Source organism: Micromonospora tulbaghiae, from assembly GCF_900091605.1.
GTDB classification, from domain to species: domain Bacteria; phylum Actinomycetota; class Actinomycetes; order Mycobacteriales; family Micromonosporaceae; genus Micromonospora; species Micromonospora tulbaghiae.
Genome location: NZ_FMCQ01000012.1, coordinates 56,335 through 171,677, shown reverse-complemented (window position 1 = coordinate 171,677; position 115,343 = coordinate 56,335). Strand labels below are relative to the sequence as shown.

The following is a 115,343-nucleotide window of genomic DNA, read 5'->3' as shown; positions in this document are numbered from 1 at the left end:
CTACGAGATGGCCCGCCGGCTGACCCGGGACGGCGAGCGGGTGGAGCTGCTGCTGCTGATGGACACCTCGTCCCCGGCCGGGGACGGCCCGCTGCCGGACGACACCGACCTGTTGATCGACTTCGCCGAGGACGTCGCGGCGCTCCAGGACGCCGACGTGCCGGCGCTGGACCGCGACCGGCTCGCCGAGCTGCCGCCCGAGGAGCGGACCGCGGCCGTCCTGGCCGCGCTCCGCGAGCGAGGGCTCGTGCCGGCCGAGGCGGTCGACGAGATGGCCCGGCGCAGCGCGGTGTTCCGGGCCAACGCGCTGGCGTTCCGCCGCTACCGCCCGGCGCCGTACGACGGGGTGGTGTCGCTGCTGACCGCGGAGGGGTCGGGCGACCACCACGCGCGTCGGTGGATCGAGGCGAACCTCGCCCGGGTCGAGCACCGGCGGGTGCCGGGTACGCACTACAGCATGCTGCGGGAACCGCACCTGACCGGCGTCGCATCGACAATTGCCGATCTGAATCACGGGTGCTGAGAAGAGACCCCGTCCGTCCCCGCCCGGTGCCGGCGATGCCGGCACCGGGCTGTCGACCAAGGAGCGTCACGGTGCGCACTACCGATGCACGGCCCACCCCGGCCGCCCCCGTCCGCGCGGCAGGCCCGGCCACCGGGAACTTCGCCCGGCCACTGCCGCCGGCCACGGTCCGGGCGCTGCGCGACGCGGCCACGGCCGCCGCCGCCGGCGAGGACGAGGTACTCGCCGCCGCGACCGCGATCGTCCAGTTCGCCCTGCGGCACCCGGGCGAACTGGTCCTGAGCGGGCCGGCCGGCCGGCGAACCGTCCCGGTCGACCTCGCGGAGCCGCCGACCGTGCCGGACCTGCTCGACCGGATCCGCGCCGCGGCCGTCGACACCCCGGACGGCGCCCCGGCGCCGGACCCCCTGGTGTGCTGGTCCCCCGCACCGGCCGGGGACGGCCCCGTCCGCGCCGGCACGGCCGCCGCGCTGCGGATCGCCGGGCGTCCCGCCACCGCCGTGCACGTCCACGCCGAGGACCTGGACCGCCGGGCCGCGGAGCTGTTCGCGCAGCGACTGCACACCGTGCTGACGCGCATCCCCGATGCCGTCGCCGCCGGGCGACCGGTCACGCACGTCGTCGGCGACGAGGAGCTGGCGTGGATCCGCCGCCGGCTCACCGGCGACCGGCTGGACGACCCGCCGGCCGAGCCCTGCCACCTGGCGGTCCTGCGGCACGGCGCGGAGAACCCGGACGCCCGCGCGATCGTCGACGGCCCGGCCGTCCGCACCTACGGCGCGCTCCGCGCCGACATGCTCCGGTACGCGGCGGCGCTGCGCGGCCACCTCCCGGCCGCGGCGACGCAGCCGATCGTGGGCGTGCTCGCGGACGACCTGACGTCGTTCCTGACCGGTGCGCTGGCCGCGATGACCGCCGGCGCGGCCTTCCTGCCCCTCGACCCGGCCCTGCCGCCGGAGCGGATCCGCACGCTCGTGCACCGGGCCGGCGCGAGCGTCGTGCTGACCGGGCCGGGAACGGACCGGTCGGCGCTGACCGACGTGCCTGTCCTGCCGCTCGACGCCCCGGCGCCGCCCGGTCCGTCGCCGGTTCCCGCCGGGGGCCCCGGCGACCTGGCGTACGTGCTGTTCACCTCCGGCTCCACCGGGACGCCGAAGGCCGTGGCGGTGGAGCACGGGCAACTGTCGGCGTACGCCCGTTCCGTCGCCGCGCTGCTCTCCCTCGGCCCCGGCGTCACCACCGCCAGCCCGGCCGGCATCGGCGCCGACCTCGGCTACACCGCCACGTTCCCCACCCTGGCCCACGGCGGCACTGTCGCGGCCGTCCCGGCGGACGCCCGTCTCGACGCGGGCCGGTTCGCCGCCCACCTGCGCGCGGCCGGAGTCGACCTGGTCAAGATGGCCCCGTCCCACCTGGCGGCGCTGCTCGCCGACCCGCAGGGGCCCGGCTGCCTCCCGGCCCGCACGCTGGTGCTCGGCGGGGAACGGCTCGACCCCGCGCTGCTGGAGCGGCTCCGCGCCCTCCGTCCCGAGCTGCGGGTCTACAACCACTACGGGCCGACGGAGACGACGGTCGGCGCGTTCGCCGGTGCCGCACCCGCCCGGCCGGGACGGGACGTCTCCCTCGGTGCGCCGCTGTCACACGTGTGGGCCGAGCTGCGCGACCCGGACGGCGGCCCCACTCCGGTCGGCGTTCCCGGCCGGTTGTTCATCGGGGGCGCCGGGGTGGCCCGCGGCTATCTCGGCGACGACGAGCAGACCGGGCAGCGCTTCCAGTCGGTGGCCCATCCGCCCGGCCGGCCGGATCTCACCGGAGGGCGGGTCTACGACACCGGCGACGTCTGTGTCCTGACCCCCGCCGGTGACCTGGTCTTCGTCGGCCGCGCCGACGACCAGGTCAAGATCCGCAGCTTCCGGGTGGAGCCGCGCGAGGTGGAGCGGACCCTGCTCGATCAGCCCGGCGTACGCCAGGCGTGCGTGCTCGCCGAGGAGCGTCACGGCGAGTCGGTGCTCGTCGGGTACGTGGTGCACGACGGGCAGCCGGACCCGGCGGCGCTGGTCGACCGGCTGCGTACGCAGCTCCCCGAGGCGTGGGTGCCGGCCCGGCTGGTGCCCGTCGCGGAGCTGCCGCTGCTGCCCAACGGCAAGGTCGACCGGGCCCGGTTGCGCGCGACGGGGACGGACACACCGGCCGATGCCGGTACGGCCGCACCGGCGCCGGCCGACGACGTGACGGCCGTGCTCGCCATGGTCTGGGCCGACCTGCTCGGCGTCGCCCGGGTCGACGCCGACGCCAACGTCTTCGACCTGGGCGCGCACTCGCTCACCGTGACCCGGGCGATGGGTGTGCTCCGGGACCTGCTCCGGATCGACGTGGACACGGCGCTGTTCTTCAGCCGGCCGACCGTGCGGCTGTTCGCCGAGGCGTTGCTGGCCGGCCCGGCCGCGGACCGGCTGCGCCGTCGTGCCACGGTCGTCCGTGAGGTTCTGGAGCTGGCCGACGCCGCCTGAGCACCACCCCACCGGCCCCCGCACGGAGCACCGTGCGGGGGCCGGCGTCGCACCGGGAACACCGGCACGGCGGCGCACGCACGACGACGGCCGGTGTCCGGGGACACCGGCCGTCGTCGGGCCGGGCGGATCAGCCGGAGGCGCGGACCATGCCCGCGCCCACCGTCCGCTTGGAGACCGGGTCGATGAGGATGAACGAGCCGGTGGAGCGGTTGAGCCGGTAGTCGTCGCACATCAGCGGCTGGGTGGTCCGCAGGCCGATCCGGCCGATGCCGTTGAACCCCAGCTCGTCGGTGTCGTGCCGGTGCAGCGTGTTCACGTCGATGCCGTACCGCAGCGAGGTGACGATCGACGGAACCACCCGGGTGGTGTGCTTGACCAGCAGCCGGGAACCGGCGGTGAGCCGCGCGGTGTCCATCCAGCACACCACGGCGCCCAGGTCCTGGGTGGCGCGCGGCTGGTTGTTGGGGCGGGCGAGCAGGTCGCCTCGGGACACGTCGATGTCGTCGGCCAGTCGTACGGTCACCGACATCGGCGCGAACGCCTCCTCCACCGGCCCGAGCGGACCGTCGATCGCGGTGACCCGGCTGGTCATCCCGCTGGGCAGCGCGACCACCTCGTCACCGACCCGGACCACACCCGCGGCCACCTGCCCCGCGTAGCCGCGGTAGTCGTGGTGCTCGTCGGTGCGCGGGCGGATCACGTACTGCACCGGGAGCCGCAGGTCGACCAGGTTCTGGTCGGACGCGACGTGCACCTCCTCCAGGTGGTGCAGCAGCGGCGGGCCCTCGTACCACGGCATCCGCGCGGACCGGTGCACGACGTTGTCACCGCGCAGCGCGGACATCGGGATGGCTGTCACGTCCGGGATGCGCAGCCGGGTGGCGAACTCGGTGAACTCGTCCCGGATCCGCCGGTACACGGCCTCGTCGTAGTCCACCAGGTCCATCTTGTTGACCGCCAGCACCAGGTGCGGCACGCCGAGCAGCGAGCACAGGAACGCGTGCCGGCGGCTCTGCTCGGTCAGCCCGACCCGCGCGTCGACGAGCACCACGGCCAGGTTGGCGGTGGAGGCGCCGGTGACCATGTTCCGGGTGTACTGCACGTGCCCCGGCGTGTCGGCGATGATGAACTTGCGGCGGGCGGTGGCGAAGTAGCGGTAGGCGACGTCGATGGTGATGCCCTGCTCGCGTTCGGCGCGCAGGCCGTCGGTGAGCAGCGCGAGGTTCACCTCGTCCGCGCCCATCCGCTCGCTGGTCTGCTCGACGGCGTCGAGCTGGTCCTCGGGCACGGCGCTGGTGTCGTAGAGCAACCGTCCGATCAGTGTGCTCTTGCCGTCGTCGACCGAGCCGGCGGTGGCGATCCGGAGCAGGTCCATCAGAAATACCCTTCCCTCTTGCGGTCCTCCATGGCGCTCTCGTTGACCCGGTCGTCGGCCCGGGTGGCCCCGCGTTCGGTGAGCCGGCTCGCGGCCACCTCACGCAGCACCTCCTCGACGGTGGTGGCCGTCGAACTCACCGCGCCGGTGCAGCTCATGTCGCCCACCGTGCGGAACCGGACCTGCTCCTCCGCGCTGCTCTCCCCGTCCCGCATCGGCAGGTACGGGCCGACCGAGAAGATCATCCCGTCCCGGCGGAACACCTCCCGCTTGTGCGCGAAGTAGATCGAGGGGACCTCGATGCGGCGCTCGGCGATGTACTGCCACACGTCCAGTTCGGTCCAGTTGGACAGCGGGAACACCCGCAGGTGCTCCCCCGGCCGCAGCAGTCCGTTGTAGAGGTTCCACAGTTCCGGCCGCTGGTTCTTCGGATCCCACTGGCCGAACTCGTCCCGGAAGGACAGCACCCGCTCCTTGGCCCGGGCCTTCTCCTCGTCGCGACGGGCACCGCCGAACAGCGCGTCGAAACGGTGCCGGGTGACGGCCTCCAGCAGCGCCGGGGTCTGCAGGCGGTTGCGGGACGGCTCCCCGGGCGGCTCGACGATCCGCCCGTCGGCGATCATCTCCGGCACCGAGGACACGACCAGACGCAGCCGCCACTCCTCGACCAGGCGGTCGCGGAAGGCCAGCACCTCCGGGAAGTTGTGCCCGGTGTCCACGTGCAGCACCGGGAACGGCACCGGCGCGGGCCAGAACGCGAGCCGGGCCAGATGCAGCATGACGATGGAGTCCTTGCCGCCGGAGAACATCAGCGCGGGCCGGTCGGCCTCCGCCGCCACCTCACGCAGCACGTGCAGCGCCTCGGCCTCCAGCGCCTCCAGATGGGAAAGTCGGTACACGGACATCGGTTCACCTCGTCAATCCGCGCCCGCGCCGGGCGCTGCGTCGGCGGCGGCGCCGCCACTGTCATCTCGCCGGGAACGCGCCACCGCCCGGGCGCCGAGCTCGTGCCAGAGCGCCGCCGGACGGCCCAGGCGTACCGCCTCGGACCGGCCCAGCAGGTAGTAGGGCGCGACCCGGAGCTGCGGCGTGAGACCACGGGCGCCGCACACGTGCATGGCCAGCCGGGTCACCTCCAACGTCGTCTCCGCGGCCAGGGCCAGCGCCCGGGTGCCGGCCACGCCGAACGGACGGTCCGCGTCGGCCAGCTCCGCCGCCCGTTCCACGAGCAGCCGCAGCGCGGCCACCTCCGCGTACGCGGTGGCCAGCGCGAACTCCACGCTCTGGAAGTCGCGCAGCCGCCGCCCGAACTGTTCCCGGGCGCCGGTGTGCCGCACCGCCTCGCCCAACGCTCCCTGCGCCAGCCCGAGCAGCAGGGCGGCCTGGCGGATGCGGGCCCGCCCGACGACGCCCTCCGGACAGTCGTCGAGGGCCACGTCCCGGCAGAGCACCCGCTCACCCGGGATGCGCGCCCCGGCCGCGTCCGTGACGCCCGGGATCTCGGCCGACGGCACGGTGCTGCCGGCCGGCAGCAGCGCCAGCGCCGTGCCGCCCTCGACGGCGACCGGCAGCAGCACTGCCACGTCCGTGCCGTCGACGGGCATCGCACCCGACGCCTTCCACGCCCCGTCGCCGTCCGGGACCGCCGTCACCGACACCCGGTCGAAACCCCCCATGTCCGCCGGCACCGCGCCGGCGACCAGCTCCGCGAGCAGGTTCTCGGACGCACCGCCGACCAGCGCCGCGTCGATCGCCGCCGCCACCGCCGGGTACGGCGTGACGGCTGCCGCCCGTCCGAGTTCCTCGGCGACCACCACCGCCGCGCCGAGTCCCAGCTCCATACCGCCGGCCGCAACCGGCACGTCCAGCGTGCACGCCCCGCCCCGCCGTACGGCGTCCCACGCGGCCTGCGGGTCCGCGCCCGCCGCGTCCACCGGCACCCGGGCGAGCCGGCCGCGCATCACCTGCCGCAGCCGGTCCCGCATCGGGTCGGAGGAGCCACCGGCGGCCGGGTCCGGGTCGTCCAGCGCGAGGTTCGCGATGATCTGGAGCATCACCTCCGAGGCGCCGGCGGAGAAGGTCAGGCCCGGCGCCTCCCGGTACGCCGCCTCCAGCACGTCCGCCCGCCGCCGCCCCAGCACCGCCGGGTGGTAGCCGAGCCCGTGCACGCCGACCGCCCAGCCGGCCACCTCCTGGGCCAGCTCGCTGCTGTACAGCTTCGCCACAGCGGTGGCGGCCTCGTCGGCCGTGTCGGTGGCCTCCAGCCTCGCCAGCACGGACCAGGCCAGCGTCCGGCTGGCCGCGAGCCGGGCGTCGAACCGGCCGGCGTCGACGAGCAGCGCCGCCTCGGCGGGGTCGTCGTCGCGGCCGAGTCCCGTCACCGCGGCCTCGTACCATCGCTCTGCCTTGAGCGTGTAGTCCAGGCCGGTCCGCTCGATCGCCAGCGCCTGCGACAGCAGCGGCCAGCCCTGCCCGACCTCGCCGAGCACCGCCTCCGGCCCGACCCGCACCCCGGTCAGCTCGACCCGGTGGAACTGCTCGTCGGCGATGCTCGGGATCCGGCTGCGCGCCACCCCGTCGGCGTGCAGGTCCACCAGGAACAGGGTGATGCCGTCGTACCGGCCCGCGCCCGATCCGGTACGCGCCGCGCACAGGCCGAGATCGGTGATGTCGCTCTTGAGGCTGAACACCTTGACCCCGTCGAGGCGCCAGCCGTCACCGTCGGGGGTGGCGGTGGTCCGCAGCGCACCCAGGTCGGAGCCCGCCTCCGGCTCGGTGTAGAGGACGCTGGCGAAGCGTTCCCCCCGGGCCATCGCGGGCAGGTGCGCGGCCTTCTGTTCCGGGGTGCCGGCGAGCAGCAGGAACAGCGCGACGATCTGGATGGTGTTGACGTGCAACGTGTCCGGCACGTCGGCGCGTACCAACTCCTCGTAGACGATCGCCGCGGCGCTGTGCCCCAGGCCGTCCCCGCCGTACTCCTCGGGCCAGTTCGGCGCGAGCAGCCGCAGCCGGCCGAGGTGGCGGTAGACCTCCCGGGCGTCCGGCTCCGACTGCCCGCCGGCCCGCAGCGCGGCCAGCTCACGGCGCAGCTCGGGGTCGGCCAGCCGGTCCCGCACGGACCGGCGGAACCGCTCGTGGCCCTCGTCGACGTCGATACTGGTCTCCATCGGTCACTCTCCTCGATCCGCGCGGCGCAACGCTTCCCGCACCACCGCCGCGACCGCGCCGACCGGGCCGGCGCCCAACAGGGTGTAGTGGTCCTCGCCCGGCACCGAGCGGGTCCGCAGATCCGGCGCCACCTGCCGCCAGGCCGGCCCGTGGTCCGGCGACCGGCCGGCCCGGACGTACCAGACCGGACCCTCGTACCGGCCGGGCCGGTGCGCGGCCAACGCCAGCGCGTTGCTGCGGCAGACCCGGTAGCGGGCCTCGATCTCCGCGGCGGTCAGGTCGGCGGTGAGGCCGGCCCGCGCCGCCAGTTCGGCCACGCCCGGTTCGGTCCCGCCGGCCCCGGCCGCCGGCTCGGGTGGCGGCAGGCCGGCGGTGCGGCACAGGTCGTGCAGGAAGAAGCGGCGGATCGCCGCCTCGTCCTCCGGTGGATCCGACCCGGGGTACGCCGTGTCCAGCAGCACCGCCGTCCCGCCGGCCCGGCGGGCCATCTCGTAGGCGACGACGCCGCCGAACGACCAGCCCGCGAAGACCCACCGGCGCTCGGCCAGGTCCAGCGTGGCCAGGTAGCGCTCGGCGAGACCGGCGAGGCGGCCGGCGTCGGGCAGGTCGTCGGCCGGCCGGTCCGCAGCGAAGCCCCACACCGGCTCGTCTCCGCCGAGAGCGGACACGAGCGCCGCGTAACAGAGGACCGCGCCGCCGACCGGATGCACGAGCACCAGGCCGGGGCGGCCGGCGCCGGGCCGCAGCACCGCCGGACCATCCGGCTGCGGCACCGACCGGTGCCGCAGCCGGGCCAGCAGGGCCCGCTTGGCCGGTGAGAGCGTGACGTCCGCCCCCGCCTCGCGCACCGCTCCGGCCGACGGTACGGAGGTCACGACGCCTGCCCCTGCTCGGCGGCGAGCATGGCAGCCGCTTCCTCGTCGCTCATCGACTCGAGCATCCGCAGCAGGTCGTCGTCGTTGAGCTGACCGGCCTGGGCGGTGCGGACCAGCGCGGCGAGTCCCCGTACGGTCGGGGCGCGGAAGAAGTCGGTCAGCCCGACCTCCACCCCGAACTGCCGGCGGATACGCGACACCACCTGCGCGGCGCCGAGGCTGTGCCCGCCCAGGGTGAAGAAGTTCTCCTCCGGGCCCACCTGCTCCAGGCGCAGCACCGGCCCGACCACCTCGCGGGCCAGCGTCTCCTCGGTCTCGTCGGCGTAGCGCACCTCGCCGGTGGCCGCCTGGGTGTTCTCCGGCGCCGGCAGCGCACGCCGGTCGACCTTGCCGCTGGTGGTCAACGGGATGTCGGCGACCCGGACGAAGTAGGCCGGAACCATGTAGGGCGGCAACTGCTCGCCCAGCGCCGCGCGCAGTCGCTCGTCGGCCGGCGGCTCACCGGTCAGGTAGCCGACCAGATGCCGTTCGCCACGGTCGTCCGCCCACGGCTGCACGACTGCCTGCCGCACGCCGGGCACCTGGCTCAGCACGGCCTCGATCTCACCCAGCTCGATCCGCAGCCCGCGGATCTTCACCTGCTGGTCGATCCGGCCGCAGAACACCAGCGCGCCGTCGTGCTGACGGCGGACCAGGTCGCCGGTGCGGTACAGCCGGCCGCCGGGCGCGGTCCCGAACGGGTCGTCGAGGAACTTCTCCGCGCTGAGCTCGGGCCGGTTGAGGTAGCCGCGGGCCAGACCGAGCCCGCCGATCACCAGCTCACCGGGGACGCCGACGGGTACCGGCTCGCCGTGCGGGTCCAGCACGTGCGCCACGTGGTTGGCCATCGGCAGCCCGATCGGGGGCGAGGTGTCCCAGGTGCCGGCGCACTCCTGCACCACCATGGTGACCGTGCACTCGGTCGGGCCGTAGCCGTTGAAGAAGCGCCGGCCCTGGTTCCACCGGTTGACCAGCTCGCCCGGGAACGCCTCGCCGCCGACGAAGGCGATGCGCAGCTTCGGCAGCCGCTCCGGTTCGAGCAGCGCCATCAGCGACGGCGGCAGGTCGATCACGGTGATCTCGGCGCGTTCCAGCAGCGCCTGCAACCTGTCGATCTCCAGCCGGTCCTCGTCCGGCACCACGTAGAGGCGGGCGCCGGTGAGCAGGGCCGCGAACATCTCGAACACCGACACGTCGAAGGTGACAGCGGCGAAGCCGAGCACCCGGTCCTGCGGGGTGAGGTCGAACAGCTCCTGCACCGAGGCGATGAAGTTGGTGACGGCGCGGTGCTCGATGAGCACCCCCTTCGGTGTGCCGGTGCTGCCGGAGGTGTAGAGCGCGTAGGCGAGGTCGTGCGGGGCGGGGGCAACCGCCGCCACCTCCGCCCGGCCGTCCCCGGCCGGGCGGTCGAGGTGCACGACGGCCGGGCCGTCGGCGGGCAGCGCACCGCCCGCTCCGGTGGTGCTGACCACCGCGACGGCCTCGCTGTCGGTCAGGATCGCCGCGATCCGGGCCGCCGGATGTCCGGGGTCCAGCGGCACGTAGCCGGCTCCGCAGCGGAGCACCGCGAGCACCGTGGCGACGAGGTCGGCGCCCCGGGGCAGGCAGATCCCGACCAGGGTGTTCGGCGCGGCGCCGGCAGCGCGCAGCCGGCCCGCGATCTCCTCGGCCCGCCGGTCCAGTTCCGCGTAGCTCAGTTCGGTGTCGCCGACCACCACGGCGACGGCGTCGGGACGCTCGGCCACCTGCCGGGCGAACAGCTCCACCACCGTGGTGTCCGGCCGCTCGCGGCGCGGACCGTCGAACTCGTGCAGGAGCCGTTCCCGCTCCCGCTCGTCCAGCAGCGGAATCTCGGTGACCTTGCGGTCCGGGTCGGCGACCACCGCGGACAGCAGCCGCCCGTAGTGCGCCATCACCTGCTCGATGGACTCCGGATCGAACAGGTCGGTGTTGAACTCGACGTTGAGGTCCAGCCCGCCGTCGCGCTCGAACAGGTTCCAGCTCATGTCGAAGCGGGAGGTGCCGGGGCTGAGCAGGACCCGTTCGGTCTCCAGGCCGGGCAGGGTGACCTCACCCTCGGCGTTCTGGAAGGTGAACGCGATCTGGAAGATCGGCGAGCGGGACGGATCCCGGTCCGGGCGCACCGCCTCGACCAGCTTCTCGAACGGCAGCTCGCCGTGGGCGAACGCCTCCTGCACGGTGGGGGTGACCCGGCCGGCCAGTTCCCGGAAGGTCGGGTCGCCCGCCACGTCGGCGCGCAGCACCAGCATGTTGACGAAGAACCCGACGACCGCCTCCACCTCCGAGTGCTGCCGGTTCGCCGTCGGCGAGCCGATGACCAGGTCGTCCTGGCCGGTGTAGCGGTGCAGCAGGGCGAAGAACGCCGCCACGTAGACGCTGTACGGGGTGGTGCCCAGCGAACGGGCCAGCTGCTGCACCGCGCCGGGGCCGCCCACCGGCAGGAACCGGCGGATGAACGTGCCGCGGTAGGTGGCCTCCGCCGGCCGTGGGCGGTCGGTCGGGAACTCCAGCACCGGCGCCCCGTCGAGGCGCTCCCGCCAGAACCCGGTGAGCCGCTCCAGGTTCTCCTCGCGCAGCCACTCCCGCTGCCACAACGCGTAGTCCGCGTACTGCAACGGCACCGCCTCGAGGTCGGCCCGGTCCCCGTCGACCGCCGCCCGGTAGCACTCGCCCAGTTCGCGGACGAACACACCCAGCGACCACCCGTCGAAGACCACGTGGTGCACGACGAAGACGAACAGGTGGTCGTCGTCGGCGACCCGGATCAGCCGAGCCCGCCACAGCGGCGCGCGTCCCAGGTCGAACGCCTCCCGGGCCAGCGCCCGGGCTGCCTCGACGGCGGCCTCCGCACCGCCGGTGACGTCCTGCACCGGCAGCTCCACCGGCACCTCGGCCGCCACCACCTGCACCGGCCCGTCGTCCCCGTCGGCCATCCGGGCCCGCAGCGACTCGTGCCGGGCCACCACGGTGGCCAGGCCGGTGCGCAGGGCGTCCGCGTCCAGGCGGCCCCGCAGCCGGAAGCAGACCGGCACGTTGTACGTCGGCTGCCCGGGGGCCAGCCGGTCCAGGAACCAGAGCGTCTCCTGGGCGTACGACAGCGGCGAGCTGTCACCGCGCTGGCGTGGCGTGGGACCGGCGGCCGTGTCCGGCTCGTCGTCGCGCAGCAGGGCGAGCAGTTCCGCGCGGCGGTCCGCGGGCAGTCGGGCCAGCCGCTTCATCAAATCGCTCACGATCGGCCTCCAGGGCTGATGGCGGAAGGGAAACCCACAGCTGCCGGCTGGCGGCGGCCGAGGTCGGTCACGGCGCGGCGGAGCACCTCGATGCCGCACCGGTAGTCGTCGATCAGGATGTGCTCGTCGGCGGCGTGGTCGAGGCTGCTGTCGCCGGGCCCGTAGGTGGCCATCGGCACCGGCCAGACCTCGGCCAGGGTGTTCATGTCCGACGTCGCCGTCTTCAGCTTCGGCCGCGGCGTGCCGCCGACCTCGCGGATCGCGGCGGTCAGCGCCCGCACGACCGGGTCACGCCGGTCGCTGCGTACCGCCGAGACGGAGTTGAGCAGTTCGAGGCCGCCGCCGCGGGAGACGCTACGCAGCCGCTCCAGCAGCGCGGCGTCGTCGAACCCCACCGGGGTCCGGTAGCTGAGCTCCAGTGTCGCGTCGGTGGTGTCGCCCGACATCGCCACCAGGGTGACGCCGGGCAGGTCGAACGCGGCGTGGCTGACCTCGGGCCCGGCCGCGGCGACCGCGTCGCGCCAGAACGCGGCGGCGGCCTCGGTGGCCTTCTCCACCGGGTTGCTCGGGTGGGTCGCCGCCCGGTGCACCCGGTACCGCAGGTCCAGCTTGCCCTTGTAGCCGATCACCACGTTCTGCCAGCCGCTCGGCTCGCCCACCACCACCGCGTCCGGGCAGGGCCAGGTGGCGCGCACGTGCATCGCCCCACGCGAGCCGGGGGTCTCCTCCTCCACCACGCCGGCCACCACCAGCCGGCCGGGGAAGTCAGTGGACGCCGCGGCGGTCATCACCATGGCCGCCAGTGGACCCTTGGCGTCCACCGCGCCCCGCCCGATGATCCGGTCGCTCTCCCGGCGGGGCGTCATCGGGTCCGGCACGGTGTCGAGGTGGCTCAGCAGGACCACGGTGGGCCCGTCGCCGGTCCCGGTCACGCCGACCACGTTGCCGACCTCGTCGACGTGCGCGTCCAGGCCCAGCCCGGTCATCGCCTCGGCCAGGAACGCCGACAGCCGGTGCTCGGCGCCGGAGGGGGACGGGATGCGGACCATCTCCTCCAGCAGGTCCACATCGGACGGGGCGCTCATCAGGACACCCTCGCCAGGGACTCCTGCCGGGCCGGCTGGTCCAGGACCGGCTGCTCCAGGGCCACCTGCGTGCCGGTGCCGGACAGCGCCCGACGCACCGGGCCGCGGCAGCGGCCGTCCGCCACCAGCACCCGACGCACGCCCCCGAGCAGGGCCTCGCGGGCGGCGACCAGCTTCAGGGCCATCCCGCCCCGTGCCCACCTGGGCGGCCGGCCGGCCGGCGGCACGTGACAGATCGGCAGCACCGAGTGCTCGTCGCCGGGATCCTGCTGAACACCCGGGGCGCCGGTCAGCAGCACCAGGGACTCGGCATCGAGCGCCGCGGCGACGGCCGCCGCAGCCCGGTCGGCGTCGATGTTCACGATCTCGCCGTCCGGCGTGATCGCCGGCGGGGAGATCACCGGTACCGCACCGGTGTCGAGGAGGGTGCCCAGGAACTCACCGTCCACGGTGTCCACCACGCCGGAGTGGTTGTCGCGGACCAGGACGACCCGGCCGTCGACGACCGCCCGCTGGGCCTTCTTCCGGCGCGCGACCAGCAGGCCCGCGTCGATCCCGGTGAGGCCGACCGCGCGGACCCCCTGCTCGACCAGGCTGCGCACCAGGCGGGGCTTCACCCGGCCGGCCAGGGCGAGCGTGACCACGTCCAGAGTACGCTCGTCGGTGTGCCGGGCGCTCACCCCGTCCGGGGCGACCTGCTTGCGCTGCGGCACGCCGAGCTGCTGCGCCAGGTCCTCGATGTCGGCCGACCCGCCGTGGACCACCACCACCCGCCGGCCCTGCCGGACCAGTTCGGCGACGTCCTCGCACACCGCGGTGGCGTCCACGTCGCCGTTACCGCCGCACTTCACCACCGTGACCGGTGGGCGTCCACTGTTCTGCTTCATCAGATCGTGCCTTCCTCCAGAGACGCTGACGGGGCCGCGTGGGTGAGGTCCGTCAGACCGGGTGCAGACCGGGGAACTCCAGGCCGAGCCGCTCGGGCCAGCCCATCCGTACGTTCAATGACTGCACGGCGTTGCCGGCGCCGCCCTTGACCAGGTTGTCCAGGGCGGACACCGCCAGCAGCCGGCGCGAGTCGGGTTGGAGCGCGAAACCGACGTCGCAGAAGTTCGAGCCGAGCAGGATCTTCGGTTCCGGCAGCCGGTACAGGCCCCGCCGCTGGGCGACCACCCGCACGAACGGCTCCTCGGCGTAGCGGCGCCGGTAGGCGGCCCGCACCTCCTGCTCGGTGATGCCCTCGCGCAGCCGCGTACGGCACACCACCTGTACGCCGCGTACCGCCTCCACGCCGGTCGCGGTCATGGTCGGCCGGACCCCGCACGCCTGGGCGATCTCCGCCTCGTGCCGGTGGCCGGAGGTGGCGAACAGCCGCAACGCGCCGCTGCGCTCGGCGTGCAGGTTGGCCTCGCCGGCGGTGGCGCCCGACCCGCTGGATCCGGTACGGGCGTCCACGTCCACGTCGGGCTCGATGAGCCCTTCGTCCGTCAACGGGGTCAGCGCCAGGATCGCCGCGGCGGCCATGCAACCCGGCACGGCGATCCGGTCCGCGCCGGTGAGCTGCTCGCGGGCCAGCTCCGGGAAACCCGGCACGAACTCGTCGAGCAGTTCCGGGGCCTCGTGGGGCTCACCGTAGTAGCGCCGGAAAACCTCCGCGTCACGCAGCCGGAAGTCGCCGGACAGGTCGATCACCGTCTTGGCCAGCGCGGCCAGCCGCGGCAGCGTCCGCATCGTGGTCCGGTGCGGGGTGGCCAGGAACAGCACGTCGTACTCGGTGAGCTGCTCCTCGGTGCAGAAGGTCAGGTCGGTGACGCCGCGCAGGTTGGGGTGCGGGCCGTCCACCCGCTTACCCGGGAACCGCGAGGAGACCGCGGCGGCCACCTCCACCCGGGGGTGGCCCAGCAGCAGCCGCAGCACCTCCCCGCCGATGTAGCCGGCCGCGCCGACCACCGCTGCCCGGATCATCCGGCACCACCCTTCGTCAGGTCGCGGAACCGTCGCGCCACCAGGTCCGCGATCACTCCCGCCACGTCGACCCGCCCCTGGTGGGCGGCCTGCAACCCGGCGAACTCGACGCCGGCGTTGACCTCCAGCGCGTACATGGCGCCGTCGCGGTCCTCGACCACGTCGACTCCGGCGATGTCCGCGCCGACCGCCTCCGCGGTGGCCACCGCGAGCTTGGCCAGGCGGTCGTCGAGCGGGCACGGCTGTGTGCCCGCGCCCTGGGCCACGTTGGTGCGCCAGTGGGCCGACCGGCGGTACGCCGCCGCGACCGGCTCGCCGCCCACCACCACGACCCGGATGTCGCGGTCCGGCTTGTCGATGAACTCCTGGAGGTAGATCAGATGCGCCTGCGGGGCGGGCAGCGCCGCGCAGTGCTCCAGCACCGCCTGGGCGGCGTCCGGATCCCGCACCAGCGAGACCCGGCGCCCCCAGGAGGAACTCAGCGGCTTGACGACCACCGGATAGCCGAGCCGCTCGATCGCCTCGGCGGCCGCCTCCGGGGTCAGGGCGAGCACCGTGCGCGGCGTCGCCACGCCGGCGCGCTGCAGCGCCAGCGAGGTCAGCCACTTGTCGCCACAGGTGCCGATGGCCGCCGCCGAGTTGATCACCGGTGTGCCGGCAGCCTCCAGGCTCACCGCCGCGTACCGGGCCCGGGTCGCGGAGATCTCCCGGTTGAGGACGAGTGACCACGGCCCGACCGGGGCGCCGACCCCGGCGGACAGGCGACGCGGGTCGACCTGCTCCACCGGGATCCTGCGCTGCTCCAGGGCATCGAGGATGCCCTTCTCCTCGGCCCGTACCCGGGAGGCCAGCACGGCCAGCCGGGCCGGGGCGTCAGTAACGGCGCTCACTCGCCCCAGTCCTCCTCCGGCTCCGGCGCCAGCGCGAAGGTGACCGGGCTGATGCTCAGCACCTCCAGTTCACTGCGGCAGGCGGGGCACTCGACCAGCTCGGACGGACGCAGACCGGCGCCGGTGGGGACGGTGGTGGCGCACTCGGGACACGCGCTCATTGCTCGACCTCTCTTCTGACACGACCCGAACCGTTCGGGTCGACGACTGGGTGCCCTCCCCGGCGGGGGTTCGCCGGCGGGCTGAATCGGGGCAGGTGCTCGCGCACAGCGGCGGCCACCGCCGGGGCGGAGATGCCGTAGTGGTCCAGCAGCGGCTCGTGTCCGCCCACGTACGACGCGAAGGTGTCCGGCATGCCGACCCGCACCACGGGCACGGGGCCGTGCTCGGCGAGCGTCTCGGTGACGGCGCTGCCCAGGCCGCCGCCGCGCCAGTGCTCCTCCACGGTGACCACCAGCCGCGCGTCGGCGGTGGCGGCGCAGAGGCCGGCGACGTCCAAGGGCTTGACCGTGTGCATGTTCAGCACGACCGGCTCGATCCCCTCGGCGGCCAGTTCCTCGGCGGCGGCCAGCGCCGCGCGCACCGGATGCGGTCCGCACGCAACCAGGACCACCTCGTGGCCGGGCCGCAGCATCTGCACCTGCCCGATGACCAGCGGCTCCGCCGTGGGGACGGCGGGCGTGGCCTTGCGGCCGAGCCGCAGGTACAGCGGGCCGGGCAGCCGCGTGGCCTGCTCCATCACGGCCTCGACGGCGGCGGCGTCCGCCGGCACCACCACTGTCATGTTGGGCAGCGCCCGCATGACCGCGAGGTCCTCCAGCGCCTGGTGGGTCGGGCCGAGATGACCCGCGGCGAGCCCGCTGTGGGTGGCCGCGATGCGTACCGGCAGGGCGTTGTAGGCAATATCGATCTTGACGGCCTCGATCGCGCGGGCCGCCGCGAACGCCGCGAACGTGTTCACGTACGGCGTCCAGCCGGCGGCGGCCATACCGGCCGCGACACCCATCAGGTTCTGCTCGGCGATGCCGAGGTTGACGTACCGGTCCGCGGCCGGGCCGAAGTCCACCCCGCCGAACAATCCGGTGTCGGTGTCCAGGCAGATCAGCTTCGCCTGCTCGGCGAGCTGCGCCACCAGCCGGTCCCGGTACGCCTCACGTGTCGCCCGGGCCGGTACCACGGTCGCCTCAGTCATCGCCGTCACCTCGTGCCTGCCGGCGCAGCGCGGCGCTGGCCCGTGCGTGCTGCCGCTCGGTGAACCGGACGTAGTGGCTGGCCACCCGGTCGGCCACGAACGGCACACCGGCGCCCTTCACGGTCCGCGCGATCAGCACGCTCGGCCGCCCCGGCGTCCACGGCGCGGCGCGCAGCGCCGACTGCACCTGGGCCATGTCGTTGCCGTCGACCTCGCGCACCGCCCAGCCGAACGACCGCCACCGATCGGCCAGCGGCTCCAGCGGGCAGATCTGCTCGGTCACGCCGGTGAGCTGGAATCCGTTGCGGTCCACCACGGCGGTGAGCTGGTCCAGGCCCAGACCCGCCGCCCCGGCGGCCGCCTCCCACACCGAGCCCTCCTGCAACTCGCCGTCGCCCAGGGCGACGTACGTCCGCCGAGGACTGCGGTCGAGGCGGGCGGCCAGCGCGAATCCGACGCCCAGGGCCAGCCCGTGTCCGAGCGATCCGGTGGGCATCTCCACGCCCGGCACCGCACACACCGGGTGCGCCATGAGCCGGCTGCCCGGCCGGCCGAAACCGGCCAGCTCGGCGGGGTCGAAGAAGCCCCGCTCGGCCAGCGTCGCATACAGGCCGACGGCGCCGTGGCCCTTGCTGAGGAGGAAGATGTCCCGTTCCGGCGCCTGCGGACGCTCCGGGTCGACGGTCAGCACGTCGAAGTAGAGCGCGGTCAGCACCTCGACCAGCGACAGCGAGCCGCCGAGGTGACCGCCCTCGCCGCCGGTGCAGACGTCCACTATGTGCTGCCGGATGCGCCGGGCGCGTCCGGTCAGCTCCGCCAGGCTCTGCGGCGCACGCGTGGCGGCGGGCTCCAGCACGGCCGTCATGACGCCCTCCCGGCGACCGCGGCCAGCACGTCCCGGTGCTGCCACACCTTCTCGAAGGCGTCGGCGTAGCGCTGGAGCAGGGGTCCGGAGTCCGGGTGCAGGTGGCGCTTCTGCAGGGTGAGCGAGTCGTCGATGATCGCCCGGGCCACCGGGAACCGCTCGTCCGGCCCGGCCGTGCCCTCCGCGGCGGCCCAGGGGTACCCCGAGCCGAAGCCGATCCGGTCGGTGAAGACCTTCTGCTCGGGCAGCGGCACCAACTGGTACTGCGACATCGGTACGCCTTCGGCACGCAGCACGCGACGCAGCGCGTCCCGCAGCGCGGTCGGCGCCACCTCGGGCAGTCCCAGCGCGGCCGGGTCGAACCGGAACCGCAGGATGTGCCAGGCGTGAGTGGCATGCTCCGGCGCGCCCGGCACGGCGATCCCGGGAAGCTCGCGCAACCGGTCCAGGAACCGGGTGACGTTGTCCTGGCGGTGGCGGGCGTAGTCGTCGAAGCGGTCCAACTGGCTGGCGGCGAAGGCCGCCTGGATCGGGTTCAGCTTGGAGTTCCACCCCAGGAAGTAGGAGATGTAGTCGCGCGGCCGGCCGGACTCGATGACCTCGCCGAACTGGCGGCCCATCCGGACCTTCTCGGCCAGGGCCGGGTCGTCGGTGGTCAGCAGGCCGCCCTCGCCGCAGGTCGGCAGGTTCTTGGTGACCTGGAGGCTGAAGGCGGCCACGTCGCCCAGCGAGCCGACCGGCTTGCCCCGGTACAGCGCGCCGTGGGCCTGAGCCGCGTCCTCCAGAATCGCCAGGTCGTGCCGCCGGGCCAGGTCGCCGAGCGCGTCCATGTCCGCCGGCAGCCCGTGCAGGTGGACCACGAGGATCGCCCGGGTACGGCCGGTGATCCGCCGCTCCACGTCCGCCGGGTCGAGGTTGAACGTGACCGGGTCGACGTCGGCGAAGACCGGCACCGCCATCTGGTGCAGGGGTGCCAGCGCCGAGGCGATGAAGCTCAGTGAGGGCACGATCACCTCGTCGCCGGGGCCGATCCCCAGCGCGGCGAGGGCCAGCGACAGTGCCGTGGTGCCGTTCGACACCCCGACGCAGTGGGCGACCCCGGTCCGCTCGGCGAATCGCCGCTCGAGGTCCCGTACCGCCGTCTCGTTCTCGGCGTTGGAGACGAGCTGGCCGCCGTCGAGCACGGTCACGACCGCCTTGCGGTCCTCCTCGGTGATGATGGGCCAGGGCACCTGCCGGATGTCCCGTGGCACAGCCGGAGTACCGCCCAGCATGGCCAGCTTGGTCACGACGATCACTCTCCCGTCTCGGTGGTGGGGGTGGGTCAGAGGCGCCCGACGGCTCGGTCGACCGCCTCCACAGCGCACTGGTACCGCTGCTGGAGCCGCGCTCCGTGGTGTTCGAGGGACTCGGCCGCCGCCTGTGGCGCCGGCCAGCCGTGGGCCGCGGTGACGCGCAGGCCACTCCAGGTGTGTCCGACCGCCTCCACCGCCCGGCCCGCCTCGCGCAGGCAGGGCAGGTCCCGGTCGACGCCGACCGTGCGCAGCAGCTCGCCGTGCAGGCACGCCTGCGCCTGCATCGACCAGCCGAACGGGTACACGTCACGCACCGTCGCGGAGTCGCCGGCGGCAGCCGCGGCGACGACCTCGTCGAGGTAACGGCGGAGCCCGGCCAGACCGGTCCACGCTCCGCCGTCCGACGCCGGCGCGGCGGTGAACCCGTCGACGTTCGCGCGGAGCGCCGCCCGCAGGCCGTCACGGTCCAAGGGCCGCGAGTCGCCGATCTCGACCCGCAGGTAGCGCCGGTCGATGCGGGTGGCGCTGAAGAAGGCGTCCTGGTCGTCCGCCGGATTCACCGAGCCCCAGGCGGCGAGGAAGTCCTCGGCGCGGATGGGGCCGGTGAACGCCGGGGGTTGCGCGTCGGAGACCAGCACCAGGTCGCGGGCCAGGTCCACGCCGTACACCACGACCAGATGCGCCGCGTGTACGTCGTGGTACGCCGGCCGGAACGGCAGGTGGAAGTTGTCCACCGCGGCGATCGGTAGCCGTCCGGCGGCGATCTCGTCCGCCAGTTCGGACAGCGGGTCCCGGTCGGCGGCCGGCGTCGTCCACCGCGACCGCACGTGGTGGTGCGGGGCGATGCTGCGGCCGAGGTCTTCGGGATGGCGGCTGGGGTGGTAGAACTCCTCGGTCCGCACGTCACCGGGGAGGTGCCGGAACTCCCAGCCGGCGCCCAGCACCTCCAGCGGGTCGCCGCCGGCCGCGTCGACCACCGCGGCGAACGTCGTCTGCAGACAGCTCAGCGGGTCGCGGTACCACAGCAGCGGGCGCCGCAGCGCCTGCACCGGCCGCCGCCCGGCCCGGTCGGCCGACTCGGTCGCGCCGGGGCGCACGGCCGGCTCCGCGCCCTCGGTGGTGATCGCGGTGGCCGTCATCGGTTCGCCTCCTCGACCGGGCCGACCAGGGTGGCCGCGAAGACGTGCACCGCGATGTTGTGCGGCAGCCGGACCGCCGTGAGGTCGGCGCGACGCACCACCGGCACCCGCTGGCACCACATCGCGGCGGGCACGCCGAACTGCACGTGGTGCGGGTAGTGCATGAGCGGCGACTCGAAGGCGCGGGTCTCACCGAACGTCGCGGGCGCCGCCCAGAAGTCCGAGACCCGCAGCGGCTCGAAGTCCACCGCGCCGTGCGCGAAGTGCAGCGCCATCTCGTCCTCGACCCGGCGCTCCGCCGAGGCGAGCAGGTACAGCCAGTCGTAGCGGCCCGGGGCCACGCGTACGAACTGCCCGTCGCACCGCACGTTGTCCGGCGTGCCGGTGCCCAGCGGGGGCAGCTGGAACGGAACTCCGTCCACGACCACCTGGCTGCCCGCCGACGGCAGATGCTCGGCGGCGAAGGAGTTCCCCCAGACGTTGAACCGGCCGGCGCTCGTGTCCTCCGCACGGGAGGCGCCGACATTGTTGAAGTGTGACGCCAGATCCAATACGTGGGCGGCGATGGTCGCTGATGTCGGCACCCGCTGCTCCTTCCGCGAGAGGGCTTGTCGAGCCGGAACCCACATCCGAAGCTACGGCCGCCGCGACGTGTGAACAGCCGCGACAGAACGACATACAAGTCGCTGTCAGAGGGAGTTTGGAGCGCCTGGCTACGTCTCGCGCACACGCCGGTAAGCGAAACTGGTAAATGGACCCGGAATATGGATTCCGAGCGCGCGTGCGCCTCGTGAGGGAAGTAGGTTCGACCCTGATCCGACCGGGGACGACGGCGGCGCCCGCCAGCCGGGGACCGGTCACCACGAGCCGGGGAGGACCGCGCCGATGGGCTCTACCAGCAGATACGCGTCCGAGCGGATGATGCTCACCATGTGGAGCGCGCCTCGCAGCCGTTCCACCGCGTTCGAACGGATGATGATGGAGAGGGGCGACTTCACCGTCCTGCACGAGCCGTTCTCACACGTCATGGACTTCGGTTCGGCAACCGTGCTGGACCGTCAGGTGACGAGCGAGAAGGAATTGCTGTCCACCTTGAAGGAATTGCCGGGGCGGGTTTTCTTCAAGGACACAACCGATTTCCACTACCCCGAACTACTGAACGACAAACCTTTCCTCCGCGACGGAGTCCACACGTTCATCATCCGGGACCCGCGGGAGGTGATCGAGTCCCACGCCCACCTGAACCCGGCGGTGTCCCGGGACGACATCGGCTTCGCGCGGCTGCACGAGATCTACGACGCGGTCGCCGAGGCGACCGGCGAGGCGCCCGTCGTCATCGACTCCGACGACCTGATCGACCGGCCGGCCGACACCGTGGCCGCGTACTGCGCGCGGGTCGGCATTCCCTTCGACGCCGACGCGCTGCGCTGGCAGCCGGGGACGCCACGGCAGTGGCAGCGCACCGAGCGCTGGCACGAGGCCGCCGCCGCCAGCAGCGGGTTCTCCCGCCCGCCACGGCAGTACGCGCGCACCGTCGACAACGACGCGCAGTTGGCCGAATACCACCGCTACCACCAGCCGTACCACCAGAAGCTCTGGGAGCAGCGGCTGCGCCTGGCGTGACGGGGCGTCAGCCCACCTCGCGGCGGTAGACGGCGCGGCGTTCGTCCACCCGGCGCACCTGCGTGAAGCCGCACCTCTCGAACAGCGAGGCGGTGCCCATGTAGTGCGAGCCGTCGTCGCCGCACACCGGGTAGCCCTCCACCACCGTGGCGCCCTGCTGCCCGGCGTACGTCACCGCACCGTCCAGCAGGGCCGCCGCGAGTCCTTCGCCCCGGTGCTCCCGGGCCAGGAAGAAGCAGACCACCGACCACACCGGGGTCTCGTCGGTCCGGCGGTACTTCGGCGAGCGCTCCAGCGAGCCGTACTCCTCGCGCGGCGCCACCGAGCACCACCCCACCGGCTCGTCGTCCCGGTAGCCGAGTACGCCCGGCACCACGCCGGACCGCACCAGCTCGCGCAGCGCACGCCGGTTACCGGGACTGCGGTTCGCCTCGAACTCGCTGCGACGCAGCCGCCAGAACATGCACCAGCAGCCGTTGGCGGCGCCCCGGTCGCCGAACAGGCGCAGCAGGTCCGGCCAGCGCTCCTCGGTCAGAGGGTGGCACGCCAGCTCTTCCCTGCGCGCGCCCTTCGCCCGGCTCACGACGTCACCGGCTCCACCTTGCCGTCCAGCAGGCAGAACTCGTTACCCTCCGGGTCGGCGAGCACGTGCCAGGTCTCCTCGCCGGTCTGCCCCACGTCGACCGGACGGGCACCCAGTTCGCGGAGCCGTTCGAGCTCGGCCGCCTGGTCCTGGTCGGTGGCGCTCACGTCGATGTGCAGCCGCAGCTTCTCCCGCTTGGGGTTGTCGGTGCGGTTGAACACGATCGTGGGCTGCGCCCCGCCGAACCCCTCACCGGGGCCGATCTCCACGCTGTCCTCTTCGTGCGTCAACACGGTGAAGCCCAGCACGCCGCACCAGAAGGTGGCGAGTCGGTGCGGGTCATGCGCGTCGAGCACGAGTTCGCTGATTCTGCACGCCATGCCCGGCCCGTACCCCGCCGGGGCGGACAACACACCTGCGGTTCCCCCGGTAGCTCGGAGAGACCTCGGCCCCCACCCCGACCCCGCCAGGGCCGCCGACGGCAAACAGCACCCGCAGCCTCCTCTACTGCGCCGCGCTGTCACCCCCGGCGCAGGGCCCGGCCGACGGCGGGGTGGCGCGTGCCGCGCCACCCCGCCGCGGATGCTGTTACCGGGCGGTGCAGGTGAGGGTGGGTGTGGAGTTGGTGCCGTTCCAGGAGGCGTTGAAGCCGAAGCTGGTGGTGGCGTTGGCGCTCAGGGATCCGTTGTAGGCGACGTTCGACGCGGTGACCGACGAACCGCTCGAGGTGACCGTCGCGTTCCAGGAGTTGGTGATGCTCTGGCCGTTGGGCCAGGTCCATGCCACCGTCCATCCGGAGATGGCGGCGTTGCCGGCCCGGACGGTGACCTCGGCGCCGAATCCCCCGGACCACTCGTTCGTCTTGCGGAAGGTGGCGGTGCAGGCACCGTTTCCGGCCGGCGGCGGCGTGGTGGGCGGCGGAGTCGTCGGCGGCGGGGTGGTGGGCGGCGGCGTGGTGGGCGGCGGGGTCGTCGGCGGCGGGGTGCCGCCACCGCCGAAGATCACGTCACTGCAGAGGTAGTACGGCTGGTCGAGGTGGGACGCCTGCCAGATGGTGTAGACGACGTGCCGCCCGGTGCGGTTGCCCGCGTTCACCTGCGCCTCGTAGAGCCCGGTGGTCGGGTAGCTGCCGGTGCGGAGCACCAGCTCGAGGCTGTTCCAGGTGAGGGGCTGGGTGGTCGGGTCGAACCCCTGCTTGGTGATGTAGATCAACATGTAGTCGGCGCCGTGCCGAGCGCCGTCGGTCAGCGTCAGGGTGAAGTTGTTCGGCATCGGCTTCGCGGTCCACGCGCCGACCGCGTCGAGCGAGGCGTACAGGCCGTTCTGGGTGCGACCGCCGCTGCACAGCTGTCCGTCCGGCACGGCGGCCTGGTGGTTGCCGCCGACGTTCTCGCGGTACAGGCCGTTCCAGTTCCACATGGTGTTCGGGTTGGCCTGCCACGCCTGCCAGCACATCGGGTCGGTCTGGGCCATCGTGGGGTTGAGGTGGTCGGCACCCCAGCGCTCGTAACATCCGTAGTTGCGTGACGGCGGGTTGGTGACCGATCCGTGCGCCGAGGCCGGACCGGCCTGGTTGACGGCGACCATCGTGAACGAGGCGACGAGAACTGCGACCGCGCCCAGTCCCAGACGGCGTGCTGTCCGTGAGATTTTCATGATGCTCCAGTGGATGCGCCGGCGCCCAGTGGCCCTCGCTGGGTGCCCACCCCGGAGAAGGTGACGCCGATCGATTCAAGCCGTCCCAGGGGTGGACGGCACTGCTGCCCAGCAGCGCTTGGCGACTCCCAGCCACGATATTAGTAAAGACGGCCGTCAATGTAAATCGCCCACGAGCCGGGCGGCGCCGCCGAGCCACGCTCGGCCCGAAGGGCGCGACCCGGCCCGGGTCAGACCGCGAGGGCGGCGCGCACCTCCCGCTCCGCCGTCACTCCCCCGTCGCCGTGCGAGGTGACCCGGCCGGATTCGAGGACGTGGTAGCGGTTCGCCACCCGCAGCGCGAACCCGAGGTGCTGCTCGACGAGCAGCACGCTGAAGCCGGACTGCCGGGTCAGCTCGACGATCCGCTCCTGGATCTCGGCGACCACCGACGGCTGGATGCCCTCGGTCGGCTCGTCGAGCATGAGCAGCCGCGGCCGGGTGATCAACGCGCGGGCGATGGCGAGTTGCTGACGCTGACCACCGGAGAGCAGCCCGGCCCGCCTCCGCAGCAGCGGACGCAGCGCCGGGAACAGGTCCAGCACCTCCGCCGTCGCCACCGCGCCGTCGCGCCGGCCGTCGGCGACGAGGCGCAGGTTCTCCGCCGCCGTCAGGTGCGGGAAGCACTGCTGGCCCTGCGGGACGTACGCCATGCCGCGCGCCACCCGCTCGTGCGGCGCGAGACGGGTGACGTCCTCGCCGTCCAGCTCGACGGTGCCGGCGGTCGGGCGCAGCAGGCCCGCCGCGACCCGCAGCAGGGTGCTCTTACCGGCGCCGTTGTGCCCGAGCACCGCGGCCACCCCGTCGGGCGGGACGGCGAGGTCCACGCCGTGCAGCACCCGGGAACGCCCGTATCCGGCGTGCACCCCACGCAGGGTCAGCATCATGCCTCCAGACCGCTGGGGACCGGCCCGGCGTCGACCGGGTGGCCGAGGTAGACCTCCTGCACGCGCGGGTCCGCCTGGACCTGCGCCACAGTTCCCTCGCTGAGCACCTTCCCGGCGTGCAGCACGGTGACGCTGCGTGCGAAGCGACGCAGGAAGTCCATGTCGTGCTCGATCACCACAACCGTGCGGTCCCGGCTCACCGTCTCCAGCAGCGCGCCCGTGGCGTCGCGCTCCTCGTGGCTCATTCCCGCGACCGGCTCGTCGAGCAGCAGCAGCCGCGCGTCCTGCACCAGCAGCATGCCGATTTCCAGCCACTGCTTCTGGCCGTGCGCGAGCGTGCCGGCGAGCTGGTCGGCCCGGCCGGTCAGCCCGACGGTCTCCAGCGCGGCGGCCACCTCGTCGGGGATCCCGCGCCGGCGCCGGGCCAGGGTGGCCCAGCTCCGGCGGGCGCCCGCGGCGATGTCGAGGTTCTGCACGACCGACAGCTCCTCGAAGATCGTCGACGTCTGGAACGTCCGGCCGATGCCGAGCCGGCTGATCCGGTGCACCGGGCGACCCAGCAGCTCCTGGTCGCCGAAGCACACCGAGCCGGTGGCCCGCACCAGACCGGTGATCGCGTCGACCAGGGTGGTCTTGCCGGCACCGTTCGGCCCGATCAGGAACCGGATGTCACCGGCGGGCACCTCCAGCGAGACGCCGTCGACGGCGGTGAAGCCGTCGAAGCTGACCCGCACGTCACGGACGGACAGCCCGTCCAGTCGGTCGTCGCTCATCGGTGCGCCTCCGCCCGCGAGGCACGTCGTCGGGCCGGCGCCGGCCAGCCGCGCCGGCTCTGCTCCGGGCCGGCGTCGCGGCGGCGGGCCAGCGCCCACAGCGACGCCAGGCCGCCGGGAAGGAACGCCACCACCACCACGAAGAGCAGACCCTGCAGGTACGTCCAGGTGCCCGGGAAACGTTCGGAGAGGGCGGTACGCGCCCAGGCGACCGCCACCGCGCCGAGCACCGGCCCGAGCAGCGTGGCCCGGCCGCCCACCGCCACACCGATGACGAACTCGATCGACGGGACGATGCCGATGAGGGCGGGCGAGATGATGCCCACCGCCGGCACGAACAGCGCGCCGGCGAGGCCCGCCATACCTGCCGCCACCACGTAGGCGACGAGCTTGACCGACGCCGGGTCGTAGCCGAGGAAACGGACCCGCTCCTCGCTGTCACGCACCGCCACGAGCAGTTCCCCGTACCGGCTGTGGATGAGCTGGCGGGCCAGGGCGAGCAGCGCGAGCAGGACACCGGCGATGATGAAGTAGACCATCCGCTGGTTGACCGGGTCGTCCAGGTCGTAACCGAAGAAGCCCTGGATGTCGGTGAGCCCGTTGGTGCCGCCCGTGGTCCCCTGCTGGCCGATCAACAGGATCACCATGGCGGCGGCGAGCGCCTGGCTGAGGATGGCGAAGTACGCGCCCCGCACACGGCGGCGGAACACCAGCGAGCCGAGCCCGAAGGCGACGGCCATCGGCAGCAGCACCGTGGCCGGCAGCGCGAACCACGGGCTGGCGAACGGCCGCCACCAGACGGGCAGTTCGTCGAGCTGCCCGTACAGCTGCATGAAGTCGGGCATCCCACCGGGACCCGCGTCGGCGAGCTTGAGGTGCATGGCCATCGCGTAGCCGCCCAGGCCGAAGAAGACGCCCTGGCCGAGGGTGAGCATGCCGCCGCGCCCCCAGGCGATACCGATGCCGACGGCCACCATGGCGACGCAGAGGTACTTGGCGAGCAGGGCCAGCCGGAAGTCCGACAGCGCCAGCGGCGCGACGGCGAACAGCAGCGCCGCGCCGAACGCGAACCCCGCCGCCGCGCGCAGCCGGGACCGGCCACCGGACCGGCTTCCAGGCGCGATGTCGGCCGGGGCCGGTGCGCCGGCGGTGCTCGGCGGCGCGGGTGTCACGGCGGTCATGCGAGGCTCCTGGTCCGCAGGGTGAACAGGCCCTGTGGCCGCCACTGGAGGAACGCGACGATCGCCACGAAGACGATCACCTTGGCGACGCTGAGGGTCGTGAGGTACTCCCCGGTGGCCTGGAGGACCCCCAGGGCGAAGGCGACGATCACGCTGCCCTTGAGCTGACCGATCCCACCGACCACGACGACCAGGAAGGCGTCGATGATCAGGTTGGTGCCCATGGTCGGGCCGATCGGGCCGAGCAGGGTGAGCGCCACCCCGGCGAGCCCGGCCAGGCCCGAGCCGAGGAAGAAGGTCGTCCGGTCGACCCGGGCGGTGGGGACGCCGGACACCGCGGCGAGGTCGCGGTTCTGCACGACCGCGCGGATCCGGCGCCCCAACGGGGTGAACCGCAGCGCCAGGGTGAGGGCGGCGACGGCGGCCAGGGCCAGGGCCAGGATGAACAGCCGGTTGTTGGCGACCGTCAGCCCGCCGGGCACCGCCACGTTGCCGGTGAGCAGCTCCGGCGCGCGGGTCTGCACGTTCGGACTGCCGAAGACGTCCCGGGCGAGCTGTTGCAGCATCAGGGACACGCCCCACGTGACCAGCAGGGTGTCCAGGGGACGGGCGTAGAGCCGGCGGATCAGCAGGATCTCCAGCAGCACCCCCATCGTGCCGGCGACCACGAACGCCACCGGCAGCGCGACCAGCAGCGACAGGCCGGCACCGGTGATGCTCTGTTGCAGCACGTAGGTGGTGTAGGCGCCGGCCATGATGAACTCGCCGTGCGCCATGTTGATGACGTTCATCTGGCCGAAGGTCAGCGCCAGTCCGAGCGCGATGAGCAGCAGCACCGCGCCGATGCTGATGCCGGTGAAGAGTTGACCGAAGAGGACTGTCACGGTGGGTACTCCCGTACTGCTGGTCGGGGACCCGGGCGGGGCGCGTCGTCGCGGTGCCCGCCCGGGGCCGGCGTCGTCAGCTCAGGCCGCTCGCCCACGGATAGGTCTTGAGGTACGGGTCCGGCGCGATCGGCTTGCCGGAGTTCCACACCTCGGTGATCAGGCCGTCCGCACCGACCTTGCCGATGCGGGCGGTCTTGGCGATGTGCTGGGTCTTGCCGTCGACAGTGACCAGGCCCTCCGGCGCGTCGAAGGTGATTCCGTCGGAGACGCCGCGGACCTTCTCGACGTCGAACGCGCCGGCCTTCTCGACCATCGCCTTCCACAGGTAGACGCTGACGTAGGCGGCTTCCATCGGGTCGCTCGTCGGCTTGTCCGCGCCGTACTTCGCCTTGTACGCGGCCACGAACTTGCCGTTCGCCGCGCCGGGTGTGGTCTGGTAGTAGTTCCAGGCGGTCAGCTGACCCTCCAGGTACTGGGTGCCGATGCCCTTGACCTCCTCCTCGGCGATGGACACCGACACCACCGGCATCGCGGCGGCGGTCAGCCCGGCCGACTTGTACTCCTTGAAGAACGCCACGTTGCTGTCGCCGTTCAGGGTGTTGAAGACCGCCTTCGCGCCGGACGACTTGACCTTGTTGACGATCGTGCCGAATTCGGTGGACCCGAGCGGCGCGTAATCCTCGCCGACCACTGTCATCCCGTTCGCCGCCGCGTACGCCTTGATGATTTTGTTGGCCGTGCGCGGGAAGACGTAGTCGCTGCCGACCAGGTAGACCGACTTCGTTCCCTGCGCCTTGAGGTAGTCGAGCCCGGGGACGATCTGCTGGTTGGTCGTCGCGCCGGTGTAGAAGATGTAGGGCGACTGTTCCAGGCCCTCGTACTGCACCGGGTAGAACAGCAGCGCCTTGTTCTTCTCGAACACCGGCTTGACCGCCTTGCGGCTGGCCGACGTCCAGCAGCCGAAAACGGCTGCCACCCGGTCCTCGGAGATGAGCTTCTCGGCCTTCTCCGCGAAGGTGGGCCAGTCCGAGGCGCCGTCCTCGCCGATCGGCTGGATCTTCTTGCCGAGGACGCCACCGGCCGCGTTGATCTCCTCGACGGCGAGCATGATGGAGTCGCGGACGGTGACCTCGCTGATCGCCATGGTGCCGGAGAGCGAGTTGAGCAGGCCCACCTTGACGGTGTCGCCGGAGACGTCGGCGGTGACGCCGGCCGCGCCGCCCTCGTCGCTGGTCTTGCTGCCGCACGCGGTCATGGCCGCCGCGGCGACGAGGGTCATGGCACCCGCCAGGATGCGGCGGCCCCAAAGAACTGACATCTATTCTCCCTGCGGTGCACTCAAGTAGCGAAAGGACGGTCGGTGCGGTCCGGTGGAGTAGGCGATGCGGAGGTCGACGGGTGGACGTCGCCTATGGTCATCGCGTCGGCTACGGGCACGCAAAGCGTTGACCGGCATGATTGCGCGGACGTTTCCCAGTCCTTAATTGACTGTTTCCCGCGCACCCGCAGAGAAGACATGCCACAACAGCTGGCACCGTCGCACGTAAGACGGTTTCGGCCGTGACTGATTCGGCGAAGAATTGCCACCACAATGGTCGGCGGACAGATTCCGCCGACGGTGGACAGACATTCGCGGTATCCACCCATCGGGGCGGATACTTCACGCAGGAAGCATCTTAGGGCCGGGCCGGGTGGACGTGTCAAGGGTCTGCACCGGGCGGTCAGAGCTGGGCGAGCACTGTGAAGTCGAGACCGTCGGCCTCGGCGAGGTAGATCCGCTGGCGCACGTGCCGTCGACGCAGCTGCAGCCGACCGCGCGGCCCGTGGTACGCCACCGTGTCGGCAGCCGTCTCGATCGCCCGTACGTCGAGGGTGCGGGCCTGCCCGATCAGGGCGGCGAGCAGCATCACGCCCTCGTAACAGGACTCCCCCAGGCTGCCCAGCGGCGGCGCCTCCACCCCGAACCGGCGGGCGAACTCGCCGTGGAAGTCGAGGTTCTCCTGCGTCACGAGGCCGGCGAAGAAGCCCGCCGTGCTGTAGAGCCGCCGCGTCGCGCCCACCCCGCTGGCCAGCAGCATGTTCTCGTCCATCAGCGTGCTCAGCCGCAGGCAACGCTGGTCCATCGCGGCACGCGCGAACGCCCGGTTGAACCGCACCGCGTCCGCGCCGACGAGCAGCATCACCACGGCGTCGGCGTCGCTGCGCTCGATCCGGCGCAACACGTCGTCGAAGTCGTGCGTCTCCAACGGCAGGAACGCCTGCCCCACCACGCGACCACCGCCGCGCAGCGCGTACCGCTGGGCCGCCCGCGCGGTGCGCCGGGGCCACACGTAGTCGTTGCCGACCACGAACCAGCGGCGCACGCCCTGCTCCCCCGCGAGCAACCGCATCGCGGGCCACAGCTGGGCGTCCGGCGTCTCGCTGGTCAGATAGACCCCCTCGGTACGCTCACCGCCCTCGTACAGGGCGGTGTAGACGTACGGCACGCGGCCCGCGACCCGGGGCGCGAGCGCCTGCCGCACCGAGGAGATGTGCCAACCGGTCACGCCCTGCACGGCGCCCACCGACACCAGCGCCTCCACCTGGGCTGCCACCTCAGCCGGCGGGGCCCCACCGTCGACCGGCACCAGCCGCACCTCGCGGCCCAGCACCCCGCCACCGGCGTTGATCTCCTCGACCGCGAGCTGGGCGCAGAGTTCGCAGGTCGGGCCGAACATTCCCGCCGGCCCGCGCATCGGGTACACCAGCGCGATGCTGACCACGGCCCGATCGACTGTGAGCCACGGCGGTGCCGGCGCGGACATGAGCCCATGATTGCCCGGCCGACGTGGGAAAACCACAGCTCTCCACGGACCGGGACGAGTCGCTACCATGGCAGGGCCACCGGCCCAGGGAGTTCCATGTCAGACGTGCCCGGGGCGCCAGCCGATCTGCTGCGCTCGCTCACCCGCGCCGAACGGCTGCTCTCCCGCCGGTTGGCCGCCGTTCTGGCCGACGACGACCTGACCACCGAGGCGTGGCGGGTGCTCTGCCTGCTCGCCGACGGTCAGGGCCATCCGATGAGCGAGGTGTCCGCCGAGGCGTCGTTGCCGCCGGGGACCCTCACCAAGCTGGTCGACCAGCTCGTCGACCGTAACCTGGTGTTCCGGCGGATCGACCCGCTGGACCGCCGGCGCATCCGGGCCCACCTGACCGCCCGGGGCCGCCGCGAGCACGCCCGCATCGACGAGCGGGTCCGGGCCAGCCTCGCCGAGGCGGGCGTACCGGCCGACACCGCCCTGCTCGACCACCTCGCCGGCCTGATCGCCCGACTCGATCCGGCGGGTCGCCGCGACCACGTCCAGGCGGCCGGCCCTCGCCGCTGACCCCGCTTCACTCCACCTTGGTCAGCAGCGGCTCGACCTCCACGTCGAGGTGGTCGCGCAGCGTGTGCGCGTCGGCAGCGGTGGCGGTCCACAGTGTCGCCGGACCACCTGCCAGGGGCAGCCGGGCGAGGGTGCCCTCGACCGCCGCCGTCTCGTGGGGAATCGACGGGTCCACCACCAGCAGCGACCCGGTGGCCGGCGCGCCGCCGAGCACCGCGGGGCCGGCCCAGCCGGGCGCGCCCGGTCCCACTGCAAGCGACTGGCGCAGCAGCGGCCGGCCGTCGTAGTCGACCCGGGTGTGGACGACCGCACCGCCCGGCGCCTCGCCGTACCGGCCGCAGATCACCTCGTCGCGCCAGGTCAGCCTCGCCCCGGCGGCCAGCTCCACACGGGACTCGGCGAGGTGCGCGCAGCCGGCCGCCGCGACCAGTTGCTCGGGCAGCCAGTGCAGTGCGCCGCCGTCGTGCACCACGGCGCGGACCGCCATCCGCGACACGACATCGGGCCGGCCGGGCAGGGCGACCGAGGCGGCGACGGTGTGTACCCGCACCGCCGCCCCCGGTCCCACGTCGATCTCCAGCCGCAGGTCGTCGCCGGCGAGCGGGCCGGCCGCACCGCCGACGACGTACACGGTCACGGCACGACCGCTGCCGGGCGTCTGTCGCAGCAGCAGCGGCGTCTCACCGCGCAGCTCGGCGAGGACCGTGCCGCCCCGGCCGTCGGCCCGGGCCACCAGCCGGGCGTACGCGCGCATCAGGCCGGGCCGACCGGCGCGGCGATCGGGTGTACTGCCGCGTGGTGGGCCAGTTCGTGGCGGATCCAGTCGGCGACCCGCCCCGCCGCCGGGTCGCCGACGATCGACAGGAACACGGTCGGCAGGTCACCGCGCCGGGCCCGCGCGTCCCGGTCCATGACGGCCAGGTCCGCGCCCACCATGGGGGCCAGATCGGTCTTGTTGATCACGAGCAGGTCGGCGGACGTCACCCCCGGTCCGCCCTTGCGCGGCACCTTGTCCCCGCCGGCCACGTCGACCACGAATATCTGCCGGTCCACCAGGCCCCGGCTGAACGTGGCGGTCAGGTTGTCCCCGCCGCTCTCGACCAGCACCAGGTCCAGCGGGCCGACCGCCTCGGCCAACTCGTCCACAGCGTCGAGGTTGGCCCCGATGTCGTCCCGGATGGCGGTGTGCGGGCAGCAACCGGTCTCCACGGCGCGGATCCGGCTCGGGTCCAGCACGCCGGCCCGCTTGAGGAAGTCGGCGTCCTCGGTCGTGTAGATGTCGTTGGTGACCACGCCGAGTCGCAGCTCGCCGGCGAACGCCCGGCACAGGGCCGCCACCAGGGCGGTCTTGCCGGACCCGACCGGCCCGCCGATGCCGACGCGCAGCGCCCGTCCGGCTTGGGCCAGCGGCGGATGCGGGTCCACCCCCGGTTCGGGGTGGGTGTGCGGAACGGTCTCGTCGTGCGGGGCGGGATTCCGGCCGGCAGTGGGCGCAGCGGTCGGCACAACGGTGTCAGGACGCAAAGAGACGCACCTCCCAGGTGGCATGAGCCTCGGCATGGATGTCGGCAAGAGGAGCGGCCGCGGCGGGCAGCCGTTCGGGTGGTTCGTCGGCGGCCCGGGCCGCCTCGGCGGCGGTGCCGTCGCACCGGGAGGCGAGACCGACCAGCAGGGCCTGGACCTGGTACGGGTCGAGGCCGAGCAGGCGTACGGCCGCACTGGCCGCACCGGTCACCGTCCCGTGGGCGGCGACCGCGGCGGTCTCGGCGCGGCTCAGGCCGGCGGCGGCGCAGAGCAGCCCGAGCACCAACGGCTGGTGCGCTCCGCCAGGTGTGGAGGGCAGGTCGTCGAAGGACGCCTCCGGCCAGATGGCCCGGCCCGCGCGCAGCAGAGCCCGTCCCTGGCGACGGGACACCGTGCGCAGCGCCGGTGCCGCCGTCCGGGCGTCCAGCTCCGCGTCGAGCAACGCCAGCGTGGACCCGCGTACGGCGGAACCGGCCGAGGTCACCGCCCGGTGCGCCGCCGCCGCGAACGCCGCACCGACCAGCCCGGCGGTGGCCAGCCGGCCGGCCAGGAACGCCTCCAACGTGACCAGGTCGGTGACCCGGCCGGCGGCGACGGCGGCCTCCAGGCCGCCGGAGTGGGCGTGCGCGCCGGCCGGGAAGCGACCGTCGGCCAGCAGCAGGAGCAGGCTCGACGTCGCCATCAGAACAGGAAGTACCGCTGGGCCATCGGCAGGCGTGGCACCGGGTCCGGCTCCACCACCTGACCGTCGATCCGCACCGTGAAGGTGTCCGGGTCCACCTCGATCCGGGGCATCGCGTCGTTCTCCGGCAGGTCGGCCTTGCCCCGCGAGCGCACATCCGCGACGGGCACCACCCGCCGCCGCACGTCCAGGCGCAGCCCCGCGTCGAGGGCGGCCGGCGCGACGAACGCCAGGCTGGTGGCCGACGCCGCGGCGCCGTACGCGCCGAACATCGGGCGCGGCAGCATCGGCTGCGGCGTCGGGATGGACGCGTTGGCGTCACCCATCTGGGCGTACGCGATCATGCCGCCCTTGAGCACCAGGTGCGGTCGTACGCCGAAGAACGCCGGATCCCACAGCACCAGGTCGGCCAGCTTGCCCGGCTCGACCGAGCCGACCTCCCGGTCCAGCCCGTTCGCCATCGCCGCGCAGATGGTGTACTTCGCCACGTACCGGCGGGCCCGGTGGTTGTCGGCCGCGCCGTCGCCGGGCAGCGCGCCGACCCGCTCCTTCATGACGTGCGCGCTCTGCCAGGTTCGCAGGATCACCTCGCCCACCCGGCCCATCGCCTGCGAGTCGGAGCCGATGATGGAGATCGCGCCGAGGTCGTGCAGCAGGTCCTCGGCGGCCATCGTGGACGGTCGGATGCGGCTCTCGGCGAAGGCCAGGTCCTCCGGCACGGACGGGTTGAGATGGTGGCAGACCATCAGCATGTCCAGATGCTCGGCGAGGGTGTTGGCGGTGTACGGCCGGGTCGGGTTGGTCGACGACGGCAGCACGTTGGGCTCGCCGGCCACCGTGATGATGTCCGGCGCGTGCCCGCCTCCCGCACCCTCGGTGTGGTACGAGTGGATGGCCCGGCCGGCGATCGCCCGCAGCGTGTCGGCCACGAAACCGGCCTCGTTGAGAGTGTCGGTGTGGATGGACACCTGCACCCCGGAGGCGTCCGCCACCCGCAGGCAGGCGTCGATCGCCGCCGGCGTGGTGCCCCAGTCCTCGTGCAGCTTGAAACCGCCCGCGCCGGCGCGCAACTGCTCCCACAGCGCCTCGTGCGAGACGGTGTTGCCCTTGCCGAGCAGCAGCACGTTGACCGGCAGCGTGTCCAGCGCCTCGTGCATGCGGGCCAGGTGCCAGGCGTTCGGGGTGACAGTCGTGGCCCGGGTGCCCTCGGCGGGGCCGGTGCCGCCGCCGACGAGTGTGGTGATGCCGCTTGCCAGCGCCTCGGTGACGATCTCGGGGCAGATGAAGTGCACGTGGGTGTCGACGGCGCCGGCCGTGAGGATCCGGCCGTTGCCGGCGATGACCTCGGTGGCCGGGCCGATGACCAGCTCGGGGTGCACGCCGGGCATGGTGTCCGGGTTGCCGGCCCGGCCGAGCGCCACGATCCGCCCGTCGCGCAGACCCACGTCGGCCTTGACCACGCCCCAGTGGTCGAGCACCACCGCGCCGGTGAGGACGGTGTCGAGGGCCCCCTCGGCGCGGGTCGCCCGCGACTGGCCCATCGACTCGCGGATCACCTTCCCGCCGCCGAAGATCGCCTCGTCGCCGCCCACGCAGTGGTCGGTCTCCACCTCGATCAGCAGGCTCGTGTCGGCCAGCCGGATGCGGTCGCCGGTGGTCGGCCCGTACAGGTCGATGTAGCGGTCCCGCTGCACGGCGCTCACCGCGCCGGCCCGTCGCTCGTCGGCGCCCCGCTCGTCGGCGCATCTGTTCCCGGCGCTCCGCTCGCCGGCGCGTCGGTTCCCGGCGCGGTTGGTGACGCTTCGTCCAGCGGCCCGGCGCACTCGCCGCGGAGGCCGGGCACGACGCGTGCGCCTCCGAGCGGGACCAGCTCGACGGTGCGGCTCACGCCCGGCTCGAACCGGACCGAGGTACCCGCCGGAACGGCGAGACGCTGACCCCAGGCGGCGGCCCGGTCGAACATCAGGGCCGGGTTGGCCTCGGCGAAGTGGTAGTGCGAGCCGACCTGCACCGGACGGTCGGCGGTGTTGACGACGACCACTGTGGTCACCGGCCGACCCACGTTGATCTCGACCGGGCCGGCCGCCGGCAGGATCTCCCCGGGGATCACGGGATCGGGTGGTGCACCGTCACGAGCTTGGTACCGTCCGGGAACGTCGCCTCCACCTGCACCTCCCTCAGCAGCTCGGGGATGCCGTCCTGGACGTCCTCCCGGCCGAGCACCGTCCGGCCGGCGGACATGAGGTCGACCACCGACCGTCCGTCGCGGGCCCCTTCGAGCAGGAAGGCGACGATGATCGCGACAGCTTCGGGATAGTTGAGGCGCAGGCCGCGCTCGCGACGGCGGCGAGCGACGTCGGCCGCGACGTGGACGAGCAGGCGGTCCTGCTCATGCGGGCTGAGGAACACGGGATTCTCCGGTGGGGATCGGCGTGGCCCGCTCGCCGTCGGCTCCGCGCGGAGCCGCACCGGGCAGCACCACCCGGAGTACGAGCTGGAGTCACACGACCGCCGCGACCACCGCCGACGGGGTGGCCCGGGACTCCACCATCCCGGCCCGCGCGACGGGCACCCGGCGGTGTCGGTCGGATGCGGACCGCACCGCCCACCGCTTCAGCCGACCGTAGAGGATCGCCACCGGTGGGGGCAACAGGTTCTGGCACGCCCGCGCCGTCAACTGCCGCGCCTACGGCTTGAACGTGGGACGGTTCTGAAGCCCTCCGAGCGGCTCCTGAGCCGTCCCGGCCGCCGGCTTCGGCGGCTGCTCAGCCCGCGCTTTCGGCGTCAGGACGTGTGAACAAAGCCGCTGGTTGCATAGTCGCCAGAGTCGCATCGTGCCGTTGACGTGGGTCCGTACGACGTCCACGGTGCCGTGTACGCCCGCCCGAACACGGTGTACGACACCTCAGCGCTCACGTCCCAGCATGTCAGCCAGACGCTGTAGGCCGCGGAGGGGTACAACGAGCTACGCGTGCAACTCGCGCTGAGGTATGTCCAGGGGTTCAAATCCCTCAAGGTACGGCAGCTCGTCGAGAGCAGCGCCATATCGCTGCTGATCGTGGTAACGCTGCTGGTCCGGGTCGCCGGTTTGGTAGTTGCGGCCTCCGCACCAACGCGACGTTGGTCCGCCTGAGCTGGAGCTGCCAGGGCGGTCGCCATTGCCGCCAGCGCCATGCAGATCACGGTCATACGTCCTACGGATCGCACCATGGTTCTTCCCTTCCGGTGGTTTTTCCTACCGACCGGGCACGACAGATGTTCACGGTGGATTTCGCGCTCGATCGTCCTGCGAATCAGGACGGTCACGGTCCGGCGGAATACCGATCGCATTCTGCTTCCCTGCCCTCCTCATCACCGTAGAAGCCGCGGTGGTCGTCGCCCAGAGCCAATTCGCGGGCACCTTGACGGTGCCACTTAGGATCTCGGGACGTGGACGTGGCCGTGCGGCTGGACCGGAACGGGATCCTGGCGGGGCAGATCTACCGGCAGCTACGCGATGCTGTCCTGGACGGGCGGCTTCGCCCGGACGAGGCGCTGCCCTCCAGCCGGGATCTGGCCGAGCAGCTCCAGGTTTCGCGCAACACCGTGACGACCGCCTATGAGCGGCTGGTGGCCGAGGGCTATCTGACCGGGCGACCGGGCTCCGGAACGTTCGTCAACGCCCTGCCCCTCGCAGAGCCGACCGCGCCCATGCTGCCGTCCGGACCTCTCACGCCGCGCGCCGTGTGGCCGTCGATCCCGGTGCCGCCCGATTTCGGCAACGCACCGGAGTTCGACTTCCGGGTCGGTGCGCCCGATACGCGGCTGTTCCCGTACGCGGCCTGGCGCCGGCTCCTGGGCAACCAGTTCCGGCCGACCGCCGTCGGCACCGGGATGCCGGTTGAGCCGGCCGGCCACTTCCGACTGCGTACCCTCATCGCCCGTCATCTGGGCACGGCCCGGAGCATCAGGGCGAATCCGCAGGATGTGCTGATGACCTGCGGCGTGCAGCAGGCGCTCGACCTGGTCGGGCGGGTGCTGCTCGAACCTGGCGCCACGGCGGCGATCGAGAATCCCGGCTATGAACCCGCGAAACTCGTATGGGAAGCCCAGGGCGCCCGGGTCACCGGCGTCCCGGTCGACGAGGAGGGCCTGATCGTCGACGCGCTGCCCGCGAACGCTCGGCTCGTCTATGTGACGCCGTCCCACCAGTACCCGACCGGCGTGGCGCTGTCGCTGCGGCGGCGCGTCGAGCTGCTCGCGTGGGCCCGGCGGCATGACGCGGCCATCGTCGAGGACGACTACGACAGCGAGTTCCGCTACACCAGACAGCAGCTGGAACCATTGCACAGCCTCGACCGCAGCGGCCGGGTCCTCTACGTCGGATCGTTCTCCAAGGTTCTGCTGCCCACGCTGCGACTGGGTTTCCTGATCCATCCGCCGTCGCTACGCCACGCCCTGCACGCCGCCAAATTCGTCACCGACTGGCACACCAACCTGCCCCTGCAGGCTGCCATGGCGGATTTCCTCGAGCAGGGCATGTTCACGCGGCACCTGCGGCGGGTCCGCCGGGTGTACCGGCAGCGCCACGAACGCATCGCGGCTGCGCTCGCCGGCCCGCTGTCGGCGTACGTCAGGGTCGTGCCGTCGGCGGCCGGCCTGCACCTGAGCGCGATGGTGCGGGGAGCCACCGCCGCCGATGCGCTCGTCCGGGCCCGGGCTGCCGGCGTCGTTGTGGCGAGCTTTCCGGAAATCGCCGCCGCGGCACCCGATCCGCCGGGAGTGATCTTCGGGTACGGCCTGATCGACGCGCACCGCATCGACGAAGGGATGGCCCGACTACATCACTGTCTGGCCACCGGTTAGGCCGCCGGCCGCGACCTCGCCCAGGCACGGGTGTGACGCTCGAGGCAGGCCCGGGTTGCGGGGTCGTTGACAGCGGCTCCGGCAACAGCGACCGCGAGCAGCAGCACGATCCAGAGCGGGACGGCGCCGGCGTCGCGCGGTTCGGGTCAGGTGGTGCCGCGGACGACGAGCGTCGTCGGCAACACGGTCGGCTTGGGCGGGTCGTCGCCGCCGTGCAGCATGGCGACCAGCGCCTCGGCGGCGGCCGTGCCGAAGCCGGGCTTGTTCTGGGCGACGGTGCTGAGCCCGGGCGGGATCAGCGCGGCCACCTCGATGTCGTCGAAGCCGACAATCGCAATGTCGTCGCGGATCCGTAGGCCGGCCGCCTGGGCCGCCCGCATCGCGCCGACAGCCATCTCGTCACCGGCGACGAACACTGCGGTAGGGCGGTCGTCGAGGGCGAGCAGCCGGTCCATCGCGGCGTGACCGCCGTCGAGATAGAAGTCTCCCTCCACGACGTGGCCGTCAGCGAGCGGCAGGCCGGCCCCGGCCAGCGCGGCCCGGAAGCCGACGAGCCGTTCGGCTCCCGGCCAGGTTCGCAGCGGGCCGGTGATGGTGGCGATGCGCCGGTGGCCGCGTTCGACGAGGTGGCGCACGGCGAGCGCCGCGCCGCCGGCATTGTCCGAGGTGATGTAGGTCGACGTCGGGCCGTCGACCCGCAGGTCGAGAGCGACGCACGGCACCTGGGCTTCGACGAGCGCGAGCACGGCCGGGTCCCGGGTGCCGTTGTCGATGATGACCGCGCCGTCGAGGTTGTGCTGGCGGACGGCGCGCACGTATCGCTGCCCGTCGTCGGGCCCCGCCGCGTCGTGGCCGGCGAGCATGAGCAGGTTCAGCCCGTGCGCGCTGAGCGCCGTCTTGAGCGCGACGAGGATCTCCTGCAGGAATGGGTGGCGCCATCCAGGGCGGCGATGGTCGGTGTCCCATACCAGGCCCACCATGTTGGACTTCTTCGTGGCGAGCGTCCGGGCCGACCCGTTCGGCAGGTAGCCGATCTCGGCGGCCAGGTCGAGGATGCGCTGGCGGGTGTGCTGGCTGACGACCTCGGGGGTGTTGAAGACGCGGGACACGGTGGCGACGGACACGCCGGAGCGGCGCGCCAACTCCCTGATAGTGGTCAATGTGGTGCCTTCTCTGTAACCGGTTTCACGACCGTAGCGCCAGCGATGTCCGCCGGTCAACCCGCATCGACCGTTACCGTTTTGTAACTTGACACCCCCTAGCCGAATCCGTTCACACTTCCCAGGAAAGGCGCTCGCCGGCGGTCACCCGCGACTCGGCCGGCATCCGATCTTCATCCACCTCCACCCACCTCCACCACCATCGCTTCGCCGACAATGTAACCGGTTTCAGGTAACCGGTTACATCGCACGAAAGGGTTCCCTGGCATGCACCCAAACCGACTGTTGCGACTGGCGGCGGCCACCCTGGCCGCCGGAGTACTGCTGACCGCGTGTGGCACCGGCACCGAGGGAGGCTCCGGCGGCGGCAACGAAAAGATCACCCTGAACGTCAACCTGTTCGGCAACTTCGGGTACCAGGACCTGTACGCCGAGTACCAGAAGTCGCACCCGAACATCACGATCCAGGAGCGCACGGCCGCCTACAACGACCATCATCGCGACCTGATCACCCACCTGGCCACCGGCTCCGGCGCGGGCGACATCGAGGGCGTCGACACGGGCTTCATCGCGCAGATGCGCGAGCGGGGCAACCTCTTCGTCGACCTGGGCAAGGACCGCCAGTCCGAGTACCTCGACTGGAAGTGGGCGGCGTCGCTGACCAAGGACGGCAAGCAGGTCGGGTACGGCACCGACGTCGGCGGCCTGGCCATCTGCTATCGGCGTGACCTGTTCGAGAAGGCCGGCATGCCGTTCGACCGCGACCAGGTGTCGGCCGCCTGGGGCAGCGGCTGGGACCAGTACATCGAGTTCGGCAAGCGGTACGCGGCGAAGGCCCCGGCCGGCAGCGCCTTCTTCGATGGCGGAGGCCAACTGTTCAACGCCATCATCGGCCAGGCCCCGGTCGGGTACTACAACGAGGACAACGCCATCGTCGTGGGCACCAGCCCCGATGTCCGAAAGGCCTGGGACCTGACGGTGAAGGCGATCCAGAGCAACCTGTCGGCCAAGCTGATCGGCAGCTCGCAGGAGTGGAACAACGGCTTCGCGAAGGACCAGTTCGCCACCATCGCGTGTCCGGCCTGGATGATGACCAAGATCAAGGACCAGGCGAAGCACGCCGCCGGCAAGTGGGACGTGGCGAGCGTCCCGGGCGGCGGCGGCAACTGGGGCGGCTCGTACCTCACCGTTCCCAAGCAGGGCAAGCACGTCGAGGAGGCCAAGAAGCTCGCGGCGTGGCTGACCGCCCCGGAACAGCAGGCCAAGGTGTTCACCGCGCGGGGCAACCTGCCGTCCATCCCGGCTCTGTACGACAAGCCCGACATTGCCCAGTACAAGGACGCCTTCTTCAACAACGCACCGGTGGGCCAGCTCTTCACCACCGCGGCGAAGCAGCTCAAGCCCCAGTACCAGGGCCCGCGAGCCGGAGACGTGCAGACCACCATCCGCGACGCCCTCGTCCGCATCGAACAGGGCAAGCAAAGCTCCGACGAGTCCTGGAAGCAGATGGTCAGCGACGTCGAGCGCCTCGCCAAGTAACTCGACCCGCGCCGCCGGCGGTCGCCCCTGACCGCCGGCGGCGCCCGGCGACGAAGGATCGACGATGGCCACCTACCTCCACCAGGCCCGGCGGGCCGGCCTGAGCCGGCTCGACACCAAAGGCTCGCCCTACCTCTACATCCTGCCGTTCTTCCTGCTGTTCGGCGCGTTCGGGCTGTTCCCGCTGCTGTACACGGCATACGTCTCGTTCAATGACTGGGACCTGCTCGACTCCGGGTCGCACCGCTGGGTCGGCCTCGCGAACTACCGCGAGATGCTGCAGGACGCGTACTTCTGGAACGCCCTGGGCAACACACTCAGCATCTGGGTGCTGTCCACCGTGCCGCAACTGCTCGCCGCGCTCTGGATCGCCCACCTGCTCAACCACCGGCTGCGGGCCCGCACCGCGCTACGGATGGGCGTGCTGCTGCCCAACGTCACCTCGATCGTGGCGGTGACGATCGTCTTCACCCAGCTTTTCGGCCGCGACTTCGGCATGGTCAACTGGGCGCTCGGCCTCGTCGGCATCGGCCCGATCGACTGGCAGGCCAACACCTGGAGCTCCCACCTGGCCATCTCGTTCATCGTCGCCTGGCGGTGGACCGGCTACAACGCCCTCATCTACCTCGCCTCGATGCAGGCGATTCCGCACCACCTGTACGAGGCCGCCGACCTCGACGGCGCGTCGCAGGCTCAGCAGTTCAGGCGGATCACCGTCCCGATGCTGCGGCCGACGATCATCTTCACCACGGTGATCTCGACGATCGGCGGCCTGCAGATCATGGCCGAACCCCTGCTGTTCGCCAGCTCCCAGACGCCCACCGGCGGCTCCGACCGGCAGTTCCAGACCGTCGCCCTGTTCATGTACGAGCAGGGGTTCCGGGAGTTCCGCTTCGGCTACGCCTCGGCGGTCGCCTGGACGCTCTGTCTGGTCATCGCCATCTTCGCGATCATCAACTTCCTGCTCACCCGGCGCATCGCCAAGGACGAGGACTGAGGAGAACGCCGTGACCACCCTCGCGGACCCCATTCAGACCGGCACCACACCCTCGCCGCCGCCACGCCGGTCCCACCGGCGCCGGAGCTTCGGGTACCCACGCAAGGGCTCGGTCTGGAGCTACGGCGCCCTGCTGGCGGTCGTGGCCGGGTCGGTCTTCCCGCTCTACTGGTCCATCGTCGTGTCCTCGCAGACCAGCGACGCCGTCACGAAGGTGCCGCCGGCCCTGGTGCCCGGCGGGCACCTCTTCGACAACATCGCGCGCGTGTTCGACACGACCGACTTCGGCCGAGCCCTGGTGAACTCCTTCATCGTCAGCGGCTCGATCACCGTCTCCGTGGTGTTCTTCTCGACCCTGGCCGGGTTCGCCTTCGCCAAACTGCGATTCCGAGGCCGAAAGGCGCTTCTCGTCGTGGCCATCGCGACCTCGATGGTGCCGCACCAGCTCGGCATCATCCCGCTGTACATCCTGATGGCCGACCTCGGCTGGACCGGGCGCCTCACCGCCGTGATCGTGCCCGGGCTGGTAACCGCGTTCGGCGTCTTCTTCATGACCCAGTACCTCGGCCGCGCCGTACCCGACGAACTGCTGGAGGCCGGCCGCGTCGACGGGTCCAGCACGTTCGGCCTGTACTGGCACATCGTCCTGCCGGCGGCCCGCCCCGCCGCGGCGGTGCTCGGGCTGTTCACCTTCATGCAGGCGTGGAACGACTTCTTCTGGCCGCTGGTCGTGCTGCAGAACAACGCGACCGTGCAGGTGGCGCTCTCCGCACTGGCCAGCGGCTACACCACCGACTACACCCTGACGCTGACCGGCACGTTGCTCGCCACGCTGCCGATCCTCGTCGTCTTCATGCTCCTCGGCCGGCATCTCGTCGACGGCATCATGCAGGGGGCGGTGAAGGGATGACCACCACATCCGAAGGCGCCGCCGCAGCCGCAACCCGGCCGGACCTGCCCGAGCTGCCGGACCTGCCGGCCGGCTTCAGCTGGGGCGCCGCCACCGCGGCGTACCAGATCGAGGGGGCGGTCGACGAGGACGGCCGGGGGCCGTCGATCTGGGACACCTTCTGCCGCCGCCCCGGTGCCGTCGACGACGGCACCTCCGGCTCGGTCGCCTGTGACAGCTACCACCGCTGGCGGGAGGACGTGGACCTGCTGGCCGGCCTCGGCGTGGACGCCTACCGTTTCTCGGTCGCCTGGCCACGGGTCATGCCGGCCGGGCGGAGCGCGGTGAACCGGCGAGGCCTCGACTACTACGACCGGCTCGTCGACGCCCTGTGCGGGCACGGCATCCGGCCGTTCGTCACGCTGTACCACTGGGATCTGCCCCAGGCGCTCGAGGACGAGGGTGGCTGGCGGGTACGGGACACCGCCGAGTGGTTCGCCGAGTACGCCGCCGCGGTGGCGGGCGTCCTCGGCGACCGGGTCCAGGACTGGATCACGCTGAACGAGCCGTACTGCTCGTCGATGGTCGGCTACGCGGAGGGCCGGCACGCTCCCGGCACCGCCGAAGGACATGGTGCCCTGGCCGCCGCCCACCACCTGCTGCTCGGGCACGGCAGGGCGGTCGCCGCAGTCCGGTCCGCCGCCGGCCCGCGGTCGCGCGTCGGCATCACGCTCAACCTCTCCCCCGCCGTGCCGGCCAGCGATACCGAGGCCGACCGGGCGGCGGCGGATCGGCAGGACCTCATGCTCAACCGGCAGTTCACGGATCCGGTGCTGGGCGGCGCGTACCCGCCCGGGTTCGAGCGGCTCTACGCCGGGGTGAGCGATCTGTCGTTCCGCCGGGACGGTGACCTGGCGGTGATCTCCACGCCGCTGGACTTCCTCGGTGTCAACTACTACTACCGGGTGCACGTCGCCGACGCCCCGTACGAGCAGCCCGACCCGGCGCTGCGCAGCGCGTTCGACATCGGGGTCCGGCAGCTACGGCCGGACGGGTTGCCCACCACCGACCTGGGCTGGCCGGTGGAGCCGCAAGGGCTGTTCGACACCCTGACCGGGCTCGCGGACCGTTACCCGGGCCTGCCTGCCGTGTACGTGACGGAGAACGGCTGCGCCGACCTGCGGGACGGACCCGAGCCGGACCCGGAACGGATCTCGTTCGTGGCCGGGCACCTGGCGGCGGCGGCCCGTGCGGCCGCCGTCGACGACCGGCTCGATCTGCGGGGGTACTTCTACTGGTCGCTCATCGACAACTTCGAGTGGGCCCGCGGGTACGGGCCCCGCTTCGGTCTGGCCCACGTCGACTACCGCACCGGATCCCGTACGCCCAAGGCCAGCTACCACTGGCTGCGTGACCGCTTGCGGGCGTGGCGGGAACGCACCTCCACCTGAAGCGCCGCCCGCGGCTGGTGGCGGCAACGGTATGCGGATACGCCACCGGATCCATACGCAGATCCGGCAGGGCGACCGCCCGCTGACCGACCTGCTCGACGACGAACTCGACGACACGGCGCTGCTGCAGCAGGTCAAAGGCCACATGGCCGTCGCCGAGCTGCAGCACCTACGGCTGGACTGGGTCACCGCAGACCCACTACCGCACGTGTCCTCGCCGTACATCTGCTTCCGGCGCTCCGCGGCACGCAGCGGACACTGCCGGCCGACGCGCATCGACCGTGAGTTCGGGCCGGACCAAAAGACGCGCTGGGGTCCGGCCGACGTGTTCACCTTCCCGCCGCAGACCCTACGCCGCTTCGCCACCGACCCGGACAGCACGGTTCGCCACGCGGGCGCCGGCCACCCGAACCTGCCGGTCCACGTGCGTCGCGTCTTACTCGCGGATTCGAGCGAGTGGGTGGAGCAAGCCAGATGAGCTGCGGAATCAGGATGTAACAAGCTCTTCGATCATGAAGGCGGGGCGTGGGCGCCGGGCTCGCCTGGCGGGGCGTCGAGGGCCAGCCTCAGCGCCGCCTCGACCGGATAGACCGGGCAGTACAGCGGAGTGTCTGTGGCCGGCGGGGCCGCGTCCTTCGCCTCGAACGCCTTGCGGGCCCGGCCGAGGTCCGCGAGCAGGTCGGCCACTGACGGTTCCTTCTTCGGCTCCGGGGCCGCCTCGACGGGTGCCTCCGTCTTCGGCGCCGTGATCGAGACGCCGAGCGCCGCCGCGGCGGCGTTGAGCCCGTCCTTCGGCATCGCGGCGGCCAGCGCCGAGAGGCGGCCGACGGCCTGGTCGGCGTACGCGGCGTCGACCGGCACCGCCGGCAGCTCGAACCGGGTTCCGGTCTGAGCGCCGAACGGGGCGTCGCGGAACACCCGGTCGCGGTTCTCGGCGTCGACAAGCACGTGGCGGCCGTCGTGGAGGTCGGCGTACAGGTTGGCGGCGAGCACGTTCCCGTCGAGCAGCAGGTTCTGGTCGGGCACGGTCGCGCGGACGGCGATGCTGTCGGCGAAGGCGAGCACGTTGGCCTCGACCCGCATGACACCCCGGCCGGAGATGTCCAGCAGGCAGCCGGTCGTGGACTGCCCGGTCGAGGCCCGGCCGGTGGGGTCGGCGGCGAACAGGACCGTGTTGCCGCGGATGGTCCAGGGGCCCGCGCCGGGTGCCTGGATACGGACGGCGGTGCCGCTCGTGTTGACGACCACGTTGTTCTCGAACGTCCCGTACGCCGCACTGAGCTGCACGGCGCAGTACGCCGCGTTGGCGAAGACGCAGTTGCGCACGGTGATGCCGCCGCTGCCGCCGCGCAGGTCGAGCAGCGCCGCCGACTGGGAATGGCCCGCGTCGAGGGCGCCGCTGTCGGCGTACGCGTTGTAGGTCGCCCCGTCGAACATGAACCCGTCGAGGATGAGGCCCTCCCCAGAGTCCTCGCCGGTGAGCACCGGATCGCCGAAGATGCCCTTCGCCTTGGTCTCCGGAGTGAGCACGAAGCGCACGGGGTGTCGCCAGGGGTCGCGCGCGGCGAACTCGGCGTCCCACCCGCCCAGCAGCGTCAGGTTGCGTACGGGGATGCGCCACGTGCCCGACCGCAGGCGGCCCGTGTACTCACCTGCGGCGACGAGGATGCGGTCGCCCTCGGCGGCCTTTTCGAGGGCCTGGAACGGGTCGCGGAACGGCGCCTCGCGGCTGCCGTCCCCGCCGGAGGATCCGGCCCGCACGAACCAGTCGCGGCCGGCCGGCCGGGGCGGCTCGGGGGCCGTGACGTCGAGCACGGGCGCGAGGGAGTCGAGGACGATGGTGGCGCTCTGACGCCCGCCGGGCGGCGTGAGGCGATACGTGCCGCGGAGCAGGTACGTGGACTCGACGTCGAGGCCGCGCGAATACCGTACGGCCTCCTCAGTCTGGTGATGGACGAGGCCGTAGCGCGGGGCGAGCGCCCACCACGGGCTGTTGTCGGTGCCGGGCTCGTAGACGGCGACGCCGATGTGCGTCTCCGCGAGCTCGGGGAGGATCTGCGTGTTCTGGTCGAAGCCGACCCCGGCCCGCACCTGCACCGGGGCTCCGGCGAGCGCCGGGTCGGCCTCGTAGAGCCGCGCCCAGTCGACGGCCTGGTACGCCGGACCGGCCGGGAGCTCGGTGAACGGCTCCGGCGCCGCCAGGTCGGCGGGGTGCGCGCCCGGCGCCGCGCCGACCGCGAGGGCGAGCACCTCGGCCGGGGCGAGCCGGCGCATGACGGGCCGCTGAACATCACGGTCTGATGTGGACGACAGCTCGCCGAGGCCGGCCGATTTCCGCAGCGCGTTGAGGGCGGCGATCGGCGGGCGCTCGTACGTGACGGCGACGTCCACCGTGTACGTGTCGAGCCACGCCGCCGGGAGCCCGGTCAGCTGTGGGTCGCCGACGGTGTTGCCGGCCGCCGAGCGCAGGCCGACGTCTTCGAGCTCCGCGGCGTACTCCTCGGTGAGCTCGGCCTCCGCGCCCGACACCCGGCTGCGCACGATGTCGCGCGGTGTGGCGAAGAACAGGTTGCGGTCGATGGCGATCTGCCCGACGTCGCGCAGGCAGGCGACGGCCGCGTTGCCGCAGCCGACGAACACGTTGTCGGCGATCGCGGCAGCGCCGTTGACCCGTACGCCGACGGCCCGGTCGGCGCCGGAGCCGCGCGGCGGGTCGGAGTCGTCGTGGGCGAAGGCGAAGGTGTTGCGGCTGACCGCGGCCGGGGTCTCGGGGGCGCCGTCGCGGACGGTGAGCAGGCTGAGGCCGACGCAGTTGACGACGATGTTGTTCTCGAAGACCACGGAGTCGCCGCCGAGCTCGACGGCGCCGGAGCTGCCGTTGGCGAAGCAGCAGTCGCGGACGGTGATGCGCTCGCCGCGCAGGCTCACCAGCGGGCCGTCCCCGTAGGAGGCGCGCTGCAGGCCGCCCTGCTCGTCGTAGTCGTCGCGCCCGGCCCCGTCGAAGAACAGCCCGTCCAGGACGAGGCCGTCGTGGCCGCCGATGCCCTGGAGCATGTTCGGCTCGTTCGGGACGCGCAGGCCGGTCTTTGCCGCGAAGACCGTCGGTGTCTGCCAGGGGGTACGGCGGGCGAAGTCGGGGCTGTATCCGCCGAGCAGGGTCAGCTCGGGGGTGTCGACGACCCACGAGGAGCGCTCGCCACGCCCGGTATAGGTGCCCGCCGCGATGTGGATGCGGTCGCCGGGCGCAGCCTGCCGCAGCGCGAGCCACGGGTCGTGGAACGGCCGGGCCCGGGTGCCGTCGCCGACCGGGCCGCCCGCGACGAAGAGGTCGGTCATGACTTCTTCACCTCGTCGTCGGCTTCCTCCGTCTTGTCCGCGAGCAGCTTGAAGCCCACCTTGACCGCGTCTCTGACCTGTGCGAACGCGGCCAGGCCCGTCTGCTTGTAGGGTCCCTCGGCCAGGTCCTTGACGTATTCCTCCTCGGTCGCCAGCAGCGACTCCAGGGATTCCGAGGCCTTCTCCAGCTCCTCGTTGAACGTCGCCAGCGTGCCCGGATCATCGGTCAGCTGGGCGAAGGCGTTGGTGCTCTCCTCCACGAGCGTGGGGAAGAGCTCGTCGTAGAGCTTGCTGGACTGCTCCTTGGCCGCCTCGGCCCGCGTGTCGAGCCCTCGGTCGAGGACGTTCTCCTTCATCCAGTCCCAGTCGGTGGCCCGGTAGTCGCCGGACGCGCCGATGCCGCGCCAGTTCCCCGCCGCCTCGGCGCCGCGGGCGAAGAGCTTGTCGATCCAGTCCTCGTCGAGCTGTTCACGGGCCGCGGTCAGCAGCTTGATGTTGTCGACCACCGTCTGCTTCGCGGCACGCTTCTGCTTGGCCGCCATGAGGTTCTCCGCGGTGAGCTTCTCGAAGTTCTTGATCGCCTCGTTGGCGGCTTCCTTGGACGACGGGTCCTTCATGAAGAGGACGATCAGGCGGGCGCCCGAGGTCGGGAGGTATTTGACGAGCAGGCTCTTGACCGTGTCCTGGATGGAGCCGAAGTTCTTGAGGAGCAGCTGCTCGACGATCGCGTCGTTGCTGCGCGCGTTCTTGAGGTCCTCCTCGCACTTCTTGATGAGCGCGAGGTCGGCCTCCAGGACCTTGCTCATCAGCGTGGCGACCTCGGGGACGTCGAGCCGGGCGACCTGCGCCCAGATCTTGCGCTCCCCGGCGAGGAAGTCACGCGGGCCGACCGCGGTCCACCGTTCGTCGACGGACATCGCGTTGGCCTGGCTGTCCTCCAGCACCGACCGGATGTCCGATTCGAGGCGCTCCATCAGCGCCTCGGCCTGCTCGCAGTTGGTCTCCCACCGGTCGGTCAGGCCGTCATGGCCCGGTTGCTCCAGCTTGGAGAGCATCTCCTCGAACAGCTTCTCCCGATCGGTGTCGAAGCGTTCCAGCAGATCCAAGACCTTGTCGAGGATGTCCTCCTCGAACCCCGTGGCGCGCATCCGCTGCTCAACGAGCTCACGGGCGTCATCGACATCTTCCACGAATTTCAGCGTAGGAGCCCTCGGTCACCCGAGGCAGTCGTGAACCCGATCCCTGCCAGATCAAGGATCCGACCTATGCCGCCGCTCGGTGAAGACTGACTCCGAAAGTCGTCGACTCTTCGGGAGTGCACCATGTCATCCCTGTTCAGCGGACCGATACTTGGTGTTCGTATGCGTCTTTCGTCTGGCACCGGGGCGCAGCCGGCTTATAACGGCATGGGGTGCCCGCTCCGTGGCGGCCACCCCATGCCTTACCGTCCCGTGCGGTCACTCCCCCAGGAACGCACGGACGAGCCTCAGTTGAGGGCGTAGATCTCCGCGGCCGACGTCCACGGGTTGCCGGCGACCTCACTCACGGCACGCAGTCGCAAGTACTGCCCGGTCTTCGCGGTGAACCGGACGTCCTTCTGGCTCGCGTCGTTGGCGAACGTGCCGGTGGCCACGGCCGTTCCCCAGTTGGTGCCGTCGGTGCTGACGTACACCTCGTACTGGCCGATGCGTCCGTTGGCCGCGCCGGAGCCGCCATCCTGCCGGGGCAGGTAACGCAGGCCCGAAACGGAGTAGCTCGCGCCCATGTTGATCTGGATCTCGTGCGGCGCCGGGTCACTGCCGCCGGTGTACTTCGTGTGCCAGATCGTGCTGAGGTTGCCGTCGAACGCGTTGGTCGCCGCCCCGTTCTCGGCCGCCGTCTCCTGGCTGTCGACGTACCGCACCGACCAGCCGGTGCGCGGGACGACGCCGCCACCGGGCGCGCAGGTGGTGGTCAACTGGTGCGCGCCCCGGTCGGGACGGCATCCCGCGGTGACCGCTCCGCCGAAGAAGTCCCGGCTGCCCGGGTTCGTCATGATCTGGCCGCTGGCCAGGGCCGGCGAGCCGGCCCGCAGCCGGTACCCACCGGCGTTGCTGATCGAGGTGGCGGTGCCCGGACCGACCATCAGCGGGTCCGCCGTGCTCTTGGCCGGGTCGGCGGGCTCGCCGGCCGGGTGCTGGCCGTAGAAGGTGTTCGAGTTCCACAGCAGCGAGCCGGCATCGACGTAGCTGGAGCCGGTGCTGGTCACGTAGAAGATGTTGTTGTAGATCTTCGTGTTGGTGATCTTCCCGCAGATGAGGTCGACCACGTCACCGCGGTCGTTCTGGCTGATGTTGTAGCGCACGATGTTGTCCCTGGTGGTCGACCCGCCGCCGTTGCAGGGCAGGATGAAACCGCCTTCGTTGTCGTGGCTGTAGTTGTACTGGTAGATGGCGCCATGTGTGCCCGCTAGTCGACCCGCGGTCCGCCGGTACGTCCGCGTTTGAGCTCGAAGAAGCCGGGCGTGCCGGAGACCAGCAGCACCCCGTCCCACAGCCGGCCGGCCTCCTCGCCGCGCGGCACCGGGCTAACCACTGGGCCGAAGAACGCGTTGACCGTGCCGTCCGGCCCGGGCACGTGGATGGCCGGGGTGCCAAGGTCCTCCCCCACCGGGTCGAGCCCGTTGTGGTGGCTCGACCGGAGCGCGTCGTCGTGGTCGGCGGCCTCGGCGAGGCGGGGTCGAGGTCCAGCTCGACCAGCGCGTCGCGGTACAGGTCGGGCCCGATCGGCGTCTTCTCATGGTGGATGCGGTTGCCGAACGCGGTGTACAGCTCCCGCAGCACCGGTGTGCCGTGCTTCTGCTCGACGGCGGTCAGCACCCGGACCGGGCCCAGAGTGTTCGACAGCCACCGTTCGTACCACGGCTCCAAGCCGTCGCGGCCCTGGTTGAGCAGCCACAGACTCATCACGTGGAAGCGCACCTCCACGTCCCGGACCCGCTCGACCTCCAGCAGCCACCGGGAGGTGTTCCAGGCCCACGGGCACTTCGGATCGAACCACACGTCAACGACGGTCATCGCAGGGTCCCCTTTCCCGCAGTCATTCAAGACCCGGAAATTGGTGTGAGGAAGCGCCGATTCTGACCGTTCTGATTGGGCCAATGTGGGGTCACCTCCGGCGATCGTGCGTCGAGGATCTACCGGCAGTTGCTGGACGCGATCCTGGACGGCCCGCTGCGGCCCGGCGAACGGCTGCCGCCCACCCGCGAGGTGGCCCGCCGGCTCGACGTCGCCCGGAACACGGTCCTCGTCGCCTACGAGCGACTGACCGCCGAGGGCCTGGTGGTCACCCGGGTCGGTGCATGGGGGTGCCGGCGGCTCGGGCCTTGCGGACGGCCTGGAGTGGGAAGAACGACGGCCGGCCGACGAGCCCGCCGTCGCGGATGGCGGCGAGCAGTGCCACGCACCGGTCGACGGGGGTGAGACCGGCCCGGATGCCGGCGCCGATAACAGCCGATGGCAGGTCGACGAGTTCGTCGTGCTTGCGCCACGGTCGGGCGGTCACGACGACGAGGCCACCGGGGCGCAGGAGGGTGTGGCAGCCGGTGAGGATCTGGGCGAACCCGTCGGCGAGGCCGGCGAGGTCGCGGTAGGCGAGGTTCCCGCGGTCGGTGCCGTCGTTGTAGGCGTTGTCGAACTTTGTCACGCCGTCGGCGCCGGGCCGGACCAGGCCATGCACGGTCGGCCCACCTCATTTACTGCGCAGCCTGCCACCGACGCATGCAGGGCCAGTACAACCACGGCGACGCCTACTACCGCTGCCGCTTCCCGCAGGAGTACGCCCTCGCCAACCAGGTCCCACACCCCCGCTACGTGTACCTGCGCGAGGACGCACTCACCGACCCGCTCGACACCTGGCTGGCCTCCGCCTTCGCGCCTCACCGCATCGCGCAGACGATCACGGCGATGGCTGACGCCCAGCCCTTCAGTCATCCGCCCGCGACGGGCACCGCGACCCAAGCGATCATCACCGAGTGCGACGCCAAGCTGGAGCGCTACCGCGCCGCCCTCGACGCCGGCACCGACCCGGCGGTGGTCACCGGCTGGATCGCGCAGACCCAAGCCGAACGCGCCCGCGCCGAGGCCGATCTACGCACCATCGCGCGCACCACCCCGCGCCGGATGAGCCAAGGAGAGATCACGGCCCTGGTGACCGCGCTCGGCGACATCACCACCGTGCTCCGCGACGTCGACCCAGCCGACAAAGCCGAGGTCTGCCGGCAACTTGGACTCCGGCTGAACTACCAGCCTGAAACGCGAACGGTGCGCGCTGAAGTCGTTCTCAGCGCACACCGTGGGGCTATCGTTTTGCGTCCGAGGGCCGACACGATCTATTGCCCCACCGCCGTTGACGCTCAGCGCAACTCTGAAGCTCACGCAAGCCTAGCTAGGTAGGCGTAGTCAAGGATGCGCTGCCGCGGCCGACTGGCCATCCGTTCACGTCGTCACGATATTGATAGCCACACCGACGGCGATCGTGCCCCGCAGAGCACCGGACTCCCGATGGGGCTTCCCTGCGCCCGCGCACACCATGGACCCGCGCGCTTGGAGACCGCGGCCGTTCGTGCCGTGAGCGTCGTTCGGGCAAACTTCGCGCAGGGTTGATTGTCCGCGATCCCGACGGGCATCTGATCGAACTCAACGAGCGGCTGAGCTGAATAGAGCCGAGCGCACGTTCAGCCGGTTGGCTCGTCGTCGCCCCATTCAGCCAAGACGCCGTCATGCCACGATCACCCGCAATCTTCTCGACTCTGAGCGGTCGTGGTCGTCCACTGGTAGCGCTGTCGCTGATGACCACAGATGTGCCGAAGAACTCATTGGGCGGACAGCCTTGGTTCGGGTGGCGAGCCTAGGATCGACCTTCAAGCCACCTGGACGATTCGGGCAGGAAAGAGCTTGATCATGAGTAGTGCATTGGCCGACATCCTGAATGCTGCCGCGCACGGGCACTTTCCCGCACCGGACGGCGGAACCACCGTAGTGCCACAGCCGAACCATCGCGATGCCGGAGTGATCGCGTTCACCGCACACTCGGTGGTATTCACGGACGAGGATCCGCTCTGGGTACGTGGCGTCCTGGCGGCCCTGGACTGCGATGCCCTGGCCGCCACCATGAATCCGGGCTTTTTGAGCGCGCTGCTCGGCCGGACAGGGCGATCCATGGACACGATTGATCTGTTGACTGTCGCGAGTCCGCTCGCCGGCGCGCCTCCCCTGCGACTGACCGAGCTGTTGGAAGCCGATCACCCCCGAGCGGGCAGAGCGCGCCACCGTCGTGACAGCATTCGCGTCTGGGCGGCTGACGGCGGGGTGATCGTCCTGGGCCAAGGTGTGGCGGGCCGCTGGGAGGCTTCCATAGAGGTCGATGAAGGGCTTCGTCATCAAGGGCTGGGGCGGTCGCTGGCGCTGGCCGCACGGCATCTGGTGCCTGATCGGCAGCCGGTCTGGTCCCAGCAGGCCGCCGGGAACGCCCGCAGTGTGCGGGCGTTTCAAGCTGCCGGGTTTCGGGCGGTGGGAGCCGAAGCGCTGCTCCTGCCCGGCCGCCGAGCTGCAGGCTCGCCAACGGACCCTGTCGGCGGTCACGGGCCAGTCGCACAACAGCACGGTATCGGTGTGGACCGCATCGGGGCAGGTGGCCCGCGCTCGCGTACTGCCTTCTGGACGTCGTCGTGATGACAGTCGCCGGATTGCTGGTCTCGGCCGGTGGCACGGGCCTCGCGCTTGCGCACGCCGGTCGATCGTCGTCCGGCCTATCGGGCGACGTACAACCTCTCTATCTGGCGACGCACAACCTCGGACGCGAAGGGCGACCGTGATCGGGCGCGCCTGATCACCGCGAGCCCGGCGGCCGAGGATGGCTGGCCGGGGCGGGCGCGTTCATCGCCGCCGGGTTGCTGCCGCTGTCTGCCCCTGGCGCACAGAAGTGGACCGTGCCGTGCGGTACGACGCACATCAGTCTGATGTTTCCAAGGAACGGGAGAAGTGTGGTTTCGGACGTCGACCGGCGATGGCTCCGGGAGGCCGTCGAGACCTCCCGGCTCTGTGTGCCCAGCAAGACGGCCTACGCCGTCGGAGCGGTCATCGTCTCAGCAGATGGCCGCGAGATCTCCCGGGGACATTCTCGCGATCAGGGCCCGGTCGTCCATGCGGAACAGTCCGCCCTGATGCGGCTCGGCACAAGCGCCGGGGATCTGTCGGGCGTCACCATGTATTCCTCAATGGAGCCGTGCACCTCTCGGCGCTCGGCCCCGGCCACCTGCTGCGACCTGATCATTGCGGCCGGGATCGGCCGCGTTGTGCTGGCGCTCCCGGAACCTCCGACGTTTGTGAAGTGTGTGGGCATCGCGATGCTCAGTGGCGTCGGCATAGAGGTCGTGACGGTGCCCGAACTCGCTGCGGAGGTGATGGCGATCAACGCGGCGCTGCTGGAAGTCCCCGCGATTCCCGGTACCGCCGAGGCAACCTGATCGCGCCCGGCCGTCACGGTAGGGCCGGTGGGCGGGCCGGCCCCGGCGAGGGTATGGACGAGTTCGTCGCGTTACACGGCGTCACGCGCGATGTCCGTGACGATCTCAGCGACGTACCGCTTGCTCGTCGCGGCCGCACGGGACGGCGACGCGGTGTTTGCTGGCTCGACTGAGCACGCCCCGGCGAACCGCTGAATCGCGGCATGAGCGGACGCCACCCTGGCCCGTGCGGCGGCCGGGCTCGCCGGTCACGCCGGCGTTTGGCCCGGGTGTCGGTTCAGGATGAGGTCGCCCGCGCGACGGAGCACCTGCGCCCGGGACCGATCGCCGTGGTCGGCGGCCAGGAAGTGCTCGCCGATCAGGAGGCAGAACGCGAGGACGCTGCGGGCTTCCACCTCGTCCGGGTCGTCGCAGAAGGTGCCGATCATCTCCCGCAGGAGGCCCAGCCGCCGGTTGTCGACCCTGCGGAGACGATCGGCGATCACCGGGTCGCGCCGGGCCCAGTCACGGATCGCCAGGTCGATCGGCAGCAGCCGGTCACTGGAGAAGGTCTGGACGCCGGCTCGGGCGATTCGGGTCTTCGGGCTGCCGCCTTCCTTCTCGACACGGTTGATGACCTCGTCGGTGCTCTCCCGCTCCCATGTGTCCACCATGGCCGTCAGCAGCGCATCACGGTCCGCGAAGAAGCCGTAGAAGCCGCCCTTGGATACGCCGAGCCGCTTGGCCAGCGCCTCGACCCGTACCGCATCCGGACCGCCGGATGCGAGCGCCTCGAGGCCGGCCTCGATCCATCGGTCTCGCGGGGTCCGCGTTTCGAACTTCATGTGACCCACCTCACTCCGCCGTATACGTCACCGTACGTGGCCAGCTAACCTTCCATATACGGCAGCGTACACGGGGACGCTGCCGCCCAGGAGGTCGTCATGAACGTCTTCGGTCACGTGGCCGCGCTCTACGAGCGGGAGCGGCCCGCTTACCCGGCCAAGGTGGCCGATGCGATCGTCGCCTACCTGCGCACCACCCTGCCCCTGGCCCGCAACGGCGCCGGAGTGATGGCATGAACCCGGTCTGGCTGCCGGTCGTCGTGCTCCAGGGTGTCTGGCTGCGCTCGACCCTGCGGCTCGCGTCGGCACCGGGTGGCGGTGTCAGCGGCACCGTCCCCGGTCCCGGGGCGGAGCCGCTGCGCCTGGCCGTACTGGGCGACTCGACCGCCGCCGGCTGCGGCGTGACCGACGGCGAGGAGGCCTTCGCGGCCAGCCTCGCACAGGAACTGGCCGCCCGTACCCGTCGGCCGGTCGACTGGCAGGCCGTCGGCCAGTTCGGCGCCGCCTCCCGCCGGATCCGATTCCAGCTCGTGCCGCGCCTCGACGACAACCTCGATCTGGTCGTGCTGCTCGCCGGCGCGAACGACGTGCTGGCCGGCCGCGGACCGGACCTCTGGCGCGAGGACCTGACCGGTATCCTCGCCGGGCTCACCCGCCGCGCACACCGGGTGGCGGTAGTGGGACTTCCGCCGTTCACCCTGTTCCCGGCCATTCCGGCCACCCTCGCGCGCTATCTCGGTGAGCGCGCCGCCGCACTGGACGCGGTCACCCGGGAGGTCTGCTGGGACCACCCCCGAACGTCGTTCATCGACCAACCCGCCGGGACGCCGCCACCCGACTTCTTCAGCATCGACCGCTTCCACCCGTCGACCCACGGATACCGATTCTGGGCACGGGACGTCGCCGACCGGCTCTGTCTTGGCCAACCAGCGCCCTGACGAGCCGGCACGACCTGCACACCGGCGGGTGCCTGACTACCGGGTCCGAGTCGTTCGCACCAGGCGGGTCCACCATCGGGTTATGGCTGCGGCGGTGGCGCACTTCCGTCGGTCGGCATGGCCGGTGTCGGGATCGAGATGACCGCGGAACTGGTCCGGGACCTGGTTCGCGAGCACCCCTGGTCACCGCGCTCGGCAACATCACCACCGTGCTCCGTAACGCCGACCCGGCCGACAAAGCCGAGGTCTACCTACGACTCGGACTCCGGCTGAACTACCAGCCGGAAAAACGCAAACGGTGCGCGCTGAAGTCGATCTCAGCGCACACCGTGGGGTTATCGTTCGTGTCCGAGGGGGGACTTGAACCCCCACGCCCTATACGGGCACTAGCACCTCAAGCTAGCGCGTCTGCCATTCCGCCACCCGGACCTGCACGTACCAGCCTACCCGGTCGACCAATGTGAGCTACTCACCGCATCGGTCGGCCCGGCGGGCCGCACGGGGCATTACTGTACACGGCCCAGAACGATCATGCACATCAGCTCCAGCGCGGCACGTTTGCGCAGGTCAACGGCCACATAGATCGGGTGGGTAGCGCGCAACAGGCGATTCCGGGCAGCATTGCTCCCGTGTCCCACCCCTCCCCGTTGATCGCCACTCAACACCAGGCCCTCGCACTGCGCGCCGCGGGTGACCTGACAAGCGCCCGCCGCCTGCTCGCCGACGCGATCATCGCGGCCCGCCCGGCGTACGGCGAGGATCACCAGGACGTCCTGGCCACCGGGCACCTGCTGGCCCGGCTGCATCGCGAGGCCGACGACCCGGCCGCCGCCCGCCGCGTACTCGAGGAGGCCTACGCGGCCGGCGAGCGCCGCCGCGGCGAGGCCGACCCGCTGATGCTCGCGCTCAGCTTCGACCTGGCCGGGGTGTCCGAGGAACTCGGCAACCGGCACGAGGCCCGCCGCAACTACAGCCGCGTAGCGACCGCCGGGGCCGCCGTGCTCGGTCCGGACCACCCCGCGGTACGCGCAGCCCGCCAGTACCTCGGCGGCTCCGCCGCCGCTCCCGCGGGCTATGGCCCCTCCCCCGGCGGCTTCGCCGCCGCTGCCGGCCCGCGCCCCGCTCCGCCCTCGCCCGGCTACCCGAATCCGGGCCGCCCCGGGCACCCCGATCAGTCCCTGCCCCGGCATCCGAACCCGGGCCCGCCCGGAAGCCCCGATCCGGCACTACCGGGGAGCCCCGGCCCGGCCCGGCCCGGCCAACCCGGTCCCGCCTCCTCCGCGTACCCCGGGCACGGGCGGTCCGAGCCCACCGTCTCGCTGCGGGCGGTCCCTCCACCGCATCCGCCCGCACCGCCTCGGCCCGTCGCCCCGGGTGTGCCCGCCGGGAGTCCGCCGGTACCCGGTTCGCAGTGGGCTCCCCGCCCGGGCCCGGCACCGCAGGCGCCCCACGCCGTGCAGCCGGCTCAGTCCGCGCCGAACCCGCGGGTCGCTCCGCCGCCTCTGGTGGCACCCGCCCCGCCGCAGCAGCCTGCCGCGGCCGGGCCGAACGGACCCGCGACTCCGTGGGGGCCGCCCTCGCCGCCTGTCTCGGAGGCGACGACCCGGTTCGCGCCCATCACCGAGGAGGCGACGACGCGGTTCGCGCCCATCACGGATGAGGCGACGACCCGGTTCCCAGTAGTGCCCGTCGAGCCCACCGCCCCGGCGAGGCCGCCGGCTGCCGGGGCAGCCCCGCAGGTGCCCGGTGTCCGCCCGGTGCCCCCGGCTCAGGGCGTCATCCCGGTTCCTCCGGCTCAGCGTGTCCCCCAGGCACCCCCGGCGACGTACGGCCGACCGGCCGCCGCTCCCGGTGTGACGCCGGTGCCGCCACGCACCCCCGGCACGCCTTCGCACCCGGCCACCGCCGGCACGTCGACGCCCGGTCCGACACCGGGAACACCCGCGACGGCACCCGGAACGCCGACCACAGCACCGACGGCCGGGGCACCGACGACGGCACCGACCGCCGGGACGACGAGGATTCCGGCGGCGGGGACGTCGGTGCCCGGACAGCCGACAGCGCCTCCCGTTCCCGGCCCGACGTCCTCGCCTACCGTCCCGCACATCGCGCCCGTGTCGGCGCCGTCCGCCCCCGCCCGTCCGGTACCGGCGCCGGGCGCCCCTACGCCTGCGGTACCGCCCCCGCCGACGCCCGGCGCCGCCGGCACCCCGCTACCGCCTTCGCAGATGCCCGGCACGGCCGGCACGCCGCTGTCGCGCCCGCAGCCGGGCACGGCCGGTACGCCGCAACCGCAATCACAGATGCCCAGAACCGCCGGCACGCCCCCGCAGCCAACCTCACAGATGCCCGAAACCATCGGCACGCCCTCGCTGCCGATGCCGGGAACCGCCGGCACGTCCCCACTTCCACCCCCGCCGGTCATCCCGCCGCCGCCCGCACCGCCGGTTACCGAGGCACCGCCTGCCGGGATCACCCCGCCACCGTCGCGGACGCCCTCGGCGGGACTGGTACCGCCGCCTCCGACCGTCCTGCCGCCGGCGCCGCGCGTGCCGGCGCCGGCGCCGGCAGTCGGCGACCTGCCTCCACCGCCGGCCGTGCCCGTCGTACCGCCGGTGTCGTCCCCGCCCGCTCCGCCACCGGTCGCCCCTCCGGCCTCGGCGGCGCCACCGGCGCCCGTGGCCGAATCGGCGCCGGCCGCTGCCACCGCGCCGACGCCGCCCTCTGCACCTGTTCCGCCCCGACCGGCGCCCGCCCCGCGGGCGACTCCGACGGCCGAGGCCACCCCTCCCGCACAGCCTGCCGCGGAGCGGACGGCCGGCACCGGCACTTCGGGCCGGGGTACGACACCGCCTGTCCCCGGTGGGCCGGGCTGGGACAAGCCGACGATCCGGGTGCAGCAGATCGGCCCGCTGCTGGAAGAGGAGGCGGCGCGTAACGCCGCAAAGGCAGCCCGCGACGCTTCGGCGAAGCCCGCAGCAACCGCACCACCGGTGAACACGTCTCCGGTCAGCGGTCCGCCGGTGAGCCCGGGAACGAGTGAAAGCGACGCCGCCGCGAGCGTGCAGCCGAGCACTCCCTCGGCAGGCGCGTCGGGCACTCTCGACGCGTCCGACGCCGGAACGCCTCCGGCAGGTGGGGCACCGCTGCCCACCGCACCGCACATCAGCGCGCCGCCCACCAGCGCTGCGCCCGTCGCCCCAGCACCGACAAGCGCAACACCCGCCAGCGCGCCCCCCACGAACCCGGTCAGCGGGCCGCCCGGACAGCCGGTCAGCGGCGCTCCGGTGAGCGGCTACCCGCCGCCGGTCAGCGGACCGCCTGCCGCACCGGTCAGCGCTGCACCGGCCATCGGCTACCCCCCGTCCGTCAGCGGAACGCCCGGACCGGGTTACCCACCGCCGGTCAGCGGACCGCCCGCACCCGGCTACCCGTCGCTGACCGGCGCACCACCCGCGCCACCCGTCAGCGGACCTCCGGGCCCGCCGAGCAGCGGGTCACCCGGCTACCCACCGCCGGTCAGCGCGCCGCCCGGATCCACCTATCCGCCACCGGTCAGCGCGCCGCCCCCCGGACACCCACCGGTGAGCGCTCCCCCCGGCACCTATCCGCCGCCAGTGAGCGGACCACCCGCGGCGCCGGTCAGCGCGGCACCCGTGAGCGGCTCCTCCGTACCGCCCTGGGGCATGGTCGCGCCGCCGTGGAGCAGCGTCGCCCCGTCCCAGCCGGTCGACCGGCCCACCGACCCGGAGCCGGAGGAGGACGAACCGGCGCCCGCCGACACGGCCGGCGAACCGGATCGGGACGCGCCGGAGCCGAACCGGCCGATGACGATCTACGAGGACCTGCTGGACTTCCCCGAGTCCACGCGACCGGAGCCGCCGGCCGAGCCGGAGCAGAGCGCCTGGCCGGCGACCCCGCCGATGTTCCACCAGCAGCCGGTCGAGCAGCAGGCCGCGTACCCGATGGAGCCGGAGCGGTCCGGCCGGAACCGGACGGTGCTGGCTCTGGTGGTCGGCGGTGCGGTGCTCGCGGTGGTGGCGGTGGTCGGTGTCGGCGCGGTGTTGCTGAACCGGGAGGCGGCGCCGCCTCCGGCTCCCGCGCCCGCGTCCGGCTCCGCGTCGCCGAAGGTGGCCGGGCCACCGCCGGGTGACCTGAAGCTGCGCGACGACACCACGACCGTGACGGTGACCTGGACCGATCCGACGAACGGTGGGGTGCCGTTCGTGGTGGCGGGTGGCCGGGCCGGGCAGAAGCTCGGGGTGATGGCGACTGTGGACGCCGGGCAGACCCGGTACACGGTGAACGGGTTGAGCGCGAAGCTGGACTACTGCTTCACGGTGCTGGCGGTCTACTCGACCGACTCGTACGCCACCTCGGGCCAGGTCTGCACCGACCGGGAGGGCGGCGGCACGCCGAACTGAGGACGACACGCTCGGTGTCCACAGGGGGACGGTGCGGGTTTCACCGGCTCCGGACGGCACCTATGATGGCTCCCGGCTCTGGGGAGGGTCCGCCGTGCTCGGTGGTTCTCCCGCACCGACACGGGGAGGCAGCCGGCAGTGACCACCATCGAGGACGTCACGGGCACCGGGCCGGAGCCGGCCCGCCCACGGTCGCGGATGCGCGGCGGACTGGTGACCATCGGCACGGTGGCCGCGCTACTGGCCGCGATGGGCTTGACGGTGCTCGGGCTGGGCGCGGCCGACAACGCGGTGGCGAGCTTCGACGCCTCCTCCTGGTTGTGGAGCACCACCCGCAGCGAACTGGCCCGGGTCAACGGCGTCACCGCGCGGGTGGACACCCGGATGGAGGTGCCGGGCGGGCGGCGGCACCAGATGCAGGTGGCCCAGACCGACCGGCTGCTGATCCTGCGAGACCTCAACACCGGCCGGGTCAGCTCGCTGGACCTGGCGACGTTGCAGATCACGGCCACCACGCCGACCGCGCCGGGGCTCGGGGTGAGCGTGGCGCTGCACGAGGACGCGGCGTTCGTGGTGGACGCGGTGCAGGGCATCGTCCGGCAGCTCGACCCACGGGCGCTGACACCGGTGGGCGAGCCGGTCCGCTACCCGCCGGGCATCACCGGCGGCACGTTCGACGGCGCGGGCAAGCTGTGGATCGCGGTGCCGAGTGAGGGCACCGTCTCGGCGGTGACCGCGGCCGAGCTGCCGGAGACGCCCGGTGACGCGCCGCCCGCCGGGCTCAGCCCGAAGCGGGTCGAGACGTACGACGTGGCCGAGCCGGCGCACGAGCTGGTGGTGTCCACGCTGGACGAGGGCGTCGCGGTGCTGGACCGGACCTCGGCGTCGCTGGTGACGGTGGTCGGCGGGCAGACGCAGCGGGCGGAGTTGAGCATGACCGCGCCGGGGAGCCTACCGACGCGGACCAGCGGGCCGCAGGTGCCGGTCACGGTCTCCGGTGACCGTTCGGTGCACGTGGTGCGGGACAGCCGCGAGGTGAAGCGGTTCACGGTGCCCGGCACCGGCGCCCGGCTGAGCCCGGCGGTGTCGTGGGCGGGCCGGTTCTACTGCGCCGACGAGAACACCGGCACGGTGTACGCCTTCGACGCCGAGGGTCAGCTCGTGCAGACCGTGAAGGGCTCCGGCCGCCCCGGTCCGGTCGAGCTGGAGGTGCGCGAGAACCACCTGTTCATCAACCCGCCGGACTCGTCCACCGCGCAGGTGGTCGACGACCGCAACCAGGTCCGTGAGGTCGACAAGTACGCCAACGACGTGCTCGGCGGCGACCCGCCGCCGGTGGCCCCGCCGCCGCCCCCGCCGAAGAAGCCCAAGGTGTCCAAGCCGGGTGCGCCGAAGTCGGTGACGGCCGCCGCTGGTGACGCGTCGGCGCGGGTGAGCTGGCAGGCCGCCGCGTCCAACGGCGCCGAGATCACCCGGTACGTGGTGGAGGGCGCCGGTCAGACCCACCAGGTCGGCGCGAACCAGCGTGCCCTGGAGATCACCGGTCTGACCAACGGTGAGACGTACACGTTCTCGGTGCACGCGGTGAACGCCAAGGGTGAGGGGCCCGCGCGGCGCAGCAACCCGGTGGTGCCGACCGCCGAGGTGCCGGACCCGCCGGCGTCGGTGACCGCCGAGGCCCGGCCGGACGGCACGGTGCGGGTGAGCTGGCCCGAGGCCGACGGCCAGGGCAACAAGATCGCGAAGTACGCGGTGACGGCGACCTCGGCCGGCGCGAGCGCCCCGGCCGGAGAGTCGGCGAAGACGGAGCTGGTGGTGCCGGCCGGGCAACTGGAGTACGGCACCCAGTACGCGTTCACGGTGACCGCGGTGAGCGACAAGGGCGCCGGGTCGAAGGCGTCGCCGGTGAGCAACACGGTGGTGCCGTTCACCACGCCGAAGGCGCCGACCGCGCTGCGCGCGTCCACTGTCGCCGACCAGCCGGGCACGATCGCGGTGCAGTGGTCCCCGGCGGTGGACAACGGCCGCCCGGTGACGAAGTACGTCGTGGAGGCCGCCGGGAAGTCCGTCGAGGTCACCGACGTGCAGGCCACCGTGGGCGGGCTGGGCAACGGCCAGAACGTGACGGTGAAGGTCAAGGCGGTCAACGAGGCCGGGTCGGGACCGGAGGCGAGCACCACCGCGCGGACGGTGGCCGAGCCCCGGATCACCGTGACCGGCTCGTCGGCGGACGCCACGTCGGTGACCGTCACGTTCACCGTGGACGCGGGCGGCGGGCGCGCCACCTGCACGGCGGCGACCGGCGGGAAGACGGCGAGCGGCAGTTGTTCCAGCCTGCGGGTGACCGGGCTGACGCCGGGCACCGCGTACACGGTGACGCTGACCGCGTCGAACGCCGCAGGCAAGGGCACCGCCTCCCGCGCGCAGACCACCGACCCGGTGTACGGCATCGCCACGTGCAAGAACGGGCCGGACGGCGACCAGCGGACGTACTGCGACAAGGACGTGGCCGGCCGCAACGGCAACGAGATCTTCGAGGTCCCGCGGCAGGACAACGACCGTCAGGCGGGCTGGGTGCCGGACGGCCGGCGGCTGCGCACGTACTGCAAGGTCAAGGGCGAGGACGTGGACGCCTGGATCTACAACAACAACAAGCAGAGCACCTGGTGGATCCAGGTGGAGTACCAGGGCAGGACGTACATCCCGTGGGCCTGGCTCAACCTGGAGGGCGGCGACGACCTCGACGTCCTGCCGGCCTGCTGACCGCACCGTCCGAGAGGCACACCCGTGAACACGCACGAACCGCTGAGCCAGCCGGAGGTGCAGGGCTTCGCCGCCCTGGCCGCCCGGCTGGCCGACAACGTCAACGCGGTCGTGCTCGGTAAGCCGCAGGTGGTGCGGCTCGCATTGACCGCGCTGTTCGCGCAGGGGCACGTGCTGCTGGAGGACGTGCCGGGCGTCGGCAAGACGACGCTGGCGCGGGCCGTCGCGGCCACCGTGAAGGGGCAGTGGCGGCGGATCCAGTTCACCCCCGACCTGCTCCCCTCCGACGTGTCGGGGGTGACCATCTTCAACCAGGCCACCCGGGGATTCGAGTTCCACCCGGGGCCGGTGTTCGCCAACATCGTGATCGCCGACGAGATCAACCGGGCGTCGCCGAAGACGCAGTCGGCGCTGCTGGAGGTGATGGAGGAGCGAACTGTCACTGTGGACGGCGTACGGCACCCGGTGCCGCAGCCGTTCCTGGTGGTGGCCACGCAGAACCCGGTGGAGATGGACGGCACCTACCGGCTGCCCGAGGCCCAGCTCGACCGGTTCCTGGTGAAGCTCTCCGTCGGCTACCCGGACGAGGCGGTCGAGGTGGAGGTGCTGCGCGGCGCCACGGTCCGCTCCCCCGACTCGCTCAGCGCGGTCACCGACACCGCCACGGTGGGCGAGATGGTGAAGATGGCCCAGCGGGTGCACATCGCCGAGCCGCTCTACGCGTACGCGGTGCGGCTGGCCGCTGCGACGCGTACCCATCCGCAGGTGCGGGTCGGGGTGAGCCCGCGCGGGGTGATCGCGCTGACCCGGGCGGCGTGCGCGTACGCGCTGATCGACGGCCGGGGCTGGATCATGCCGGAGGACCTGAAGGCACTCGTGGAGCCGGTGTTCGCGCACCGGCTGCTGCTCACCCCCGATGCGCAGGTGCGTGGTGTGACGCCCGCCGAGGTGCTGCGCCAGGCGGTCGCGTCGGTGCCGGTGCCGCTGCCGTCCGGCCAGGCCACAACGGTGCACGGCTGAGCGTGGGGATCACCGCCCGTGGTGTCGGGTTGCTCGTCGCCGCCCTGGTGCTGCTGGGCGTGGGGTTCCGGTACGCGTACCCGGAGCTGACAGTGCTCGGCGCGGCGGCCGCCGTGGCGGTCGGCTACGCCGTGGTGAACGCGGCCTGGCGGCCCCGGCTGAGCGTGGACCGGCGGGCCGACCCGGACCGGGTGGCCCGGGGTGAGCCGGCGGCGATGGAGCTGACGGTGCGCAACACCGGCCGGTTGCGGGCGGCGAACCTGGTGGCCGAGGACCGCTGCGCCGGCGCGCTGGCGCCGGTGCCGCTGCTGCGGTTGCGTCCGGGCCGGGACACTGTCGTGCGCTACGAGGTGCCGACGCACCGCCGTGGGGTGGTACCGGTGGGGCCGCTGCGGGTGGTGCGCCGGGATCCGCTGGGGCTGGTGGCGCTGGCGCGCGGCTACGGCGGCACGGTGCCGGTGTGGGTGCACCCGCGCATCCACCCGCTCTCCGCGGTGCCCACCGGCGCCGGGCGCAGCCTGGACGGGCGTACCGACAGCGTGCCGCACGGGTCGATCACGTTCGACTCGTTGCGGGAGTACGTGGTGGGCGACGAGTTGCGCCGCGTGCACTGGCGCACCAGCGCCCGGGTGGGTGAGCTGATGGTGCGGGAAAACGTGGACACCAGCCTGCCGCGCCTGGTGGTGGTGCTGGACAACCGCGCCTCGGCGCATCCGGGCCGGGCCGGTGGTGTCGCGGAGTCGTTCGAGTCGGCGTGTGAGGCGGCGGCGTCGGTGGTGGCCGCCGCGGTGCGGGAGGACCTGCCGGTGCACCTGCTGCTCGTCGTACCGGCCGAGGTGGAGCCCGCGGGCGCGGCCGGGCCGCTGGACCGGCTGGCCGCTGTGGAGCTGGCGGACGCCGGGGCGGAGGTGCTGCCCGCCGCGACCGGGCGGCTGCGCCGGGACCGGCTCGGCGACACCCTGGTGTTCCTGACCGGGCCGGGTGGCCGTGACGACCTGGGGCACGTGGGCGCGCTGCGTGGCGCGTACCCGTCGGTGGTGGTGGGGATGTTCGGCGCGGACGGGCCGACGCCGGCGGGCGCGGCGGGCCTCACGGTGCTGGATGCGGCCGACGGCGCGGCGTTCGCCGCCGAGTGGGACGGGGTCCGCCGGTGGTGACGCCGCCGCGGACCGAAGCGGCGGCGGAAGGCGCGGTCCGGGCGTTGCGGGCCGCGCCGGTCCCGGCCGCGCTGGTCGTGCTGGTCTCGCTCTCCGGCGTGGTGCTGGGCCGGGTGTACGCGGACCCGCTGCTGACCCGGCTCATGGCCGGCGCGGCGCTCGGCTCGGTGCTGGTCAGCGTGGCCACCCGGCGGCTGCCGTCCTGGCTGGTCGCGCCGCTGTCGGTGGCCGCGCTGGCCGGGTGGACGCTGCTGTCGCTGCGGCTGGCCGCCGCGCACGCGGCGCTGCCCGGCGGGCTCGGCGAGGTGGCCGCCGACGCCGCCCGCAACGCGATCCCCCGGCTGCTCACCGCGATGATCCCGGTCGAGCCGGCCCCGGACACGGTACTGGTCCCGGTGGTGGCCGCCTGGCTGGCCGGGCTGACCGCCGCCGAGGTGGCGCTGCGGGCCGGGCGGGTGCTGCTGGGCTACCTGCCGCCGGCGCTGCTCTACGCGGGCGCGCTCTACGTGGTGGGGCCGAACGCGGATCCGGCGATCGGCCCGACGGTGCTGTTCGCGGCCGTCGCGGCGGCCGGCCTGGCGGCTTCTGGGCGCCGCGACGGCCCGGCGCCCGATCCGGTCGCCGGCCTCAGTCCTGCGGTACGCGCGGCGGTACGGCTGCGGCTGGTGGCGGCGAGCGCGGCCGGGCTGGCGGTGGTGGTGGCGCTGGCGGCGCTGCTCGCCCCGGTGGTGGCCGCCCAGGTCGACGAGCGGCCGGTCGACCCGCGCCGCTACGTGGAGCCGCCCCGGGTGGAGTCGCTGGACGAGAACCCGCTGATCCGGATCTCCGGGTGGGCGTTGAACCCGGACCAGCGGCTGCTCGACGTGCGCACGAGCGGGGGCGCGGCCGGGGACGGGTCGCCGCGGATCCGGCTGGCGGTGCTCAGCGACTACGACGGGGTGACCTGGCGGGTCGGCGCCACGTACCGCAACGCGGGGCGGATCCTGCCCGCCGCCGAGCCGGTCCCGAACGCGGCCACCGACGAGGTGCGCCAGGAGATCACCGTCGGAGACCTGACCGGGCGGCTGCTGCCGGCGGTGCCCACGCCGCGCGAGGTGACCGGCGCGCGGGTGGCGTACGACCCGGCGACCGGGACGCTGATCCGGCCGGAAGGGCTCGCGCCGGGGCTGCGGTACGAGGTGTCGTCGGTGCGGGAGCGCCCGGACGCGAACCTGCTGCCCACGGCGAACGTGCCCGCCGGTGACGGGGTGGCCCGGGTGCTGCGGGTGGCCGACGGCGCGCCGGAGCCGGTGCGACGGCTCGCCACGCAGCTCGCCGAGTCCAACGGCGCCCCGTACGCGCGTGCCGACGCGATCGCCGCGTTCCTGGCCGAGCACTACCGGGTGACCGCTGACGCGCCCAGCGGCCACGCGTACCCGAATCTGGCGTTCTTCCTGTTCGGACCGCGGAACGGCGGCGGGCAGCGGGGCACCTCGGAGCAGTTCGCCGCCGCGTTCGCGGTGCTCGGCCGCCTCGCCGGCCTGCCGACCCGGGTGGTGGTCGGGTTCGAGCCCAAGGGTGACGGTCCGGTGCGGGCCGCCGACGCGTACGCCTGGCCGGAGGTGCTGTTCGACGGCGTCGGCTGGGTGCCGTTCGACCCGATGCCGCGTCCGGACTCCGAGCCCCGCCCGGTGGAGGAGGACTTCCGGCCGCAGCCGGAGGATCCGCCGCCGTCGGAGGTGCCGGCGCCCACCGAGGAGCCGAGCGCCACTCCCCCGGCCGCCGCGCCCGCGCCCGGCCGGGCCGAGGGCGGGCTCGGCACGCCGGTGCTGGTCGGCGGCGGCGTCGGTGGCCTGCTGCTGGTGGTCGGGGCGGTGCTGGCGGTGCTCGTGGCGATGCGCCGCCGGCTGACCCGCTCCCGGTTGGACACCGGTGACCCGGGCGAGCGGGTCGCCGGTGCGTGGCGGGAGCTGACCGACGCGCTGCGGCTGGCCGGGCACCCGGCCGGGCCGGACCTGGCGGCGGCCGAGGTGGCCGAGCGGGCCCGCCGGACGCTCGCCGAGGCCCGCGCGGCGCGGTCCGGGGAGGGCGCGGCCGGGCCCACGGACCGGCCCGGGGACGGCGCAACCGGGCTCACGGACCGGGCCGGGGACGGCGCGGCGGCCTACGGCCCGGACGAGGCGGCGGTCGACGAGCTGGCCGCCCTGCTCAACCAGGCGGGCTTCGCGCCGGGCAGTGTCACGCCGGAACAGGCGGAGCGGGCCGCACGGCTGAGCGCCGGCTTCGCCGACGCGCTGCGCTCGGCCCGCTCCCGGTGGGGCCGGTTGTTGTGGACGGTCCACCCGGGGCCGCTGCGGTGGCGCCGCTGACCGGACCTGCCGGACCTGCCGGACCTGCCGGGCCTGGCCGCGCGGCCCGCTGCCGCGGTGCTGCGGGCCACGCCCGGGGCGGAACCGCCGCGACGGCCGGGCTCAGCGGCCGGCGGCGCGCAGCTTCCGGACGAGCTTGCGCAGTCCGGCCTGCCAGCCGTCCGGGTCCTCGGCGCGGCGGCGGGCGTAGTCGGCGACCTCCGGGTGCGGCAGGATCAGGAACCGCTCCTCGGCCAGCCCGGCGATCACCGCGTCGGCGACCTGGTCCGGGGTGAGGATCGTCCCGGACGCGGCGATCACCCGGGCGCCCAGGTGCCCCTCGGCGAGACCGTCGGCGAGCATCGGGGTGTCCACGCCCTGCGGGCACAGCGCGCTGACCCGGATGCCGGCGTCCCGGTAGGTGATCGCCAGCCACTCGGCGAGACCGGCGGCGGCGTGCTTGGTGGCGGTGTACGGGGCGTCGCCGACGGCGGTCAGCAGTCCGGCGGCCGAGCAGGTGAGCAGCAGGTGTCCCTGGCCCCGGCCGAGCATCCCGGGCAGCACGGCGCGGGCGCTGTGCAGGTGCCCGAGCACGTTCACCTGCCAGGCCCGCTCCCAGTCGGCGTCGGGGGCGTCGATGCCGCCGCCGGTGGCCACGCCGGCGTTGGCGCAGAACAGGTCGATCCGGCCGTGGCGGCGCTCGGTCTCCTCGACGAGCGCGCGTACCGCCGCCTCGTCGGTGACGTCGAGCCCGACGCCGCTCGCCACCGGGCCGATCGCGGCGGCGGCCGCGCGGGCCGCGTCGGCGGCCAGGTCGGCCAGGACGACAGCGGCGGCGCCCTCGGCGGCGAACCGGCGGCCCAGCGCCGCGCCGATCCCGCCGGCCCCACCGGTGATCACCACCACCCGGTCGGTCAGGTTCATCTCAGGCCACCTTTCCGGGGGCGAGCCGGGGCAGCAGCTCCATCCAGGCCGCCGTGCCGCCCTCGGTGATCTCGGGGGTGGGCAGCACCGCGACCACCGGCACGTCGACGCCGTTGTCGGCGTACCGGCGGACGGATGCCGCGCACTGCTCGGGCGAGCCGTGCAGCACCAGCGCGTCGACCACCTCGTCCGGTACGGCGGCGGAGGCACCCCGCCGGTCCCCCGCGGCCCACGCCTCCCACATCGGGCCGAGTGAGTCCTCGCGGCCCAGCCACCTGTGGAAGGCGGCGTACGCGGGCACGGTCAGGTAGCCGGTGATCATGCGGCGGCCCAGTGCGCGGGCGTAGGTGGTGTCCTCGGTGGGGCAGACGAAGATGCGGGCGGCGACGTCGAAGCCGGGCCGGCGTTCGCCCACCTCGGCGAGGGCGGTCGGCACGTCGTCGGCGGCCAGCCAGTTGAGGATCACCCCGTCGGCCTCGGCGGCGGCCAGGCGCAGCATGCCGGGGCGCAGCGCAGCCAGCAGGACAGGCGGCGGCACGCTGGGCGGGCGCTCCAGCGTGAACCGCCGGACCGCGAACGTGTCGAACGCGCCGTCGACGGTCTCGCCGCGCAGCGCGGCCCGCAGGAAACGCAGCACGTCCCGGGTCCGCTTGAACGGCTCGTCGAACGGAATCGCGTTCCAGTCGCGTACCAGCACCGGCGACGAGGAGCCGACGCCGAGCGCGAAGCGGCCCGGCGCGGCCTCGGCCAGCGCGGCCGCGCTCATCGCGAGCAGTCCCGGCCCTCTGGTGAACACCGGCGTGATCGCGGTGCCCAGCCGCAGCCGCGGCGACCAGGCGGCGGCCAGGGCCAGCGGGGTGAACGCGTCGGCGCCGGCCACCTCCGACGACCAGACGTCGGTGAACCCGGCGTCGTCCAGGGCCGCGTAGACCGCGGCGTGGTCGGCGAGCGGAATACCGCCCAGTGGCACGGTCATGCCCCATCGGTTCGTCACCCGTCGATGGTGCCCGTCCGGCATCGCCCGGAGCAAGATCCAGGCGGATATGGGTGATCCGCACCGAGGCGCCGGGAAAGAGTGTTACGACTGCCGCATGAGTCGGACCGGGGTCGGGGCCCGGCGGTGAGGACCGCCGAGCCGGCCGCGCTGCGCTCGTCCGGCGGCGGGCCCGACCGGGCCACGTTCCTGGAGCTCTTCTTCGACCTGGTGTACGTGTTCGCGCTGACCCGGATCTCGGCGCGCGCCTTCGAGGACCTGGTGCTGGAGGGCGGGCAGACCGGCTGGACGGCGGTGACCGGCGGCGGCAAGACACTGCTGTTGCTGCTCGCGCTCTGGGCCGTCTGGCAGGGCACGGCGTGGACCACCAGCCGCTACGACCCGCACCACCTGTGGTTGCAGGTCATCGTGATCACCGCGTTGATCTCGGCGATGGTGATGGGGGTGGCGATCCCGCGCGCGTTCAGCCACAGCGGCCTGATGTTCGCCGCCGCGTACGTGGTGGCCCAGGTCAGCCGGCCGGCGATCCTCGTGCTGGTGCTGCACAGGCAGCAGTACCGCCGGCTCAAGCTGCGCATGCTGATCACGTTCTGCGCCACGGGTGTGCTCTGGCTGGCCGGCGCGCTGCTGCCGGGCAGCGCCCGGGTGGTGCTGTGGACCACGGCACTGCTGCTGGAGTACCTCGCCGCCCGGTTCGGCTGGCCGATGCCCGGCCTGGGCCGCTCGACGGTGTCCCGGTGGGACATCCACGGCGAGCACTTGGCCGAGCGCTACCAGCAGATCTTCCTGGTCGCGCTCGGTGAGACGATCCTGCTCGCCGGTCTGGCCTTCACCCGCTCCCCCACCAGCCCGGGCATGGTCGCCGCGTTCGCCGTCGCGCTCGCGACCTCGGTGCTGCTGTGGCGGATCTACGTGCAGCGGGCCGGGCAGATCCTGGGCGAGGCGGTGACCCGGGCCGCGCACCCGGCCACGGTCGGCCGGTCCGCCGCCGACACCCACCTGGTCATGGTGATCGGGGTGGTCGCCACCGCGATCGGCTACGAGCTGGTCATCGAGCACCCGGCCGGGCACAACGAACTGCCCTGGCTGGCCGTGATCCTCGGCGGGCCGGCCGTGTTCCTGGCCGGGCGGGCCCGCTTCGAGTACGAGGTGTTCGGCCGCGTCTCCCCGTCCCGGCTGGTGGGGATCGCCGCGCTGCTGCTGCCCGCACCGCTGCTGGTGCGCCTCGCGCCGCTCGTCGCGGCGATCCTCGCCGCGGTGGTCCTCACGGCGGTGGCGGTGGCCGACGCGCGCCGCGCCTGGGGCCGCCCGCCGGAGGAGGCGGCGACACCGTTCTGAGCGGCGACGCCCGTGCGGCACACCGCTACCGGGCTACGATCCGCGCGTGACCTTCTCGCTCGTCGCCCGCTCCGCCGACGGGCACCTGTACGGCGTGGCGGTGGCCAGCCGCTTCCTCGCCGCCGGGGCGCTGGTGCCGGCCGCCGAGGCACTGGTGGGCGCGGTCGCCACCCAGGCGCACGCCAACCTCGCCTACCGGGCGCAGGCTCTCGCGCTGCTGCGTACCGGCGTCACCGCCGGCGACGCGGTGGCCGGGCTGGTCGCCGCCGACCCCGGCCGCGACGACAGGCAGCTCGCCGTGGTGGGGGCGACCGGCGACGGGGCCACCTGGACCGGGCCGCGCTGCCACCCCTGGGCGGGCGGGCAGGCCGGCGACGGCTGGGCCGCACAGGGCAACATCCTGACCGGCCCGCAGGTGATCGACGCGCTGCGCGACGCCTGGCTGGCCCGCAACGACCTGCCGTTCCCGCAGCGCATGCTGGCGGCACTCACCGCCGGTGACGCGGCCGGCGGTGACCGGCGCGGCCGGCAGAGCGCCGCGATACTCGTGGTGCAGCGCCACGGCGGCTACGCCGGCACCGGCGACGAGCTGGTGGACCTGCGCGTGGACGACCACGACGACCCGGTCGCCGAGCTGCGCCGCCTGCTCGGCATCCACCACATGCTGTTCGGCCGCCCCGACCCGGCCACGCTGCGGGATCTCACCGGTCCGCTCGCGGCCGAGGTGGCGGACCTGCTCGCCGCCACCGGTCACCCGGTCGGCCCGGCCGGCCTGGACGACGCGCTGGCGGCCTGGACCGGCCTGGAGAACCTGGAGGAACGCTTCGTGCCCGGCCGGATCGACCCGATCGTGCTGGAGCACCTGCGGCGGTGTGCCGGGCGCTGAGCGGAGATCAGCCGCCGAACGCGAGCCGGCTGATACCGGCGCGGGCCAGTTCGGCGTGCTCGTCGCCGGTCAGCGGCAGCCGCCCGGTGGCCTTGCGCAGCACGGTGAGCGCGTCCCAGCGCAGGCCCTGCGGCACCGGCGCGCCGCCGGTGAGCACGCCGACCACCACGGCCGCCGCGGGCGGGGTCAGCCACGGCGGCCGGTCCAGCGCGTCGGCCAGGTCCAAGCCGTGCACCGCGACCTCCACCACGCGGGTACGCAGGAACTCCGGCAGCGCCATCGCGTCACCGTGCCGGGTGCGTACCACCCGGCCGGGCGACGCGGCGGCGACCGCCTCGTCGGTGGCGCGCCAGGCCCGGCCGAACTCCCCCGCCACCTCGGCCGCGCCCGGGTGCTCCCGGGCGGCCCGGCGTGCCGAGTCGACGCGGTCCCGGTCGACCGGCGGGCTGAACTTGGCCGCGCCGAAGTAGGCGGCGGCGTCGACCTCGGCCCGGGGCGGCGCGGGTTCGGCGAGCATCCCGGCCAGGCGCCCGGCTCCGGTGCTCACGTGCGCGATCAGGTCGCGTACCCGCCAGGGCGGACACGGGGTGGGCCGGTCCAGCGCCGCATCGTCCAGCTCGCGCAGCACCCGTTCCAGGCGTTCGCACTCGGCCCGGAACGCCGCCCGTACGGTCTGCACCGGTGGTCAGCCCTTCCAGCGGGGCACCAGCCGGTGCACCACGACCAGCACCAGCGCGGCCACCACCGCGATCGTGCCGGCGATGCCGGCCGCGCTGCCCGCGTACCCGATGAACAGCGGACGGCGGCCGAGCGCCTGGACGGGGACTGTGGAACGGTCGACGAGCCAGGACAGCGCCACCGCGGAGGCCAGCAGGGCCACCACGCCGGCGCCGCCGAGCACGGCGCCGGCCACCCGGTGCGCGTCGCCCGGCTCCACCACCGCCTGCTCCCGCTGGAAGAACAGCAGCACCAGCCCGGCGACAGCGGCCCACGCGCCGACCACCAGGTACGCGGCGACCGCGTCGCTGGGCCGGTGCCAGCCGGCGGAGAGCGTGGCGACGCCCGCGGCGGCGGCGTACCCGGCGCCGAGGAACGCCCCGGCGACCCGCAGCTTGCGCGGCAGCACCAGGATCAGCGCGACCGCCACCGAGGCGGCCACCGTGGTGTGCCCGCTGGGCAGGCTGTTGCCGGCGGCGGCCCGTTCCGGGTCGATGCCGAAGTCGGGACGGAGCAGGTAGTGCTTGAGCAGCTGCGTGGTCACGTTGGCCCCGGCGATCAGCAGCGTCGCGGTGACGGCGAGCGCCTTGCGCCCCCGGATCAGCGCGATGAAGCCGATCACCGCGGTCGCGGCCAGCAGCGACACCACCGACATCGCGTTGAGGAGTGTGTCCACCGGATCGTCGATGCGATCCTGGCCGATCCGGTTGCCGGTGAGCGCCACCGTGTCCAGCCACTGGCCCAGTTCGGTGTGTACGGCGAAGCGCCACACCAGCCCGAACGCGGCTGTCTGGATCAGGGCCAGTACGACCAACCAGACCGCCGTCCAACCCCTCGCCGTCTCCCGCACCCGGACAACTTAACGGTAGGCCCGCTCCGGCGCGCGGCGGAGCGCCATCGGCGGCGGCGTACGGTGAGGCGGGCGATTTCGAGGAGGTGGCGCGTGACCGGCACGCCACAGCGGCAACCGGAGGACGGGCCGCGGCCGGAGTCGCTGGCCGACCTGCTCGGCGGCCGGCGCGGGGCGGTGGACGCGACCCTTCCCCCGCTGGCGTTCGGGCTCGGCTGGGTGCTCGGCGGCCTGGGCGGCGGCGTGCTCGCGGCGGTGCTGACCGGCACGGCGGTGGCCGGCTGGCGGTGGCGGCGCGGCGACCGTCCCCGCTCCGTGCTGGTCGGGCTGCTCGCGGTCTGCGTGGCCGCGCTCGTCGCGTTGCGCACCGGCCGGGCCGCCGACTTCTTCCTGCTCCAGATCGCCGCCAACGCGGCGAGCGCGCTGGCCTGGGCGGTGAGCATCGTGGTGCGGTGGCCGCTGCTGGGTGTGGTGGCCGGCACAGCGCTGGGCCAGCGCACCCGGTGGCGGCGCGACCCGGCGCTGCTGCGGGCGTACGGCCGGGCCAGCTGGGTGTGGACCGCCAGCTACGTGCTGCGGGTGGCGGTGTTCGTGCCGCTGTGGCTGTACGGGCAGGTGGTCGCGCTGACTGTGGCGCGCGCGGCGCTGACCTGGCCGGTGATCGCGGCGGCGCTGGCGGGGAGCTGGGTGGTGATCCGGCGCTCGCTGCCGGCCGGCCATCCGGGGCTGCGGCACCCGGTGGACCCGGCGGACGCGGACGGTGTGGCGGCGCGCACAGAATAATGGAGAGGCCGCCACGGGGGGAGCGGCCTCTCCGTCAAATACGTTACTCCGTCCAGGGCCCGGATGTGATCCCGTGGACCGCTGAATTTTCCGTGCCTTTTCGCGCCATGGGTCGTCGCCGGGCGGAGTGGTGGGCCGGCCGGTCCGCTGCGTCGGCCGGACGGCCGGCCCACCCGGCCTGACCGTGGGCGTCAGGCCGTTCGCCGACCCGGCCGCTCCGTTCCCCCATCGGCCGGGTCGGCCTCCTCCGCAGGCGGGCTCTCACCCGCCTGCGGAGGAGGGGTCACCTCACCCCTGCGGGAAGTAGGTGCCGTAGTCGGCGTACGCCATGGCGATGTCCGCCTGCGCCCAGAACCGGTGGTAGTTGAAGACCGGCTCGGGACCGCCGTCCAGGTACGCCTGCACCTTCGGCCAGTCCGGGTCGTTCTTGTAGAACGAGCGGATGTCCAGGAAGCTCTTGCCCGGGGCGATCGCGTCGCCGTTGGGCATCTTCCCGGTCCAGCCGTTGGGGACGTAGAGACCCTGGCCGTCGGCGGCGTTGTAGACGTCGTCGAAGCGCTTGTAGTCGCCGCGCTTCTCCGGCGTCGAGACGCCCTTGCTGTCGGCGGACGCGGAGAGCGCGTCCAGCAGGCCCTTGGCGGTGTCCTTCGCCGCGGTGTTGCCGGACTTGGCCGCGTACGCGATGAGCGTGCGGGCGTAGGCGCCGGCGACGCCGACGTCCTGGCCCTTGACCGTCACCTCGACGTGCAGGTTGGTGTTCGGCTGCGGGCTGCTCGGGTTCCAGTTGGCCGGCTGGCCCGTCCACTTCATGTCCGACGGGATCGACCAGTTGGTGCCGACAGTGGTGTTGGCGATCGCCCACGGCACCCACTTGTCCAGCAGCGCCTTGGCCTTCGCGTTGCCGGTCTCCAGGTACAGCTCGGCGATGCGCTGCATCGACCAGGCCTGCATGCCGAACCACTGGTTCGACGGCGGGTCGTTGTAGACCGGGTCGACGTCGTAGAACATGCCGTAGAAGGTGGCGGTGCCGGCCGGCGGCTGGGCGTAGCTGCCGTCCCAGCTGTTGGTGGCGCCACCGGCGATGCCGCCCTCGGCGGACTGCAGCCAGGTGTAGAACTCCAGCTGCCGGTCGAGGCTCTTCTGCCAGTCGGAGACCGCGGTCGGCGACTTCGGCTTCAGCTCCGCGACGTTGGTCATGGCCCAGGCCGCGAACGGGTTCTGGTAGCCGAAGTGGCTGTGGCTGGAGCCGATCCGCCACGACCAGTTCTGCGAGGTGTCGTACGCGCCGCCCCAGGCGTAGTACCAGGAGAGCAGGTAGTGCGCCGAGTCACGGCCGCTGGCGGCCGGGCAGGTGGACGCCCCGACGCAGTTGCCGATCTTCTTGAAGTACTTGTCGAACAGCGCGTAGCGCAGGTAGTCGCCCATCTTGGCGGCCTTCGCCACGGTGGCCGCCACGTCGGCCTGCTTGCCCTGCGCCTTGGCCCAGGTCAGCGCCCAGTAGGCGGCCTGGACGGCACGCGCGTCGGCGTCCGGGGCGTTCGTGTACTTCCACTGCTTCGCCGGGGCGCTGGACTCCTTGACGAACAGGTCCAGGTAGCCGTTGGGGCCGCCGTGCTTGAACGTGTCGCAGGACGGCTGCGGCACGGTCTCCCACACCGACTCCTGGGTGCCCCGCTGGAAGGTGTTGATGTACGCGGGCCGGGTGGTGCCGTCGCCGCAGCGGCCGAAGCCGTAGGTGTTGTCCACGTCGAGCAGCCAGTGCATGCCGTAGATGTCACCGGTGCCGTAGGTGGACTGCAGCTCCGAGCGCAGCGGGTCCTGGCCGACCGGGACGCTGGCCTCCAGCGCCGACGGGTACTGGCTGGGCAGGTTGTGCTCGGCGGCGTACTGCGGGGTGCCGGGCGAGCCGGCCGTCGCCTGGTCTGAATGATTCGGAATAATATATTTTTCCATCACCGTCCAGGCGTTGTTGAACGGGGCCCAGTTCTGGGTGACCCGGCCGTACTGCGCCTCCAGCCAGAGCCAGAAGCTGAACGCCTCCGAGGTGGTCTCGTGGCCGTGGTCGGGCGCCTCGACGATGAGCGTCTCGATCGAGTGGTACGGCACGCCCTCGGGGCTGAAGTAGCCCGAATTCTTGATCTTGCCGTACTGGTCGAGGAACTTCTTGATGTAGGCGTTGTCGCCGCCGGGGGTGTCGTTGTCCGCCTCGGTGGCGACGACGGAGATCGGGGCGTAGCCGGTGGCCGACGCGGTGATCGTGGCGGTGCCGCCGACCGTGTCGGAGTCCTCCGCGGCGGAGACCGTGGCGGTGACGCCGGTGCTCCAGTTGCTCGAGGTGAGCGTCAGCGTGGACGGCGAGACCGTGATGTCGCTGTCACCGGTGACGGCGAGGGTCACCGGCACGTTGGCAGTGGGGGCCGCGCTGAGCGTGTACCGGACCGTGGCGCTGCCGCCCTCGGCGACGGTGACCGCCGACGGGTTGGCGACCAGCCTCGGCCCGCTCGCCGCGGTCACCGTGAACGACTTCTCCGAGACGGCGGCGCCGCCGGCGTTGTCGTACGCCTTGGCCTGCACGGTGTAGCTGCCGGCCGGCAGGTCCAGCAGGTCGTAGCCGTACGGCGCGGTGGTGTCGGTGTTGACCAGCAGGCCGTTGCGGTAGAACTCGACCTTGCTGATGGTGCCGTCGGCGTCGCTGGCGGTCGCGGTCAGCGGGACGTCCGCCGGCGCCTCGAAGGGGCCGGACGGCACGCTCAGCGAGACCGTCGGCGGCTGGTTGGTCTGCGCGCCGTTGCAGGCGACCCCGTTGAGGGTGAACGCGGTGGGCTTCGGGTTGCTGCCGCTGAAGCTGCCGTTGAAGCCGATGCTGGTGGACGCGCCGGCGGGCAGGCTGCCGTTCCACGACTCGTTCGTCGCGGTGACCTCGCTGCCGGACTGGCTCCACCGGGCCGACCAGCCCTGAACCACGCGCTGGCTGCTGTTCGGGAAGGCGAACTTCAGCGACCAGTTGTTCAGCGCGTCGCCCAGGTTCTTGATGGTGACGTTGGCGGTGAACCCGTTGTTCCAGTCGGTCGTCGCATAGGTCACGTCGCAGGCGGGTGCGGCCTGTGCGGCGCCCGCGGGCAGGGCCACCCCGCCTATGACGAGGGCGGTGGCGGCGACCATCGCCGTGCGGCGACGTCTGGCCAGAAGTCTCATGTGGGCGGTGTCTCCTCGGACCGGGCCGGGACCGTGGGCCCCGGCGGGGCGCCTCCACGCGCCGACATGGCGTACGCGGGGGGACGGAGGCGTCCGGAAAGGTGGTCGTCCCGGCCGTGCCGGGGATCGGGGCGCCGCACCGGTTCGTCACCGGGTGCCCTCGGCGGCCCGCGCTCGCGTTCACTGGCTCCGCGTGGCGTGACGAGAGTGTGACATGGAAGCGCTCCCACCACAACGGCCAGCGCAGATACGCGCTTCCATGTTTCGATCTCGTTTAGGGGCTTTTCCAAACCCGTGACGAGCGTTACAGTCGCAGCATCGCCGATGGGAGCGCTTCCATCGACGGAGATGCAAGTACTGGATCGCCGGGTACACCCGTGCCCGGCGCGTCGGCCAGAGGCCGACGGCGGACCAGCCCGGACGCCGCCGCCGGCCGCCACCCGCCAGACGGAGGGAGGTGGAACCAGAGCCACTCGCGTGGCCCGGCTCCCGCGCGACGCGCACGACGGACGCCAATTCCACTTCGTGCGTGTGTGCACCATCGGTGGGGACGGGGGTTGCCCTCCCCCGTCCCCACACTAAACCCCCGTTGTCGACGGCAAAAGAGGCCGACGGGACAGGCGTGTCACGCCACCCGGACGGCCTTTCTCGCTATCCACCCCACCCCTCGCCGCTCACGCCGCCGCGAGCGACGTTCCCGAGCGACGCCCCCGCCACCCACTTCCGGCCGCCCGCCGGCCGCGCCGCACCTCGCCGCGACCGCCGGATCGGGGCCGGCCGCTCCCTGGCTATGATGGGAGCGCTCCCGGCCCAGGCGGCCCGTCACTCCGAGGAGAAACCTCATGTCGTTACTCACCCGACGGCGCCTGCTCCGCCGCGCCGCCCTGTCCGCGACCGCGGCCGGCGCGGCCCGGACCGGGCTCGCCGGCGCCACCGCGGCCGGGATCGCCACGTCGACCGTCGCGCTCGGCGGCTGCGACAGCCCGCACGAGCGCACCACCGACCCGGAGCCGGACCGCGGGCTGCGCTTCCCGGACGGCTTCGCCTGGGGGGCGGCGACCTCGGCGTACCAGATCGAGGGGGCCGCGAAGGAGGACGGGCGGGGTGAGTCCGTCTGGGACACCTTCAGCCACACGCCGGGCCGGATCCGCAACGGTGACACCGGCGACGTCGCGGCCGACCACTACCACCGGTACGCGCAGGATCTGGACCTGATGCGCGAGCTGGGGCTGCGCAGCTACCGGTTCTCCATCTCCTGGCCCCGCATCCAGGCCGACGGCGCCGGCCGCCCGAACCAGCGCGGCCTCGACTTCTACCGCCGCCTGCTGGACGGGCTGCACGAGCGCGGCATCGCGCCGATGGCCACGCTGTTCCACTGGGATCTCCCCCAGGCCCTCCAGGACGCCGGCGGCTGGGAGAACCGGGACACCGCCGAGCGCTTCGCCGAGTACGCCGACGTGGTGTTCCGCGCCCTCGGCGACCGGGTGCCGGTCTGGCTGACCGTCAACGAGCCGAAGACGGTGGTGCAGAACGGCTACATCTGGGGCCACCACGCGCCGGGCTTCCAGGACGAGGAGGCGGCGTACCTGGTCGCCCACCACCTCCAGCTCGCCCACGGCCTCGCCGTGCGGGCGCTGCGCGCCTCCGGCGTCACCGGCCGGATCGGCCCGGCGCTCAACCTGCACCCCTGCTACCCGGCCGACGACTCCGCCGAGTCGGCCACCGCGACCCGCCTCTACGACGGGTACGAGAACCGCCTCTACCTCGACTCGATCTTCAAGGGCGCGTACCCGCAGGATGTGCTGGACGACCTCGGCCCGGACAGCCGGATGGTCCGCGGCGTCCGCGACGGCGATCTGAAGATCATTTCCAGCCCGGTCGACCTCCTCGCCGTGCAGTACTACACGCCGATCTACGTCACCGCCGACGGCGGCACGGTCCGCAAGTGGCCCACCTCCGAGGCGGAGTGGCAGCAGATCTACCCGGAGGGCATGTACGACATCCTGACCCGGGTCACCCGCGACTACGGCCGGGTGCCGATCACCATCACCGAGAACGGCCTGCCCTGCCCGGACGTGCCCGGCGCGGACGGCAACATCGACGACACCGGGCGGGTCACCTTCCTGCGCGACCACTTCGCCGCCGCCCACCGGGCCATCGGCGACGGGGTGCCGCTGGAGAGCTACCACGTCTGGTCGCTGCTGGACAACTTCGAGTGGGCCGAGGGATACGAGCAGCGCTGGGGCCTGGTCTACGTCGACTACGCCAGCCAGCGGCGGGTGCTCAAGCGCAGCGCCCACTGGTACCGCGACGTGATCCGCCGCAACGGCCTGTAGGCGACGGTGCCCGGCCGGCGCGATGCCGGCCGGGCACCGGCCCGCCTCAGCGCGGCAGCGCCTGCTGGAGTTCGGCGCGCAACGCCGGCGTGAGCATCTCGCCCGCCTGCTTGGCCAGCCGCGCCATCTCGTAGCCGACCACGCCGATGTCGGCGTCCGCCCCGGCCAGCGTGGCCAGGATCGAGCCGTCCCGGATCTGCATCACCAGGAAGTAGCCGCGCCCCATCTCCACCACGGTCTGCTTGACGACGTCACCGTCGAACATCTGGGCCGCGCCCGCGGTGATGCTCATCAGGCCGGAGGTCACCGCGGCGAGCTTGTCCGCGTGGTCCCGGGGCAGATGCGCCGAGATCGCCACCAGGAGCCCGTCGGAGGACACCACCACCGCGTGCGCCACCCCCGGAACCCGCTCGGCGAACGCGGTCACCAGCCAGCTCAGGTCGCGTGCCTCCTGGCTCAACGTCGTCACTGTCGTCGTCCTCCTTCATCGCGCGGCAGGTACATCTCGGTGGTCTCCTCGGCCTCGGCCCGCCGCACCCCGCTGTAGAGGCGCGACAGCATGCCGCCGACCGCCTCCGGGTCCGGCTCGTGCCGCACCACCGGACGGTCGGCCGGGGCAGCCGAGGTGAGCTGGGCCATCGGCACGCGTACCGGCAGGCCCCGCTCGTTCGTCCCTCCGGTCACCGGCGTCGCCGCCGGCGCCGGCGTCACACCCAGCGCCGACGCGGCCGGACCCTGCCGGCTGAACCACCCGCCGCCCGCCGCGCCGGCGTCCGGCGTGAGCACGTCCTCGGCCCGTCCCGGGCGGGGACGCGGCGCGGTCACCGGCGCGGCGGGCGGCGCCGGCGCACCGGCATCCGTCCCGTCACCCAGCGGCCGCCCGGTCAGCGGGGACATCGGCAGCGCCGCGGGCCGGCCCGGCGCCGGCCGCCATCCGGCCACCGGCAGTTCGGCGGTCGCCGCGGCGAGCGCACCGGAGGCGGTGACCGGACCGGTCAGCATCGGCTGCTCCGTCCCGCGCCCGAGCCGGGCCGGCACCGGCTGGCCCGCCTCCGGCGCGGGTGCCTCGGCCAGCAGCTCGACCGGGATCCGCACCCGGGCCACCAGGCCCTCCCGGCCGGAGCTCAACCACACCCGTACGCCGTGCCGGGCGCCGAGGTGGCTCACCACGAACAGGCCCATCCGTTCCGAGGCCGACACGTCGGCGGCCGGCGGCTCGGCGAGCACCGCGTTCGCCTCGGCCAGCGCCGACGGGCTCATGCCCAGCCCCTCGTCGACGATCTGCACGAGCGCGCCCCGGCCGTCCGGCTCGACGAGCACCCGCACCGCGGTGTCCGGGCGGGAGAAGGCGGTGGCGTTCTCCAGCAACTCCGCGAACAGGTGCACCAGGTCGCCCACCGCGTGCCCGACGACGTGCAGGTCGGTCCGGTTCTCGTGGCGCACCCGCTGGTACTGCTCGATCTCCGCGCTCGCGGCGAGCAGCACCGCGCCCAGACCCACCGGGCGGTTCCACCGACGGGTCGACTCGGTGCCGGCCAGCACCAGCAGGCTCTCGTCGTTGCGTCGCATACGGGCGGCCAGGTGGTCGAGCTTGAACAGGTTCTCCAGCTGGTCCGGGTCGCTCTCCTCGCGTTCGAGGTCGTCGAGCAGCTCCAGCTGCCGCTCGACGAGCACCTGGCTGCGCCGGGCGAGGTTGACGAACATGGCGTTGACGTTGCGCCGCATCATCGCCTGCTCGACCGCCACGTCGACGGCGCTGCGGTGCACCGCCACGAACGCCTCTGCCAGCTCGCCGATCTCGTCCTGCGAGTCGATCACCGAGGGCGGCACGTCGATCGCGCCGACCGGGCGGTCCACGGTGCGCAGCCGTTCCAGCGTCAGCGGCAGGTCCACCTGCGCGATCCGCAGCGCCTGACCGCGCAGCTGCCGCATGGCGCGGGCCACCGACCGGCCGACCAGCAGTGAGATCAGCACCGCCACCAGGAGCACCGTGGCGATCGCGCCGGCCACCAGCAGCGTGTCGCGCAGCTGACGGGCGCTGGCGTCGTCGGCCTGGCGTACCGCGTCGGCGACGATCTCGCTCTCCAGCTGGCGGAACAGCTCCTGCCGCTGCTCGCTGGCCGCCCACCACTGGGTCGCGTCGAGCAGGGCCGGCTTCGCGTCGCCGCCGCCGGGCAGCGTCCGCTCCTCCATCCGGGTGGCGGCGACGAAGGCCGGGTCGACAGACGTGCGGTCGTAGCGGCGGATCTGGTCGGCGGTCGCCGCGACCCGGAACGCGCCGAGCGCGGTGAGCTGCTGGGCCCGCAGGTCGCTGAGTGTCACCTGGTCGTCCGGCTCGTACCGGCCGGACCGGGCGGCGGCGTAGAGCTCCGCGCGGATCCGCGAGGACAGCTCCTTGACCCGGGACAGCTGCGCGTACCGCAGCACCGCCTCGGTCAGCTCCTGCCGGCCGCCGCCGGGGGACGGCTCGGCCAGCAGGCTCAGCAGCGCCGCGATCGACCGGTGGTAGTTGCCCAGCACGGTGTCGCTGGAGAGCACCGCCGGCGCCACCGCCGCCCGGATGTTCACCACCTGGTCGTACGCCTCGAGCGCCTCGGAGTAGGAGACCCGCCAGGCGGCGTCGGCGTCGGCCAGCGGCGCGGCCGCGGCGCGCAGCTCGCCCATCGCCCGGTCGGTGGCCTCCTGAAGCGGTTTGAGCGCGGCGACCGCGGCGTCGCGGTCGGCGCCGGTGCCGGCGCGGCGCAGCGCGGCCAGTTCGCCCGCCGTGCGGTCCCGCTCGTGCTGGAGCCGGTCGACGGCGGTGGAGATCTGCCGGCCGATGCCGACCTGCTCGGCGAAGGCGCTCAGCGTGGTGGTCTGCCCGACCAGACCCCGGGTCTGGATGCCGGCCAGGACGAGGAACGCCAGTGAGGGGATCACCAGCACCGTGGCGAGCTTGGTGCCCATCCGCCAGTCCCGCAGCCGGAACCCGGAGCGCCGCCGGTGCGGCTGAGGGGCCGCGCCGCGAACCGGGTCGGGACCTGCGCCCACGGTTGCCTCCTCGTCCCGCCCCACCACGTCGGGGAGCGGAGTCCATCCAATCAGGCCGTCGGTCGGTGTCAACGGCCGCCCGGACGGCATGACCAGGACGGTCAGCACCGCGGGTGGACGGTCACGCGTGCGAGGCGGCCTCGCCCGTCCGGCCGATCCCGGCGATCTCGTCCGCCTCCGCGACCCGGCCGAGCGCGACGAGCGCGGCGCCGGTCGCACCGATCTCCGGGTTGCGTTGCCAGCACACCCGGCGGGGAGCGAGCACGTCGAGGAACGCCCCGCGCCACCACGGCGAGGCGGTCAGCGCCCCACCGCCGAGGACCACCTCCATCGGCTCGCCGATACCGGCCTCCAGCAGCGTCAGGTCGTCGGCGACGAGCCGGCACAGTCCGCCCATCAGCCCGGCCAGGATGTCCACGGCCGTGGTGCCGAAGCTGAGTCCGCGCAGCTCCCCGGAGCCCGCCGGGGCGACACCCGGCGGCCGGTCGCCGCCGAAGCGGGGATTCGCACGCACCGAACCGGCGACGCGGTCCAGCGCCGCCTCCAGCTCCGATCCCTCCGGCAGCCGCAGCTCCCGCGCCGCCCAGGCGAACAGGTTGCCGCCGCTGGAGTACGCCGCGCCGGTCACCACGTGGTTGTGGTCGACCCGGTACCGCCAGAGCTGCTCGGGCAGCGGCGGCGGCTCCGCGCCGGCCGGCACGGCCTGGATCATGCGGACCGCCGCGGAGGTGCCGACGGTCACCGCCGCGCGGGTCGGGTCGACGCAGCCCGAGCCGACGTTGGCGGCCGCGCCGTCGCCCACCGGCGCCGCCCACCGCGCGCCCGCCAGCTGCGGCCAGCGCCGCGCGTACGCCGCGTTCAGCCGGCCGTGCCAGCCGTCCGGGGCCAGCGGCAGCAACTGATCCGGGCGTACGCCGGCCAGCTCGCACGCCTCCGGATCCCAGTCCATGCGCCGCAGGTCGAGCAGCCCGGTGCCGGAGGCCAGCGAGATCGACATCGGCGCCTCGTCGAGCAGCGTGCCGAGCGCGTAGTCGGCGAGCCCGGTGAAGCGTGCGCACCGGTCGACGCGCTCGCGCAGCCAGGGCAGCCGCACCGACCAGTAGCAGCGGTGCCACCAGGTGCCGGTACGCCTGTGGAAGTCCGCCGGGTCGGCCGGGCCGGTCGCTCCGGCCGGCGGCTCCGGCCGGGTGTCCAGCCAGGTCAGCACCGGCCCCGACGGTGTGCCGTCGGGCGCCAACGGCAGCACCGAGTGCCACTGCGCGGAGGTGGCCACGAGGTCCACGTCCCGCAGGTGCCCACCGGCGGCCAGCTCGTCCAGGCACTCCACCAGGCACGCCAGATAGGCCTGGCCGTCGAGCGTCCCGCTGCCGTCGTCCCCGGTGACCAGGTGCACCCGGCGCCGGGCCAGCGCGCCCGGGCGCGGCACGGCGTCCGCGTCGAGCACCAGGCCGCGCACCGAGGAGGTGCCCAGATCCAGAGCGAGAATGTCCATCGCCGGTCAACCTACCCGGCGCGACCGGCGGCCACGCCAAGATCCGTACCCGGTGCCGCGCGATCGGGTTCCACGGTGCCGGTCGATCGCGTACAGTGACCGTCATGCCCGCGCACCTGTCCTGCTGGTGGCCCGCCGACCCGGCGGCCCACCCCCGCGCGTAGCTTCCCCACGCGGCCGCCCGACGAGGCGGCCGCCGGTCTCCCCCGGCATCCCGGGTCGCCTTCACCGGCGGCCACCCGGCCCACCGAGGAGACCCGATGACCCGCCTGTCCGACCCGCTCGCCGCCGTCGCGGCCGGCCGCGACCCCGGCCCGTTCGCGCTCGTCCGCCGCGAGGGCGCCGACCACGTCGACCTGTTCACCGGCCCGGTACGCACCGCCGACGAGCTGGCCGACCTGCCGCTGCCCGAGGGCGCCGGTCCGCACACGCTGGCCCTGGTGCCGTTCCGGCAGGTCACCGAACGCGGTTTCGAGTGCGTCGACGACGGCCTGCCGCTGGAGTTCCTGGCGGTCAAGGCGCATCGGCGGATACCCCTGGCCGAACTGCTCGACGACCTGCCCGACGCCGAGGTGCGCACCCGCGACGCCGGCTTCGACATCGCCGACGACGAGTACGCGGCGATCGTGGAACGGGTGCTGGCCGACGAGATCGGCCGGGGCGAGGGGGCGAACTTCGTCATCCACCGCACCATGCTCGCCACCGTGCAGGGCGACCCGCTGGCCGCGGCCCTGGCCGCGCTGCGCCGGCTGCTGCTGCGCGAGCGGGGCGCGTACTGGACGTTCCTGGTGCACACCGGCACCCGGATCCTGGTCGGCGCCAGCCCGGAGCGGCACGTCAGCGTCGCCGACGGGCTGGTCGAGATGAACCCGATCAGCGGCACGTTCCGGCACCGGGGCGAGACCGTCGACCGCTCCGCGCTGCTGCGCTTCCTGCAGGACCCGAAGGAGGTGGAGGAGCTGTACATGGTGCTGGACGAGGAGCTGAAGATGATGGCCGTGGTCGCCGAGCACGGCGGCCAGGTGGTCGGGCCGTACCTGAAGGAGATGGCGCACCTGGCGCACACCGAGTACCTGCTGGCCGGGCGCTGCTCCCGGGACGTGCGCGACGTGCTGCGGGAGACCATGTTCGCGCCCACGGTCACCGGCAGCCCGATGGAGAACGCCTGCCGGGTGATCGCCCGGCACGAGCGCACCGGCCGGCGCTACTACGCCGGGGTGCTCGCCCTGCTGGGCCGCGACGAGCAGGGCCGGCAGACGCTCGACGCGCCGATCCTGATCCGTACCGCCGAGATCTCCCCCGAGGGCGCGCTGCGGGTGCCGGTCGGCGCGACGCTGGTCCGGCACTCCACCACCGCCGGGGAGGTGGCCGAGACGCACGCGAAGGCGGCCGGTGTGCTGGCCGCGCTGGGTCTCGGCCCGGACGCGCCGCGCTCCGCCACCGAGCCGGCCGTCCGCTACGCCGACGACCCCGAGGTACGCGCCGCGCTGGCCGCCCGCAACGCCCCGCTGGCCCGGTTCTGGCTGGAGCAGCGGGAGCCGGGCGCGATCGCGCTACGAGGGCTGGCCGGGCGCCGGGCGCTGATCGTCGACGGCGAGGACACGTTCACCGGCATGCTGGCCCACCAGCTCGGCGCGCTGGGCCTGGCGGTGACCCGGCGGGACTGGCCGGACCCGGGCCCGCTGGACGGCTACGACCTGGTGGTGGTCGGCCCCGGCCCGGGTGACCCGCGGGACACCACCGCGCCGAAGATGGCGGCGCTGCGGGCACTGCTGACCGAGTTGCTCGCATCCGGCCGGCCCACGCTCGCCGTGTGCCTGGGCCACCAGTTGCTCGCCGGGCTGCTGGGCCTGCCGCTGCACCGCCGCGACGCGCCGTACCAGGGGTTGCCGCGGGACGTGCCGGTGTTCGGGACGACCCGCCGGGTCGGGTTCTACGCCAGCTTCACCGCGCTCGCCGACGCCGACCGGGTGGCCGGTCCGTACGGCCCGGTCGAGGTGTCCCGCGACCCGGCCGACGGCGCGGTGCACGCGCTGCGCGGCGCGGGCTTCGCCGGGGTGCAGTTCCACCCCGAGTCGGTGCTGAGCCAGGACGGCACGAGGGTCCTGGCGGACCTGCTCGGGCACCTGCTGGACCGGCCGGCGCTGAGCGCGCATGGAGCGGCCGATCGCGGGTAGGGCACTGGCGACCGGTGGTCCGGACGGGTTCGAGAGCCCCCGTCCGGCCACCGGTCGCCAGTCGGGTCAGCCGGCCATGCCCCGCTTCAGCGCGGCGCCCATCAGCGCGGCCCGCTTGGCGGTCAGCGCGGTGGCGGACAGTGCCACCTGGTCCGGGGCGACCTCCCCGTTGTTGCTGGTGTGCGATGCGCCGTACGGGTTGCCGGCGACGAACTGGCTCGGGTCGGTGTAACCGGGGGTCACCACGATGCCACCCCAGTGGTAGAAGACCGTGTACAGCGACAGCAGTGTGGCCTCCTGGCCGCCGTGCGACGTGGCGGTCGAGGTGAACCCGCTGTAGACCTTGTCCGCGAGCGCGCCGGCGGCCCAGAGCGGGCCGGTGGTGTCGATGAACTGCTTGAGCTGGGCGGCGATCATGCCGTACCGGGTCGGCGAACCCATGATGATCACGTCGGCCCACGACAGGTCGTCCGGCTGCGCCTCCATCACGTCCTGGGTCTCCAGCCGGTGCGCCTGCCAGCCGGAATTGGAGCGGATCGCCTCGTCGGGCGCCAGCTCACGTACCTTGCGCAGACGCACCTCGGCGCCGGCCTCCCCCGCCGCCTCGACCGCCGCCTGCGCCATCTGGTAGGTGATGCCGGTCGCGCTGTAATAGATCACCGCGACCTTGACCTGGCCATCCATCAGACGTTCCCTCCTCGTCTCGGGTCAGCTCCGGCGACTACCCGTTACTTGTTCCGTCAAACTCAGGGCGTGGCATGCTCTCCGGGTGGAGATCCGCTCCGCCACGCCGGCCGACTGGCCGCTGATCTGGCCGTTCCTGCGCGAGATCGTGGCGGCCGGCGAGACGTACACCTGGCCCCGCGACGTGACGGAGGAGCAGGCCCGCAGGCTCTGGATGCCGCCGGCGCCGGCGCGGACGGTGGTCGCGGTGGCGCCGGACGGCGCGGTGCTCGGCTCGGCCAAGCTGGCGCCCAACCAGGGCGGCCCCGGCGACCACGTGGCGAACGCCTCGTTCATGGTCGCCCCGGCCGCCGCCGGGCGCGGCGTCGGCCGGGCGCTGGCCGCGCACCTGCTCGACGCGGCCCGGGCCGACGGCTACCGGGCCATGCAGTTCAACGCCGTGGTGGCCACCAACACCCGGGCCGTCGAGCTGTGGCGGTCGCTGGGCTTCGAGGTGATCGGCCGGGTGCCGGAGGGCTTCCGGCACCCCACCCGGGGGTACGTCGATCTGCTCGTCATGCACCGGCGCCTCGACTGAGCGAGGCTCAAGATTTGCGCAAGTTCCGCGCGAAAACGCTTTCTCGGCCCAGCTCAACGGGGATCCTGGTCGAATCGGCGCCGGCCATATCGGCCGCCCCCGCGCCGGGAACCTGAACGGGGGATCGCGCTCCGTCGGCAGCGCGGCCGGCGCAGCGCGATCAGGGGCGATGTCGTACCCCGGGCTTACGCTGACGCCCGTGACCGTACGCCTCAGCCGCGCCGAGGCGCTCGCGCTGCGCATGACCGGGCTGTTGCTGCGCCCGCACCCCACCGCCCGCCCAGTGGGCGTCGCCGACGTGGTCGAGTGGTTCGGCGCCATGCAGGCACAGGACGCGGCGAGCGGGCTGTGGTCGCTCGGCGTACGCCTGCCCGGCGCCACCCAGGACGACGTGCGCGCGGCGCTGGAGCGACGCGAGGCGCTGCGCACCTGGCCGATGCGCGGCACCGTGCACCTGGTCCCGGCGCGCGACGCGCGGTGGATGCTGGAGCTGACCGGCGTGCGGACGCTCGCCGGGATCGCCGGCCGGTGGCGGCAGCTCGGGCTGACCGTCGACGACGGCGAACGGGCCTGCGACGTGCTGGGTGCGGCGCTGACCGGCGGCGGCCGGCTCACCCGCGCCGAGTGCCTGGCCGCGCTGCGCGCCGCCGGGCTGGACACGGACGGCCAGCGCGGCTACCACCTGCTCTGGTACGCCAGCCAGCGCGGCGTCGCCTGCATCGCCCCGCACGTCGGCACGGAGCAGACGTTCGCCCTGCTCGACGAGTGGGCGCCCGACCCGCACCGCCCGGAGCGGGACGAGGCGCTGGCGTTGCTGGCGCACCGCTACGTGCGCGGCCACGGGCCGGTGACCCGGCACGAGCTGGCCCGGTGGACGGGCCTGACCGTCACCGACGCGACGCGGGCGATCACACTGGCCGGTGACCTGCTCGCCCCGGTCGAGGTCGACGGCGAGCCCGCGGTGGTCGACGCCGCGCTGCTCGACGCGCCCCGCGCGCCGGTCGACGACCTGCACACGCTGCCCGGCTTCGACGAATACCTGCTCGGCTTCAAGGACCGGTCGCTGATGCTCGACCCGGCGCACGCCGCCGCGGTGGTCCCCGGCAACAACGGGATGTTCCGGTCGACTGTGGTGCGCGGCGGGCGCGTGGTCGGCACCTGGACGCGGACGCTGGGCGCGAGGGCGGTGACCGTCAAGGTGCAGCAGCTCGTGCCGTTCGACGCCGCGTTGCGTGAGCGGGTGGAGGCGGCCCTGACCGGGTACGCCCGCTTCCTCGGGCTGGAGCTGCGCCACTCCTGGTGACAGCGCGGGCACCCGGGCGCGAGCAGACCGAAGGGCCGGCGGCGCGCACCGCCACCGGCCCTTCGCCCGCATCCCGGGGTCAGTCGGCGAGCGCTCCGGCGGAGCGGCCCTCGTGCAGCGTCAGGTTGCGGCCGCTGCCCGGGTCGAACAGGTGGATCTTCTCCAGGTTGAACCACACCCGGCGCGACTCGCCCTCGCGTACCGGCGACTCCGCCGACAGGCGGGTGACCAGGTTCGACCCGGCGCCGGCGAAGTCCGCCGCACCGGTGTCCGCGGCCAGCTCCTCCAGCTCGGCGGCGGTGGCCCGCTCCCCCTCGACGGTGAAGTAGACGTACTTGTCCGAGCCCATCGACTCGACGATGTCGACCGGCGCCTCGAACTCCATGCCCCGGCGGCGGGTCTCGTCGTCGATCAGCGCCGCGTCCTCGAAGTGCTCCGGGCGGATGCCCAGGATCAGCTCCCGGGGCGCGTCGCCGCCTTCCAGCTCGCGGCGGATCCGGTCGCCGACCGGAACGTCACCGAGCGCCGTCCGCAGCCGGCCGTCCTCCACGACGGCGTGCACGAAGTTCATCGAGGGCGAGCCGATGAACCCGGCGACGAAGAGGTTGCGCGGGTGGTCGTACAGCTCCTGCGGCGGCCCGACCTGCTGCACCGCGCCGCCCCGCATGATGACCACCCGGTCGCCGAGCGTCATCGCCTCGGTCTGGTCGTGGGTGACGTAGACGGTGGTGGTGCCGAGCTGCTTCTGCAGCCGGGACACCACTGTGCGCATCTGCACCCGCAGCTTCGCGTCCAGGTTCGACAGCGGCTCGTCCATCAGGAACGCCTTGGGCTGGCGGACGATGGCCCGTCCCATCGCCACCCGCTGCCGCTGGCCGCCGGAGAGGTTGGCCGGTCTGCGGTCCAGCAACGCGGTCAGCTCCAGCACCTTCGCCGCCTCGTCGACCTTCTGGTTGATGGTCTCCTTGTCCATCTTCGCCAGCCGCAGCGGGAACGCCATGTTCTCCCGGACGGTCATGTTCGGGTAGAGCGCGTACGACTGGAAGACCATCGCGATGTCGCGGTCCCGGGGCGCCTTGTCGTTGACCCGCTCACCGCCGATGCGCAGCTCACCGGAGCTGATGTCCTCCAGTCCGGCGATCATGTTGAGCGTGGTGGACTTCCCGCAGCCGGACGGGCCGACCAGGATCACGAACTCGCCGTCGGCGATCTCCAGGTCGACGTCCTGTACGGCGGTGGTCCCGTCCGGGAACCGCTTGCTCACCTTGTCCAGCACGATGTCGGCCATTGCTACCACCTATCCCTTGACTGCGCCGGAGGTCAGACCGGAGACGATGCGGCGCTGGAAGAAGAGCACGAACAGGATGATCGGCACGGTGATCACCACGGCGGCGGCGCAGATCGCTCCGGTGGGGTCCTCGAACTGCGACTCACCGGTGAAGAACTGCAGGGCCACCGGGACCGTGCGGGACCGCTCGGTCGAGGTGAGCGTGATCGCGAACAGGAAGTCGTTCCAGCAGAAGATGAAGACCAGGATGGCCGTGGTGAACACGCCGGGCGCGGCCAGCGGCGCGATCACCCGCCGGAACGCCTGTCCCTGGGTGGCGCCGTCCATCTTCGCCGCCTTCTCCAGGTCCCACGGGATCTGCTTGAAGAACGCCGACAGCGTGTAGATCGCCAGCGGCAGCGCGAACGTGATGTACGGCAGGATCAGCCCGGGCCAGGTGTCGAACAACCCGAGCTGCCGTTCGATCTCGAACAGCGGCGACACCAGCGACACCTGCGGGAACATCGCGATCAGCAGTGAGACGCCGACCAGCAGCTTCTTGCCCGGGAAGTCGAGCCGGGAGATCGCGTACGCGGCCATCGTCCCGAGCACCACCGCGATCGCGGTGGCGATCAGCGCGATGCCGATGGAGTTGACCAGGGCGCGGACGAACTGGTCGGTGTCGAAAATGGTCCGGTAGTTGTCCAGCGTCCACTCCCGCGGCCAGAACTTGCCGTCGGTGAGCGTGGCCGGCGTCTTGAACGACAGCGAGGCGATCCAGAGGACGGGGACCAGCGCGAAGACGACGACCACGACGTCCAGCAGGCCCCAGCGCAGCTTCGCCCGCGTGGTGGTTTCCACTGCCATGTCAGCGCCTCTCCCCATCGTCGCTGCCGGGGGCAGCGGTGCCGAACAGCTTCACGAACACGAAGGCGATGATCGCCACGGTGATGAAGATCAGCACCGACATCGTGGAGCCGATGCCGAGGTTCAGGCCCCGGATCAGGTTGTTGTAGGCGAGCATCGACACCGACGACGTCTCGTTGCCGCCGTTGGTGAGCACGAAGATGTTGTCGAAGACCCGGAACGCGTCGAGCGTGCGGAACAGCAGCGCGACCAGGATGGCCGGCTTCATCACCGGCAGCATCACCTTGGTGAACCGCTGCCACGCCGTCGCGCCGTCGGTGGAGGCCGCCTTGAGCAGGTCCTCCGGCACCAGGGCCAGCCCGGCCATCAGCAGCAGCGCCATGAACGGGGTGGTCTTCCAGATCTCGGCCAGCATGATGATCGCCAGCGAGCTGGCCCGCTCGGTGAGCGGGGCGCTGCCGTCGAACAGGTTCGCCAGGTAGCCGGTGCCCGGCGTCCAGGCGTACCGCCAGGAGAACGCCGCGACCACGGTGACGATGCCGTACGGGATCAGCGCGGCGGTGCGGACGATGCCCCGGCCGACGAGCGTCCGGTGCATGATCAGCGCCAGGCCCATGCCGAGCACCAGTTCGACCGCGACGGTCACCACGGTGATCAGCGCGGTGACCCCGAACGCGGTCCACCAGAAGTCGTTCGTCAGCACGGTGACGTAGTTCTCCAGCCCGACGAACTCCCGCTCGTCGGGGAAGCGCAGGTCGAAGCGCTGCAGCGACAGCCAGACCGAGTACAGGATCGGGTACGCGGTGACCAGCACCATGACCAGCGCGGCCGGCGCGCACAGCAGCCAGCCGAGGCGCCGCTCGGCGCGCTTGTTGTCGCTCAGCGGGGCACGGGAGCCGCGCCGGGACCGCTGTTCCGGTACGGCGGCGTGCCGGCCGCCGGGTTGTTCGGCCTCGGCCTCGGCGGCGGCCTGCGCGCCGGCCGGGGTGGCGTTCACGCTCATGGCAGAACTCCCTTGGACTCCAGCGCGTCCGAGATCGCCTTGCGCAGCTCGTCAGCGGTCTGCTCGGGCCGGATCGCCGACGGCGGCGACAGGATCGCCGACATCACCGTGGAGATGCTCTGGTACGCCGGGGTCAGCGGACGCACCGCGGGCTCCTTGAGCTCCTCCAGGATGGTCTCCTTCATCGGGTACGCCTCGGTCATCTCCGGGTCGTCGTAGACGGCCTCGATGGTGGGCGGCACGCCGTCGTTGACGGCGGAGAACTTCTGGTTCTCGGCGTTGCGCAGGCAGCGGGCCACCTCGAACGCCTCCTCCGGGTGCTTCGAGTAGCTGCTGACCGCCAGGTTGACCCCGCCGATGGTGACCTTGCTGGGGGTGCCCGGCTCGACGCCCGGCACCCGGGCCCACTTCACGTTCTTCGCCAGTTCGGGGTTTGCCTCCTGGAGCGCCGGATAGACGAACGGCCAGTTCACCTGGAACGCGCCCTTGCCGGACTGGAACTCCAGCCGCACCGGGTCCTCCAGCGCGTTGCTGAACGACGGCGAGGTCACGCCCGACGTGGCGAACTTCTTGAGCTGGTCGAGCGCGCGCACCGCGCCGGCGTCCATCTCCGCCTTCTTGCCGTCGTCACTGAGGATCTTGCCGCCGGCGCTCTCGGCGAGCGTGTTGTAGAGGACCACGAGGCCCTCGTACTGGGCGCCCATGGTGAGCACCTGGTACGGCTTGCCCTGCTCCTTGAGCTGCTGGGCGGCGGAGATCATCTCGTCCCAGGTCTTCGGCGCCTGCGACACCAGGTCGGACCGGTACCACAGCAGCTGCACGTTGGTGTTCTTGGGCGCGGCGTAGAGCTTGTCCTCGTACCGGGCGGTGTCCAGCGGGCCGGCCAGCGTGCCCTGCTCGACCTCGGCCTTGTCCTGGCCGGTCCACTCCCGGATCCACTTCGCGCTGGCGAACTCCTGGGTCCACGTGACGTCCAGGCCGAGCACGTCCATCCCGCTGTCCTGCGCGGCGAGCCGCCGCACCATCTGCACCCGCTGCTCGTCGGCCTCGCGCGGCAGCACCCGGTAGTCGATCCGGTACCGCCCCTGCGCCTGCGTGTTGCAGGTGTCGACGACCTTCTGCAGGTTCTGCTCCGGCGGGTAGTACAGGTTGATCGTGGGGACGCCGCCGTCGCCGCCGGATCCGCAGGCGGCCAGCGGGGCCACCAGCGCGAGCGCGGCGGCCGCTGCCGCCGCGCGTCCGGCCGGCCGCCGTGCGGCCGTGTCGGGGACTCTCGTCATCACCCTCCCCCTCTCTTCGGCGAAGAACCGGGGAGTGACCCGCGCCCCGGTGCACGGCGAGACGACCGGGGCATCGGCCCGATCGCCCGACGCCCCGGGCGTGTCGTGCGGCTGAACGTGCCCGACCTGCGACGGAGCGAAACATCACGGACATGTGACGGTGACGGCACGAACCGGTCCGGACGACCGACAGCTCGTCCCACGTAGTGAAACGGCGAGGCTACCCAGCGTCAGCGGTCTGCACTAGCGTGGGACTGGCTCCGTAGCCGGCGCGTCGCCGTCGACGCCGATGCGCCTCCGGCCGTCCCCCATCGCCCGCCCGATCGGTTGGTTCTGACGGGAAGTGCCGTGCGCCCGTTCCCCGGTTGGGCAGGATTCCCCCGAGGAGGTGCCGTCGTGCAGGACACCCGCGCTCTCGCCCTGACGTTCGAGGTGAGCGGCCTGCCCCCGGTCAAGACCGAGGCCCTGTCCATCTTCGCTGCCGGGCACCGGCAGGCGACGAGGGTCCGCACCCTGCTCCAGGCCGCCTGCACGGCGGCCCAGCGCACCGGGTGGACCCCGCTGACCGGGCCGGTCGAGGTGGACCTGACCCTGCGCTGTCCGCCCGGGCACCGTACCTCCGACGCCAGCACGCTGCTGGGCGGCGTGTGCGCGGTGCTCCAGGACAAGAAGCGGGTCTCCACCATCGGTCTCGCCCACCTCGGGGTGCTGGTCGACGTCGCGCTCTGGGCCGACGACCGGCAGATCCGCCGGCTGTCGTACGTCGAGGAGCCGGCGGAGGAGTTCTCGTATCTGGTCCGGGTGTCGGCCGTACCGACGCTGGTTTGACCGACGTCCGCGGTGGGGTACCGCGGACGCCGAGGAAGGGAGTGCCGATGTCGGAGCCACATGTCACGCTCGATCCGAGCGGGCTCGACCCTGTGCAGCAGAAGCTGCGCGGCCCGCTGGAGGATCAGCTGACTTCGGCCCTGCAGGCGGCCGCCGACCGGGTCCGCGCCGGCTACGCGGGGGAGCCGGTGGAGGACGTCTGCCGTCGGTTGCTCGACGAGACCCGCTCCGGCCTGCACCCGGACATCGCGGCCGGGTTCCAGCCGGACATGGACGAGTTCTGCCGGGTGGCGGTGGCGATCGTGCGGGGCGAGCTGACCTGAGCCGGCGCCGGCACGGGAATTGAGTACGCGTACCGATGGCGGGCCCGCCCGGGGCGACGAGAATTCTCCCGTGCGAACTCGAATCATGATCGTTCTTGCCGTGCTCGGGCTGGCCGGGCTGATGGCGACCACCGGCTGTTCCCTGCGGCAGAGCGTCTGCGGCGGTGACGAGTACCCGGTGATCGCGGTCGGCCCGCAGGGCGGCAGCGCGTGCGTGCCGGACGGGGAGGAACCGACGCCGCCGTACGTGCGCTACCCGGAGGGCAAGGTGCCGAAGCACGTCGACGACGAGTGGGACGTCTACTGGCGCACCCACGGCATCGACGAGAACAACAACATCATCGACCGCTGACGCGGGCCCGCCTCAGCTCCGGCGCACGTCGACCGAGACGACGTGGGTGCCGTCCGGGCGGTCGCCCTCCCCCAGCCGCACCGGCAGCCGGCCGCCCTCGGGCGGCCGCAGGCCGAGCCCGAATCTGAGGTGTCCCTCGAAGTCGCCGGCCACGGCCCACCCACGCAGCGTCGGGAAGCGGATCGCCGCCGGTGGCAGGTCAGCCGTCCCGCCGCCGCGGGCGTCGTGCGCCTGGGCCGGGTCGAACCGCACCGACAGGTACGCCGTGCCGGGCAGCGCGACCGGCGCGCCCCGCCCCTCGGTCACCACCTGCGGCACGTAGGCGACCTCGTAGGACGGGGTGGGTCCGCGGAAGGCGAACGTGATCCGGCTGAACCCCTCCGCCGGATGGTCCCCGACGTCGACCGCCACCAGGACGGGCAGCGGTTCACCGGGCGGCGGGGTGACCGGCACCCGTACCCGGTGGGCCACCCGGACCGGCCCGCCGGGCACCGCCCAGCCCCAGGTGACGTGCCAGGAGCCGGCGGTCGACGCGGCCTCGGTCGGCACGGGCGGGGTGGGCGTGGCTTCCGGCGCCTCGGTCGCGGCCGACGGCGACGCCGCCGCGACCGTCGGGGTGGGCGCCGGGGACGCGCCGTCGTGGCCGGTCGCCGTGCAGGCCGCCGCGAGCAGCACGACCAGGCCGGCGAGCAGCGGTACGCGCTGATGTGTCATGACTCAGTGTCGCTCCGTGACCGGCCCGCGCACCAGAGGCGTCCCACCCGGAATCCGTCAGGCGGTGAAGGGGGGCCGGACGGGTCAGGACCGGGTCCGCAACTCCCCGGCCCTGACCCCGGCCGTCCGGTTGGGTAGCGGTCTGCGCCGCGGGAACGCGGCAGGCGTGGCACGACGCCTTCCGCCGGGCTCCGCACGGCGAGCCGGTCTGCCCGCACTCAGCTCCACGGTGCTCTTACCACCGGACTCCGGTGCGCCCCCGTCTCACCCCGACGAGGCGTGGGCGCCGGCTCAGGTTAGGCGCGTCCGCGCAGGCCGGACAAGCGATGACCGGCGACTGCGCTTGTGATTGATGTCTATGCGGAATTGCGGCATGTCGGCGTAACGGGGTCAGCCGGTTTCGCGCTGTTCGACTTCGAGACGCGGACTGCGCCCGGCCGGCCGCGGCGGGACGCTCCGGGCCGCCACGGCCCCGGCGACGAGCGCCAGCGCGACCACGTGCAGCGCCCGTACGCCCGCCGGGGCGGGCACGCCGGCTGCCGGCAGCGCGGGCATCACCAGCGCACCGAGCCCGGTGACCGCCAGCGCCACCCGCCAGAACACGTTCGGGTTCGCCTCCGGCGCCGGTTCGCGTACGCCGTCGGTCCGCAGGCCGCGACGGGCCTCGTGCACGGCCAGGACGACAACCAGCAGCCCGCCGCCGAGCCCGGCCACCGCGTCCGCGAACTGGTACCAGTACACGCCGGTCAGGGCGTGGAAGTCGGCGACGCCGAGCAGCCGGGGCAGCCGCTCGCTGTCACTGACCCGGTCCCATGCCACGTGGCTGAAGGCGCCGATGAGCGCCGAGCAGACGGTGACCTGCCAGGGGTGGCGGACCCGGGCCAGCGTCGCGTACCAGGGCCAGCCGAACAAGCGCTGCGCGGGCAGGTGCACCGCGATGCCGGCGACCACGCGGCGCACCACCCAGGCGTACCCCAGGGCGACCGGCAGGCACCACCAGAGCAGGCCGCCGAGCGTGTGCGTCCGCAGGTCCAGCGCCAGCGACGTGCCGGTGAAGAGGTACGCGACGTCCGGTGCCACCGCCCCGGTGCACAGCGCCACCCCGTCGAACCAGCCGGGGCGCCACAGTTTCAGCGGCAGCACCGGCGCCAGGTGCGACGGGAAGGTCAGCGGCACGTCCCGGACGTTACCGGCCCGCTCAGAAGTGCTGGACCAGGTCGGGGAACGCGGCCAGCCGGATCACCCGCTGGTCGGACGGGTCCAGCTCGTCGTGCTCCAGCACCCAGGTGTTCTCGTTCGGGATGAAGACCGCGTTCATCCCGGCGGCCCGCGCGGGCAGGATGTCCGAGCGCGGCGAGTTGCCGATCATCCAGGAGGCGGCCGGGTCGAAGGCGTGCTCGCGGGCCAGCCAGCGGTACGTGTCCGCGTCCTTCTCCGGCACGATGTGCGCAGCGCGAAAGTGATGCAGCAGCCCGCACGCGTCCAGCTTGCGCTGCTGCTCCTCGCGCTCGCCCTTGGTCAGCAGCAGCAGTTCGTGCCGCCCGGCCAGGTCGTCGAGCGTCTCGGCCACGCCCGGCATCAGCTCGACCTGGTGCCCGACCAGCGCGGCGGCGAGCTGCTCGATCTCGGCGCGCTCCCGCGCGGTGGCCGGACGCTCGCGCAGCTTCTCCAGGCACTCGCCGAGGCTGCGCAGGAAGACCTTGCTGCCGTAGCCGTGCGCGACGGCGTTCGCGCGCTCGATGTCGTCGAGCACCGCGCGGATCCGGGCCCGGTCCAGCGTGGGGTGGTCGAGCCAGGTGAGGAAGTCGTCGATGACGCGCTCGAACAGGACGTTGTTCTCCCAGAGCGTGTCGTCGGCGTCGAAGACCAGCACGGCGGCGTCCCGGCGCGACGGCATCGCGTCCCCCTCCCCCTCGCGGACCTCGCACACCGTACTGCCGGGTCGCCGGACGGGCCACGCGGATTATCCGGTCGGCGGCCCGTTACCGGCGGCTACCCGACTGCGGAATCCCTGGTCCGACGGCATGCTTCGGCCATGACGATCTCACCCGATCATCCACCTGGACGACGGCGCCGGCGGCGCGCCGCCGTCGCGGTGGCCGCGACGCTCGCCGTCGCGGGCGCGGCGCTGCCGGGATCCCCGGCACTGGCCGTCAACGCCTCACACACCACAGTGGTCGGCACCAACCCGGTCGACTGGACGCCGCACGCGCTGGACGGCACCGTCCACCGCATCCTCCAGATCGGCAACCGCGTGTACGTGGCCGGCACGTTCACCAAGGTGCGCAACGCCGGCCAGTCGGCTCAGCTGGCGATGCCCCGGCTGGTGGCGCTCGACGCGACCACCGGCCGGATCGACACCACGTTCCGGCCGCAGGTCAACGGCGCGGTCAAGGCGCTGGCCGCCGCGCCGGACGGCCGTTCGCTCTACATCGGCGGCGCGTTCACCACCGTCAACGGCACGGCGGCGTCCCGGCTGGCCCGGATCGACGCGGCCACCGGCGCCCGGGTCGCCGGTTTCACCACGCCGGCGCTGAACAACCAGGTCAACGACATGCGCCTGGTCGGCAACCGGCTGATCGTCGGCGGCGCGTTCCAGACCGTCGGCGGGGTGACCCGGCGTGCCCTGGCGGCGGTGAACGCCACCACCGGGGCGGCCGACGCGTCGGTCAACCTGAACCTGGCCGGTCCGCGCACGACCACCTCCGGCGCCACCGCGCCGGTGAAGGTCGAGGCGCTGGACGTCTCCGCCGACGGCCGGCGGCTGGTGTTCGTGGGCGGCTTCAGCAGCGTCGCGGGCGCGGCGCGGCACCAGATCGCCGTCGCCGACCTGAGCGCGGCGGGCGCCACGCTCTCCGGCTGGGCCACCGAGCGCTACCAGCCGCAGTGCGCGCGGACGATGCCGGTCTACATGCGCGGCGTCGACATCTCGCCGGACGGCACCTGGTTCGCGGTGGTCACCACCGGCGGACCGTTCCCGGGCACGCTCTGCGACACCGCGGCGCGGTTCGAGTTCGGTACGGCCACCGGCGGCAAGCAGCCGACCTGGGCCAACTACACCGGCGGCGACACGCTGCTGTCGGTGGCGGTGACCGGCGCGGCGGTCTACGTCGGGGGCCACCAGCGCTGGCTGGACAACCCGCAGGGCCGCAACTCGGCCGGTCCGGGCGCGGTGTCCCGGCCGGGCATCGGGGCGATCCACCCGACCACGGGCAAGGCGCTGCCCTGGAACCCGACCAAGGACCGGGGCGTCGGCACCCAGGAGCTGTACGCCACCGACCGGGGTCTGTGGGTCGGCAGCGACACCGTGACGGTGGCCGGGGAGTACCACGCCCGGCTGGCGTTCCTGCCGCTGCCCTGAACGAGTGGGGCGCGGCGTCTCCGTCGCGCCCCACCGTCAGCTAGGCATCGGCTTCGCCTACGGTTCCCGACGTTCCCGTAATACCTCCACGAGCGCCTCAGGATCAAGGCATTGACCTTCATCGTTGCATGAGCGTATAAAGGGTTGGTATTTAACGGGGACTAGCGGAGGAGCCGCTCAATGCGATCCACCCTCTCTCGACTCATCGTTGCCCTGGCTTCGATGACGGCCGCAATTCTTGTCTTTCCGGCGTCGGCCCAGGCCGCCCCCGGGTGGCAGTCCTACACCTACACGTCCAAATGGCACTGCTCGCAGGCCAGCTCGGACACCTCGATCGCCGCGGTCAGTGTCTGCGTGGTCGTGAACGGCCAGGCGACCCAGGCCGTCGTCACGGTGACCAACAAGAGGTCGAGCACGATCCAGATCCAGGCACCGACGCTGACCCTGTACTCCGTCGGCCAGCCGCTCTCCACGGTCTCCTGCAACTTCAGTTACCTCACCGCCAACCAGACGACGGCCTGTTTCGGCCCCACTTTCCAACGCACGTGCAGCCAGAATGCACAGACCTGGGCGAAGGTGAACTACAGCCTGCCCGACGCAGCCACATGGAAGGTCGCCAGCGGCTGGTCGCCGACCTGGAATATGTGCACGGTGGCCAGGTCCCGCTGAAAATCGAATGTTGAGCTCATCGGCGGCCCGCTCGAATCGAGCGGGCCGCCCGCCATTTCGCGGATTCTGCGCCGCGCCGATATCGAGCAGCCTCGCCGTCAACGGCGCAAGGTGAGGACCAGGCGCGTCAGCGACGCAAGGTGAGGATCAGGTCGGCGACCAGCGCGGTCCAGCCCGTCTGGTGCCAGGCGCCCAGGCCGGCGCCGTTGTCGCCGTGGAAGTACTCCGGGAAGCAGATCAGGTCGCGCCAGTCCGGGTGGGTCTGGAACAGCTGCGCGGCGCCGTAGATCGGCCGCCGCCCCCAGTCGTCACGGGTGAACAGGGAGATCAGCCGCGCGGACAGGTCGTCGGCGATCTCGTCGAGCGTGCGCTTCACCCCGGACCGGGTCGGGTACTCGACCTGGAGGTCGTCGCCGAAGAACGCGGCGTAGTCGCGCAGCGCGCTGATCAGCAGGAAGTTCGTCGGCATCCAGATCGGGCCGCGCCAGTTGGAGTTGCCGCCGAACAGGCCGCTGGTCGACTCGGCCGGTTCGTAGCCGACGCTGAACTCCTGCCCGCCGAGCGTGACGGTGAACGGCTTGTCCAGGTGGGCCCGGGACAGCGTGCGCAGGCCGTACTCGGAGAGGAACTCGTCGGTGTCGAGCATCCGGGCCAGCAGCCGTACCACCTGGTCCGGTGCGACCATCGACAGCAGGCGCTGCTGGCGGCCGTCCGGCCCGAGCCGGCGGGCGCCGATCACCTCCGCGTACTCGGGGCGGTTGGTGAGGAACCAGCGCAGCCGCGCGCCCAGCTCGGGCAGGCGGCGCATGGTCCGGGCGGTCAGCCGGGTGACCGCTGCGAGCGGCAGCAGCCCGACCACCGAGCGGACCTTCAGCGGCACCTTCGTGCCGTCGGCCAGCCGCAGCACGTCGTAGAAGAACGCGTCCTCGGCGTCCCAGAGCCCCTGGTGGTACGCCGCCGCGGCGATGTACGCGAAGTGCTCGAAGAACTTGGTGGCGGTGTCCACGTACGCGCGGTCGTGCTCGGCCAGCACGATCGCCATGTCGAGCAGGTTGAGCGCGTACATGGCCATCCAGCCGGTGCCGTCGGACTGCTCCAGCGTCCCGGCGACCGGCAGCGCGGCCGAGCGGTCGAACGGGCCGACGTTGTCCAGCCCGAGGAAGCCGCCCTCGAAGACGTTGTTGCCGCCGGTGTCCTTGCGGTTGACCCACCAGGTGAAGTTGAGCAGCAGCTTGTGCATGACCCGGGCCAGGAACTCGTGGTCGCGGGAACCGTCGATCTCGAAAACCTTCAGCGCCGCCCAGGCGTGCACCGGCGGGTTCACGTCCCCGAACGCCCACTCGTACGCCGGGATCTGCCCGTTGGGGTGCAGGTACCACTCGCGCAGCAGCAGCAGGATCTGCTCCTTGGCGAAGCCCGGGTCGACCCGGGCGATGGTGACGCAGTGGAAGGCCAGGTCCCAGGCCGCGTACCAGGGGTATTCCCACGGGTCCGGCATGGAGATCACGTCGAAGCTGTTCATGTGCCACCAGGCGCTGTTGCGCCCGTGCCGGCGGCCCGCCGGCGGCGGCGCCGAACCGGGGTCGCCGGCCAGCCAGCGCTCCACGTCGAAGTGGTAGAACTGCTTGCCCCACATCAGCCCGGCGATGGCCTGGCGCGCGACCAGGGCCTCGTCGGCGGTGGCGGCGGCCGGGATGACGCTGTCGAAGAACCGGTTCGCCTCGGCCCGGCGCGCCCACAGCACGGTGTCGAACCCGTCGCCCAGGTCGGCCGGGGCCGGTGGCGCGGCGGCCGGCGGCGGCGCGGTACGGGTCAGCCGCAGCCGGATCTGCCGCTGCTCACCGGCCGGTACGTCCAGCACGTAGTGCAGCGCGCCCTTGGTGCCGGTGCGGTCCGGGTTGACGGTGGCCGCGCCGGCCACGACGTGGTCGTTGATGCCGTCCTTCGGGTACGCGGACCGCCCGGGCAGCCCCCACAGCCGCTCGGCGTTGGTCTCGTTGTCGCACAGCAGCGGCACCGGGTCGCCGTCGCCCTCCAGCAGGACCTGGCCGAGCACCCAGTGGTCACCGACGAGCCGGGCGCCCGCCCGCTCCCCGGCCGCCTCGCCGACCAGCTTCGGCATCCGGTCGGTGCCGGGCAGGCCCCACGCCCAGGTGTTGCGGAACCAGAGCGTGGGCAGCACGTGCAGGGTGGCGTCCTCGTCGCCCCGGTTCGCCACGGTGACCAGCACGCACATGTCAGTCGGGGACGCCTTGGCGTAGTCGACTGTCACCGCCCAGTACCTGTCGTCGTCGAAGATGCCGGTGTCGACCAGCTCGTACTCGGTGTCGTCCCGGCCGCGCAGCGCGTTCACCGCGACCAGCTCGTCGTACGGGAACGCGGCCTGCGGGTAGTGGTAGCGCCAGCGCATGAAGGAGTGCGTCGGGGTGCTGTCGAGGTACCACCAGTACTCCTTGACGTCCTCGCCGTGGTTGCCGCCGTCGCCGCCGAGGCCGAACATCCGCTCCTTGAGGATCGGGTCGCGCCCGTTCCACAGCGCGAGCGCGAAGCAGAACGTCTGCCGGTCGTCGCAGACGCCCGCCATGCCGTCCTCGTTCCACCGGTACGCTCGGGACCGCGCGTGGTCGTGGGGGAAGTAGTCCCACGCCGTGCCGTGCTCGCTGTAGTCCTCCCGTACCGTCCCCCACGCCCGCTCGGACAGATAGGGGCCCCATGCGCGCCAGTCCTGCTCCCCGGCGTCGGCCTGGGCGAGCCGGTGCCGCTCGGGGTCGGGGGACGCGGAGGTCGACCGGTCGGTGATCACTGGCACATCTTCGACGCCGCCGGGGTACTTCTCCACAGCGGCCATTGTCGCCGTGGCATGTCACACCTCGCTGCCGGTGGAGGAAAGTTGATCGACATCCGTTTCGGGCCGCGGGTCTGCGGCGAGCTGTCCGCCGCCGCCACGCGGGAATGGCTGGTCACGGACGGGCGCGGCGGGTACGCCATGGGCACCGTCGCCGGGCTGCGCACCCGCCGGTACCACGGGCTGCTCGTGGTGGCCGCTGACACGCCCGCGTCCCGCAAGGTGGGACTCGTGAGCCTCGACCCGGCGGTGACGCTGCCCTCGGGGCGGCAGGTCCGCCTCGGCGCGCACGAGTGGTCCTCCGGCGTGGTCGACCCGCGCGGCTTCGAGCTGCTGGAGCACTTCGACCTGGCCGACGGGGTGCCGCGCTGGCGGTGGCGCATCGGCGACGTGGTGATCGAACGGGAGATCGCCATGACGTACGGCCGCTCCTGCGTGGCGGTGGTGCACCGGCTGATCTCCGGCGGCCCGGTGCGGCTGGACCTCTCGGCGGCCTGCACCTGGCGCGACGCGCACGGCGAGCGGCGCGCCGACGGCCCGGCGCCCCGGCTGGAACCGGCGGCCGGCGGCGCGGTGGTCGACGGCGCGTACCGCCTGGCCGGGCCGGACTGGACCCCGGAGGGCCAGTGGTGGCACGGGGTGCGTCACCGCGTGGAGGCCGAGCGCGGCCTGCACCCGGACGAGGACCTCTGGTACGCGGGCCGGTTCACCGGCGCGCTCGACGAGCCCGGCGCGACCCTGTCGGTGCTGGCCTGGGCGGACGACCTGGCCGAGGAGCCGCCACCGGCGACCGCCGTGGTCGAGGCGGCCCGGCGGCGCAGCCGGGCCGTGGTGGCCGCGGCGAAACCCGCCGACGCGGTCGAGGCGACGCTCGCGCTGGCCGCCGACGCCTTCGTGGTACGGACCGCCACCGGCCCGGACGTGGTCGCCGGCTACCCCTGGTTCGGGGCCTGGTCGCGGGACACGATGATCTCCTACGAGGGCCTGTTCCTGTGCACGAACCGGGCCGACGAGGGCCGGGACCTGCTGCGGGCGTACGCGGCCACGCTGAACGAGGGCATGCTGGCGAACACGGCCGACACCGGCCGGGTCGAGTACAACACCGTCGACGCCACGCTGTGGTTCCTGCACGCGGTCCACCGGCACGTCACGGTCACCGGCGACACCGACCTGGGCGACGAGCTGCTGCCCGCGCTGCACGGCGTGGTCGAGGCGCACGTGGCGGGCACCCGGTACGGCATCGGCGTCGACCCGGCCGACGGGCTGCTGGCCCAGGGCGGCCCGCCGGACGTGGCGCTCACCTGGATGGACGCCCGGGTGTACGGGGTGCCGGTGACCCCGCGTACCGGCAAGCCGGTCGAGGTCAACGCGCTGTGGGTCAACGGGCTGGCCGGGCTCGCCGAGCTGACCGAGCTGGCCGGACGCGACGCCACCGCGCTGCACGACCTGCACCGCCGGGCCACCGCCGCGTTCCGGGAGCGGTTCCCCGCCCCGGCCGGCTGGCTCCACGACGTGGTCGACGCGCCGGCGCCCGCGTACCCGCTGGGCGGGGCCACGCACCACGACGACGACCTGCTGCGCCCCAACCAGCTGCTCGCCTGGTCCCTGCCGCACGGCCCGCTGGAGCCGGACGAGGCCGCACTGCGCCGGATCACCGAGGCGCTGTTCACCCCGCTCGGCCCGCGCAGCCTCGCCCCGGACTCCCCCGGCTTCACCGGGCGGCACCGGGGCGGACCCGCCGAGCGGGACTCCGCGTACCACCAGGGCACGGTCTGGCCGTGGCTGACCGGGCCGCTGCTCGACGCGTACCGGCGGGCCGGGCTGCCCACCGACGACCTGCTGGTGGGGCTGGTGGGCCACCTCGCCGAGGACGGCCTGGGCTCGGTGAGCGAGACCGCCGAGGGCGCGGCACCGCACGCGGCCACCGGATGCCCGTTCCAGGCGTGGTCGGTGGCCGAACTGCTGCGCGCGCGGCGGATGCGCCGGTAACGCGTTACAGACCGGCAACCGGCGCGTCGCCGCCGGTTATCGACCCCTGGGCAGGATGGGCGGCGACCCCACCGGACACCGGCGACGCCGCCTGAGGTGGGGACGCCACAACTCAAAGGGGGCCGCGTGTCAGCTGACGCCGAAGTGATCGACATCCAGCCCGCCCGGCGCATGCGGGTGCTGCTGCTCTCCTGGGAGTACCCGCCGGTGCTCGTCGGTGGCCTCGGCCGCCACGTCCACGCGCTGTCGGTGGCCCTGGCCGCCGCCGGGCACGAGGTCACGGTCGTCACCCGCCACGCCGAGGGCGCCCCGCTGGAGGAGTACGCCGACGGCGTCCGCATCGTCCGCGCCGCCGAGGACCCCGTCACGTTCCCCCTCGCCACCGGCTCGCTGCTGGCCTGGACCATGGCCTTCAACCACACCCTCACCCGAGCCGCGCTACGCGCCACCGAATCCGGCACCTACGACGTCGTCCACGCCCACGACTGGCTCGTCGCGCACACCGCGATGACGCTGGCCGAGCACCTGGACGTACCGCTGGTCACCACCATCCACGCCACCGAAGCCGGCCGGCACCAGGGCTGGCTGCCCGAGGAGATGAACCGCACCATCCACGGCGTCGAGCACTGGCTGAGCAACGCCTCCGGCCGGGTGATCGCCTGCTCCGGGTACATGCGTGACCAGGTGGCCCGGCTGTTCGGCGTACCGTCCGGGCGCATCGACGTGGTCGCCAACGGCGTCGACGACCGGGCCTGGCGGGCGCGACCGCACGCGGTCGCCTCCGCCCGGGCCCGCTTCGCCGCGGGCGGGCCGCTCGTCGGGTACGCCGGCCGGCTGGTCTACGAGAAGGGCGTGCAGCACCTGGTGCACGCCGTGCCGCACCTGGCGAAGCGGCACCCCCGGCTGCGGGTGGTGATCGCCGGGGACGGGCCGTACAAGGACGAGCTGGTCGACCAGGCGCGGCGGCTGCACCTCGGGGACACGGTCCGGTTCGCCGGCTTCATGGACGCCACCCAGCTGCCCGCGGTGCTCGCCGCCACCGACGCCACGGTGATCCCCAGCCTCTACGAGCCGTTCGGCATGATCGCGCTGGAGGCTGCGGCCGCCGGAGCACCGCTGGCGGTGGCGCGTACCGGCGGGCTGGCCGAGATCGTCGAGCCCGGGGTGACCGGGGTGACGTTCCCGCACGGCGATCCGGACGCGCTGGCCGGCGCCGTCGACCGGCTGCTCGGCGACGAGGTCTTCGCCCGGCGGGTGGCGCGCAAGGCCCGGACCATGGTCAGCCGGCGGTACACCTGGTCCGCGATCGCCGCCCGGACCGCCGGCAGCTACGCCGCCGCCCGCCGCGACCACGACGCGTTCCAGGCCCGCCGGGCCACCACCCTGCTGGCCGGCGGCCGGTCCCCGATCGCCGTCCCGGAGGGCAACCTGCTCGCCGGAGCGGCAAGTTGAGCGCATGACGCACTGACATGCGATAGGTACCGTCCGATCCGTTGGCTATTGTGGACCACTGACCAGCGGTGAGGAGTGCGGTGCGGGAGGTAGTGATCGCGGGGCGGTACCGCCTGCTCGAACTGGTCGGCCGCGGCGGGATGGGCCAGGTCTGGCGGGCACGCGACGAGGAGCTGCAGCGCGAGGTCGCGGTGAAGCAGGTCGTGCCGCCGAACTGGCTCGCCGAGAACGAGCGGGACGAGCTGCGCGCCCGCACGCTGCGCGAGGCGCGTACGTCCGCGCGCCTCAACCACCCCAACGTGGTGCGGGTCTACGACGTGGTCCGGGTCCAGGGCGAACCCTGGCTGATCATGGAGTATGTCCCGTCCCGCTCGCTCCAGGAGATCATCGAGAGCGACGGGCCGCTGCCGCCCGGACGGGCCGCCGAGATCGGCCTGTCGGTGCTCGCCGCGCTGCGCGCCGCGCACGACGCCGGGGTGCTGCACCGGGACGTGAAGCCCGCCAACGTGCTGCTGGCCCGGGACGGGCGGGTGCTGCTCACCGACTTCGGGCTGGCCGTGTTCGAGGGCGGCGACGGCGCGATGACCCGGCCCGGCCTGGTCCTCGGCTCCCCCCAGTACGTGGCCCCGGAGCGGGCCGCCGAGGGCGTGTCGAGCGTCGAGGCGGACATGTGGTCGCTGGGCGCCACGCTGCACGCCGCGGTGGAGGGCCGCTCGCCGTACGCCCGCAGCACCGCGATGGCCACGCTCGCCGCGCTCGCCACCCGGCCGCCCGACCCGGCCCCGCACGCCGGCCCGCTGATGCCGGTGCTGTCCGGGCTGCTGCGGCGCGATCCGCGTACCCGGCTCGGTCACCGCGAGACGGCCCGCCTGCTCGGCGTCGCAGCGGTGTCGGAGGTCGACGCGGAGGCCGCCGGCTCCGCGGGCCGCGCCCCCGCCGGGTCGTCCGAGCGGCCGGCCGCCGGCCGCGACACCGACGTTCCGGCGGGTGACGAGCCCGCGTCACCGGGGAACCCGGCGGCTCCGGGCGGCATCTACCCGGACCTGATGCCGCCGGCCGCCGCCGCCCGCGCGTGGAGCCGGGCGGCCAAGCGCAGCGAATGGGCCCCGCCCGCCGAGGGCGACCGCGCGCCACCGTCCGGGGACGCGGCCGGCGCCGCCGACCCGGCCGGCCCTTCCGGTACGGCCGACCGCGCTGTCCCGGCCACCCGCGCGGACGCGGGGAGCCCGTCGTCCCCGGCCGGCCGTTCGGGGGCAGCCGGGCGCGTGGACGCAGAGGTTCCCTCGTCCCCGCCCGGCCGGCCGGACGCGAACCGCCGTCCGGACGCGAACAGCGGCTCGGGTGCGGTCGAAGGGTCAGGTGCGGGCGGCGGCTCGGGCGCTGTCGGCGGTTCGGGTGTGGTCGGTCGCTCGGCTGCGGTCGGCCGGGCGGCGCCACCGGATCGCGCCCGGGCCGGTGACCCGGAGCGGAACGGCGCCGGTGACCCGGAGCGAGGCCGCACAGGTGAGCCGGAGCAGGGCGCCTCGGACACGACCCCGGAGCGGCCCCGGAGCGCACCGGCCCGCCCGGGTCCGATCAGCCTCGGTCCGACGGTCCTCACCAGCTTCGTCGACCCGGGCAGCCCGGCCGGCCCGAAGTCGGCGCCCCGCGCCGATGCCCTCAGTCCGGTGCACATCGTCGGCCCCGGCGCCGCGCCGGTCACCAAGCCTCCCCCGGTCGCCCACAGCGGGCCGATCGACAGCGGCGCGGTGCATCCCGCCCCGCCCCGGCCCGCCGGGGTCCCCAGGCCCGCCGATCCCCCGCTGACCTCGCGTGACGGGAACCCGCTGCACCGCTGGGGACTGGTGCTGGGCGCCGTGCTGCTGGCCGTGGCGACGGGTGTGGGCACCGCGCTGGCGATCACCGGCGGCCGCGGCGAGACGCCGCTGGCGGGCAGTTCCACCGAGGCCGTCGTCCGCCCCTGGGACCGCCCGCCCGGGCCGGGCGCGCCGCCTCCGCCGTTCCCCTGCGTCCGGCCCGACGTGGCCGGCACGCCGGTCCGCAAGGGGCCGCCCCCGGACGACCCGCCGGTGACCGTTCCGGCCGGCTGGGTCTGGCCCGCCGACACCGGCGGCTTCCGCATCGCCCTGCCCGCCGGCTGGCTGCAACTGCGCTCCGGCGACACCACCTGCTTCCAGGACCCGGCCACTCGGCGCATCCTGGGCGTCGAGCCGTACCCGGGCGGCGATCCGGTGGGCCGGCTGAAGTCGTCCGAGCGGGATCTGACCTCGGCCGGCCGGCTGCCGGAGTACCTGCGGGTCCGGCTGGAGTCCGACGGCCCGGGCGCGGCGTGGGAGTGCCTCTGGACCGCGCCGTACGGGGAACGGATGCACGCGATGCGCGTCCTGCCCGGCGGACGGGCCGGCTGGACGCTCGGCTGGACGACGTCCGACGCCGACTGGCGCGCCGCCTCGAAGCAGTTCGCCGTCATCCGCGCGAGCCTCGGCACGGTCAAGCCCACCCGTACGGCGGGCTGAGGCGGCGCCCGCGGCACCCCTTCCCCAGTGGACCGTCCGGCTGATGCCCCGCTGTCGCACGGGCTGACTACAGTGGCGTAGCTTTTGTGGATCAAGATCTTCGGGAAGGGCGAGCCGAGATGATGGGACCGTCCCACGCGCTCTCGGGCGCGGCGGTGTGGCTGACCGGCTCCTGGGCGATGGCCCAGTTCGCGGACTACCACCAGACACCGCTGGCGCTGGCGGTGGGCACAGCGGTCTGCGCCGGAGGGGCGCTCTTCCCCGACCTCGACCTGTCCGGGAAGGTCACCCGCAACCAGGGCGGCGCCACGGTGGCCCGCACGTTCGGTGTGGTCAGCCTCTTCGTCGCCGAGGTGATGGAGAAGATCTCGCTCGGCGTCTACTACGCCACCAAGCTCAGCAAGGATCCGCGCCGCAACAACGGGCACCGCACGCTGACCCACACCATCCCGTTCACGGTGCTCGTCGGCTGGGGCACCACCGCGCTGTGCGCCCACTACGGCAAGTGGGCGGTGGTCGGCATCCTCTTCTTCATGATCGGCCTGGCGCTGCGCGGGCTCTTCGACAAGTGGGCCGAGCGCGCCGGCTGGGTGGTGGTGACGCTGGTGTCCGCCGCCGCGGCCTGGTTCACGTTCGCCAACCTGCCCGGCGACCGGGGCTATCCGATGATCGGGCTCGCGGTCGGGGTGGGCTGTTTCGTGCACATCCTGGGCGACATGATCACCCGAGCCGGGGTGCCGATCCTCTGGCCCATCCCGATCAAACGCCGGATGTGGACGATGGTCGGCCTGCCCAACAAGATCGCCCTGCGTACCGGCAGCAAGGCCGAGACGGTGGTGCTGCGCACCGCGATGACGATCCTGTCCGTGCTGGCCGCGGTGGGTCTGGTCGCCCCTTCGGTGCTGCAGCGTTTCGACATCCAGGTGTAGGTCAGCCCGCAGCACGACCGCGACGAGGCCGGCGAACGCGAGCGCCGGCCCGGCCCCGCGCCGGCCCGGCCCCGCGTCGGCCCGCGGCCTCACCGAGCGCGACCGCCGGGGCGAACAGCGGCGGCAGCGCGGCCACGCCGAGCAACGCCGCGATCAGCACCAGCAGCGGGCCGGCCAGCGGGCCGCCCGGGTCGGCGCCGGTGACCAGCGCGTACGCCAGCAGCCCGAGGTAGCCGGCGACCGCCTCCGCGACGACGACGAGCCACGCCGCCGCGGCTCCCACGAGATGACGAGCGACAGTGGTGCCCACGTTGTCCCCTCCCCGTTGGCGCCCGCACCCACCTCAGCGTGGTGCCAGCAGGCAGAACTCGGTGCCGTCGGGGTCGGCCAGCACCACGTCGTCGGGCGCGTGCCGGCCCGTACCGACCCGGGTCGCGCCGAGTGCGAGCAGCCGGTCGATCTCCGCGTCCCGGTCACCGGTGGCGATCAGGTCCAGGTGTACGCGGTCCCGGTCGCCGCGGTCCATCAGCGGCGGACCGCTCCAGGTGACCTTCGCGCCTCCGCGCGGCGACTGGATCGCGGTCTCCTCGTCCTGGTCCCAGACCAGCGGCCAGCCCAGCGCCTCGCACCAGAAGAGGCCGGCGGCCCGCGTGCCGTCGCAGTTGACCGCGCCAACCGGGCCGCAGCCGGCGAGGAAGGTGTTGCCCGCCCCGATGACGCAGAGCTCGTTGCCCTCGGGGTCGGCGAGCACCACATGGTCGTCGTCCGGGCCCTGGCCGATGTCGATGTGCCGCCCGCCCAGCGCCAGCGCGCGGTCGACCGTCTCCTGCTGTGCCTGCGGCGACGCGCTGGTCAGGTCGAAGTGCACGCGGTTCTGCACGGTCTTCGGCGCATCGCTGGGCAGGAACCGGATGCGGAAGTCGCTGTGGGCGTCCGGGCCCAGCGCCACGCCCTCGCGCGGGTCGTCGAGGATCTCCCGGCCGAGCACCCCGGACCAGAACCGCGCGAGCCGCCGCGGGTCGCCCGCGTCGAGGCTGACCGCGTACAGGTGAACCGCCATCTGCCCGTCTCCGATCCGCCGCCGTCGTCGGCGGCAAGCCGGAGCCTAGGCCGGACAGGTCCGGCCGCGCAGCCGGATTTCGGGCCGTCAGGCGCCGACGCGCTGCTCGGGAATGGACAGGCCGTAGAGCGCCATCAGCTCCGGGCTGTCGATCCGGCTGCCGTCGGCCACCGAGTCGCATGCGATGTCGACGATCTGGTCCTTGTGCGCCAGCAGGTACGGCCGCGCCCCGACGTCGGCGCTGGCGAGCGTGGCGATGCCGGACCAGTGCCGGCGGCCGAACAGCATCGGGTAGCCGCGCAGCCCGTCATAGGTGGCGCAGACCAGCACGTCCGGGTACGGCAGGGCGGTTACCCGGCGAACCGCGGCCGTGGTGAGGCCGGGCATGTCCACCGGCACCACGACCACCGCTTCGATGTCGTCGTCGGTGAGCGCGGCGAGCCCGGCCCGGATCGAGGAGCCCACACCGGTGCCCCAGGCGCGGTTGACCACGACAGTGGCGCCGCTGAGGTCGGTGGTCTGCCGCACCTGCTCGGCCGCCGCGCCCAGGACGACCACGACCTGTGCGCAGCCCGCCTCGGCCATCGTGTCGATCATCTGGCTGACCAGGGGCTTCTCGCCCTGGTGCAGCAGCGCTTCGGGTCCGCCGATGCGGCGGCCGCCACCGGCGGCGATGATCATTGCAGCGATCCGGTTCAGCGGTGCCCCCTCGATCAGGGGACGGACCGGGCACAGCCGCCCGGTGCGTCCCGTCGTACGCACACCGGATCCAACGAGCGCGGCCGGGGGCGGGTAGCGGGGCAAAACGGAAAATTGCGTGACTATGCCGCGTCCGCGTAGCAGTCGACAGTGGACAGGTCGAGCGGGAATCGGACCGGGGTCTCGCCGAACAGCAGCCGGGTGGCCCGCGCACCGGCGGCGGTGACCGCCTCGGCGACCGCCGCCGCCTGCCCGGCCGGACAGTGCACCACCACCTCGTCGTGCTGGAAGAACACCAGCTCCGCCTCCGCGCCGGCCAACTCGGTGCGGAGCGTGGCCAGCAGCGTGGAGGCCCACTCGGCGGCGGTGGCCTGGATGACGAAGTTGCGGGTGAAGCGCCCGCGTGAGCGCGCCGCCCGGGCCGACGGGCTGTGCGGGTCGGCCTCGCCGTCGGGCAGCGCCTCCTCCCCCTCGGCGAACCCCGCCGACCCCGGCGGGCAGGTGCGGCCCAGCCAGGAGCGGACCAGCCCGCCCGCCTCACCGGTGCGGGCCGCCGCCTCGACGTAGCCGAACGCGGTCGGATAGTTCTTCCGCAACACCGCCAGGGCCGGCACGGCCGCCCCGCCGGTCTGCCCGTACATCGCCCCGAGCAGGGCCACCTTGGCCTTCGCCCGGTCACCGGCGAACGCGTCCCGGGCCAGCGCGGCGTAGAGGTCGCCGGCGCCGCCCGCCGCGGCCAGCCGCTCGTCGCCCGAGACCGCCGCGAGCACGCGCGGTTCGAGTTGGCCCGCGTCGGCCACCACGAACGTCCAGCCCGGGTCCGCCACCACTGCCTGCCGGATCACCTTCGGGATCTGCAACGCCCCACCGCCCCGGGTCGCCCACCGGCCGGAGACCACACCGCCGGGCACGTACTCCGGGTGGAACCGGCCGCCGGACACCCAGGCGTCGCGCCAGGCCCAGCCGTGCGCCGTCCAGATCCGGTACAGCTCCTTGTATTCAAGGACCAGCGGCGCCGCCGGATGCTCCACCCCGCGCAGCACCCAGGCCCGCGTGTTCGGCAGCTCCACGCCCGCCCGGGCGAACGCCCGCAACAGCTCCGCCGGCGAGTCGGCGTGCACCTGGCGTACGCCGAACGCATCAGCGATCCGCGCCTGCAACTCGGCCAGCCGGCGCGGCGGCCCGCCGACCGGTGACGCCTCACCGAGCAGGTCGGCGAGGATCGCGCCGTGCACGTCGGCGCGCCAGGGCAGACCGGCCGCGCCCATCTCGGCGGCCACCAGCGCGCCCGCCGACTCGGCGGCCACCAGCAGCCGGAACCGGCCGGGGTGGGTGGTCGCGGCGATCCGGGCGAGCTGGTCGGCGTACACCCGGGTCAACGCCGTGATGCCCGGACCGGACGGGCCCGACGGCGGCTCGAAGAGCGCGGCCTGGGCGTGGCCGGGCGGCTCGGGCGGGCGGGGCGCCGGGTCCGGCGGGACCGGCGCGCCGGTCAGCCGGGCCCAGGCGGCGGGCAGCGCGCGGGGCTCACCCCAGCGGCCCGCGTGCCCGAGCAGCAGGGCCTCGGTCAGCTCGACGTCGTGGCAGCGGTCGAGCCGCACCCCGGCGCGCAGCAGCGCCGGGTAGACGCCGGCCCAGGCGGCCCAGAGCCAGCGGGGGTGCCCGGCGGCCTCCCGCGCGGCCACGGCGGCGGCCAGGTCGGCCACCTCCTCGGCCGGGCCGGCCTGGGTGCCGTCGGCGTGCAGCGGTTGCAGCACGCCGCCGCCCCGCTCGTCCGCCACCACTGCCACCAGCACGGACGCGATTCTGCCCGGTGCCACCGACAGCGCGGGGCCCCGGCTCGTCGAGCCGGGGCCCGCGCGTTACTTGCCGACGCCGGCGGTGAGGCCGGACTGCACCTGGCGCTGGAAGACGATGTACACGATCAGCACCGGAAGCATCGCCATGGTGACGCCGGCAAAAAGCCCGGACCAGTCGGACTTGTACCCCTGGTTGACCGACAGCTCGATCAGCCCCTGGGCGATCACCTGGTTCTTCGGCTCGCCGGAGACCGACTGCATGAGCAGCGTCGGCAGGTACCACTGGTTCCACTGCCCGAGCACGTTGAAGATGCCGATGCTGATCAGGCCGGGCTTGGCCATGGGCAGCATCACGCTGAAGAACGTGCGGGTGTGCGAGGCCCCGTCGACCTGCGCCGCCTCGGCGATCGAGTCGGGCAGCGTCCGGAAGAACGAGTGCATGAAGAAGATCGTGAACGACAGCGACCAGGACACGTAGACCAGGATCAGCATGAGGTGCTTGTTCGGGCCGAGCAGCGGGAGGCTGACCCCGGTGTTGTAGACGCCCTTGAACAGCGGCACCGCGGCCAGGTAGATCGGCAGCGTCAGCCCGGACAGGAACATCCAGTAGATCAGCCGGTTGCCGCGGAACTCGTAGCGCGCCAGGGCGTACGCGGCCATCGAGCCCAGCAGCATCGTCAGCGTCACGCTGAACACGAGCACGAGCAGCGTGTTCAGGAAGAAGCTGTCGATCCCGGCGGTCCACGCGCGGGCGAAGTTGTCCCACTGCAACGCGTCGGGGATCAGCGACAGCGGCTCGCGGATCACCTCCGAGTCGGTCTTGAGCGCCGACATCACCACCCACAGCAGCGGGTAGACGACCATGATCGCCCAGACCGCGAGGAACAGGTGCGAGAAGCCGTTGAAGATCCGGCCGCCGAAGCCGTTGCCGGCGTCCTTCGGGCGCCGGTCCGCCGGCGGCCGGGAAGGCGGCGCCGTGTCGGACCGGGCCGGGCCGGAGGTGTGGGTCACAGTGCTCATCGTCCAGACCTCCTCAGAACTCGATCCGCTCACGGCGGGTGATCCTCAGCTGGAGCGCGGCCAGCAGGATGGTGAAGATGGCCAGCGCGACGGCGATCGCGCAGGCGTAACCGAACTGGCCCTTCTGGAACGCGTTGAACTGGATCACCGAGGCGAAGATCTCGCTGGCGTGGTTCGGCCCGCCCTGGCTGGGCGTCATGACGAAGACCAGCGCGTACATGTCCAGCGCGATGAAGCCCAGATAGACCCAGGCGACCGAGATGCTGTCCCGCAGCAGCGGCAGCGTCACCTTGAAGAACGTGTGGAACCGGCCCGCGCCGTCGAGGATCGCGGCCTCGTAGATGTCCTTCGGGATCGACTGCATCGCGGCGGAGAACAGCACCATGTAGAAGCCGGCGCCGCTCCACACCGCGATGAACAGCAGCCACCAGAGCACCGCCGGCACGCCGAGGAACGGCTCCGGGTCGGCGGTGAAGGCGATCGGGTTGTCCGCGTCGACCAGCCCGATCTTGATGAGCAGGCCGTTGATCAGGCCCTGCCCGTCGGTGCGGTAGATCTGCTGCCACATGACGGCGATGACCACCAGCGACAGCACCTGCGGGAAGAAGAAGATGACCTTGTAGATCGCGGAGCCGAACACCCCGCGGATGCCGGCCCTGTCCTCGCGTCCGCCCACGTTGAGCAGGAACGCGAGGAACAGGGCCAGCGCGATCGTGAACAGCGGCACGGTGACCAGGAAGAACACGTTGTGCCAGAACGCCTTCCGGATCAGCTCGTCGGAGAACAGCCGGACGTAGTTGTCCAGCCCGACGAAGCGCTGAGAATCGGAGTACCCACCCCAGTCGGTGAGCGAGTACCCCGCCGCCTGGGCGAACGGCCACACCACGTAGAACAGGTACAGCGCGACGGGCAGGGCCAGGAAACCCGTGACGAAACGCGCGACTCCGTGCCGCATTGGACTCACTTCCTCGCGGTGATCAGGCGGTGCGGGTCTGCTTCTTGATCGACGAGTCCTTGGCGACCTTGTCGGCGGCCGCCTGCATCTTGTCGACGAACTGCTGCGCGGTCAGGCGGCCGGCCATCAGCTCCTCGGAGAGGTTCTGGCTCTCCTTGTCCAGGTCGGCATAGAAGTCCGGGAACTTCACCGAGATCAGGTCCGAGCTGCCGCTCTTCATCAGCGAGTTCGCCGACGCCAGCGCGGTGTCCTGGACGTTGTCGCCGGAGCCCTTGGTGGAGGCCAGCGACTTGGTCAGCTCGGCGAACTTCGCCGAGCCGGCCTTGGAGAGGATGGCCCGCAGGAACTCCTTCGCGGCCTCCTTGTTCGGCGCCTTGCTCGGCACCACGAAGCCCTCGCCGGAGGAGGCGAAGACGTCCTTGGCGGCCTTGTCCCCGCTCTTGCTCCAGTAGTCGGAGATGGTCATCTCGAAGCCCGGCGGGATGGTCGCGGCCATCTCGTTCTTCAGCCAGGTGCCGACCTGGATGAAGGCCGCCTTGCCGTCCAGGAACGCCTGCTGCGACTGGGTGTGGTCGAGCT

95 protein-coding genes, 1 tRNA gene and 5 pseudogenes (2 of these 101 only partly in view) are annotated in these 115,343 nt (G+C 72.9%); 38 read left to right on the top strand and 63 right to left on the bottom strand.

The features are described from left to right. On the top strand, positions 1–523 hold the final stretch of the coding sequence (locus GA0070562_RS28300; RefSeq protein ID WP_217493446.1) for an amino acid adenylation domain-containing protein. It extends 2,177 nt beyond the left edge of the window; the window shows 523 of its 2,700 coding nt (coding positions 2,178–2,700); its start codon lies beyond the left edge, outside the window; it ends in the stop codon at positions 521–523. A gap of 71 nt (positions 524–594) precedes the next feature. Beyond that, positions 595–3,033, top strand: coding sequence for a non-ribosomal peptide synthetase (locus GA0070562_RS28295; RefSeq protein ID WP_091427658.1), 2,439 nt, complete (start codon positions 595–597; stop codon positions 3,031–3,033). Between the two features lie 130 nt (positions 3,034–3,163). Here GA0070562_RS28295 and GA0070562_RS28290 read toward each other — a convergent pair whose 3' ends face one another. From GA0070562_RS28290 to GA0070562_RS28220, 15 genes are read right to left on the bottom strand one after another with little or no spacing between them, the layout of a single operon-like run. Continuing rightward, positions 3,164–4,411 carry a sulfate adenylyltransferase subunit 1 gene (locus GA0070562_RS28290; RefSeq protein WP_091427656.1) on the bottom strand — a complete coding sequence of 416 codons (1,248 nt, stop codon included), beginning with the start codon at positions 4,409–4,411 and terminating at the stop codon, positions 3,164–3,166. After that, the gene (gene cysD, locus GA0070562_RS28285; protein WP_091427653.1) at positions 4,411–5,316 is read right to left on the bottom strand and encodes a sulfate adenylyltransferase subunit CysD; all 906 of its coding nucleotides are present in this window, start codon (positions 5,314–5,316) and stop codon (positions 4,411–4,413) included. The genes GA0070562_RS28290 and cysD overlap by 1 nt, the downstream gene beginning before the upstream one ends. A 12-nt stretch (positions 5,317–5,328) precedes the next feature. Then, entirely contained in the window at positions 5,329–7,578 is a 2,250-nt protein-coding gene (locus GA0070562_RS28280) for an acyl-CoA dehydrogenase family protein (protein ID WP_091427651.1), read from the bottom strand. Positions 7,579–7,581: 3 nt separating this feature from the next. Next, positions 7,582–8,454 carry a thioesterase domain-containing protein gene (locus tag GA0070562_RS28275; protein ID WP_091427649.1) on the bottom strand — a complete coding sequence of 291 codons (873 nt, stop codon included), beginning with the start codon at positions 8,452–8,454 and terminating at the stop codon, positions 7,582–7,584. Next, entirely contained in the window at positions 8,451–11,744 is a 3,294-nt protein-coding gene (locus tag GA0070562_RS28270; RefSeq protein ID WP_139135509.1) for a non-ribosomal peptide synthetase, read from the bottom strand. The genes GA0070562_RS28275 and GA0070562_RS28270 overlap by 4 nt, the downstream gene beginning before the upstream one ends. Continuing rightward, positions 11,741–12,829 (bottom strand): M20/M25/M40 family metallo-hydrolase, encoded by a 1,089-nt coding sequence (locus tag GA0070562_RS28265; protein WP_091427645.1) that lies wholly within the window; start codon positions 12,827–12,829, stop codon positions 11,741–11,743. Before GA0070562_RS28265 ends, GA0070562_RS28270 begins: the two co-directional genes overlap by 4 nt. After that, positions 12,829–13,716 carry a [LysW]-aminoadipate kinase gene (locus GA0070562_RS28260; RefSeq protein WP_091427642.1) on the bottom strand — a complete coding sequence of 296 codons (888 nt, stop codon included), beginning with the start codon at positions 13,714–13,716 and terminating at the stop codon, positions 12,829–12,831. The genes GA0070562_RS28265 and GA0070562_RS28260 overlap by 1 nt, the downstream gene beginning before the upstream one ends. A gap of 52 nt (positions 13,717–13,768) precedes the next feature. Continuing rightward, on the bottom strand, positions 13,769–14,794 hold the full coding sequence (gene argC, locus GA0070562_RS28255) for an N-acetyl-gamma-glutamyl-phosphate reductase (RefSeq protein WP_091427639.1): 1,026 nt from the start codon (positions 14,792–14,794) through the stop codon (positions 13,769–13,771). Further along, positions 14,791–15,684: a RimK family alpha-L-glutamate ligase gene (locus GA0070562_RS28250; protein ID WP_091427637.1), complete on the bottom strand. Its 894-nt coding sequence runs from the start codon at positions 15,682–15,684 to the stop codon at positions 14,791–14,793. Before GA0070562_RS28250 ends, argC begins: the two co-directional genes overlap by 4 nt. Beyond that, a complete protein-coding gene (locus GA0070562_RS28245; protein ID WP_091427634.1) occupies positions 15,681–15,845 on the bottom strand; it encodes a lysine biosynthesis protein LysW in 165 nt (54 codons plus the stop codon). Before GA0070562_RS28245 ends, GA0070562_RS28250 begins: the two co-directional genes overlap by 4 nt. Then, entirely contained in the window at positions 15,842–16,876 is a 1,035-nt protein-coding gene (locus tag GA0070562_RS28240) for a transketolase family protein (RefSeq protein WP_091427631.1), read from the bottom strand. Before GA0070562_RS28240 ends, GA0070562_RS28245 begins: the two co-directional genes overlap by 4 nt. Continuing rightward, a complete protein-coding gene (locus tag GA0070562_RS28235; protein ID WP_091427629.1) occupies positions 16,869–17,741 on the bottom strand; it encodes a transketolase in 873 nt (290 codons plus the stop codon). Before GA0070562_RS28235 ends, GA0070562_RS28240 begins: the two co-directional genes overlap by 8 nt. Next, positions 17,738–19,030 carry a DegT/DnrJ/EryC1/StrS family aminotransferase gene (locus tag GA0070562_RS28230; protein WP_208577584.1) on the bottom strand — a complete coding sequence of 431 codons (1,293 nt, stop codon included), beginning with the start codon at positions 19,028–19,030 and terminating at the stop codon, positions 17,738–17,740. Before GA0070562_RS28230 ends, GA0070562_RS28235 begins: the two co-directional genes overlap by 4 nt. Positions 19,031–19,065: 35 nt before the next feature. Beyond that, the gene (locus GA0070562_RS28225) at positions 19,066–20,175 is read right to left on the bottom strand and encodes a BtrH N-terminal domain-containing protein (protein ID WP_091427627.1); all 1,110 of its coding nucleotides are present in this window, start codon (positions 20,173–20,175) and stop codon (positions 19,066–19,068) included. After that, the gene (locus GA0070562_RS28220) at positions 20,172–20,759 is read right to left on the bottom strand and encodes a hypothetical protein (RefSeq protein WP_091427625.1); all 588 of its coding nucleotides are present in this window, start codon (positions 20,757–20,759) and stop codon (positions 20,172–20,174) included. Before GA0070562_RS28220 ends, GA0070562_RS28225 begins: the two co-directional genes overlap by 4 nt. 301 nt (positions 20,760–21,060) lie before the next feature. Here GA0070562_RS28220 and GA0070562_RS28215 point away from each other — a divergent pair, with 301 nt between their 5' ends. After that, positions 21,061–21,798 carry a sulfotransferase-like domain-containing protein gene (locus GA0070562_RS28215; protein ID WP_091427623.1) on the top strand — a complete coding sequence of 246 codons (738 nt, stop codon included), beginning with the start codon at positions 21,061–21,063 and terminating at the stop codon, positions 21,796–21,798. Between the two features lie 7 nt (positions 21,799–21,805). Here the strand turns inward: GA0070562_RS28215 and GA0070562_RS28210 are convergent, their stop codons facing one another. The 9 genes from GA0070562_RS28210 to GA0070562_RS28170 all read right to left on the bottom strand — a co-directional run bounded on the left by GA0070562_RS28210 (position 21,806) and on the right by GA0070562_RS28170 (position 30,608). After that, positions 21,806–22,381: a GNAT family N-acetyltransferase gene (locus GA0070562_RS28210; protein ID WP_091427620.1), complete on the bottom strand. Its 576-nt coding sequence runs from the start codon at positions 22,379–22,381 to the stop codon at positions 21,806–21,808. Continuing rightward, positions 22,378–22,761, bottom strand: a complete 384-nt coding sequence (locus tag GA0070562_RS28205) for a VOC family protein (protein WP_091427617.1) — start codon at positions 22,759–22,761, stop codon at positions 22,378–22,380. Before GA0070562_RS28205 ends, GA0070562_RS28210 begins: the two co-directional genes overlap by 4 nt. 208 nt (positions 22,762–22,969) lie before the next feature. Further along, positions 22,970–24,037 (bottom strand): lytic polysaccharide monooxygenase auxiliary activity family 9 protein, encoded by a 1,068-nt coding sequence (locus GA0070562_RS28200; protein WP_091427614.1) that lies wholly within the window; start codon positions 24,035–24,037, stop codon positions 22,970–22,972. 230 nt (positions 24,038–24,267) lie between these two features. Next, complete coding sequence (gene urtE / locus GA0070562_RS28195; protein ID WP_091427612.1) at positions 24,268–24,960, bottom strand: urea ABC transporter ATP-binding subunit UrtE; 693 nt, start codon at positions 24,958–24,960, stop codon at positions 24,268–24,270. After that, positions 24,960–25,736, bottom strand: coding sequence for an urea ABC transporter ATP-binding protein UrtD (gene urtD, locus GA0070562_RS28190; RefSeq protein ID WP_091427609.1), 777 nt, complete (start codon positions 25,734–25,736; stop codon positions 24,960–24,962). The genes urtE and urtD overlap by 1 nt, the downstream gene beginning before the upstream one ends. Next, a complete protein-coding gene (urtC, locus tag GA0070562_RS28185; RefSeq protein WP_139135508.1) occupies positions 25,733–26,917 on the bottom strand; it encodes an urea ABC transporter permease subunit UrtC in 1,185 nt (394 codons plus the stop codon). The genes urtD and urtC overlap by 4 nt, the downstream gene beginning before the upstream one ends. Beyond that, positions 26,914–27,801, bottom strand: coding sequence for an urea ABC transporter permease subunit UrtB (gene urtB, locus GA0070562_RS28180; RefSeq protein ID WP_091427606.1), 888 nt, complete (start codon positions 27,799–27,801; stop codon positions 26,914–26,916). The genes urtC and urtB overlap by 4 nt, the downstream gene beginning before the upstream one ends. A gap of 76 nt (positions 27,802–27,877) precedes the next feature. Further along, positions 27,878–29,122 carry an urea ABC transporter substrate-binding protein gene (urtA, locus tag GA0070562_RS28175; protein ID WP_091427604.1) on the bottom strand — a complete coding sequence of 415 codons (1,245 nt, stop codon included), beginning with the start codon at positions 29,120–29,122 and terminating at the stop codon, positions 27,878–27,880. 403 nt (positions 29,123–29,525) lie between these two features. After that, entirely contained in the window at positions 29,526–30,608 is a 1,083-nt protein-coding gene (locus tag GA0070562_RS28170) for a substrate-binding domain-containing protein (RefSeq protein WP_091427602.1), read from the bottom strand. 96 nt (positions 30,609–30,704) lie between these two features. Between GA0070562_RS28170 and GA0070562_RS28165 the strand changes: the two genes are divergently transcribed. Beyond that, on the top strand, positions 30,705–31,169 hold the full coding sequence (locus GA0070562_RS28165) for a MarR family winged helix-turn-helix transcriptional regulator (protein ID WP_091427600.1): 465 nt from the start codon (positions 30,705–30,707) through the stop codon (positions 31,167–31,169). A 7-nt stretch (positions 31,170–31,176) separates the two neighbouring features. Here the strand turns inward: GA0070562_RS28165 and GA0070562_RS28160 are convergent, their stop codons facing one another. From GA0070562_RS28160 to GA0070562_RS28135, 6 genes are read right to left on the bottom strand one after another with little or no spacing between them, the layout of a single operon-like run. Next, positions 31,177–31,923, bottom strand: coding sequence for an urease accessory protein UreD (locus GA0070562_RS28160; protein WP_091427599.1), 747 nt, complete (start codon positions 31,921–31,923; stop codon positions 31,177–31,179). Next, a complete protein-coding gene (ureG, locus tag GA0070562_RS28155) occupies positions 31,923–32,693 on the bottom strand; it encodes an urease accessory protein UreG (RefSeq protein ID WP_091427597.1) in 771 nt (256 codons plus the stop codon). Before ureG ends, GA0070562_RS28160 begins: the two co-directional genes overlap by 1 nt. Beyond that, positions 32,683–33,375 carry an urease accessory protein UreF gene (locus GA0070562_RS28150; protein WP_091427595.1) on the bottom strand — a complete coding sequence of 231 codons (693 nt, stop codon included), beginning with the start codon at positions 33,373–33,375 and terminating at the stop codon, positions 32,683–32,685. Before GA0070562_RS28150 ends, ureG begins: the two co-directional genes overlap by 11 nt. Further along, positions 33,375–35,078, bottom strand: coding sequence for an urease subunit alpha (locus GA0070562_RS28145; protein ID WP_091427592.1), 1,704 nt, complete (start codon positions 35,076–35,078; stop codon positions 33,375–33,377). Before GA0070562_RS28145 ends, GA0070562_RS28150 begins: the two co-directional genes overlap by 1 nt. Next, positions 35,075–35,485, bottom strand: coding sequence for an urease subunit beta (locus tag GA0070562_RS28140; protein WP_307800290.1), 411 nt, complete (start codon positions 35,483–35,485; stop codon positions 35,075–35,077). Before GA0070562_RS28140 ends, GA0070562_RS28145 begins: the two co-directional genes overlap by 4 nt. Beyond that, on the bottom strand, positions 35,482–35,784 hold the full coding sequence (locus tag GA0070562_RS28135) for an urease subunit gamma (RefSeq protein ID WP_091427589.1): 303 nt from the start codon (positions 35,782–35,784) through the stop codon (positions 35,482–35,484). Before GA0070562_RS28135 ends, GA0070562_RS28140 begins: the two co-directional genes overlap by 4 nt. A gap of 1,020 nt (positions 35,785–36,804) precedes the next feature. Between GA0070562_RS28135 and pdxR the strand changes: the two genes are divergently transcribed. Further along, positions 36,805–38,220, top strand: coding sequence for a MocR-like pyridoxine biosynthesis transcription factor PdxR (gene pdxR / locus GA0070562_RS28130; protein ID WP_091427587.1), 1,416 nt, complete (start codon positions 36,805–36,807; stop codon positions 38,218–38,220). A 146-nt stretch (positions 38,221–38,366) separates the two neighbouring features. Here the strand turns inward: pdxR and GA0070562_RS28125 are convergent, their stop codons facing one another. Further along, complete coding sequence (locus GA0070562_RS28125; RefSeq protein ID WP_091427585.1) at positions 38,367–39,380, bottom strand: LacI family DNA-binding transcriptional regulator; 1,014 nt, start codon at positions 39,378–39,380, stop codon at positions 38,367–38,369. A gap of 267 nt (positions 39,381–39,647) precedes the next feature. Here GA0070562_RS28125 and GA0070562_RS28120 point away from each other — a divergent pair, with 267 nt between their 5' ends. The 5 genes from GA0070562_RS28120 to GA0070562_RS28100 all read left to right on the top strand — a co-directional run bounded on the left by GA0070562_RS28120 (position 39,648) and on the right by GA0070562_RS28100 (position 44,734). Continuing rightward, a complete protein-coding gene (locus GA0070562_RS28120) occupies positions 39,648–40,919 on the top strand; it encodes an ABC transporter substrate-binding protein (RefSeq protein WP_091427583.1) in 1,272 nt (423 codons plus the stop codon). A gap of 64 nt (positions 40,920–40,983) precedes the next feature. Further along, a complete protein-coding gene (locus GA0070562_RS28115) occupies positions 40,984–41,916 on the top strand; it encodes a carbohydrate ABC transporter permease (RefSeq protein WP_030500465.1) in 933 nt (310 codons plus the stop codon). 10 nt (positions 41,917–41,926) lie between these two features. After that, positions 41,927–42,826: a carbohydrate ABC transporter permease gene (locus GA0070562_RS28110; RefSeq protein ID WP_091427581.1), complete on the top strand. Its 900-nt coding sequence runs from the start codon at positions 41,927–41,929 to the stop codon at positions 42,824–42,826. After that, positions 42,823–44,256 carry a GH1 family beta-glucosidase gene (locus GA0070562_RS28105; protein ID WP_091427579.1) on the top strand — a complete coding sequence of 478 codons (1,434 nt, stop codon included), beginning with the start codon at positions 42,823–42,825 and terminating at the stop codon, positions 44,254–44,256. Before GA0070562_RS28110 ends, GA0070562_RS28105 begins: the two co-directional genes overlap by 4 nt. A gap of 31 nt (positions 44,257–44,287) precedes the next feature. Continuing rightward, complete coding sequence (locus tag GA0070562_RS28100) at positions 44,288–44,734, top strand: hypothetical protein (protein WP_244254972.1); 447 nt, start codon at positions 44,288–44,290, stop codon at positions 44,732–44,734. 32 nt (positions 44,735–44,766) lie between these two features. Here GA0070562_RS28100 and GA0070562_RS30425 read toward each other — a convergent pair whose 3' ends face one another. The 4 genes and pseudogenes from GA0070562_RS30425 to GA0070562_RS28080 all read right to left on the bottom strand — a co-directional run bounded on the left by GA0070562_RS30425 (position 44,767) and on the right by GA0070562_RS28080 (position 50,648). Further along, entirely contained in the window at positions 44,767–47,592 is a 2,826-nt protein-coding gene (locus GA0070562_RS30425; RefSeq protein WP_091427577.1) for a right-handed parallel beta-helix repeat-containing protein, read from the bottom strand. After that, a complete protein-coding gene (locus GA0070562_RS28090) occupies positions 47,589–48,782 on the bottom strand; it encodes a hypothetical protein (RefSeq protein ID WP_139135507.1) in 1,194 nt (397 codons plus the stop codon). Before GA0070562_RS28090 ends, GA0070562_RS30425 begins: the two co-directional genes overlap by 4 nt. A 296-nt stretch (positions 48,783–49,078) precedes the next feature. Further along, positions 49,079–49,936, bottom strand: a complete 858-nt coding sequence (locus GA0070562_RS28085) for a discoidin domain-containing protein (RefSeq protein ID WP_254663882.1) — start codon at positions 49,934–49,936, stop codon at positions 49,079–49,081. Between the two features lie 104 nt (positions 49,937–50,040). Further along, positions 50,041–50,648, bottom strand: a pseudogene (locus tag GA0070562_RS28080) (mycothiol-dependent nitroreductase Rv2466c family protein). 75 nt (positions 50,649–50,723) lie between these two features. Here GA0070562_RS28080 and GA0070562_RS31015 point away from each other — a divergent pair. Beyond that, positions 50,724–50,870 (top strand): annotated as a pseudogene (locus GA0070562_RS31015) (GntR family transcriptional regulator); the annotation flags it as partial. Positions 50,871–50,928: 58 nt separating this feature from the next. Here the strand turns inward: GA0070562_RS31015 and GA0070562_RS30485 are convergent. After that, a pseudogene (locus tag GA0070562_RS30485) lies at positions 50,929–51,318 on the bottom strand (site-specific DNA-methyltransferase); the annotation flags it as partial. A gap of 32 nt (positions 51,319–51,350) precedes the next feature. On the opposite strand from GA0070562_RS30485, the gene GA0070562_RS28070 reads away from it, so the two are divergent. From GA0070562_RS28070 to GA0070562_RS28060, 3 genes and pseudogenes are all read left to right on the top strand, one after another. Beyond that, a complete protein-coding gene (locus GA0070562_RS28070; protein ID WP_091427573.1) occupies positions 51,351–52,025 on the top strand; it encodes a hypothetical protein in 675 nt (224 codons plus the stop codon). Positions 52,026–52,532: 507 nt separating this feature from the next. Beyond that, positions 52,533–53,162, top strand: a pseudogene (locus tag GA0070562_RS28065) (GNAT family N-acetyltransferase); the annotation flags it as partial. A 452-nt stretch (positions 53,163–53,614) separates the two neighbouring features. Next, on the top strand, positions 53,615–54,097 hold the full coding sequence (locus GA0070562_RS28060) for a deaminase (RefSeq protein ID WP_254663881.1): 483 nt from the start codon (positions 53,615–53,617) through the stop codon (positions 54,095–54,097). A 248-nt stretch (positions 54,098–54,345) separates the two neighbouring features. Here the strand turns inward: GA0070562_RS28060 and GA0070562_RS28055 are convergent, their stop codons facing one another. Continuing rightward, positions 54,346–54,921 carry a TetR/AcrR family transcriptional regulator gene (locus tag GA0070562_RS28055; RefSeq protein WP_175438899.1) on the bottom strand — a complete coding sequence of 192 codons (576 nt, stop codon included), beginning with the start codon at positions 54,919–54,921 and terminating at the stop codon, positions 54,346–54,348. 99 nt (positions 54,922–55,020) lie between these two features. Here GA0070562_RS28055 and GA0070562_RS30420 point away from each other — a divergent pair, with 99 nt between their 5' ends. Then, positions 55,021–55,158, top strand: coding sequence for a hypothetical protein (locus GA0070562_RS30420; RefSeq protein WP_175438898.1), 138 nt, complete (start codon positions 55,021–55,023; stop codon positions 55,156–55,158). Continuing rightward, positions 55,155–55,859, top strand: a complete 705-nt coding sequence (locus GA0070562_RS28050) for an SGNH/GDSL hydrolase family protein (RefSeq protein WP_091427568.1) — start codon at positions 55,155–55,157, stop codon at positions 55,857–55,859. The genes GA0070562_RS30420 and GA0070562_RS28050 overlap by 4 nt, the downstream gene beginning before the upstream one ends. Before the next feature lie 345 nt (positions 55,860–56,204). On the opposite strand, the gene GA0070562_RS28045 is transcribed toward GA0070562_RS28050, so the two are convergent. Then, positions 56,205–56,288: transfer RNA gene (locus GA0070562_RS28045), tRNA-Leu, on the bottom strand. Positions 56,289–56,446: 158 nt separating this feature from the next. Between GA0070562_RS28045 and GA0070562_RS30825 the strand changes: the two are divergent. Beyond that, positions 56,447–56,662, top strand: a pseudogene (locus GA0070562_RS30825) (hypothetical protein); the annotation flags it as partial. Positions 56,663–57,654: 992 nt separating this feature from the next. Here the strand turns inward: GA0070562_RS30825 and GA0070562_RS28030 are convergent. Beyond that, positions 57,655–59,040 carry a hypothetical protein gene (locus GA0070562_RS28030; protein ID WP_254663885.1) on the bottom strand — a complete coding sequence of 462 codons (1,386 nt, stop codon included), beginning with the start codon at positions 59,038–59,040 and terminating at the stop codon, positions 57,655–57,657. A gap of 436 nt (positions 59,041–59,476) precedes the next feature. Between GA0070562_RS28030 and GA0070562_RS28025 the strand changes: the two genes are divergently transcribed. The 5 genes from GA0070562_RS28025 (at position 59,477) to GA0070562_RS28005 (ending at position 67,571) form a co-directional block, all read left to right on the top strand. After that, entirely contained in the window at positions 59,477–60,283 is an 807-nt protein-coding gene (locus GA0070562_RS28025) for a fibronectin type III domain-containing protein (RefSeq protein WP_254663880.1), read from the top strand. Positions 60,284–60,481: 198 nt separating this feature from the next. After that, positions 60,482–63,046 carry a fibronectin type III domain-containing protein gene (locus tag GA0070562_RS28020; RefSeq protein WP_175438905.1) on the top strand — a complete coding sequence of 855 codons (2,565 nt, stop codon included), beginning with the start codon at positions 60,482–60,484 and terminating at the stop codon, positions 63,044–63,046. A 24-nt stretch (positions 63,047–63,070) separates the two neighbouring features. After that, on the top strand, positions 63,071–64,066 hold the full coding sequence (locus GA0070562_RS28015) for an AAA family ATPase (RefSeq protein WP_091427560.1): 996 nt from the start codon (positions 63,071–63,073) through the stop codon (positions 64,064–64,066). A 2-nt stretch (positions 64,067–64,068) separates the two neighbouring features. Continuing rightward, positions 64,069–65,223: a DUF58 domain-containing protein gene (locus tag GA0070562_RS28010; protein WP_091427559.1), complete on the top strand. Its 1,155-nt coding sequence runs from the start codon at positions 64,069–64,071 to the stop codon at positions 65,221–65,223. Next, a complete protein-coding gene (locus tag GA0070562_RS28005) occupies positions 65,217–67,571 on the top strand; it encodes a transglutaminase TgpA family protein (RefSeq protein ID WP_139135506.1) in 2,355 nt (784 codons plus the stop codon). Before GA0070562_RS28010 ends, GA0070562_RS28005 begins: the two co-directional genes overlap by 7 nt. A gap of 102 nt (positions 67,572–67,673) precedes the next feature. On the opposite strand, the gene GA0070562_RS28000 is transcribed toward GA0070562_RS28005, so the two are convergent. Both GA0070562_RS28000 and GA0070562_RS27995 read right to left on the bottom strand, forming a co-directional pair. Beyond that, on the bottom strand, positions 67,674–68,474 hold the full coding sequence (locus tag GA0070562_RS28000) for an SDR family oxidoreductase (RefSeq protein ID WP_091427556.1): 801 nt from the start codon (positions 68,472–68,474) through the stop codon (positions 67,674–67,676). Position 68,475: 1 nt separating this feature from the next. After that, positions 68,476–69,450: an LLM class F420-dependent oxidoreductase gene (locus tag GA0070562_RS27995; protein WP_091427554.1), complete on the bottom strand. Its 975-nt coding sequence runs from the start codon at positions 69,448–69,450 to the stop codon at positions 68,476–68,478. A 144-nt stretch (positions 69,451–69,594) separates the two neighbouring features. Here GA0070562_RS27995 and GA0070562_RS27990 point away from each other — a divergent pair, with 144 nt between their 5' ends. Both GA0070562_RS27990 and GA0070562_RS27985 read left to right on the top strand, forming a co-directional pair. After that, positions 69,595–70,806: a low temperature requirement protein A gene (locus GA0070562_RS27990; RefSeq protein WP_091427552.1), complete on the top strand. Its 1,212-nt coding sequence runs from the start codon at positions 69,595–69,597 to the stop codon at positions 70,804–70,806. 46 nt (positions 70,807–70,852) lie between these two features. Next, positions 70,853–71,692 carry a DUF1028 domain-containing protein gene (locus GA0070562_RS27985; RefSeq protein WP_091427550.1) on the top strand — a complete coding sequence of 280 codons (840 nt, stop codon included), beginning with the start codon at positions 70,853–70,855 and terminating at the stop codon, positions 71,690–71,692. 7 nt (positions 71,693–71,699) lie between these two features. Here GA0070562_RS27985 and GA0070562_RS27980 read toward each other — a convergent pair whose 3' ends face one another. Continuing rightward, a complete protein-coding gene (locus GA0070562_RS27980; protein WP_091427548.1) occupies positions 71,700–72,371 on the bottom strand; it encodes a maleylpyruvate isomerase N-terminal domain-containing protein in 672 nt (223 codons plus the stop codon). Between the two features lie 6 nt (positions 72,372–72,377). Continuing rightward, positions 72,378–73,259 carry a phosphatase PAP2 family protein gene (locus GA0070562_RS27975; protein WP_091427546.1) on the bottom strand — a complete coding sequence of 294 codons (882 nt, stop codon included), beginning with the start codon at positions 73,257–73,259 and terminating at the stop codon, positions 72,378–72,380. Positions 73,260–73,352: 93 nt separating this feature from the next. On the opposite strand from GA0070562_RS27975, the gene GA0070562_RS27970 reads away from it, so the two are divergent. Then, positions 73,353–74,042 carry a DUF3159 domain-containing protein gene (locus GA0070562_RS27970; protein WP_091427543.1) on the top strand — a complete coding sequence of 230 codons (690 nt, stop codon included), beginning with the start codon at positions 73,353–73,355 and terminating at the stop codon, positions 74,040–74,042. 288 nt (positions 74,043–74,330) lie between these two features. Here GA0070562_RS27970 and GA0070562_RS27965 read toward each other — a convergent pair whose 3' ends face one another. Beyond that, positions 74,331–77,228, bottom strand: coding sequence for a glycoside hydrolase family 48 protein (locus tag GA0070562_RS27965; protein ID WP_175438904.1), 2,898 nt, complete (start codon positions 77,226–77,228; stop codon positions 74,331–74,333). An 851-nt stretch (positions 77,229–78,079) separates the two neighbouring features. Here GA0070562_RS27965 and GA0070562_RS27960 point away from each other — a divergent pair. Next, on the top strand, positions 78,080–79,573 hold the full coding sequence (locus GA0070562_RS27960; RefSeq protein ID WP_091427540.1) for a GH1 family beta-glucosidase: 1,494 nt from the start codon (positions 78,080–78,082) through the stop codon (positions 79,571–79,573). A 46-nt stretch (positions 79,574–79,619) separates the two neighbouring features. Here GA0070562_RS27960 and GA0070562_RS27955 read toward each other — a convergent pair whose 3' ends face one another. The 3 genes from GA0070562_RS27955 to GA0070562_RS27945 form a co-directional block, all read right to left on the bottom strand. Beyond that, a complete protein-coding gene (locus GA0070562_RS27955) occupies positions 79,620–80,042 on the bottom strand; it encodes a roadblock/LC7 domain-containing protein (protein ID WP_073831794.1) in 423 nt (140 codons plus the stop codon). Beyond that, positions 80,039–82,603 (bottom strand): sensor histidine kinase, encoded by a 2,565-nt coding sequence (locus tag GA0070562_RS27950; protein WP_225853165.1) that lies wholly within the window; start codon positions 82,601–82,603, stop codon positions 80,039–80,041. The genes GA0070562_RS27955 and GA0070562_RS27950 overlap by 4 nt, the downstream gene beginning before the upstream one ends. A 121-nt stretch (positions 82,604–82,724) precedes the next feature. Next, complete coding sequence (locus tag GA0070562_RS27945; protein ID WP_091427538.1) at positions 82,725–84,095, bottom strand: FGGY family carbohydrate kinase; 1,371 nt, start codon at positions 84,093–84,095, stop codon at positions 82,725–82,727. A 260-nt stretch (positions 84,096–84,355) separates the two neighbouring features. On the opposite strand from GA0070562_RS27945, the gene GA0070562_RS27940 reads away from it, so the two are divergent. Beyond that, positions 84,356–86,272, top strand: a complete 1,917-nt coding sequence (locus GA0070562_RS27940; RefSeq protein ID WP_091427536.1) for a chorismate-binding protein — start codon at positions 84,356–84,358, stop codon at positions 86,270–86,272. Positions 86,273–86,338: 66 nt separating this feature from the next. Here the strand turns inward: GA0070562_RS27940 and wrbA are convergent, their stop codons facing one another. After that, positions 86,339–86,956, bottom strand: a complete 618-nt coding sequence (gene wrbA, locus GA0070562_RS27935) for an NAD(P)H:quinone oxidoreductase (protein WP_091427534.1) — start codon at positions 86,954–86,956, stop codon at positions 86,339–86,341. A gap of 85 nt (positions 86,957–87,041) precedes the next feature. Between wrbA and GA0070562_RS27930 the strand changes: the two genes are divergently transcribed. Both GA0070562_RS27930 and GA0070562_RS27925 read left to right on the top strand, forming a co-directional pair. Next, positions 87,042–87,533 carry a GNAT family N-acetyltransferase gene (locus tag GA0070562_RS27930; protein ID WP_091427531.1) on the top strand — a complete coding sequence of 164 codons (492 nt, stop codon included), beginning with the start codon at positions 87,042–87,044 and terminating at the stop codon, positions 87,531–87,533. Positions 87,534–87,732: 199 nt separating this feature from the next. Beyond that, positions 87,733–88,836 carry a winged helix DNA-binding domain-containing protein gene (locus GA0070562_RS27925; RefSeq protein WP_091427529.1) on the top strand — a complete coding sequence of 368 codons (1,104 nt, stop codon included), beginning with the start codon at positions 87,733–87,735 and terminating at the stop codon, positions 88,834–88,836. Between the two features lie 79 nt (positions 88,837–88,915). On the opposite strand, the gene GA0070562_RS27920 is transcribed toward GA0070562_RS27925, so the two are convergent. From GA0070562_RS27920 to GA0070562_RS27905, 4 genes are read right to left on the bottom strand one after another with little or no spacing between them, the layout of a single operon-like run. After that, positions 88,916–90,124 (bottom strand): ABC transporter ATP-binding protein, encoded by a 1,209-nt coding sequence (locus GA0070562_RS27920; RefSeq protein WP_013287307.1) that lies wholly within the window; start codon positions 90,122–90,124, stop codon positions 88,916–88,918. Between the two features lie 9 nt (positions 90,125–90,133). Further along, complete coding sequence (locus tag GA0070562_RS27915) at positions 90,134–90,970, bottom strand: carbohydrate ABC transporter permease (protein WP_013287308.1); 837 nt, start codon at positions 90,968–90,970, stop codon at positions 90,134–90,136. A 1-nt stretch (position 90,971) separates the two neighbouring features. Continuing rightward, positions 90,972–91,973 carry a carbohydrate ABC transporter permease gene (locus tag GA0070562_RS27910; RefSeq protein ID WP_091427526.1) on the bottom strand — a complete coding sequence of 334 codons (1,002 nt, stop codon included), beginning with the start codon at positions 91,971–91,973 and terminating at the stop codon, positions 90,972–90,974. Further along, positions 91,970–93,253, bottom strand: coding sequence for an ABC transporter substrate-binding protein (locus GA0070562_RS27905; RefSeq protein WP_091427524.1), 1,284 nt, complete (start codon positions 93,251–93,253; stop codon positions 91,970–91,972). Before GA0070562_RS27905 ends, GA0070562_RS27910 begins: the two co-directional genes overlap by 4 nt. Positions 93,254–93,649: 396 nt before the next feature. Here GA0070562_RS27905 and GA0070562_RS27900 point away from each other — a divergent pair, with 396 nt between their 5' ends. The 3 genes from GA0070562_RS27900 (at position 93,650) to GA0070562_RS27890 (ending at position 94,756) form a co-directional block, all read left to right on the top strand. Beyond that, positions 93,650–94,081 carry a RusA family crossover junction endodeoxyribonuclease gene (locus GA0070562_RS27900; protein WP_091427520.1) on the top strand — a complete coding sequence of 144 codons (432 nt, stop codon included), beginning with the start codon at positions 93,650–93,652 and terminating at the stop codon, positions 94,079–94,081. A 47-nt stretch (positions 94,082–94,128) separates the two neighbouring features. Continuing rightward, positions 94,129–94,404, top strand: a complete 276-nt coding sequence (locus tag GA0070562_RS27895) for a hypothetical protein (RefSeq protein ID WP_013287312.1) — start codon at positions 94,129–94,131, stop codon at positions 94,402–94,404. 70 nt (positions 94,405–94,474) lie between these two features. Then, positions 94,475–94,756, top strand: a complete 282-nt coding sequence (locus GA0070562_RS27890; RefSeq protein ID WP_225853164.1) for an SCO0607 family lipoprotein — start codon at positions 94,475–94,477, stop codon at positions 94,754–94,756. 12 nt (positions 94,757–94,768) lie between these two features. Here the strand turns inward: GA0070562_RS27890 and GA0070562_RS27885 are convergent, their stop codons facing one another. From GA0070562_RS27885 to GA0070562_RS27875, 3 genes are all read right to left on the bottom strand, one after another. Further along, a complete protein-coding gene (locus GA0070562_RS27885) occupies positions 94,769–95,470 on the bottom strand; it encodes an AMIN-like domain-containing (lipo)protein (RefSeq protein WP_091427515.1) in 702 nt (233 codons plus the stop codon). Between the two features lie 390 nt (positions 95,471–95,860). Further along, positions 95,861–96,646, bottom strand: a complete 786-nt coding sequence (locus tag GA0070562_RS27880) for a DUF4184 family protein (RefSeq protein ID WP_091427512.1) — start codon at positions 96,644–96,646, stop codon at positions 95,861–95,863. Positions 96,647–96,668: 22 nt separating this feature from the next. After that, on the bottom strand, positions 96,669–97,367 hold the full coding sequence (locus GA0070562_RS27875) for an HAD family hydrolase (protein ID WP_091427668.1): 699 nt from the start codon (positions 97,365–97,367) through the stop codon (positions 96,669–96,671). Positions 97,368–97,505: 138 nt separating this feature from the next. Here GA0070562_RS27875 and GA0070562_RS27870 point away from each other — a divergent pair, with 138 nt between their 5' ends. Together GA0070562_RS27870 and GA0070562_RS30095 are read left to right on the top strand one after the other, a co-directional pair. Then, a complete protein-coding gene (locus GA0070562_RS27870) occupies positions 97,506–98,831 on the top strand; it encodes a hypothetical protein (RefSeq protein WP_225853163.1) in 1,326 nt (441 codons plus the stop codon). Positions 98,832–99,011: 180 nt separating this feature from the next. Then, positions 99,012–99,500 (top strand): hypothetical protein, encoded by a 489-nt coding sequence (locus tag GA0070562_RS30095; protein ID WP_139135505.1) that lies wholly within the window; start codon positions 99,012–99,014, stop codon positions 99,498–99,500. 127 nt (positions 99,501–99,627) lie between these two features. Here GA0070562_RS30095 and GA0070562_RS27860 read toward each other — a convergent pair whose 3' ends face one another. Further along, positions 99,628–102,348: an MGH1-like glycoside hydrolase domain-containing protein gene (locus GA0070562_RS27860; protein ID WP_091427506.1), complete on the bottom strand. Its 2,721-nt coding sequence runs from the start codon at positions 102,346–102,348 to the stop codon at positions 99,628–99,630. A 42-nt stretch (positions 102,349–102,390) separates the two neighbouring features. Here GA0070562_RS27860 and GA0070562_RS27855 point away from each other — a divergent pair, with 42 nt between their 5' ends. From GA0070562_RS27855 to GA0070562_RS27840, 4 genes are all read left to right on the top strand, one after another. Next, positions 102,391–104,334 (top strand): amylo-alpha-1,6-glucosidase, encoded by a 1,944-nt coding sequence (locus GA0070562_RS27855; protein WP_091427504.1) that lies wholly within the window; start codon positions 102,391–102,393, stop codon positions 104,332–104,334. Positions 104,335–104,460: 126 nt separating this feature from the next. Then, positions 104,461–105,786 (top strand): glycosyltransferase family 4 protein, encoded by a 1,326-nt coding sequence (locus GA0070562_RS27850; RefSeq protein WP_175438897.1) that lies wholly within the window; start codon positions 104,461–104,463, stop codon positions 105,784–105,786. Positions 105,787–105,866: 80 nt separating this feature from the next. Further along, positions 105,867–108,302: a serine/threonine-protein kinase gene (locus GA0070562_RS27845; protein ID WP_091427499.1), complete on the top strand. Its 2,436-nt coding sequence runs from the start codon at positions 105,867–105,869 to the stop codon at positions 108,300–108,302. A gap of 119 nt (positions 108,303–108,421) precedes the next feature. Beyond that, a complete protein-coding gene (locus GA0070562_RS27840) occupies positions 108,422–109,231 on the top strand; it encodes a metal-dependent hydrolase (protein ID WP_091427497.1) in 810 nt (269 codons plus the stop codon). Position 109,232: 1 nt separating this feature from the next. Here GA0070562_RS27840 and GA0070562_RS27835 read toward each other — a convergent pair whose 3' ends face one another. From GA0070562_RS27835 to ngcE, 7 genes are all read right to left on the bottom strand, one after another. Next, complete coding sequence (locus GA0070562_RS27835; protein ID WP_225853162.1) at positions 109,233–109,541, bottom strand: hypothetical protein; 309 nt, start codon at positions 109,539–109,541, stop codon at positions 109,233–109,235. A gap of 33 nt (positions 109,542–109,574) precedes the next feature. Beyond that, positions 109,575–110,291, bottom strand: coding sequence for a VOC family protein (locus tag GA0070562_RS27830; RefSeq protein WP_091427494.1), 717 nt, complete (start codon positions 110,289–110,291; stop codon positions 109,575–109,577). A gap of 87 nt (positions 110,292–110,378) precedes the next feature. After that, on the bottom strand, positions 110,379–110,972 hold the full coding sequence (locus tag GA0070562_RS27825; RefSeq protein ID WP_091427489.1) for a nucleotidyltransferase family protein: 594 nt from the start codon (positions 110,970–110,972) through the stop codon (positions 110,379–110,381). Between the two features lie 140 nt (positions 110,973–111,112). Next, positions 111,113–112,786 carry a bifunctional 3'-5' exonuclease/DNA polymerase gene (locus GA0070562_RS27820; RefSeq protein ID WP_372443376.1) on the bottom strand — a complete coding sequence of 558 codons (1,674 nt, stop codon included), beginning with the start codon at positions 112,784–112,786 and terminating at the stop codon, positions 111,113–111,115. A gap of 66 nt (positions 112,787–112,852) precedes the next feature. Beyond that, positions 112,853–113,809, bottom strand: coding sequence for a carbohydrate ABC transporter permease (locus GA0070562_RS27815; RefSeq protein ID WP_091427487.1), 957 nt, complete (start codon positions 113,807–113,809; stop codon positions 112,853–112,855). A gap of 13 nt (positions 113,810–113,822) precedes the next feature. Beyond that, complete coding sequence (locus GA0070562_RS27810; RefSeq protein WP_091427485.1) at positions 113,823–114,764, bottom strand: carbohydrate ABC transporter permease; 942 nt, start codon at positions 114,762–114,764, stop codon at positions 113,823–113,825. Between the two features lie 22 nt (positions 114,765–114,786). Further along, positions 114,787–115,343, bottom strand: partial view of an N-acetylglucosamine/diacetylchitobiose ABC transporter substrate-binding protein gene (gene ngcE / locus GA0070562_RS27805; RefSeq protein WP_091427483.1) — the end only. The gene runs 856 nt beyond the window's last position; the window shows 557 of its 1,413 coding nt (coding positions 857–1,413); its start codon lies beyond the right edge, outside the window; it ends in the stop codon at positions 114,787–114,789.

Coding starts and splice junctions, on each gene's coding strand:
- GA0070562_RS28290 (WP_091427656.1), bottom strand. CDS start 4,411: ATGGACCTGCTCCGGATCGCCACCGCCGGCTCGGTCGACGACGGCAAG.
- cysD (WP_091427653.1), bottom strand. CDS start 5,316: ATGTCCGTGTACCGACTTTCCCATCTGGAGGCGCTGGAGGCCGAGGCG.
- GA0070562_RS28280 (WP_091427651.1), bottom strand. CDS start 7,578: ATGGAGACCAGTATCGACGTCGACGAGGGCCACGAGCGGTTCCGCCGG.
- GA0070562_RS28265 (WP_091427645.1), bottom strand. CDS start 12,829: ATGAGCGCCCCGTCCGATGTGGACCTGCTGGAGGAGATGGTCCGCATC.
- GA0070562_RS28260 (WP_091427642.1), bottom strand. CDS start 13,716: ATGAAGCAGAACAGTGGACGCCCACCGGTCACGGTGGTGAAGTGCGGC.
- argC (WP_091427639.1), bottom strand. CDS start 14,794: ATGATCCGGGCAGCGGTGGTCGGCGCGGCCGGCTACATCGGCGGGGAG.
- GA0070562_RS28245 (WP_091427634.1), bottom strand. CDS start 15,845: ATGAGCGCGTGTCCCGAGTGCGCCACCACCGTCCCCACCGGCGCCGGT.
- GA0070562_RS28240 (WP_091427631.1), bottom strand. CDS start 16,876: ATGACTGAGGCGACCGTGGTACCGGCCCGGGCGACACGTGAGGCGTAC.
- GA0070562_RS28235 (WP_091427629.1), bottom strand. CDS start 17,741: ATGACGGCCGTGCTGGAGCCCGCCGCCACGCGTGCGCCGCAGAGCCTG.
- GA0070562_RS28225 (WP_091427627.1), bottom strand. CDS start 20,175: ATGACGGCCACCGCGATCACCACCGAGGGCGCGGAGCCGGCCGTGCGC.
- GA0070562_RS28215 (WP_091427623.1), top strand. CDS start 21,061: ATGGGCTCTACCAGCAGATACGCGTCCGAGCGGATGATGCTCACCATG.
- GA0070562_RS28205 (WP_091427617.1), bottom strand. CDS start 22,761: ATGGCGTGCAGAATCAGCGAACTCGTGCTCGACGCGCATGACCCGCAC.
- GA0070562_RS28200 (WP_091427614.1), bottom strand. CDS start 24,037: ATGAAAATCTCACGGACAGCACGCCGTCTGGGACTGGGCGCGGTCGCA.
- urtE (WP_091427612.1), bottom strand. CDS start 24,960: ATGCTGACCCTGCGTGGGGTGCACGCCGGATACGGGCGTTCCCGGGTG.
- urtD (WP_091427609.1), bottom strand. CDS start 25,736: ATGAGCGACGACCGACTGGACGGGCTGTCCGTCCGTGACGTGCGGGTC.
- urtC (WP_139135508.1), bottom strand. CDS start 26,917: ATGACCGCCGTGACACCCGCGCCGCCGAGCACCGCCGGCGCACCGGCC.
- urtA (WP_091427604.1), bottom strand. CDS start 29,122: ATGTCAGTTCTTTGGGGCCGCCGCATCCTGGCGGGTGCCATGACCCTC.
- GA0070562_RS28170 (WP_091427602.1), bottom strand. CDS start 30,608: ATGTCCGCGCCGGCACCGCCGTGGCTCACAGTCGATCGGGCCGTGGTC.
- GA0070562_RS28165 (WP_091427600.1), top strand. CDS start 30,705: ATGTCAGACGTGCCCGGGGCGCCAGCCGATCTGCTGCGCTCGCTCACC.
- GA0070562_RS28160 (WP_091427599.1), bottom strand. CDS start 31,923: ATGCGCGCGTACGCCCGGCTGGTGGCCCGGGCCGACGGCCGGGGCGGC.
- GA0070562_RS28150 (WP_091427595.1), bottom strand. CDS start 33,375: ATGGCGACGTCGAGCCTGCTCCTGCTGCTGGCCGACGGTCGCTTCCCG.
- GA0070562_RS28120 (WP_091427583.1), top strand. CDS start 39,648: ATGCACCCAAACCGACTGTTGCGACTGGCGGCGGCCACCCTGGCCGCC.
- GA0070562_RS28115 (WP_030500465.1), top strand. CDS start 40,984: ATGGCCACCTACCTCCACCAGGCCCGGCGGGCCGGCCTGAGCCGGCTC.
- GA0070562_RS28105 (WP_091427579.1), top strand. CDS start 42,823: ATGACCACCACATCCGAAGGCGCCGCCGCAGCCGCAACCCGGCCGGAC.
- GA0070562_RS28100 (WP_244254972.1), top strand. CDS start 44,288: ATGCGGATACGCCACCGGATCCATACGCAGATCCGGCAGGGCGACCGC.
- GA0070562_RS30425 (WP_091427577.1), bottom strand. CDS start 47,592: ATGACCGACCTCTTCGTCGCGGGCGGCCCGGTCGGCGACGGCACCCGG.
- GA0070562_RS28070 (WP_091427573.1), top strand. CDS start 51,351: ATGCAGGGCCAGTACAACCACGGCGACGCCTACTACCGCTGCCGCTTC.
- GA0070562_RS28055 (WP_175438899.1), bottom strand. CDS start 54,921: ATGAAGTTCGAAACGCGGACCCCGCGAGACCGATGGATCGAGGCCGGC.
- GA0070562_RS30420 (WP_175438898.1), top strand. CDS start 55,021: ATGAACGTCTTCGGTCACGTGGCCGCGCTCTACGAGCGGGAGCGGCCC.
- GA0070562_RS28050 (WP_091427568.1), top strand. CDS start 55,155: ATGAACCCGGTCTGGCTGCCGGTCGTCGTGCTCCAGGGTGTCTGGCTG.
- GA0070562_RS28020 (WP_175438905.1), top strand. CDS start 60,482: ATGCGCGGCGGACTGGTGACCATCGGCACGGTGGCCGCGCTACTGGCC.
- GA0070562_RS28000 (WP_091427556.1), bottom strand. CDS start 68,474: ATGAACCTGACCGACCGGGTGGTGGTGATCACCGGTGGGGCCGGCGGG.
- GA0070562_RS27995 (WP_091427554.1), bottom strand. CDS start 69,450: ATGACCGTGCCACTGGGCGGTATTCCGCTCGCCGACCACGCCGCGGTC.
- GA0070562_RS27960 (WP_091427540.1), top strand. CDS start 78,080: ATGTCGTTACTCACCCGACGGCGCCTGCTCCGCCGCGCCGCCCTGTCC.
- GA0070562_RS27945 (WP_091427538.1), bottom strand. CDS start 84,095: ATGGACATTCTCGCTCTGGATCTGGGCACCTCCTCGGTGCGCGGCCTG.
- GA0070562_RS27940 (WP_091427536.1), top strand. CDS start 84,356: ATGACCCGCCTGTCCGACCCGCTCGCCGCCGTCGCGGCCGGCCGCGAC.
- wrbA (WP_091427534.1), bottom strand. CDS start 86,956: ATGGATGGCCAGGTCAAGGTCGCGGTGATCTATTACAGCGCGACCGGC.
- GA0070562_RS27920 (WP_013287307.1), bottom strand. CDS start 90,124: ATGGCCGACATCGTGCTGGACAAGGTGAGCAAGCGGTTCCCGGACGGG.
- GA0070562_RS27915 (WP_013287308.1), bottom strand. CDS start 90,970: ATGGCAGTGGAAACCACCACGCGGGCGAAGCTGCGCTGGGGCCTGCTG.
- GA0070562_RS27910 (WP_091427526.1), bottom strand. CDS start 91,973: ATGAGCGTGAACGCCACCCCGGCCGGCGCGCAGGCCGCCGCCGAGGCC.
- GA0070562_RS27905 (WP_091427524.1), bottom strand. CDS start 93,253: ATGACGAGAGTCCCCGACACGGCCGCACGGCGGCCGGCCGGACGCGCG.
- GA0070562_RS27895 (WP_013287312.1), top strand. CDS start 94,129: ATGTCGGAGCCACATGTCACGCTCGATCCGAGCGGGCTCGACCCTGTG.
- GA0070562_RS27885 (WP_091427515.1), bottom strand. CDS start 95,470: ATGACACATCAGCGCGTACCGCTGCTCGCCGGCCTGGTCGTGCTGCTC.
- GA0070562_RS27875 (WP_091427668.1), bottom strand. CDS start 97,367: ATGCCGTCGCGCCGGGACGCCGCCGTGCTGGTCTTCGACGCCGACGAC.
- GA0070562_RS27870 (WP_225853163.1), top strand. CDS start 97,506: ATGACGATCTCACCCGATCATCCACCTGGACGACGGCGCCGGCGGCGC.
- GA0070562_RS30095 (WP_139135505.1), top strand. CDS start 99,012: ATGCGATCCACCCTCTCTCGACTCATCGTTGCCCTGGCTTCGATGACG.
- GA0070562_RS27860 (WP_091427506.1), bottom strand. CDS start 102,348: ATGGCCGCTGTGGAGAAGTACCCCGGCGGCGTCGAAGATGTGCCAGTG.
- GA0070562_RS27840 (WP_091427497.1), top strand. CDS start 108,422: ATGATGGGACCGTCCCACGCGCTCTCGGGCGCGGCGGTGTGGCTGACC.
- GA0070562_RS27830 (WP_091427494.1), bottom strand. CDS start 110,291: ATGGCGGTTCACCTGTACGCGGTCAGCCTCGACGCGGGCGACCCGCGG.
- GA0070562_RS27825 (WP_091427489.1), bottom strand. CDS start 110,972: ATGATCATCGCCGCCGGTGGCGGCCGCCGCATCGGCGGACCCGAAGCG.
- GA0070562_RS27815 (WP_091427487.1), bottom strand. CDS start 113,809: ATGAGCACTGTGACCCACACCTCCGGCCCGGCCCGGTCCGACACGGCG.
- GA0070562_RS27810 (WP_091427485.1), bottom strand. CDS start 114,764: ATGCGGCACGGAGTCGCGCGTTTCGTCACGGGTTTCCTGGCCCTGCCC.